The sequence below is a fragment of the Psychrobacter sp. CX18 genome (genome assembly GCF_057396215.1).
This window is the reverse complement of the sequence record NZ_JBXYJH010000006.1, coordinates 57,672-145,125: the sequence shown is the minus strand read 5'-3', so window position 1 is coordinate 145,125 and position 87,454 is coordinate 57,672. Positions and strand designations below refer to the sequence as shown.

Sequence of the window (87,454 nt, the reverse complement as noted above, 5' to 3'; positions counted from 1 at the left end):
TTTTGAAGGTATTGTTAGGTAATTCCATACTATGAATAAGTAATAATAGAGGAAGCAACACATGAGTGATTCGCCACATTTTATATATCCAGATTTGCATATCGAGCGCTCACACTCATTAGGCCTAGAAAAAGCTCGCAGAATTACGGATGACTGGATAGCATCTGCAGAAACTGACTATCGCATGAGGTGCAGACTAGAACGATCTGAGACTGGGGATGTGGTAACTTTTAGCCGTAAGGGTGTGTCGGGTCAGTGTATCAGCACATCCGAAAAATTTGAGTTATACGCGAAGCTAGGTTTTTTATTCAAAAGCTTTAAAGTTAAAATAATAGACCAGATCGAAAGTAAACTAGATCATGCTATAAGTGAGTTTAGTAGTGATAGTATTGAATAATAAACTAGCTAAACGGTTATTACTTATCCAGACATTAAAAAGCAAGACAATAAAAAAGCCCCTAAAAGAGGGGCTTAATTATTTTAAATGGTACCGGTGGTCGGACTTGAACCGACACGCTTTTAAAGGCAACGGATTTTGAATCCGTCGTGTCTACCAATTCCACCACACCGGCATGTAGGGTAGCAACATTTAATATGTGCTTGATAGGAGGCGTATTATATCAATTTATCAAATGTGGTCAAGTGTTTTATTAATCACATACGCCCCACAATAGATTTATTAACCAACAAACGCACGCTCAACCACGTAATCCGCGGGCACGCCCATTCGTGGAGAAACAGTCAAACCATAGCCGTCAAGGATTTCAGAAATATCGGCGTTGAAGGGCATGCTGCCACAAATCATTACCCGATCATCTTCTTTATTAATAGGCGGTAATCCAATGTCTTCGTAGAGCTTACCAGACTTCATAAGATCTGTGATACGACCTGTATTACGGAAGTCTTCGCGGGTCACGGTTGGGTAGTAGATAAACTTTTCACGATACCATTCACCAAAGAGCTCATCATTTGGCAGGGTCTCTTCAAACATCTCACGGTAAGCTAGATCTTCGACACGGCGCACCCCATGACATAGAATGATTTTATCGAAGTTCTCGTAAACTTCAGGGTCACGAGACAGGGATAAAAAAGGCGCTAGACCAGTACCTGTCGCTAACATATATAAATTTTTGCCCGGCAGTAAGTCATCAATGACCAAAGTGCCCGTCGGTTTTTTACTAATAATTAGCTCATCACCCACTTTGATATGCTGTAAGCGTGAGGTCAAAGGCCCATCTTGCACTTTGATTGAGAAAAACTCTAAATGGTCTTCATAGTTTGGACTGGCAATCGAATACGCACGCATCAATGGCTTGCCATCTACCATAATGCCAATCATGGCGAACTCACCATTACGGAAGCGTAAACCAGCATCACGAGTGGTTTTGATGGTAAATAAAGAATCATTCCAGTGGTGTACATAGGTCACTGTTTCGGTGTGGAATTTTGACATACAAGCCTCAGTAAAATGGATATCAGAAATGTCGATTATCGATTTAAAATGGTGATTTATTTTAACAAAACTGTGTGAAATAGAGGAGAACCAGATTTTTTGATACTCTTAAACGGTCATTTGATGTTAAACGATTATTTGTTACTGTAAAACGATTGCTTAACGATTAAAATATGAATCGGGCAAACCAGTCAGTAGGGTATTGACCAAATACGAATTACCATTTCAATATGAATCATTACGCCTGACAGAGAGACAAATACTTTATCAAATGAACTAATTAAATGATAAAAGTTCTCACTATGCTAATCGGCATATAATAACAAATTTTTCACTATCATAACGTCAATCTCGGCAAAAATTGATAAAAGCATCATAATAAAATGGAATAACAGATGTTAAAATCAATATAAGCCGCTTATTCACTGCTAATAGCGTACTGAATAGCTTACAATATTGAATTCATCACACAAGCCAAGCAAACGATTTATGCCTAACGCTGAAAACAACCTGTCTATTCCTATCATTGGATATCACCGTTCACCGCTATCGCAAAAGTTCGGTATACCGCGTCAGCCGAATTTAGTGGCTTATAGTAGCTATATAGAGCTGTTAGACCCTTATGACACACCTGAAGCCTTTGAAGGCATTGAGCAGTTTAGCCATCTTTGGATCACGTGGCAGGCACACCACAATTATTTGAAGTCGAAGAATGAGGTTCAGCCCTTTAAACCCAAAGTAAGACCTCCTAGACTGGGGGGTAATGTTAAACTAGGTGTCTTTGCTACACGCAGTACCTACCGTCCTTCGCAGCTAGGCTTATCAGTGGTGAGGTTGATACGGGTAGACGTGGTAGAGGGTAGAGTGCAGCTTCACATTACCGGATCTGATATGGTAGATGGCACGCCCATTATCGATATCAAACCTTATATTGCTTATAGTGATGCCATTACGGAAGCAGTGAGTGGGTATGCGTCACAAAAGCCTGTGTTAATGCCGGTGTCGATTAGTGAGTCAGCAAGGGTTCAGTTTGATCGTTTAATGAATATGAACTGCGAGAGTAATCGTGTCATGTGTAACGGCCATGACGAGAGTAACGAAAAAAGGCTTGAAACTCAATCAGCCTCTGAAGTTTTTGAGGCCCAGCTAACGATAGACGATAGGGATATAATATGTCAATTAATCTCTCAAGACCCGCGTCCAGCTTATCGTCAAAGCGATAGCAACCGGGTGTACTATATACGTTATAAACAGTATGATGTGGGCTTTCAATCATTACAACAAACTAAGGGCGAAAGAGCTTTGCAGATTGTCTCCATCCATAAAATTTAAACTATAAAGCTATAAAACTAGGATGTCATACATTCAGCGGCTTGATTTTAAGTAATTGATACCGATATTAAAAATAAATCTATTGTTAACAGACAGTCATTACCATCCATTTTAAATTTAGAAGAGTATTTATGTATACAGATAGCCACTGCCACCTTAACCGTCTAGATTTAAGCAACCACGATGGCAAACTTGACGGTGTTATTCATGCCATGAAAGAAGCCAATGTGAGTCGCGCCATGGCGATTATGTGCGACTTTGCAGAGTATGATGAGATATATGGCATTATTAGCAAATATGGCGATGATGATCTTAATCTTGGTATGAGCGTGGGTATTCACCCTTGTGAAGATCTACAGGTTCTAAAGTCTGCTAGCACAGAGCGCTTAGTTGATATGGCTTCTGCTGACCATGTCTGGGCGATTGGTGAGACAGGTCTAGACTATTATTGGAGTGATGAGAATAAGCAGGAGCAAAAGGCGAGTTTAGCACGTCATATCCATGCCAGCCAAACGTTAAAAAAGCCATTAATCATTCATACTCGAGAAGCCAAACAGGACACCATTGATATTTTAAAAGCTGAAAAGGCAGACCATGGCATTATTCATTGCTTTACCGAAGACTGGGATACCGCTAAGAAAGCGCTTGATTTAGGGTTTTATATTTCATTTTCGGGAATAGTCAGCTTTAAAAACGCACAAAGTCTGCGTGATGTTGCCTTAAAGGTGCCTAAAGATAGACTGCTTATCGAAACGGACAGTCCTTATCTAGCCCCTGTCCCCAAACGAGGGAAATCTAACGAACCGGCATATGTGACTTACGTGGCTAGCTGCTTGGGAGATTTATTTGGGATAAGCTCAGAGGAAGTTGGTCAACTCACTGCAAAAAATTTCGAGGAACTACTGGCACATTGTTAATAAAATGGGTATCCTATTCAGGTTATGACCAATCAGTCATAACGCTTATTGTTGTAGGGTGACTTTCAATGTGCTCTAAACAGCATTTTCTTTGATATAACAACGACAAGGTTAGGAGTTTGCATGAGCAGGCAGCAGCAATTCAAGAACCGCGAAGAGAACATTTTAGCCACAGCTGAGCAGCTCTTACTTGAAGCAGGAAGTGGTGATATCACTTTAGACAGTTTGGCCGATCAACTCGATCTGGCTAAAGGCACCTTATATAAGCATTTCTCAAGTAAAGACGAGTTATATCTGCGTATCATTATTCGTTACGAAGAGCAGTTGTTCGAAATCAATAGAATTGATGACTGTGTGTCAGCTTGCGTATCGCGTATGATACTCCAGCAATTGATGAATCCGCAAAAAGCATTATTATTTAACCAAATTGAGGAGCGTTTGGCTGCGTCTGCTCAAGGTCTTAATAGAATGTTTGGTGAGCTATATGAGATCAGACGGGCACGTATGAAACGGTTGATTGACATTAGCAGTCAGTATTTGCAAAGTCAAAATAGTGGTCTAAGCACCCGTGATTATCTATCGACTATCTGGTCGATAGGTCAAGGGGGAGCAAGCTTACTAAATTCTAGCTTCTATCAACGCTATTTGGGACGTCGAGATACATTGCGTATTGCATTGGTTCAGCAGATGTTGGATTTACCTAAACAGTATCCGAGTCAAAATGTTGATGACGACGATATGGTAGAATTGGTTAATCAAATTGATTCAGAAAGTGAAGCCCATCAACAATCGCAAAGCTCGTAACATGTTGCCTTTGAGATAATCGACTACTATAGTAAAACGTATTGATAAATTCGCTAAAGCTATATTTCCTAAAGCTATAAGGTGCAGTCTTTTATAAAGATTATGAAGATGCTTCCCACATTTTATTACTTTTCAGGCCTGCCATATCTTATTCGCATAAACCTAAAAATTAGCATCAATAAAAAAACTGCCCTTTCAGTGAATATGAAAGGGCAGTTTTTTTAGTCATCCATTAACAGCGTTTGTTCATTTGAACGCCAGTTCTCAGCCCCGTAAAACAACATTTGAGCTTGACGGGTACACTGTCTAAGCATGTGCTCTTTTTTAGCTTTTAGATTGTCATTATCCACGTCTTCATCATGTGTCTGGCTATAAGTCAGGTCCAACCAATCAATAATCCAGGTTAAAAATAAATTAAGACCGGCCTCTGCCAGTAATCGTCTGTCTTCGGCATTAATATGATTAAAGGCTGGTTGTAATCCTAAATCCTCACCCATAATTTGCGCAAAGAGTTTGATTTGGGCGTCGATGGCGTTACGTACCGACTCTGAACCACCAAAGCGTTCACTCACTAAAAACTGCCAATAGCGAGGATGCTCATCAACGGATGCAAAAAACAACTGAATACTTTTGGCAATCTGCCGATCATAGCTACGGGTGCGCCCCATTTGTAGACCACTTCGTAGCGTAGATAGCGCTTGTCCAAGCTCTTCTTCAACCAAGCTGCGACCCAAGTTTTCCATATCATCAAAATGTCGATAAAAGGCAGTGGGTACGACACCAACTTCGCGGGTAACTTGCCGCAAGCTGATGGAGCCAAAAGACTGTCCTAACATACACAGATCAAGAACCGCATTGAAAAATGCTTGACGCGTTTGTAATTTCTTCTGCTCGCGGGTGTTTAAATTGGAGGTGTTTGTCATGGTCATGTTAGCGTATCTCAGTGGTAATGAAGGTTGGGGCAGGCGTCAGCAAACGCCTTAATTTTTTTAGACTAACGCAAAGTTGGGTTGGGTGGCAACTGGTATTATTCGATTGCGCTGAATGAAAAGTAGTTCTATAGGTGCAATGCATAATACCCAGTCACATTAGATTCAATAAAAAAGAACGTATAAGCAAACTTTTTTGTTGAAAAAGTATTAGATTACCATACCTTATCACCAATACCATTTAAATCTTGCGCCAAGCGATAGGCCTCATGGTCATTCATACCCGTTATATAATCCAAGATATTTAAGGCATTATCATAGACATCGAGGCCCAGTTGACGATTAAGAGTATGCAAATGTAGATTTAGTAATTGGATAAGGTGCTTTTGTTCAAAATGTGGTGGGTGCTGAGTAAGTGGTAACAACGCCAAGGGCATAAAAGCATCAAGCAGTGTTTGTAAGCAGCGATTGGCCATCAGCTCCATACGTACTTTACTTGGATGGGCGAAAATTTGAGAGGAGGCTAGGCTTTTTGCTTTGGCAATACCCTCACTGACACTACGCTCACAGTGGTCAAATAGACTGCCTTGCATTTCGCCGGCAAGCATCTCATCGGCATGGATGACAAATGCCTGCGTCACCTTATCGACCAGTCGCATCATCGCGCGACCCCTTAGCGCAGCAAGCTTTTGCACAATAGGGGCATTATTGGTTACTTCAGGTGGTGCCCCGCGAGAGCCCATCAATCCTAGCATCAAGGGTTCAACTTCTCGGTAGTCAATCATATTAAGAAGGATGCCATCTTCAAGATCAATAAGCGCATAGCAAATGTCATCGGCAGCTTCCAAAAGATAGGCTAACGGATGACGGGCATAGCCATCATGATCTGGTGCATAAGGCAGTCGTAATTGACTTGCAAGCTTATCTAATAGATTTCCATCATTAAAGAAGCAGCCGTATTTATGTATACTTAGTCCACTGATAGGTGTATTCGCTTGAGTACAAGGAGTGGTTGAATTGGTTTTTTTAGAATCAGTAGGATGCTTAGAAGGCGGAGTGTCATTGTAGTGCTGATCAAAGTTTGGTTGTGCAGATAGTTGCGCTGACTGGGATTGGTTTGAACTTAGCGTGAGATCCTCTTTGACCAGATTACTGTGCTTGGCAAGCCAAGGATATTTCATAAAGGCACCCAATGTGGCGCAGGTAAGACGCATCCCGCCTCGATCAGGGTGATGCTCATTACGGGTTAATAGTCTAAAGCCTTGAGCATTGCCTTCATAGCCCTGCAAGTCTAAACGCTGCGCTGGTGTCATGTGACTCAGAAAGCCTTGCTGACTAGGCTGATTAAACCAGTCACGAATGGCGTATTCACCAGCATGACCAAACGGTGGGTTGCCAATATCATGAGCCAGACAAGCGGCCTGTACGATTACGCCAATATCACCGACACTGATGCCACGTGGTAGACCATTTGACAGGCTATCTTGTAGCTTCTCTGCTGCCATCATTCCTAAGGAGCGGCCTATACAAGAGACTTCAAGCGAGTGGGTGAGTCGAGTGTGAATACCCATTTGATTGGTTAAGGGATGTACTTGTGTCTTTTGGTTTAATTGACGAAACGACTGGGAAAAAATAAGCCTATCGTAGTCTTTATGAAAAGGAGTGCGGGATTTTTCTTGGGCGCGGTCTTTTTTTATACTGCCTAAGCGGCGATCCGTCAGTAAATAAGACCAATGCTTGCTGGGGGTTAATTTTTTTAAATCAGTATTGTTTAAATGGCGGTTCAGGTTAAGGTTTTGCTGAGTCATAGGACACCAATTGACCAAATCAAAAAAGAAATGCAGTTGCCAATAAGCATAACAGAAAAATTTCGAATTGACCTAGGGCGTATTGTCATTAATGAGCTTATGTTCTAATTTTACTTATGTACTCATTTAATGATACGCCCTGCTTGGTACTTGGTACTTGGTACTTGGTACTTGGTGCTTGGAGTTTGGGTCGGTTAACTAATGATAGGTGAATTGGTCAGCCTACGCGACTGTAGCTGGTTGACACTGATAAAGCGGTTTTTTATGTTCAACACGCTTTGTTTCTTGAACGGCATCAGACTTTGTATGATCAACAGAAATTTCATATAAAGTAGCGTTATTATCGTTTACTTGCCAGAGTAGACCATGATGCTCGTCAAGACCTACATTGCCGATATAGACGTCACCTGAATGGATGTCATCTGGCAATGAGTTGGTTTTGGTTAAATCATATTCTATGCCATCGATTAGCAAGTGTGCCGTTTTAGGCTGAATATCGTCATGATAATAGACACTTAAACTTGTGTCTGGTGTACAGTTGAACGTGGTGTAAATTTTGTCATGATCATGATCATGCTCATGCTCGTCTGCATGAGCGACATTGTCATGACCTTCATCGTCATGATGGTCACTATGGTCTGCATGATCTTCGTGATGCACACCATTTTCTTCGCTATGTTCTTCGTTATGTTGAGGAGTCTCTTCTGCCTTTTCGACAGTTTCAATAGAGTCGTTGGGTTGACAGCCTGTTAGGACAGTAGCGGTAGGCAAACAGATCAGCGTGAATAATGTCGTGCTTTTGGGTAGAGTCACAATGGTTTCCTTTGATGGGACAAGTTTAATTAAAAGGGTTAGGTCTTACGTCATAATTTAGAGCAAAGCAAGTTAGAGGTATAAGACAGGGGTCTATTTAAATTTAAACGCTGCATAAACCTCAGGCTTTAGCATCATTAGAGAAATAAAAATAGACGCTTAATAAGTTATGTTATACTATAACAATAAAGTCATAAAATAAAGCCGATAGTGTATATCGGCTTTGATTAAATTGACTTTGTTAAAACGAGATTTATTTAAAATTAAACTTAAACAAAATTAAGTACTAATTCTTGAATACAAACCTAAAATTTAGTGTTCTATTAAACGGTCAGTGCTAACGTCAGCTCTACACATTAAATCTAAAGTGCATGACATCGCCGTCTTGAACGATATAGGTTTTACCCTCTAGTCGGGCTTTACCCGCGGCAGCCGCCCCTTTTTCACCGTTATACTCAATAAAGTCTTCATAAGCGATGACTTCTGCACGAATAAATCCACGCTCAAAGTCAGTATGGATGACACCAGCAGCCTCTGGCGCAGTCGCACCGACTTTGACAGTCCAAGCACGTACTTCTTTAACCCCAGCGGTAAAATAAGTCTGCATATCAAGCATTTTATAGCCTAAGCGAATAACTTGATCAAGACCTGCTTCTTCCATATCCATGGCTTCTAAGAAATCAGCTTTATCATCGTCTTCTAACTGTGAAATTTCAGCTTCAATTTGATTACACAGTGGCAAGACAATGGCATCTTCTTTAGCAGCATATTCACGAACAGCATCTAAATAAGGGTTATTCTCGAACCCATCTTCACTGACGTTGGCAATATACATGGTTGGCTTTAGGGTGATAAGACCATAGCTTTTAATAAGTTTTTTCTCATCATCATCAAGATTGGCAGCACGGGCCGCTTTACCCTCTACCACAAAGGGCTCAATCTTTTTAAACACGTCTAAGGTAGCTTGTGCGTCTTTATCGTTACCCTTGGCTTTTTTGGTTAGATTGGTAATGGCACGCTCAACTGCTTCTAAGTCAGCAAGAGCAAGCTCAGTATTGATGGTTTCGATATCATCAATGGGGCTCACGCGACCATCAACATGAATCACGTTGTCATCATCGAAGCAACGTACCACATGAGCAATTGCATCAGTTTCACGGATATTTGCTAAAAACTGATTACCCATTCCTTCACCTTGCGAGGCACCTGCCACTAGACCTGCGATGTCAACGAATTCCATCGTTGTTGGCAATACTCGCTCAGGATTGACAATGGCGGCAAGTTTTTGCAGACGAGGATCTGGAACGGGTACGATACCGACGTTAGGATCTTTGGTACAAAAGGGGAAGTTTTCAGCTGCGATACCTGCTTTGGTCAAGGCGTTGAATAAAGTCGATTTTCCGACATTTGGTAAGCCCACGATGCCACAATTAAAGCCCATGATGTGTCTCTCTTAATTTAAATAGATTGTCATACAAGCGTTGAGTTAAAGATAAAACGTTGATTTAAAGATATAAACAGGATAGATAGAATAGTTTTTATATCGTTAATATTCATTTTAAATAGCGCGTATTGTAGCAAAAATTAGATAGAGTGGGGGTCGTATTATCCTGCCTACTGATAATGACGGTCAATTATTTTGTAATTATTTTACAATAGCTTTGACCATTAAGTCCTAGTTTACACCGGTTGCTTCAGCAGTATTCTTCATGTCGACTTTAGTTGGAGTAACCTTTTTTAAGTCATTGTCTTTAATCAGTCCTACCATGACCCCCATATTCTTCTCATCTTTATGTTCGGTATCAGGAGAATATAACGCCGAGGCAATACCCCCATCTAAAAATAAGGCGTTGGGGCAGTGTAGATCTTTTTCAAAAAAACGGGCAAATTGATAAAAGTTAACAGGATTATGACTGGTGACAAATTTAATGTTGCCATCATCGCACACACCAACCCCATTGCGTATCTTGACAGAAGTACTCTCTGGGTTAAACTTAGGATGAATGTTGCCATCGATGACCAGCATGGGTCCAGATTGAGTAGCATACCAAGGCTTAGCGTCGCCGCTTTTTTGAAGCTCTGCCAACTTATGACTTTCAGTGATGTTAATGTGATTGTTTTTATCCCACCACAGTACCCCATTTGGCATTAGATGGAAGTTGCCTGCACCCTCATTAAGGTTTAATGACAATATTTGCGTGCCCTGTATGACGGTATAGCCGATAGGGGCAAATTCGTTGTTATACATGCCAGCATTGGCAGCAAACTTAAGCGTACTCGATGGGGGTAGGTCGTCTATTAAGGCATCAAAATTATAAAGCGGCAGGCGAGAGGTTTTTTGATCCAAAGACCCTTCCTTGTTTTGCCATTGTCCAGACTTCCAGAATAAATGAAGGGATAATGCGCTGTTTGGGTCGGACAAGCTGTCTTGAGAGACCTCACACAGGGTATAAGCAAAAGGGGATACACCTGCCTGACAGAAGTTAGCGTCTGTATCTTTGGAGTCGGTAGCCTTTACCTTATCTATCAGACCACTAAGCTCATCCTCATTACAGCCACTGAGTATCAACATAGCACCTATTGCTAAACAGCTTAGGGGCAAACAAGGGCTAAATTTTCCTAGGTTTTGAAATGCTTTAATCATATATTGCTCAATAAGTTATTCTCAGAACCTGTGTTCATGTATTCGAACATATCTTAGCGTTAGCCTAAGAATAGCATTATTTTATGAATACGAGTGCTGATAGCTTTTGCAAAAAACCGGCTTCTCTAAAAATAGCTTACTTTAGAAGCAGTCTAATTCTAGCGCGTCATGTCACTTTTATAATTTGTCATAAATCAGACCCTAAGACACTACTTCATTGTTCTGAGCCAGTCTGTGCAAATCTCGTGAATCAGAGTTATAAGCCACAAAAGCCTCATTATCCGCTTTGAAGCTATCCGGATCAGCCATTACCCACATCTGATTATAAATATCTGAACGAGCACTCATGTCGAGTAGCGCGCCTTCATCAATAAAGTAAAAACAGCGTGATAATAATTTGATAGAGCCATCATTCATACGTCGTGCAATATGATAGGGATGCAAGTCGTAAGGATGTGACAGACCCACTGCACCCACAAAGTTGGCCAAGGACTTAAGGGTATTTTTATGGAAACTTGCGACGCGATGAGATTTACTGGGCACGTCCAACGCCTTTTCGCGAAACGGATCTTGAGTCGCGACTCCAGTAGGACACGTATTGGTGTGACAAGAGCGAGATTGAATACAGCCTACTGCAAACATAAACCCACGAGCTGAGTTACACCAATCAGCGCCTAGCGCGAGCATTTTGGCAATATCAAAGGCAGAGACTATTTTACCACTGACGCCAATTTTTATCTTGTCGCGGATACCCGCACCGACTAACGTATTGTGAACCAATAAAAAGCCATCAATGAGTGGCATACCCACACTATCCATAAACTCTACAGGCGCAGCGCCTGTTCCGCCTTCAGCACCATCCACTACAATAAAGTCTGGATAGTTATCCTCCTCAATCATGGCTTTAACGATGGCCATAAACTGCCAGGGCTGACCGATACACAGCTTAAAACCGACGGGCTTACCACCAGATAGGTCGCGCAGCTCCTGCCAAAAGTGAACCAACTCCCTTGGGGTTGAAAAGGCCGAATGGGTAGCGGGAGAAACACAGTCTTCTCCCATTGGTATGCGTCGAGTTTCGGCAATTTCTTCAGTGATTTTTTCTGCAGGCAAGACGCCACCTTTACCAGGCTTTGCACCTTGAGATATTTTAATCTCGATCATTTTGACTTGGTCTTCTTTGGCGTGTGTCTCAAACAACTCAGCGTTGAAATTGCCTTGTGCATCTCGGCAGCCAAAATAGCCCGTACCGATCTCCCAAATTAAGTCGCCACCATATTTACGATGATAGGGACTAATTGAACCCTCCCCAGTATCGTGTGCAAATCCGCCTAGTTTCGCCCCGTGATTTAGTGCCATAATGGCATTACCTGACAAGCTACCAAAGCTCATGGCAGATATATTGAACACTGACATCGAGTAAGGGTGTTTGCAGTGGTCATTACCTACGACGATTCGAAAGTCTTCAACATTCAGCGGATGACTATTTTGAGATTGTAAAAACCACTCTTTGTCTTTTGAATATAGATCATCCAGTGTGCCAAAGGCGTTGGTATCACTAACGTTTTTAGCACGTTGATATACCAAAGCGCGCTGCTGACGTGAAAAAGGAACTTCTTCTTTATCATCTTCAAGAAAATATTGACGAATTTCAGGTCGATAGCTCTCTAAAAAATAACGAATATGACCGGTAATAGGATAATTGTAGAGTACCGCATGCTTAGATTGTAGTAAATCATAAATACCCACTAACACCAACAACGCCGCCACTATCGCCAGCCACCAGACCGATAGCACTATCGCTACTATAGTCACAATAGCGACCACAATCAGTAGACCATATCTTTTAACCATACCCACTTGGTATTGGCGCTCATTGGCCTCCATGCTATTTGCTATTAGAGTATTGGCTTTGTTTCTATTAGCTTTAAGGGCATCCGCTTTATTTTTTGTATTAGACTGTTGTGGATGAGGCGGTGTGCTTGGCTTTTGAGAATGTGGCATGCTATTTCCTTTATCTATGATCTATCGTGCTAAAATATCTTGATATACTATGTTTAAAATCAGGCTATAAACCATTAAAAAAGTATCATAATGTTAATATAATACTATTGAGCTTTATTTTGACTATCATTTAGGCGCTGAATCGCTATAATAAGTGCAGTTTGAAGGCGAGCTCTATTCTAATGATTGACGTCTTAGGATATAACCCGAACCCTTTATAACTTATAATAATTGTTTATTACTTTATAAATTCTTTTATTTATTACTTTTTTTACTTAAGGAGCTTAACATGGCTATCGAACGTACATTATCTATTATCAAACCTGACGCAGTTGGTGGCAATCATATTGGCGCTATCTACAGCCGTTTTGAAGACGCAGGCCTAAAAATCGTTGGCGCTAAAATGCTTCACCTTGATAATGAAAAGGCAGGTGGCTTCTATGCTGAGCACAAAGAGCGTCCTTTTTATAATGATCTCGTCTCTTTTATGACCTCTGGGCCAGTTGTGGTATCCGTATTAGAGGGTGACAATGCGATTGCTAAGCACCGTGAAATCATGGGCGCTACCAACCCAGCCGATGCCGCTGAAGGTACTATCCGTAAAGACTTCGCGTCTAGCATCGATGAAAATGCGGTACATGGCTCTGATTCTGCTGAGTCGGCTAAGCGTGAAATTGCTTATTTCTTCAATGACGATGAAGTTTTAAACCGTACGCGTTAATCTAAACATTTGCCTTATTATTAAGTGCAATTATTAAGTGCATTTTACATGAAGTGTATATTTTAGATATAAATTTACGTTCTTATTTATACATGCGCTCATTCTTTAAAGCGGCTAGGCAGATGCTTAGCCGTTTTTCATTGTAAATTCACAAGCTTGATATTTCTACACTTGGTAATATATGACAACATAGGCTTAAGAAATTTAAGTTATAATATGATGTTTAATGGTATAAGAGACTTCACGCTCAGTACTTTCTCAGTACTATGATGATTGAGGCGTATGGGTCATTATCCATTGACATCCGTAAAATACATACAAAACTTTCAAACCCTATAACTCATACTAAATTCACAAACCCTATTAGGTTAGTTAATAAATCATGACCAAAATCCCTATGCAATCCGCTGATGGCCCGCTCACTTCCTTTGATCCGAAGCTCTCAGCTCCTGCCAAAACTAATATTCTCGGTATGAGCCAAGATCAATTAGGGGATTATTTCAAACAAATTGGTGAAAAGCCTTTTCGAGCCACGCAAGTGATGAAGTGGATCTATCAGCATGGTGTGACCGACTTTGAAAAAATGACCAACTTATCCAAAGGTCTCCGCGAAAAGCTTAGCGAGCAAGCCTGCGTTGTGCCGCCTGAAGTCGTGCATAAAGAATATAGTGATGATGGTACACGTAAATGGGTGTTTAAAGTGGCTGGAGGGTCGCTTGTCGAGACCGTATTGATTCCTGCCGATGATAGTAAGGTCAACGGTCGTAAGACGTTGTGTATTTCTTCTCAAGTGGGCTGTGCGCTGGATTGTAGCTTTTGTAGTACCGGAAAGCAGGGGTTTGAGCGTGATTTAACAGCTGCTGAAATTATTGGTCAACTTTGGGTGGCAAATGCCTCTTATATGGAAGATGTGGATAGTCAAGAGTGGCAAAATAATGTGACGAATGTGGTAATGATGGGGATGGGTGAGCCACTGCTAAATTACAAACCCGTGGTGTCCTCAATGAGTCTTATGTTATCCGACCATGCTTATGGGTTGTCTAAGCGACGTGTTACTTTGTCCACCTCAGGCGTCGTACCAAAGATGTATGACTTATATAATGATATTGATGTGGCATTAGCCATATCGTTACATGCGCCCAATGATGAGCTACGCAATGAGCTGGTGCCCATTAATAAAAAATACCCGTTAAGCGAGTTGATAGCAGCTGCAAAAGCGTATGTTCATGATAGTAATCCGCGACATAAGAAGCACGTTACTATTGAATATGTGATGCTCGCTGGGGTTAATGATAGTGATGAGCATGCGTATCAGTTGGTCGATTTATTAGAAGGGTTACCCAGTAAAATAAACTTAATCCCTTTCAATCCCTTCCCCCATGCGCCATACCAGCGTTCGAGTAATAATCGTATCCATGCTTTTAGCAATATTCTAAATAATGCTGGATTTGTCTGTACCATTCGCCAAACGCGTGGAGATGATATAGATGCTGCTTGTGGTCAGTTAGTCGGTCAAGTAGCGGATAGAACACGGCGCTCTGCTAAGTGGCAACAAAGCATTAAAGATCGTGAAATACAGCCCACAGAAGGCTCACTTTAAATAGTCAGTTTACTAGCAGCTATTATTAAGTATTGATGTTTACTTTAAGTATTGACGCATAAAGTAATCAGCTTTCATCGAAAAAATATTTATTAGTTTAAATTAAAAGTACCACGTTTTATGTCAGCTAATTTCAATCTAGCGCATGGCATAGATTGAATGACGGCACTATTTGCCAGAGTCCTGCAATATGGTTTAAGATAGAGGGCTTACCTATTTATAGTGCAGATTATAGTGCAGAAATTAATGTAGACCATTACAAAAAAGGCAGAGTGGTGCTATATTACCTTTATAAGTCATATTAAATTAGAAGAACTTAAGTAAATATAATAGAATAACTGAACATTTAAATAAAAAGTCGCGTTATAAACTACGATAGCTATGAATAAAGTTAAATGCTAAATACAGGCTAATAACGTTAATTTTATCTGACTGTGAAAATAAAGATTCGTATTTAAGATTCGTTAATCAAAATTAAGGGTAAGGATGGCAGTGACCCCTCATAAGCTTTTAAATCAAAAAGCTTTAAATAGTCAGCTGATTCATAAAGCGAATGGTGTAAATTCGCCATCATTTGTAGGGGTGAGCCATGAGAGCCATGATCTGACAGTGAGTCTGACTACTCACTTGTCTGTCACTGCTGGTTTTTTGATAACGGGTTCATTATTAATCTGCATTTTGATGATGGGCTGTCAATCTAGTCATGAGACGGGATATTCTTACCGTAATATGGATAGCCTAAGCTATCAGCAGCTATCAGCTAACCCGCGCGCTATAGAAGCTGCTAGGATTAGGACTCAAATGGCAGCTCAGTACCTGCTTAATAATCAGCTAGATGAGGCCAAACAGCAATTAGAAAAAGCCTTTTTGGCGCATAAAAGCTATGCGCCAGCCTATGATATGATGGGCCTACTGTTGCAGAGAGAAGGCAGTGAGCTTAATATAGAGAAGGCTGAAGCTTATTTTCTAAAAGCGATTCAGATTGAACCTGCGTTTATGCAAGCGCATAATAATTATGGCGTTTATTTATCAAATTTAGGTCGCTATGAATCGGCTATCGACCATTTTCAAATCGCTGGGTCTACACTTGGATATTCAGGACGGATTAAAGCGTTAGAAAATTTAGGTGTCACAGCATTAAAGAATAATGATCAACAGCTTGCAAGCCAAGCTTTTGTAAGAGTGCTTGAAAGTGACCGTCATAATTTATTGGCGCATATTGAGTTGGTTGATTTACTGATTAATAGTGACAAAGTTGCTCAAGCGCGAAATTTATATCATGAATTGATGCTGATTGTTGGCGATAATGTGAACAACTATCCACGTATTGTCGCTCAAGGCACTAGATTAGATAGTTTATGATAAGTTTTAGTGGTATTTTAACTAGGGCGTGTGGAACATTCGACCATGGCACTGGCGGAGACTATTTTTTAGTCAATATGCAGTGAAATTTTTGAAGCTTAGTCATTCTAAGTTAGAAAATTTCGCCATATATTGGCAAAAAAGAGTCCCGCCCTCACTCGACCATAGCTCTCGCCTTGCGAACGGGCAAAGCAGTGCTTCGCTTAATCCGTTCTCAGGGCTGATACTAAAATCGCCCCAGACGTTGTTACAAACCTAGCCAAGGTCTAGACATTAGCGTCAGTTTGCGCCTAGTCTGGAACGATTTTAGCTATCAGCAGTGCTAATTTGCGAATGTTCCACACGACCTAAGGCTTTTTCATGCTGCTAAGCTCATAATGAATAAAAAATGAATAAAAGAAATTATACTGTTATTTTCTACTTTTAATAATGGACATTTAAACGGTATGCATATAGATTGTAACTATTTAAATTATAGCCCTTTTAGTTGACACCATTTTAATAGTTTGTATTAAACGGTTTCATTAGAATTTATAACGTAACATACCACCTTATTGACCGCTTTTAGGACGTTTTTTCTATTTTGCACATTTTACAAATGCTAGAATTTATAATACTTTATGGCGTAAAATTGTAATCAATAGATAAACAGCTAAAAGTTTGGATTCCTAACCCAGAGGCATCATGGACATAGATAATAAAGACTCGTCAACGCTTAGACCTGATACATCCAATCAAAATGTAGGCTCATTTGGTAATCGGCTTAAACAGGCTCGTATTCATAAAAATCTATCCTTAGATGATGTGGCTGGTGAGTTGTTCATATTGCGACGTCATCTTGAAGCCATTGAAGCTGAAGATTTTAAAGCCTTACCCCAAGTGGCATTTTCGCGTGGCTTTGTCATTAATTATGCCAAGTTTTTAGGGTTAGATCCGGATCAAATTGTTGAGAGCTTTAATCGCAATTATCCTGATGAACTCAAAAGAAAAAGCGTTGATGATATTGAGTCACCGCTCAAACCTATGGGTACACTGCAACGTGAAGGTAAGCGTTCAATCCGTATCAACCCCTTATTAGTACTGGGTTTAATCGGTTTAATCATACTGGCAGTATTTTTAATTCGCACCGTATCCAATGCTCAAGACGCAACGGTAGATGATCCAAACAATACTGACTTGGTCGATGATTTGTCAGATAGTGAACAGTCTGCCGGCGCGGCTGTGAATACCACAACGACGAGCACCGGTAGTGCTATCAATAACTCAGGTAGTAGTTTGACGAATAGTGGTTCAGCATTAGATTTGGGCACTATTGACACGGTAACCGCGAATGCAGAGCCTTCGAACTTGGAATTTTGGGTGCGCAACAATACAGACCTGAAAGTGGTAGATGCGACAGGTAAAACCTTATTATCCGGTGAGCAGCCGCGCGGTGGTTATAAACTTACGGGACAACCACCTTTTCAAATTCAAATTGAAAAGGTCTCAAATGTTGATCTAGATCTGAATAATGAAGCTGTTGAATTAACTCAATTTGCTCAGAATAATAGAGCGGATTTTAGTTTAGCCCCATAATCTAAACGTATCTTTTGAAGTTTGTCCGTTATTAGTTTAACTATTCATTCGATTATCATGTTTTTAGATTACCATGCAAGCAAGTCATTAAAAAAAGTATAAGCAAGCAAGTCTTCATGTCTTCAATACTCTTGCAGTCAACTGAGAATCCTTATGTCAACTCCCTCTCCAATAAAACGTCGTAAAACAAAAAAAATATTTGTCGGTGATGTGGCAGTCGGTGGTGATGCACCAATCAGTGTTCAAAGTATGACCAATACTGATACCTGTGATGTCGATGCAACCGTTGCACAAATTAAACGCTGCGTTGATGCAGGCGCTGATATGATGCGTGTATCAACACCCACAATGGATACGGTCGCAGCATTCGCTGAAATTAGAAAAAAAGTAGATATTCCGCTGATAGCTGACGTGCATTTTGATTATAAAATTGCTCTTGCCGTCGCTGCCGCAGGTGCCGACTGTCTACGTATTAATCCTGGTAATATCGGTAATGATGCCAAGGTACAAGAAGTGGTTGCCTGTGCCCGCGATTATAATATTCCTATCCGTATCGGGGTGAATGCCGGCTCTTTGGAAAAAGAGATACAACGTAAATATAAGGAGCCGACAGGCGAGGCGATGGTTGAATCTGCCATGCGCCACATCGATATTTTAGACCGTTTAAATTTTGATCAATATAAAGTATCAGTGAAAGCCAGTAATGTCTTTTTGACCTTAGACGCGTATCGTTTACTGTCTGCGCAAATTGATAACCCTCTGCATTTAGGGGTAACAGAGGCAGGTATCTTTCGAACAGGGACAGTGAAGTCTGCTATTGCATTAGGTGGCTTATTATTAGAGGGTATTGGCGATACTATTCGTATCTCATTAGCCGCTGAGCCTGAAGATGAAATTAAGGTAGGCTTTGATATTCTTAAGTCGCTTAATATTCGTGCTAATGGCATTAACTTTATCGCTTGTCCAAGCTGCTCCCGTCAAGAGTTTGATGTTATTCGAGTAATGAATGAATTGGAAGCGCGATTAGAAGATGTGCGGATTCCTATGGATGTATCAGTCATTGGCTGTAAGGTAAATGGACCTGGTGAAGCTAAAGAAGCAGATATTGGGGTGGTAGGGGCGTCGCCAAATTCATTGGTCTATAAAGAAGGGCAAAAAAGCCATTTAATCGAGACGTCGACACTGGTTGAAAGTATCGAAAAAATGGTACGTGAACGCGTGGCACAGGCTGAAAAGCAAGCAGCCAATGAGATATTACGTGTGGATGGTAGTAAAGGGACAAGTATCTGAGTCGTTGATTATCCAATGGACTGATATGACGTAACTGATAATACGTCACTATAAAACAGATTACAAACAACTGTCCTATACGTCATTTATAGTCCTGTGGCTTACGACCAGTAATTCATTACTATGATAAACTGCTTTACTTAAAAATATTTGGGCAAAAAGTATGATCAAATCAATCAAAGGGTTTAATGACATTTTACATGTACCGACCTCAAGCAGTCAGCCAAGCAGTTATTGGCGCCGTTTAGAAAGCACACTTAGTGAGGTACTCGATCAATTTGGTTATGAAGAGATTCGATTACCTATTGTTGAAGAAACTCAGTTATTTGCCCGAGCCATTGGTGATGCGACTGATATCGTGGAAAAAGAGATGTTCAGCTTTACGGATAAGTCTGATCCACCGACGCCTATCACCCTTCGTCCAGAGGGGACGGCTGGAGCAGTTCGTGCTGTTATCGAACATAATCTACTGCGTGGCGATAGTCCTAAGCTTTGGTATATCGGTCCTATGTTCCGCTATGAACAACCGCAAAAAGGACGTTATCGCCAATTCCATCAGTTAGGGGTGGAAGCCTTTGGGAGTGAGCATGTCGATGTAGAGGCAGAGCTAATCGCTATGACTCATATGATGTGGAAGCGCTTGGGTATTGACCACGAATTGACATTACAGATTAATAGTTTAGGTGAGATTGAAGAGCGACAAGCCTATCGTGCAGCACTGGTTAACTATTTAAACGATAAAAAAGATCAGCTCGATAGTGATAGTCAGCGCCGATTAACCACCAACCCACTGCGTATTTTAGACAGTAAAGATGTGAATACACAGGCCATATTGGAAGATGCCCCTCGTTTGGCAGATTTCTTAGGGGAGGAGACGACAGCCCACTTTGACCAATTGCAAGCTTATCTTAAAGCGTTAAATATCGATTATGTGATTAATCCAAAGTTGGTACGTGGTCTGGATTACTATAACAAAACAGTATTTGAATGGGTAACAGACAAGTTAGGATCTCAAGCGACCGTATGTGCGGGCGGACGCTATGATGGACTGATTGGTCAACTAAAATCAATAGGTAAGACGGGCAATAAACCTGTCAAGTCAGACCCTGCTGCTGGTTTTGCGATGGGGCTTGAGCGTCTACTACTGTTGGTACAGGCAGTCAATCCTATGCAAGAAACTCAAGCTTGTGATGTCTTTGTGGTTGCGCATCCCGATGTCTATGAGCATGGACTGTTATATGCTCAGTCATTAAGAGAGGCACGCTTAGATTTACGTGTTAAGATGTCCAGTGCGTCAAGCTTAAAGTCACAAATGAAAAAAGCAGATAAATCAGGTGCTAAACTGACTGTCATCTTGGCTCAAGATGAAGTAGAAAACGATACCATTAGTGTTAAAACAATGGAAACCGGTGAGCAGTCTAATCAAGACAAGCAGTGGCTACATCAGGTAGATAATTTTATTTTATAATATTTGCGAATAACTTTTAGGTAGATTTATGGCAAAACGTCCTAGTCCCACGTCACCACAGCAAAATATCCCCAATGATGACTCACAGTCGATGGAGAAGCTTAAACAGTCTGCTGTCTATATCATCGGTGCTATACTTCTCGCATTAGTAGGATATTTTGGATGGACCTATTTTCAAGGTTCAGGGATCAAAGCTGATGAAGTCGCTGCAGATAAGTTTACCGCTATTGAAACCGCGAATGACACCCTACTAAATCAGCCAGAACCTGATGCTGAAGCCCTAAACAAACTTAATGCAGATATTGATGCACTAGTAGCAGAGCATGGATCTACTGTTTATGCGTGGCAGGCGCTCATGATTAAAGCGCGCAATGCGGTAGATGCGAATGATAATGACGTCGCACTAGAGTCTTTAAAGAAAGCGATGGAGATTGAGCTTCATGATTCTGGACTGCACTCTATTACCCAACTACGTTATGCAACAGTATTGCTAGATAGTGGTAACGTGGATGAGGCGATGACGCAAGCGTCAAAAGATGTTCCTGTCGCTTTTGAGGCTAGCCAACAAGAGCTGTTAGGTGACATTTATATGGCTCAAAAAGATAAAGAAAAAGCCATTCGCTCTTATAAAAATGCTTGGAGTTTATTGTCGAAGCGTGTAGAGGAGCGTCCTTTGCTTCGTCTAAAATTGGAAAGTTTAGGAATTAACCCTGAGCCGATTGAGCTACCTCCGCAAATTGTTAATATGCCTGAAGAACAATCGACAGCACCTGAACAACAATCGGCAGTAGAAGATAGCAATGGTACAGACTTGGCTCAAGGTAATTCTGAGGAAGCTGTTACACAAAGCACAGCAGAATAACTCTCTAAATAGGAATTTTCTTAATCGTGATTAACAGTCTGTAGATGATTAGCATGAGTTGATTAGAAAATTTCCAAAAGAACGTATTTATAACCACATACACACTGTTTAAGATTAGTGCTTGCTAAATAAACTGTTAAGTGTGCTATGACTTTTAACCTGATTGAGCTATTCAACTATGTATAACAACACAACAAATCACCCCCAATTGAAAGCGATGGTAAAGGTGTCTAAAATAGGACTTCTATGTGCTTCTATCGCTTTAGTATCGGCTTGTGGAAAGTCGATTAAACCTGAGGTTCATGAACCTACAAAGCTTGTGAAGCTAGAACAGTCCGTTAATGTGGTTCAACCTGTCTTTCAAACCTCTTTAAATAATCGCTCTAAACTGTCAGATGTCAATCGATTTGAAGTCGGGTTTGATGGCAATCAGATTGTTGCCGCTTCAAGCTCAGGTCAAGTTGAAAGCTATAGCCTTGATGGAAAGGCATTATGGAGCGTTAATCTTGATGAAGATATCCTTGGCGGCGTCGCCTTTGATAGTGCGAGTCAAACTGCAATAGTCACCACTAAATCAGCGCGGGTCATTGCCATTAATACCAGTAATGGCAGTATCAAATGGCAGACTCCTATTAACGGTACTGTTTTGTCTCCCGCGTTAATTCATAACAATCGTGTCGTGTTGTCTGGCAACGATGGCATTATGCATGGCTTGTCGTTACAAACAGGGGGTATTATTTGGCAGTTTGCTACTCAGACACCAAGTATAAGTGTGCGGGGTAGTGCTCGCCCAACACTATTGGACAATCAGACAGCTATTATTGCGAGTGCTGACGGTCGTCTTCATGCGGTAGAAATTGAGTCCGGTATTCCTAAGTGGAACCGCCGTGTGGGTATCCCCTCTGGTGCTAGTGAAATCCAACGTATGACTGATATTGACGGTACGCCAACCATAGATCGAGGTAAATTGTTTGCAGTAAGCTATAGTGGACAGCTGCTGGGGGTGGATCTAGCAAGTGGTCAAATACGCTTTTTGTCAGAAGCGGCCAGTAAAAACAGTTTGGCAGTTACTGACAATGCGGTAATATCAACGACGCTAGATGGCTCAGTTAAAGCTTATAGTCGTGATACCGGTGAGTTATTATGGGAAAATGAGGCGTTAGCGTATCGTAAACTCAGTAATCCTGAACGTGTTGGAGACTATATTGCTATCGGTGATTTAGAGGGGGTAGTACATTTCTTATCCCCTCAAGATGGCCGTATTGTCAGTCGTGCTCAGACCAAAGGTCCGATTAATAAGCTAACCTCGCAATCTAATTACTTATTAACACAAACCAAATCTGGTCAGGTCAGTGTCTGGCGCGTCGTACGTTAAGTCTAACGTAGTGGCACCCATCTTGTTTGAAATCTCTAAAAAGGCTTTAATAGATGTATTAAAGCCTTTTTAATTTTTTAATGTTTATCATATCAGCTTACTGACCATTGCTAACCAAAACAACAGGCTCTCCGTTATTCATATATAAATTGGTATCAATATCCTCATAGGTTAACGGCGTATAAGGCCAATGTGCTAAGCGGTTACGACGGCGGCGCAGCTCTTCTCTTTTAAGTTTTGGATCAAGCTGAGGATTAAGAGTGATCGGTGATGATTTTTTGATAAAGTTAGCGTCGTAAAAAGGACGATGGGTAAACCATTCTATATAGTGAGCGGGACGCAGGTTTGGCATCTGTAATGCTTCGAAATCTTGACGACTATTGATCGAATGCCAAACATGAGTTGGAAAGTTGTTTTCAAGCCACTGCGGGCGTGAAAAGGTTTGATTACTGGGTCTAAAAAACCGTCCCTTCATAACCACGTAGCGTTTGTCGATCTTAACTTTGTCATAAAAATCCAAATCAATCCAGACACTGCGAAAAGGTTTGGTCTGCATATGGATGAGTTTGCGTTCAAGATTATCGCGTGAATTGATACCCACCCAGTTTGCGAAGTGATAGGGTGGAGCACCCAAATAGAACTTTATAGCAAGCTCCCAGTGCTCCACCTCATCGGTTTCTTGATTACGTAATATAAAATCAAGCTCACCTGTAGTCTGTGCGCCATTGTATAGTTGAATATTATGCGCTAAGACCTGATAGGGATGAAGACCCAATCGATGCCCATCTTCCAACCAATAATGCACCAGCCCCTCAAAGTGAAAGCCCAGTCGATAGGGACTAGGTCGCGACATTAAATAGCGGGTTAAGTCTTGATAGGCGGTGGTCGTATCTAATTCATGAAGACGTGCTGCATAGTTTTGATAGTGTAGATGCCAAAATTTAGAAGAATGAACGAATATTTTCGGCGCCACCACGTTTTTGTCGGGAGCAACCCATTCATTTAGAATATTTGGACAGGCGAGCGCAAACGCTAAGTCTCTGACAAAAGGACGTTTATAATCTTCCCAAGGGTGCAGTTTCTCTATAGTCATATTAGGGTGTTTATGCTTTAATTGAGTGAGTAAGAGTATAACAAGATTTCTCAACGAAGCATCAAAATGAATGAAAGAGCGATAAAGACAAACTATTATGTTGAAACCAGCACCAGAGACTAACGCTTTAGTCATAGATACAGAAACCGATCAAGGGCGAGACCCTAGACCTATTCAGGTCGCGACTATTGATGTTAAGACAGGCTATGAATGGATGTCCTACTTCAATAGTGGGCGTCCAATCTCGCCTTTTGTGACTAAAATACATGGGATTACCGATGCTGACGTGGTGGGACTGCCCCCATTTGAGTTAGATAAATTTGACTTAAGCGACTACTTAATAGGTCATAATGTTCGCTTTGATTGGGGAGTTATTGGTCGTCCTGATGTAAAGCTTATTTGTACCGTAAGACTTGCAAGAGTGGCTTTTCCAGAGTGGATTGGATACTCTCAGTCTAAGTGTATAGAGCAGCTAATCGGTAAGGATGACGCTGCTGAAATGACCGCTGCCGCTCATGATGCCTTAGGCGATGCCCGTATGTGTTATCTACTTTACAAGGCGTGCTGTGAGCGTTTAGAGCTTGATCCCACGGATTTTGAGGCGTTGCATAACCTATCCAATACGGCCAAACCTATTGCTAAGATGCCATTCGGGAAATATAAAGGACGTATGATAAAGGATGTTCCCTTAAGTTATGTTAAGTGGATGCTAGCAAACATACCTAATATGACGCCCTCATTATATTCAGCATTGCAAAAAAGAATGGCAGAGGTGATTGAAACTAATAAGTAAGGGTTCTACATTAGTAGCCCTATAGACTTAAGCTTTAACACATTCTAATTGGTGTGATTTAAAATCCAGTCTGTTGCCATGTGCCATAATTGTGGCGCCGTAGCATAAGTTTGGCGACTAAAAAACGTCATGTGCCCAATATGACTCAGTCCCATATCCATCGGATTTATCATACGTTTTTCAACGGGCATAGCAGGAAAGACGGCCAACATATCATCGACATTTTTAGCATTCGCAATGTCATCATCTGTGAAGTTTAACCAAAGCGAAGGCGCTGAAAACTCATCATAATAATGGGTAAAAATGGTCTTACCAAACGCAGTTTTGACATAGCCTTTACCATTGCACCAATCTCTCCACTGCTTGGCGACACCACGTGGTAAAGGTTCACCCATACCAAATTTATCAGTGGGCGTGTAACCTAATATTAAATTACCTAAGGTAATAGCGCCGTCCATAAATACAATAGCTTTAGCTTTGAATGGCATGTCCATATTTTTGATACGTCCTGATGAACAGGCCACATTCACTACCGATGATAAGGCTTGAAAGTTTGGCATTAAGCCGATTAACTGACCCCCAGCACTATGGCCTATAAGGTGATATTTTGCATTTGGGAACTCTTGCTGTAGGGCGTCTAAAACGGCGGTGGCATCATGACGCCCCCAGCTGATTAATGATGCATCACATTTTTGAAGGGGACAGTTTAAGGAATCGCCAATACCTTCATTGTCATAAGTAATAACCGCAAATCCTTCTTCTGCTAAATAAGTTGCGAAACTGTTATAGAATTGACGCTTTATGCCAGTGGCAGGAGCGATCATAATGGCATGCTGAATGCTGGCAACATCGTCTTGCTCATCGCCCCTTGGAAGATACAAACTCGCCGTCAAAGGTTGGTTGCGTTCAGTAATAATAGTGAGTGTGGCGGGTGTATATCCTGTAGGGTCTGGTTTTTCTAATTTATCTGCTTGGTTTGAAGTCTTATTGTCATGTGTCATGGGGACGGCCTTGTCTAATATGCTTGCGCGTAGCGATAAATGAGTCTAATAGGATCCTATCATAGGAAATTTAATTAAAGTTTAGTAGCATGAACTCACGCCGCACCATTCATTGTTTTTTTAGCACTTTATTCATATCTTCATACGCGTATCATACAAGTACTGTAAACTAAATCAAACGTCATTAAAAATTATCTATACAAGTGTTTATCTTTATAGCGGCTAATATAAGCTATTATAGATAGCGCACAATGATTTACAATTAATGACTTATTATAGGGTCAATATTTTATAAACGATTACTTTTTAACAATTCAGGTGGTTTTTATTTATGACACAATCCCCAACGTTCTCTGGAAACACAACGCGTTCAACTTCTAAAAAATCTCAATCAAGCTATACTACGATCACTAGTAAAGACGTTGAAAATGTCAGTCAGGTAGTGGACAAATCAACGATTAATCAACCTCTGGTTGCTGTTTATTGCGGTTCACGATTAGGCAAAGACCCTGTGTATGAAGCGGCTGCTCGAGAACTGGGTACTGCACTGGCTAATAATAATCTGGGCTTAGTGTATGGAGGCGCCAGTATTGGTCTGATGGGCGCTGTAGCGGATTCCGTTATCTCAGGAGGAGCACCCGCGGTGGGTGTGATTCCGACCTTTATGTTAGATCATGAAATTGCCCATGAAGGCTTATTTCGTCTACATTTAACCGATACAATGCACACGCGTAAATCCATTATGGCGGAGTATGCCGATGCCTTTATTACTTTACCTGGTGGTCTAGGCACTTTAGAGGAGATCATGGAGATTGCCACGTGGCGCCAATTGTATCAACATGAAAAGCCGATGATTATCTTAAATATTAATGGGTTTTATGACCCATTAATAGCACACTTGAAGCATACGGCTGAACAAGGATTTATGAAACCTGAGGACTTAGAGAGATTAGTGGTCTGTAACGATATTGAGTCTGCAATTGCGCTGTTAAATAAATATGTGCAAATTCAAGATTCCGTAGCCACCCATAAAATATAGCACCGTATAAAAACGAATCAGGCGATTCGTAGAGTTTGATGACACCTTCTGCTCGCAGCATATACGTTACGGCACTAAACTAAACTTTTACCCCATATGCCTCATTAAGTCATACGGCAGATTGAAAAGGCGTAACAACGCCCGACATGGGCAAGGGAAAGGCACGTTGTTGCGCCAAATCTTTAGCAATGCTATCAATATCATGCTTAGTAATATGTTGCAAATAAGCCCATTTATGATGCTGGCGTGCCTCTATTTGTTGCTTCTGAACCGTAATAAGCTCTTGTTGCTCAAGTTCTGTGACAATATCGTCAGAGGCTTCTAATGCTGAAGACGCCTTTACATTTTCAGCCCTTGCATAATGCAGCTCAGGATAAAGACGCACATCAGCGACACGTAAGGTGTCATTTTCACCTGGAATTTGTTGACCGCCATAGAGCGCATTATCGGTTGGCTTTGCAGAAGCAAACTTAGGCACAAACTCACTGACTTGGTCGATGGCTCTTTGACTGCGTTGATGTAGCGTCGTTGGATTCCATCCTTCCTCAATATAATCGAGATAAGTCGGCTTAAGCTTCGGCTGTGCATCGCCATGACTGGTTGCCACAAGACCATCATTGAATAAAGTTACCGCGTTATTCATACTATGAATTTGATAGAACCCATCTGGATAAGGCGTCAGTTGTACCATGCCATGGGGGGTGCCACGCTTTCCATGAATGATAATTTCTGGCAGTAGGTTTGTTGCGGTATCCAAATTAGCATTATTGTGCCATTCAGTAACGTATGAGGCCTTAAATTCGACCATGCGCTGCGCAGGCACGCCGACCATATTATCTATAATTCCCGTTTTGAAGCCACATGCGTTGATCAAGTAATCGACCTGAATAGACTGTTCAAGCGCGTTGCTGTCGTCGGGTTGGCTGTCATGTGACGGCAAAGTATCTGTATACGTGATGTAATTGATCTGCCACTGTTTAGCCTCGGCTAATTCATCTAGTTCCTGCTTTGAAGTCGTACCATTGTATTTAGATGCCTTACTCATAGAGACATTAACCACTTTGGTATTCAGCAACAAATGTGCATTTGAATAACCTTTTAGCGCTGCTTGTGCGGATGCTGCCAGACGAAAAATATTCCAGCCATATTCGTTCACTGCAAATATAGGAAATTTTAGTTTGTCTAAATCCAAATGCTGCGCCGCCTGTAACACCCAATCATCTGTACTTTTTGGCTGGTTTGTCCCACTGTTATTTTGATGGGTTATTAAAGTTTCAAGCTCTTCACGGTCATACATATGAAAGTAATCTTCTGGATCTCCCAATACCTTATTGGCTGAATCTAGCGCTATCAATTGACGATATTCTTCTGTCAAAAGCTCAAGGCGAGGTAATAAATCTTCTGGATTGCCATCGTCACGCTTAGGAATAGCGATCACTGTGGGACGCACATCAATGCTATAGGGATACATTCTAAGCATATCGATCGATTGTTTAAGCAGTGCAACACAATCCTCATCAGGAATTTCGCGATATAAGTTGCCACCAGCGTGTAAATGACACATCGGAGGACCGTCAATCAAGCTGGACTTTGTTTCGAACAGGTAAGTTTGTACCCCTAAGGCTGCTAAGCGTATGGCAATCGTTGATCCAGCAACGCCACCACCAATAATGCCTACTTTAAATGCTTTTTGTTCTGTATTTTCCATAGAGTCCAGCCATAGAGTTCAGTAAGATGCTATGATTATTCATCGTTTTATTAATGAACAGAGTTTAATTAAGGTCTATATTTAAGTTAGGGCGATAATAACAAATCAAGGATATTAAAACTGTAGTTTGCTAGTTGTTAAGCAACCCTTTGTTTGTATAAAAAATACAGTATTGCGTAACTAAGGGCTGTAAGCTTGATTATTAGATGGTGGTGATAAAGAGGATATACAAGTCTGCTATATTGGTAAACGTGAGCCACTTTAAAATAACAACCCGCTACAAAATACTAAAATGGTGTCGTAATAGGTTTGATTTTCAATGAGAATATGATGAAAAAAAATTTGCGAAAGCACGCTAGGCGTCAAGTTAGCTTCCAAGATAAAAATAAGAATCAATTATTAATAGCCTTGGGGTTTTATATTGTATTAGCAGTATTGACAGTTAAAGGTAATCTTCCATTATTACTATTTATTTGGTATGGGGTTATAGGGGCGCTGACCTATTTGATATATGCCAAAGATAAGAAGGCAGCAAAGTTAGGTCAGTGGCGTGTGCCTGAAAAAATCTTACATATTTTGAGTTTACTTGGCGGCTGGGTGGGTGCCATGGTTGCTCAAAATTATTTACGACATAAAACGCAAAAGCCTGATTTTAGAGTGATGTATTATTTGACAGTGGTGTTAAATATGGCAGGGCTATTATATGTGATCGTTGGCGGTGACATTTCCAACGTTTAATTATATACTCGGGATATAAAGAGGCTTTTACAAGAGGCCTATTAATACAAGAGGCATATAAAACAAGTTTTCAAAAAATAATGAAGCATATAAAAACAAAACCCGTTTAAAAACGGGCTTTGTTTTATCGTAATTTGTTATATCGTAAGAAGCTATTAATGTAACTGACAAATTTTACAGCGATTAAGATTGATATTTCTCGTTGCGTTTGCCTTCAAAAAAAAGCATATCAATAATGACTATCGCCACACCTACACAAATGGCAATATCTGCAATATTAAAAATAGGATAGTGCCAGACATCCATGTAATGTACATGGATAAAGTCTATCACCTTATCAATGCGTAAACGGTCTATCAAATTACCGATGGCACCACCTAGGATCAGGGCCAAGCCAATATTTAACAGCTTTGCTTGACGCGGCGCGCGGGTCAGATAAATAATTAAAAAGACTGACATTACGAGTGATAGTCCAGCAAAGAACCATTTTTGCCACCCCCCTTGATCCGCCAAAAAGCTAAACGCTGCCCCATAATTGTAGGCCAAAGTCCAGTTTAAGACCGGCTCTATTACAGGTACCGGCTCATGATAATTGAGGTGGGTAGTCGCCAGCCACTTCGTCCATTGATCCAAACCAATCACACATAGCGCAAGAAGGTACCACAATAGTGCTCGTCCACGATTGGGTACCAACTTTGGGCGCTTAAATAGGCTAGGCGTCGCTGTGGCATATGCCGGTGCGATCTGATCCTTATCGCCTAAAGTGTCTGACAGTGTGTTGTCTGAAAGGGTGCTGTTATCACTGGATTGATTAGGCATAGTGACGAACCTCGCCTGGTCCAGCGATATTTATAGCACAGCGCTTACAAATACCTGGATATTCTGGATTGGTGTTAACATCGTCACGCACATGCCAACAGCGAACACACTTCTCACCTTTAGCTGAGCTGACAGTAACACGAAGATTGTCTATGTCAGTTTCATCACCTTGCTCGCCTGAGAGTGTTTCAAGCGATGCTGAACTGGTAATTAATACAAAGCGCAGTTCATCTTCAAGCTTCGCCAAGCTATCGTAAATCTCGCCATTCGCATAGATAGTGACAGCGGCAGATAGGTTGGCATTGATGCGCTTTTCTTCCCGAGCGGTCTCAATCACTTTGTTAATGGCGTCTTTAGCTTCTAACACTCGTGCCCAATCAGCCTCAGTAAGGGTGGACATCTCAAAGCTTGGTAACTCATACCACTCTTGAGTAAAGATATAAGCATTGTCGCCTGTGGCAGAGTCTTTCAGTAAGGCTTCCCACGCTTCTTGTGCCGTAAAGCTCAAGATTGGGGATATCCAGCGTAGCAGAGCATGGGCGATATGATATAAGGCCGTCTGCGCAGAGCGACGCGGCATGCCATCTTCCATAGTGGTGTATTGACGGTCTTTAATGATGTCTAAATAGAAGCCACCTAAGTCTTGTGAACAAAAGGCGGTCACTTGCTGGGTAACTTGGTGGAAGTCCATAGCATCGTAAGCGGTGATAATGTCCTGTTGAACTTTTTGGGCTCGTAGCATAATGTACTTATCAAGACTGACCAGCTCATTCATTGGCAAGCTGTTGCTAGCAGGATCAAAGTCATCTGTATTCGCCAATAAGAAGCGCACTGTATTGCGAATACGGCGGTACATATCAGTCGCCCCTTTAAAGGCTTGCTTACCGGCGTTCATCTCATAACGATAATCACTGGACGCAATCCACATACGTAGCATATCAGCGCCCGTTTTGTTGATTTCGTCTTGTGGATTAATAATATTACCCAGTGACTTACTCATTTTACGGCCGTTTTCATCGACAACGAAGCCATGAGTCAGCACTTGTTTGTAAGGGGCTCTAGCGTACATGGCTTCTGACGTCAGTAGTGATGTCTGGAACCAACCACGATGCTGGTCAGACCCTTCCAAATACATGTCCGCAGGATTGGTTAAGTTGTCATCTTGGCCGAGTACTGCAAAATGAGTGGTCCCTGAGTCAAACCAGACATCAAGGGTGTCATTTGATTTAACGTACTCTTTAGCATCCTCACCAATAAAGTGCTCAGCATCGGTCTCAAACCAAGCTTCTACGCCGCCTTTTTCGATAAGCTGTGCAATGTCTTCCATCAGCTCAAGCGTATTAGGGTGTAGCTCATCGGTATCTTTATGAATAAAGAACGGAATGGGCACGCCCCAAGTGCGCTGACGTGAGATACACCAGTCTGGGCGACCTTCAACCATAGATTCGATGCGGTTTTGTCCCCAAGCTGGCGTCCAAGTGACATTTGGAATGTCCTGCATCGTCTGCTGTCTTAACGTATTGCCACCCTCGTTGACCTCATGATCCATACGGATGAACCACTGAGGTGTGGCACGGAAAATGATAGGCGACTTATGACGCCAGCAATGTGGATAGCTGTGCTCCATTTTATAATGCTTCAGTAAATGACCGCTATCATGCAAGGTTTCGATGATTTTTGGCTGTGCTTTATAGATATGCTCACCGACGAAGATTTGCGCAGAGTCTAAGTAGACCCCATTACCGCCTACAGGATTTACTGTGGGTAGGTTATAGCGCAAACTAACCACATAGTCATCAGCACCATGCGCAGGTGCTGTATGCACCAGACCTGTACCACTTTCGGTGGTCACATGATCCCCCAAGATAATTGGTACTTGACGATCCTCTAACAGGGGGTGTTGAGCTTTTATAAGCTCAAGATCTGCGCCTTTTATTGTCGTGAGAGTACCCTCATTGTCCAAGCCAAGGGTTTCTATAACATGGTCAACCAAATCAGTCGCTAAGATAAGGTTGCCTTTGTTGGTTTTGACAATACTATAGTCAAAGTCAGCACTAACGGTAATCGCTTGGTTGGCAGGTAGTGTCCAAGGGGTGGTCGTCCAGATAACGGCATAGGTTTTATCAGCGCTATTGTTGGCACTACTATCTAAGTTGCCCGCAGAGAAAAGCTTTGATGGCTCAACGATTTCAAATGACACATAGACGGCATCTGACGTTTTATTTTCATATTCGACTTCTGCTTCGGCAAGCGAGGAGCCACAATCAAGACACCAGTTCACTGGTTTCATACCGCGGGTTACATAGCCATTGGCATAGATTTTCCCTAAGGCACGTACGATATTGGCTTCTTGATGGAAGTTCATCGTCAGATATGGATTGTCCCAGTCACCGAAGACACCTAGACGCTTAAAGTCAGCCATTTGCATTTCGATTTGGCTTCTAGCATAGTCACGGCACAAACCACGGAACTCAGTAGCAGAAACTTTTTGACCGACTTTACCGACTTTGGCCTCTACTTTTTGCTCAATAGGTAGACCATGACAGTCCCAACCTGGCACATAAGGCGCGTCATAACCTGATAACGTTTTTGATTTAATAATAATGTCTTTTAGTACTTTATTGACCGCATGACCAAGGTGGATTTGACCATTCGCATACGGAGGACCATCATGCAAAATATATTTTTTACGTCCTGCTTTTGCCTGACGAATTTTGGTATAGACATTATCCGCCTCCCAAGCTTTAAGCCAGTCAGGTTCACGTTTGGCTAAATTTCCGCGCATTGGAAAGGCGGTATCAGCGAGGTTTAAAGTGTCTTTGTAGTCTGGATACTCTGTTGTTGAAGGGGTTGAATCAGTCATATATGCCGTCTTATATATTGAGTTAAAACAAAAATTTAGTGTAAATTTAAAGTGATACTATATTTGGGTTTTTAAAAGTAAAGCAGTGGTTTTGAACGTAAAACAGATAAGGTTTAATAACCTTTCAAATTTAAATATTTGGGTCTGATGCACAGTCAAGCATGATGCCAGCAGTCTGTATCCATGACACCAGTGGCAAGCATTTATCAGTTAGTTGCGACATTATAAAATAAATTAAGGGCTAAAAGTAATTAAATAGCTGAAAGCCTAGCCACTGTCAATAGTGCATTTCGGTCTGTCTTAATGTTGGGTCTATTTTGTCGCTCGTTAAGTGCTATATGATAATTGTTTCGTCAGTCGTTAATACAAAGAGCAAGGCAAGTAACTGCGTGCGCATCAAGCGTGACAAACCAAGCGTGACAAACCAAGCGCGATACTCTAATAACAATACAAACTATAGGTATAAGATTAAGGTTGTTGCTGATTTAAAGGGTGTTCGCTTATTGGTGTAGTTTGTCCATCAATTCTTAACCAGCGTCCCATCACTTCAGCCAACTCATCCACACCGTCTTTTTTTAATGACGAAAAAAGCTGAATACTAAAAGGGAGACCCATCTTTTCAAGTTCACGTTTGGTATTTAATAGTATATTTTTGGCGGGTCCGTACTTAAACTTGTCTGCCTTGGTTAATAGTACATGCACAGGTAACTCGCCATCTTTAGCCCAGCGCAGCATTTGTTCATCAAAAAACTTGAGAGGATGGCGACTGTCCATGAGAAGTACTAAGCCTGCCAGACTTTCACGAGAGACCAAGTATTCTTCAAGTTCTGTTTGCCAAACCAGTTTCATCTTTTCGGGTACGGCTGCATAACCGTAGCCTGGTAAATCAACCAAGCGTGCTTGATCATTCCCGATAGAGAAGAAGTTTATCATTTGCGTGCGCCCTGGTGTTTTTGAAGAACGAGCAAGCTGGCGTTGATTGGTTAATACATTGATTGCTGAAGATTTACCTGCATTTGAGCGTCCAGCAAACGCTACTTCATAGCCAATATCCGGTGGGCATAACTTGAAAGTGGGGGCAGACATTAAAAATTCTGTTTGTTCCAAACGCTTTCTGGGTGTCAAATGTGATAAATCTGAGGCTGACTCAGGGGCCATGTATTCTGGTGCTTTGGTTTTTTTTGTCTTGGAGGTGTTGGCCATAGGGTGTCTCAAAATTTGAACGATAAACAAGAGTGTAGAATATGAAACTTAAACAACTGACAGCTATTTAACCTATTATAAAATTTAAGTATGGTAATAAATAACTTTAACAACAAATAGATGATGCTTGTTAAATTGTGTGAGATAAAATAATAGCACTATTTGTCGTTATAAGTGCTAGCCGTAATACTTAAATAAGAAGACAACAGGCGAATAAATCGCCTCATTATAACGAGTCTTTGCAACTAATGATAATGACCTAAGTTAAGAGTATTCAATACATTAAATTATTTTAATCAATTTATTGACTTTAATAACTTAAACTTTAACATAAGTTTGATAAAATGGCGCAGCGAATGAATTGATTCTCATAATGTTTGTTATTACGTTTTTAAAAATCGTCAATGCACAAATTTCAAAGGTAAGATTTCACATCGATATGGGAAATTGAGTGATACCCTTAAGTGAGGTCGCCTTCAATAGATACTTAATGAATTTATATCAACATACATATCAGTTTAAAGTTACGCCTTTAAACGCATGAATTATAGTGATACCAAAAACGTAACAGACAACGTGAGTATCAGCAACAAAAAACCTTAGTCTTTATATTGAAATTTAACTAAATAGCGCCATAATATAGTTAAGTGAATAAGTGTATACTAAAATGCAAACGTGTTATCTTGTATATTATGCTTTGCACGATGCAATACCCTTATTCTAACAATTGCATGATACCTTGATTGTTCTACTGTTTAGAGCATATCAGAGGTAAGGAGAGTCGAAATGAGACTTACAAAAGTTGCAACACCCTTTGTTATCGGGTTGCTATTAAATAGTTTGCCATTGTTAGCCAATGCTGATACGGCTCAACGTTATGAAGACAGTTGCGCCGCTTGTCATGCCACAGGGGCCTTAAATGCTCCAAAAACGGGCGATAAAGCCGTTTGGGATAAGCTTAAATCTCAAAAAGGTATGCCTGCATTGGTAAACTCTGTAAAAAATGGCATGCCGCAAATGCCAGCTGGTGGCTTATGCAGTGACTGTTCCAATGCAGATTATGCAGCATTAATCGAGTATATGGCAAAATAGTCATACTTAATAAGTTCAATATAATAACTATATGATTGTTCCAAAAACTAATATGTAGACCTATAAGTCATAATATTAAAAAAAACCTTAGTAATGCTAAGGTTTTTTTAATTAAAGGCTAATAATTGTAAGGTATATCAATCTATACTGACTAATATGTCACTCATAGGTAGCTATTTTTACAAAACTATTGATATAATAATGACATCAAATATTCTCAGTGAGTCGTTATAACTTGAACTTAGCGCTAATTTGTTATAATAGTGTGAGTCATGATTAAGTTACATAAAGCTAATTAGAACTTATATTAACGTTACAAGATAGCAAATAGTGTTGCACCAGAGTTATAAGTACTTAGCTACCGCCTGAAAGACTTAGTAGGATTAAACTACAATGAAAAAATTGCTCGTTGCCTCCAGCTTATTTATTGCCAGTCTCAGTGCACATGCAGTTATTACTGTTCCTAAATATGATGTTGCGGCAGGTCAAAAAATTGTCGAAACATCCTGTGCTGCCTGTCATGGTATGACTGGAATTAGTGTTGTACCGACACAGCCCAATCTTGCCGGGCAGAATGTGCGTTACCTATTTAAGCAATTAAGAGACTTCAAAACAGGATACCGTACTAACGGTATTATGCAGGGACAGGTTGCAAATTTATCAGAGCAAGACCTTGCTAACGTGGCAGGCTATTTTTCAGAACAAAAGCCTTGGGGTGCCTTCGCTGGTAATCCAGCGACTACCGCAGCGGCGACCAAACTTTTCTTGGGTGGTGATAAGACACGAGGTGTGATTGCTTGTGCAGGGTGTCATGATCCGAAAGGTTCTGGTAATGCTTACGCAGCCTTCCCTCGTATTGGCGGTCAACACGCTGAATACCTTGGTTTGCAGTTAAAAATGTTCCGTGCTGCGGGTCGTGAAGATGACGTAAGTAAAGATCAAATGCGCGTAAATGATGGCGCCAAAGAAGGTGATAAAGGCATGATGCAGGTTGTGGCTTCAAGACTTTCTGATAAAGACATTAAGATGTTATCTCAGTATGTAAGTGCTATTCACTAAACTTACTTTTGATTGATATTGATCTGATAATTAGTGTACTACAACCCCGTTCATCGGGGTTTTGTTGTTATAGTGACTATAAAAGGTTTAAAACATTGATTTAGTAACTATACTTTATTACATTTGATTTTCAGATTCAAAATCAGTTAGATTGTCATTCAACGTATCTTTATTTAACCTATTATTTAACCCGTGGACATTCGCATGCAAAATTGTTTTGCCTCACTTATTATTGCCGCACTATTACCCTTATTGCTCTTTCATTGGTTTGTGCCAATGCCAATAGGTCAATTAGATTTTTGGCTGATGTGGGTTATAGCAATGCTGGTCGTAGGATTGCCTTTATTGTATGCTGAAGTTGGACTTGCGCATCGCAGCCAAAAAACTCCAGCGCAAGGTATTCAGGAGCTCACTCGACAAGCAGATACCAGTACGATATGGCGAAGTTTTGTGTGGTTAGCCGTTTTGCTATCTTTGGTTATTGCTGGTTTAGGTATTGATGCAATCAGTGCTAATCTATTGGAAGCAATGCGTGAGCTGGGTATCAATTTTGAGGTTCCAAGCTATGCACTCGCCATTGTTCTGATGGTAATTGCAGCCTTATTGAGTTTACTCGGGTCTGGCAGTTTGGTAGTTTCACTGGTGCTTATCGCCATCGCTTTTGCCATCGGGGCGGTGACTCATTTGTCTTCATTGGCCTTGGTTATGACTGAGCCCACTCTTAGTGAATGGGCGAGAGCAGTGACCTTAGCCTTAGTCAGTGTTGGGGTAGGGACGGGTCTATATTGGTTTAATAATCCGCTCGTTAGCAAAGATCCTAATCACAGTGCAGAAGTAGGTCGTAATACGAAAGAGATAGCCACAAAGACAGTATTGCCGATTTGGTTGACCCAACTGGTGATAGGCAGTATTGCGCTTATGTTCAGTACATTCAGTACAGGTGCTTTAACCCCAATCCCAGCGATTATATACGGACTAGGGGTATTGGCGGCGGCTGCCTATTTTATTCACTTTGCGAGTACTCAGATTGCCACTAAGTTTGGTCGCTTTGGTATAGGGATAGCGACGGCAGTGAGTATGGTTATTGGAATATTATTGGTATTAGTTGCCTCGCCACACGCGTTAGTAATAATACTGGTCGTGCTTAGTATTCTCAGCGCTCTTGTATTGGCGATTTTCTCAGGCTGGCAAATGAAAATTAGTCATATGCGTAAGTCTTTAAACTTTAAGTCTGAAGGCATTTATAACATGTGGAGAGTGGCCATTCGTATCTTAGCACCACTACTCATTTTGATAGCCGTAGTCGGTTGGTTTTTATCATGAATCATGAGGGTGTAGCGTTACAGATTAGAAAGCAGGCTATCAAAGTGGCTGATTCAAATGTGGCTCTTTCTAATGCCAGTCCTTACAATGTCAGTGATTCAAATGTTGATAGAATACCAATTAGTTTAGCCTATGCACCAACACCCATTGAGAACGTATATCTTGAAATTGAGGTGCCTCAAGATACCAATTTGCTTGACGCATTAACGTTAGCAGGATGGTTAGCACAGTATCCAGAATTAGATAAATGGTGTGATGCTCACCGTCATGACACTCAAATAGACAATAAGCACTGGTGTGTAGGGGTGTTTTCGCAGAAGAAATTATTGAGTTATATATTGCAGGCGCATGATCGTATTGAGATATATCGACCCCTGACTATAGACCCAATGCGTAAGCGTAAAAGAAGAGCTAATGCTCAATAGTCAGTATTAATCTATTAGTGTTTAATAGACTTTATGAGTTTTAATAGGCTTAATTAAAGGAAAACAGCTTATTACCTAAATAGTCCGCATAAAGACTAAATAAGACTAAATAAGACTAAATCTTGTAAGGTAATAAGCTTTAAAACTTATTCAAACCAACTCGAACCAAAGATTGAATTATCGATGGGTGACATTACCAATCTCAAACTCATCTAAAATATAGCAATGGCATTAGGCCACTATATATAGAATTGCTGAGTGAACGAGTAAGCGAATTATTTGGTGACAGGTAAGGTATCAACGCCTTCAATCTTAGTGACAATATCGTCATTATCAAAGTATATAACCAGATGTTGACTGGCATCTTGAATAACTTTTTTACCGTCACGTTCACCATAAGTGCCTGGGGTATAATCATAGATATAATCCCAGCGATTCGGTGCAAGAGTGTCACGCAGAGCAGGACTACCAATTAAATAAAGCACTTGGTTTTTCGACATCCCTGGTTGAATCTGCTGCGCTTGTGTTTGAGTAATAGGCGTGCCTTGTGGCAAATCTATCTTATAAACGCCAAAGATAGAACAAGCAGAGAGTGATAATGTGGTTGCAATAGCCACGGGGTAAAAAAAGTATTTTAATGATTTCATAGTTTCACGTTTTTAAATTATCCATTGATAACGCTAACGATTAAGTTAGCGATTAGAGTCTATAGCGAATAAGAATATTAACTCAAGACCGTTTACTCTACCACAGGTAATTATAGTTGCTGTTAATTATAGTTAGTATTAACACGTTATTCCAAATCTTAGTACTGTATGCTTTGAATTCTTGTCGTGGATAGATTAATACCCTAACCACTACGACAATATATTCAGTATAACCATACTTCGAAACTGTCATGTCTAAAGACTGTCAGATTTTAAAGCCATCATATGTTAAGAACTACAATTAAATCGATGCATCTAACAAAGTAGGGGTTATAATTAATCAATCGAAATGTTTCGATAAATGATACGTCAATTACTTGCAATTGCCTACCACTTACGAGATTATTTAGTTAAATTTTGCATTAATGTCACCCATAATGCACTTTCGCATATTCATTATAACCTATAGGGAACACAATGAAATTTACAAATCAGGATTTACGTAAAGCTGGATTAAAAATTACGTTACCCCGTGTCAAAATTCTTGAGCTATTAGAGAGCGCTGAACATCATCATATGAGCGCTGAAGAAGTGTATAAAGCGTTAATAGAGCAAGGTGAGGATGTCGGTTTAGCCACAGTATACCGTGTGCTCACTCAGTTTGAGCAGGCAGGAATTGTTGAGCGTCATAATTTTGAGAACAATCTTTCTGTGTTTGAGATTACCCAAGAAGAGCACCATGACCACTTAGTGTGTGATGTTTGCGGTAAAATTGTCGAATTTCATAATGCTCGAATTGAAGAAGAACAATTAAAAGTTGCTGCAGAACACGGCTTCAAACTATCTGGTCATTCACTGGTTATGTATGGTCTATGTGATAGTGAAGAATGTCGAAACTCAGCTAAGTAGAGCTAAGCGTTACCTTATAGAGACTACCTATTTATAGATGCTAACGATTAACCCTTCAATATAACTATCAGAACTGGCATATTAAGCGGCGGCTATTTATGCGGCGGCTATATTATGGTCAGATGTCATAAACTATTAGGTTGCTTCGCGTGACGCTTAGCTTGTTCTTTAGTGATTATATCGAGACTTATTAAGGTTTGAAGTGAATCATCTAAAGTGGTCATACCATTTTGGCCGCCCGTTTGAATAGCAGAATACATTTGCGCTAATTTATTTTGACGAATTAAATTGCGAATGGCAGGTGTGGCAATCATTATTTCATGCGCAGCCACACGGCCACAAGAGAGTGATTTGACAAGCGTCTGAGAAATAACAGCTTGTAATGACTCAGAGAGCAACGCGCGAATCATATCTTTTTCAGCGGCTGGGAATACATCAATAATACGATCTACTGTCTTTACGGCAGAGCTGGTATGCAGTGTGGCAAATACTAAATGCCCCGTTTCTGCAGCAGTCAGTGCCAAACGTATGGTCTCAAGATCTCTTAATTCGCCGACTAATATGACATCTGGATCTTCTCTTAATGCTGAACGTAGGGCGGACTCGAAGCTTAAAGTGTGGCGAGATACTTCACGTTGATTGATTAAGCTAAGCTTGGATTGGTGTATAAACTCAATTGGATCCTCAATCGTCAGTATATGTGCTTTGCGAGAGTTATTGATATAGTCAATGAGTGCGCCTTGAGTTGTGGATTTACCAGAGCCGGTTGGGCCTGTAATAAGTACCAGACCTCTTGCAAAACTGGCAATGCGCTTTAAGGTGTCTTCAAGCGAAGTATGGTGAATATCGGGCTGATGTGAAGTAGAGGCATCCAGCCCTAATTCTGAAAGAGACATGATCTTGGAGGGAATAACTCTAAATACTGCAGCAGCCCCTAGATTTTGATGAAATGCATTGACCCTAAATCGAGCGAGATCAGGAACATTAAACGCATAATCAAGCTCTAGACTCGCTTCATATTCAGTACGCTGCGAGGCGGTCATGGTGGCATAGATAAATTGTTGTACCTCACTATGTGCTAATGGTGGCATATCAAGTTTAATCAAGTCACCGTCTTTACGAATCATAGCGGGCATACCAGCAGAGAGATGTATGTCTGAAGCCTGTCGCTGATACGCATAGTCTAATAGACGCTCAATGCTGTCAAATTCGTTTTTACATTCACCATCATATTCAGTATTTAATTCTTTATTACACACTACACTGCTAAATTGGGTTACATCCCTATTCGTCACTAAGTTATTCCTTATCCAAATTACCCGTCATTTAAAGCTATCATATCAAGTCTACAAAGTTTTATAGCATTATTTAACCCATTAAATCTTTTTCATGGTAATTAATATTTTTTAGTGGATAGAATTAAATTATCCTAATGATGACACCATTTAATGTCGACAACCTGAAGCTGAGTTGGTCAATGTTCTAACAGACGTTAAAGTTCTCAAAATACAATTAGCGACTGTTAGCTATATTATTTAGCCATTACTTAGCATGACAGTATGAGATAACTCTAAAAATGAAGGGGCGTAATATGACCGATTCTAAGATATCCAACAGTGAATTATTGCTACGCTGGCAGGCCGTAAAACAACAGGTGGATGACGCTTGTGCAGCATCAAACCGAGATTCCGTTACCTTACTGGCAGTGTCTAAAACTAAGCCTGCGAGTATGATTGTCACTTTGTTTGAGGCAGGACAGCTTCATTTTGGGGAAAACTATCTACAAGAAGCGGTGGATAAAATCGCAGAAGTAAACAAATTGACCTCTCATTTAGACACTAACGTTGATATCGTTTGGCACTATATTGGTCATATCCAGCGTAATAAGACCCGTGATATCGCTGAAAATTTTGACTGGGTACATACCATTGAGCGCGATATCATTGCCAAACGGCTAAGCAATCAACGTCCTGAACACTTACCGAAGCTCAATGTGCTTATTCAAGTCAATATAGATAATGAAGAGAGTAAGTCAGGCTGTTTACCTGAAGAGGTGAATGGGTTGGTCGGTCTTGTGAAAGACTATGAAAATTTGAACCTACGCGGGTTAATGATCATTCCTTCAAAACAGGACACCGATGCGTTTGCCAAAACCAAAGCGCTGTTTAATACCGTCAAACAGTCGCATCCAGAACTTAGTCACTGGGACACCCTTAGTATGGGGATGAGCGGGGATATGCAGCAAGCCATAGCCGAGGGCTCAACCTTGGTTCGGGTAGGCAGTGCCATTTTTGGTGCAAGAGAATAACGACATTTTAATTTTGTCATCAGTCCTAAAATAAAAAAAGAGCCTTCATCAATTAAATGAGGCTCTTATCAGATCATATTAAGTCATTGTACGAAAGTTAATTCGTAGGTGTTAATGCTCAATCCCCTTTTATTGACCAACCATTGACTAACGGATAGCGTCTTTCACGTCCAAATGCTTTATGACTAATTTTAGTACCAATTGCGGCTTGTCGGCGTTTGTATTCACTTCTATCAACTAAGGTTATGGTTTGACGAACAGTCTCAGCGTCGAAACCTTTAGCAACAATGTCATCAAAACCTAAGTCATTATCCACATAGTCTTTTAAAATCGCATCAAGAATATCGTAATCAGGCAAACTGTCCTGATCTTTTTGATCCGGTCGTAGCTCAGCCGAAGGGGGACGAGTAATCACACGTTCAGGAATCACATCGGTATCTTCTAATCGATTGCGATAATTGGCGAGAGCGTAAACTTGGGTCTTATAAACATCTTTAAGAACGTCAAAGCCACCTGCCATATCCCCGTATAAAGTGGCATAACCAACTGCCATTTCAGACTTATTACCGGTAGTGATAACTAAATGACCAAACTTATTAGATAATGCCATAAGTACCATACCACGAGCGCGCGCTTGAATATTCTCTTCAGTGGTATCTGCTTTAGACTTATTAAACAAAGGCGCTAAGGTATGGCGCATACCATCTACCGCATCATGGATAGGGCAAACGGTATAAGACACATTTAACCTTCTAGCCTGAATTTGAGCATCCTCTAAGCTAATTTGAGAGGTATACTCATAAGGCATCATTACGGCGTAAACTTTGTCGGAGCCTAAAGCATCGACGGCAATACATAACGTTAATGCAGAATCGATACCACCTGATAAACCAACGATAACGCCCTCAAAGCCCGAGTGATTGACATAATCTCGCAAACCAACGACTAGGGCTTGATAGGTTTCAGATTCAGCACTGAGCTGTAGAGGTGCTTTATCCTGAGTATCAAAGCTGCCACTTTCGGCATCAAATGTAGCGTACATCATGTGCTCAAGAAATCTTGGTGCTTCATGAGCAACTTCACCATTAGACTGAATGACCATAGAGCCGCCATCAAACACTAAGTCATCCTGACCACCGACACAATTGGTATAAATAAGAGGCAGTTTGGTATCCATTGAGCGCTTGGTTAATAAGGCCTGTCGAGCGTGCTGTTTTCCTGCTTCAAAAGGAGATGCATTGATAGTAACTATTAAGTCAGCTCCTTGATCTTTTAGCGCATTAATAGGCTCATCGACCCATAGATCTTCACAGATGAGCAGCCCAATAGTCACCCCTTGATAATCAAAAAGGACCTGATTACGTCCTTTATCAAAATAACGACGTTCATCAAAAACACCATAATTTGGCAAATGTTGCTTGTGATAAAAGCCTTTTTGTTGACCATTTTGAATGATAGCGGCTGAATTAAAGGTACCATGGTAATCCACATGAGGGTAGCCAATAATCATTACAATATCATTGATATCGCTTAGTGAATTAAGGGCCGATTTCACTCGGTCAGATAGGCTAGGGCGTAATAATAAATCTTCAGGCGGATAGCCTAATAAAGCGAGCTCAGGAAAGATAATGATATCGGCACCATTGTCACGTGCTTCGATAGCAAGGTGGCGCATTTTATTAATATTTGTTTGGATGTCTCCCACCATAAAGTGAGACTGCGCCATCGCAAATTTTAGTGAATTACCTTTATCTTGTTTGCTGTTATTCGTTGTTGACATTAGTAGATCCTATATAATGGGTCTTATTACTAAACGCTAAATAGAGAGTCAATTTATTAAGTTTTGTAGGTATTGACTCTTGATTTAGACATAGTATTAATTATAGTGAATTTAATTTTCGAAGAAAGTTTAGCAATTTTGATTGTAATAATGCATTTAAAACGTTCAGTCTAGATTATTTAGTTATTGTCATTTGATAATCATAATTGAAGTCTAGTCATGCTGATGTTTGGTCATGCTGAAAAAGTAACGTCAGGTCATTTATATTTCGTATCTGAATTACGATTGTTTCTATCATTTGACCTTTTTTAGGCAAAAACCGATACAATTACCTTTAGTATAACATCAAATTTTTAATGTTATATCTTAGCCTTATTTAAATGATGGGTATATTTAGGAAGTTACCATGTTTGCATTTTTTTCATTCTTATTTTTTATAATGATTGTATGGCTATGTATGTGGGGTTTTTTTAAGTTTATGTATCCTAAACCGCCCAGACAATTCATGCCTAAAGAAGGCGATATTATTACCCCGCGAGATTGTGATTTTTGTGGCTATCCCCTTGCGGAATACCGAGGCGTTTTAGAAATAAAGCCTGAAGATGAACTCGCCGTTTCTGAACAACAAGAGGTCAAAACCCTAACACAATCAATAGCGGATAATGAAAGTAAAATCAATAAACTACAAACTAAATTAGCCGATACTACACAGTCAAAAACCTTGTCTCGCCAGCAAAAGAGGCAAACAAAGTCGGAGATTGAACAGTATCAAAAACAATTAAATGAACAACGACAAGCAATTAAGAAAATCACATCTTGGTTTTTTTGTAACTATGATCATCAAGACGAGTTTCATTCACAAGTGAAATAGCCTAAAGTCCTTCAACCTTTAATGAGCAAACATGTATTGAGTCAAATAAGTACTGAGACGATTAAGCACTGAGTCAATTAAGCACTGAGTTAAATAAGAACAGAGTATATGTCACTAAAACTTGCTTGGTGCTTAGCCCCTACTGTTATTGACTCTGTTGCATGTCTTGAATGATTTGATCGACCAGCAGGTTAGCTTGCTGTGTGAGATCATCATGGTCAGACGCTGACTTTTTGGCTTGTTGAATTTGCTCATATAAATTCAAACAACATAACACCAATAAGTTTTCATGGGATAAGTGTGACGCCTGCTCGTGAATATCAGTGATAAAATCATTGATATAGTGAGTAGCAGAGTTGAGCTCTTCTTCCTCACCTGCAGGACAGTTAATGGTATAAGACCGTCCTAAAATATCGATATCAACGGCTGTAAACTGAGGCGAGTTGGTTTCAGGCTCATTATAACTATCAGGCTCATTATAAGTATTAGTATCATAGGTAACAGTATCATAGGTGTTTGACTCATGCTTGTCAGTATGGCCATCAGAGTCATATGATTCTGTGTCATCTAACTCAAAATCAAAGGTGCCAGATTCTCTAATATTTATATTAGGGTTGTCCGATAAGTCATCGGGTGTAATAATTTCAATGTCTGTACCAGTGGTAGTCATATCATTAATTTCTACTTCATTCGATAACCTTTGACCGTCATCCGTTATCTCGTTATGGTTTTGGGTTGACATAATTTTCTCTTAAAAATTGTAATGGTAAGGGGTAATTAAATCAGTCATAGAGCTTAAGCTAATGAGTATGGACTAATCCGTTGCTTGGTCAATCAAGGTCAGTCTCTGCATAACCACTTTAGTATGTTCCTTGGCTAAGCGGTTTTTTTCAAGTAAAGTTTGATTAGAGTGCTCTAGCGCTTCACATTTTTTTAGTAATTCATTATAAGTATCGTTTAAGTTGTGATGTGCCTCAGCAAGGGTCTGATACTCTTCATCAAGCTGTTCAAACTTTTGTTGAAGGTTTTGTTTGTCCTGAAGACTTTGCTCAAAAGCTTGTTGATGGTCCTCAAGTTGTTTATGTAACTGTTGAACTTCTTCATTTTCAACGTCAGGGCTATTTTTGAGGTTTATTAATTCAGCTTGGGTGGCTTCATAGCGATGGCGAAGATCATTTAATATTGCATGCAAGTGTTGCAGTTTATCAATCAAAGATTCAGTCATGGGTAATCACTTCTAATAAAGTCAGATTAAATTTAAATGCAAGGTTATGGATACATTGCCTTTAATAATGCCATAGATGCCCACATTATATCTAGCATTAGGTTGTTAATGAATGTGTTTAACACTTAAAAATAAAAGAAGATTTAGGGGTTTTTATTGGTCTAAAGAGTTTATTAAAGTCATAGCGTATAGCATAACCCGTTGTTTAGAAATATTTTCTATCATTTTAGGACACATTTATTTCAGTATAACTTAAAAGTATTGTTTCTCAAAAAACATTTTTAATCAGGGCTAAATAAATCAAATAGGCTGTTTCATAATATTAAAATGTTCATTAAACGCTCATACTATTAATTGCTCATTGTGACTGTTTATTACACAAGTTGCCTTAATGATACTAGGCATTTATAACACCTCTATATTCTTTATTTAAACCTAGGGTTACTTAAAATTAGGGTCTCGATTTAATAAAATTAATATTTTAAAACTTTACAGGTAATGATTATGAATGATGATATTTCTGGCTGGAATGATTGGTCAAGAGCGTTTGAAAACTGGACTGACGTCAGCATTAGTGAACTGCATGGCTTAATGACAGGATTAATGACGGTGTGTCATGCGCCTAGTAAGATTGAAGAGTGGGAGCGTTTACTCACTGAATTAAGCTTCTCTATTCCCGATGAGGCTGCGTTAACCTTACTAGCAGAAGAGGCGGAAGACACCTCGTTTCAGTTAAAAGATAAAGACGATGCTTATCAGTTTTCTCCTTTAGTGCCAGATGATGAGCACGATCTCTACGAGCGAGTCATTGCTTTAAAGCAATGGGCGAATGGCTTTATGACAGGTTTTGGTGTGACAGATAGTACTCTTAGCGCAGAAGAAAATATGATATTTGCTGATTTGGCGAAAATTGGCGGGATACGCATTGATCCAGAAGATGAGTTCGAGGGTGGTGAAGAGTCTTATTTGTATTTATATGAATTTATACGTATGGTCCCGGTAAGCTTAGCGGTTAGACCCCGTAAATCTATGATGTCATTGCCACTTATCGCAGGCCTATCTCTTGATGCCAAAACGGCGAAAGAGCTTGAGGAGGAGGGGGTTAAGCCTAAGCCAATACCGCCCGTTATGGATATTATGAATCATAACAATCCCTCTTAGCTATTATATCACTTAGCTTTTAAAGAGATCCTTCTTTAGTCATACTATAATGACTTTTGTACATCAGCGCTGTTTATCAACCATTAGCCCTATGACCTTATTTGTGTGAGAAAACCCTATGACTACCTCAGTTGGCAATACTGTCTATCCTAGCCAAAGTTTAGAATGGCTGAACCGTTTGATTGGTTTTGATACGGTCAGTCGTAACTCTAACTTGGCGCTGATTAATGATGTGCAAGCGTATTGTCAGAGCTTAGGACTCAAGCCTATACTCACCTTTAACCAAAATAAAGACAAAGCCAATTTATTTGTTACCGTTCCTGCGGGAAAGGGTCTTGATGATGGAGGTGTTGAGAATAATGACGTTGAAAATAACAGTTTAGATAACAACAGTGTGGATAACAACTGTATGGAGGATAACAGTCCTGCCATTATTAGTGGTGGTATTGTCTTATCAGGCCATACCGATGTGGTACCCGTAGACGGTCAGGATTGGTCATCAGATCCGTTTAAAGCAGTGATACGCGATAATAAACTGTATGGTCGCGGTGCTTGTGATATGAAAGGCTTTATAGCCTGCGCGTTAAGTATACTACCTAAAGCGGTTGTATTATCACGCCAAGGTCAGCTTAAAAAACCGCTGCATATTGCATTGTCATTTGATGAAGAGGTTGGCTGCTTGGGTGCGCCGCTTATGATTGATGATCTTAAGCAACGGGGCATACATCCCGATTATTGTATCGTCGGTGAGCCCTCGTCTATGAAGATGGTCATCGCCCATAAGGGTATATCGGTATTTAAATGTTCGGTACATGGTAAATCAGTGCACTCTTCTTTGACTCCGCAAGGGGTAAATGCCATTAGTTATGCGGCTAAACTGATTGGGTTTATAGACGAGCTGGCTGGTAAATTGGCGAATTCAGGTCAATTAGACGATGAGTTTGATGTGCCGTTCTCTACATTGTCAGTTGGTACCATCCAAGGCGGTACCGCAACGAACATCGTACCGAATTTATGCGAGTTTACCTTTGATTATCGCAATCTTCCTTTTATGGGTGCCGAGCATATATTACCGGCTATTCAACAAAAAATTGAAGAGCTGAATGCACAAATGCAGCACATTGATGCCAATACGGGTATTGAAATTAAGCAATTAGAAGATGTGCCAGCTATGACTGACAGTGATAGTGAGGCGTTACAAGCCTTAATAGCGGGATTGGTGGAAAGCTCAGCGCGGCACAAAGTGGCGTATGCGACTGAAGGCGGTCAATTTACCAATGCAGGAATTCCGACGGTAATATGTGGACCGGGTAGTATCGAGCGGGCGCATAAGGCGGATGAATATGTCGAACTTGAGCAATTAGCAATGTGTGATCGTTTTTTAGATCAATTATTGAGTTCGCTTACCGCTTAAAGCTATTTATCGTCATAGGCAAACTAAAGTACGACAGCGTTAACCTTACCAAACAACTATTTATAGACTTTGCAGATACCTTTCGTGATAGATTGATTTCTAGATTAGGTATTAATTTCTAGATTAAACATAAAAAGCACAGTGATTTACTGATCACCGTGCTTTTTTAACTGTTTTGAATCTTTACTTTTCTAACCTAGCCTAAAATGTCGACCAATTCGCCACGTACCATATGCGGGCTAACATAGTCATCAATCTTAACCGTCACGAATTTTCCCATTAAGTCCATTTTTTGTTGCTCTGTGGCTTTAAATAGTACTGAACGGGTATTGTCAGCAGTACCCAATAGTTGGTCTGGGTAGCGATCTGCAATCTCTTCAACCATCACTCTGACCGTTTTACCCACCATTTCTTCTGTTTTCTTCAAGGTAGAGTCACGAATGACCTTCTGGAAGATAGCCAAACGCTCTTTTTTAGTCGCTAAGCTGACATCATCTGGTAACTCTGCAGCCGGCGTGCCTGGTCGCTTAGAATAAATAAAGCTGTAAGAGTGATCAAAATCGAGCGCTTTAGCAAGGTTAAGCGTTTCCAAGAAGTCCTCTTCGGTTTCGCCTGGGAATCCAATAATAAAATCACTGGATAAATGCATATCAGGGCGAACCGCTAACAGCTTCTTAATTTGGTTGATGTATACGTCAATAGTATGATTACGCTTCATGGCGGACAAGATTTTATTAGAACCACTTTGTACAGGCAAATGAAGGTGTGACACTAGCTGTGGTAGCTTAGCGTAAGCATCAATAATATCATCGGTAAACTCAAGCGGATGGCTAGTCGTATAACGAATGCGTTCAATACCGTCTACATGAGCCACATAATGCAATAGTTCGGCAAAGCGGCAGATGCTGCCGTCATCTTTTTCACCGCGATAGCCGTTTACATTTTGTCCCAATAAGGTAATCTCACGCACCCCTTGCTCAGCTAAGCTGTCAATTTCGGCCAATACATCATCCAATGGTCGTGATAGCTCTTCGCCTCGGGTATAAGGGACCACACAAAAAGAACAATATTTCGAACAGCCTTCCATGATAGAGACAAAAGCACGATAGCCTTCTACTTTAGGTTCTGGCAAAAAATCAAATTTCTCAATACTTGGAAAAGAGACGTCCACCGTACCAATACGATCTTTGGGTTTAACGTCTTTTTGCTGAGTCGACTTGTCATAAAGCTCAGGCAAACGGTGTAGGGTTTGCGGGCCAAATACCATATCGACATAAGGTGCACGCTTTTGGATATTGTCACCTTCTTGGGAGGCAACACAGCCTCCGACGCCGATAACGACATCTGGTCTTTGCTCTTTAAGTTTGCGCCAACGACCCAGCTCTGAGAATACTTTTTCTTGTGCTTTTTCACGGATTGAGCAGGTGTTCATTAACAACACATCAGCCTCGTCAATATTATCGGTGACGATCATATCGTGAGAGTCGCCCAACACATTACCCATTTTCTCAGAGTCATAAACGTTCATCTGACACCCTTGAGTCGCAATATAGACTTTCTTTTTTGCACGCTCGGTTGTCGGGCTAGTTTGACTGGCAAAATCCACATTTGATAATGAGGTAGTCGCTAGGGAACTTTCCTCAGATACAGGGATAGATTTAGGGTCAAATATAGTAGCACTCATATTAAGCAGTCCAAGGTTAGAATGATGAAAAGGGTAGCATGACAGTTATTAGAGTTGCAAAACAGTTACTGGATTACTCTAGCAAGAGTTGTCTTTTATGTGCTGATCTAAGACGCTGATGTGTTTAAGTTTAACGATTAAGTGAAAGTTAAACATTTTAAGGTCAGGCTATTTAAGGTCAATAGTGGGTCGATATTATACCATAAGCTTATTGTTATTGAGTATTAATCCAGTGACTAAGTTTAGAGGTGTAATGAGAGGTATCTGACCTAAGTATTTTGAATCGAAAGTTTCTTATTTCAGTAGAAAAACGCTAAGACGCGCCATGACACTACTAGGAAGGAAACAATAAAATTTTAAAAAAGGCTTCAAACAATATCCGCTGATGCACTCCTATTAGTAAGATTGAGACCTACTAAATAAACTATCATCCAACACTTATCAGACACCATATAGGTCATCCAAATTTAAGGAGATGTAAATGGGGCTGCAACATCAGCTTACATAAAGCATTTTGGTGTCTGACAGTTTGTTGCCTATAATCAATACACTATAGTCAAAGAACTTTAAAGTAGTCACAAGGCAACCGAGTGCAAGTAGCAAGTAATACGGGAGTAGGCTTAACCCGGTTAACACCGTGACTCTTTATAAGTTCGACTTATAAGTTCGCCGACTATATATTAGACTCTTTTACGTTATCTTTTTAGAGACTACTTTTTAAAACATTCAATTTACTCAATGTTTGCCTGACCAATAAGATTATAATTATGCTGAACAAACCCTTTATCTCAAGACAAAACAACAAAAAACAGACGACTACTGAAGCTGGGTTATTAAGGACTCATGCCCGTGTCAGCACCAAAGCTTCGTTTGCAATCTCCTTACTGAGTTTACTTGGCATGAATCAAATAGCCTGTGCTCAACTAGATGTCCAAGATAATACGTATAACGCAGCCAGTGATAGTAGTGTTTACTACTTTAATGAAGCGTTAAGTGCCGCAAATCGTAATGATTCGGGTGCTTTATACCAGTATGAGCAGATGATGAGTGGTGGATTATTTGCCATGTATCCAGAATATTGGCGTTTAAATAATGACCTTTCAACCCTCAATCCTTCTGTCGTCACTAATTTTGCGAGTAAGTATCAGGGTAGTGTTATGGCAGAAAAGTTAACTGCTGACTACGCGGAAACAAAGGCGCAAGCGGGTGATTATAATGCGGTGCGTCAAGTAGCTAGCTATATCATCAACCCGGATAACAGTGAAAAGTGCGCGATCGCTTTAGGTTTTAATCATACAGGCGATCCGATGCGAGCATTGTCCTTAAAACCTGATGTCTGGTTAACGACGAAAAAGCAACCTGCACTCTGCAATCAGTTGGCATCAGAAATGAACAACAACTCGATGATCAGTAATACAGATCGTAAAGAGCGCTTGATGCGTATGCTACGTGAAGGTAATACGGGAGATATTATGGCTCTATCTCAGTCATTGGGTATCCCTATCGCCTATAGTGAGCTTAGCGAAATTCAACTGAATCCAACCGGATTTATCACTCGTTTTGGTAACCAACCCTATAGTGTCAAAAATCAATATCTTTATTTATATGCTATCGGTCGAATTGCCAATAAATCCTACCGAGAAGCAGCTATGCAGCTTGATTATGATATCAATCAAGACAATCGTCGACCGCAAAAGCTGATCAGTGAGGAAACGCGTCGCCAAGCTTACAGAACGCTTGGGGTCAAACGCATGTATTATAATACGGATGATGGCTTTAATGATGAGGCGGTGACTTGGTTTAGGAATAGTTTGGGTGAGACCTTTAGTGATGATGAGGCCGAAGAATATGCCAAGGCTGCCATTCGCTTTAGTCAATGGAAAGACTTAATAACGGCGATAGGTAGTATGGATAGTGCTACTCAGCAGCAAGATATGTGGCAATATTGGCTTGCACGCGCGTATGAGCAAGCTGGTGATGGCGCTCAAAAAGGTCTGGCACGTCAAATTTATCAGCGCTTGTCTAGCCATAATGATTATTACGGGTTTTTAGCCAAAGACAAAATAGGACAGCGCTTCACTGCGGGTAGCACTTCGCTGCCCAATGTGTCTAGTACCGACATCAATGGAATGCTAAATAATCCTCATTTTGCAAGAGCGTTGGCTTTATATAATGCTGATGTTAATCGCTCTTACGCCAATCGAGAATGGAACTGGGCGGTTAAGAAAGCACGGGATAGTAATGATACCCAGATGATATTAGCGGCTGCTAAGCATGCGCATGATATCGGCTGGCTGGATCGCTCTATTTATGCTATCGATAATACTGACGGGTTAAATCAATATAGTTTATCGCATCCTATGCCTTATCAAAGCTCGGTGGTCAGTTACAGTCGACAAGCGGGTATTGATCCTGCGTGGGCGTATGGCATTATGCGTCAAGAAAGTCGTTTTGTCAGCTCAGCGCGTTCAGGTGTCGGTGCAAGTGGTCTTATGCAAATTATGCCCGATACTGCTAGATATATCGCACGTAACTTAGGAGAGTCTTATAGTGCTAGCCGTGCCAATAGTGGCGATACCAATATTCGTTACGGTACCTGGTATATGAGCGATATTATGGGGAAATTGCATAATCACCCTGTATTAGCAACCGCGGGTTACAACGCTGGACCAAGCAAAGCACAGCGTTGGCAACCGGTTTACGGATCTCTAGAGGCAGATCAATATGTTGAGACGATAGCGTATTCTGAAACTCGCAATTATGTGAAACGAGTGATGGAAAACGCTACCATTTATAGCAGTATGTTGGGGGAGAATACCTCAATATCGCAGCGTATGCGTCCTATCCCTGCTGGCTATTAAGTCAAAACTCTCGTAAAACTATCTATTCCCAAGAATGGGATCTAAGTTCTCTATAACTTTATTAGTTTTAGGGAACTTTGAATAATCAAGGTAACAGTGTACTCTTATAACACACAATAAACTTGTGGCTTGACATAATTAGGTTTGAGCAAAATTTTGAAAGGTGCTACACTTTTACCGCAATCCAAATTATAGGTATTGTCAGGAATAATGATATCAATTATGGCTTAAATCAAAGTCTATGTCCGGAATTAAAGCCATTGTAGATGCCATAATTACTCTAATCATCTGGTGTTAAAACAGGTTCTTAGATAATGATTATAAGTAATCGCACCGTTTAGCACTTAAGGTGTCTATTTATGACCTATTATTTAGTGTCATACCCCTTATCATAATTTTAATAAATCACTAGGAGAATTAAATGAAACAACCTGTTCGCGTTGCCGTTACTGGTGCTGCTGGTAATATTAGCTATGCTATGCTATTTCGTATTGCTTCCGGCGAAATGTTAGGTAAAGATCAGCCTGTTATTTTACAGCTTTTAGAAATCACCCCCGCTCTTGATGCCCTAAAAGGGGTTGTTATGGAGCTTGAAGACTGTGCATTCCCATTACTCGCTGGTGTGGTACAGACTGATGACGCTAATGTTGCCTTTAAAGATGCAGACTATGCTCTATTAGTTGGTGCTCGTCCTCGTGGCCCTGGTATGGAGCGTAAAGATTTACTTGAAGCTAATGCAACTATTTTCTCAGCGCAAGGTAAGGCCCTTAATGACGTAGCTAGCCGTGATGTTAAAGTATTGGTAGTCGGTAACCCTGCAAATACCAACGCGCTAATTGCTCAACGTAACGCTCCTGATTTAGACCCACGTAATTTCACAGCTATGACCCGTCTTGATCACAACCGTGGCCTAGCGCAGCTTGCTGAAGAAACTAACAGCACTGTGAATGATATTAAGAAAATGATCATCTGGGGTAATCACTCATCAACTCAGTATCCAGATCTCACTGAATGTACTGTTAATGGTAAACCAGCCCTAGACCAAGTGGATCGCAATTGGTATGAAAATACCTATATCCCAAGCGTGCAAAAACGTGGTGCAGCAATTATTGAAGCGCGCGGTGCATCATCAGCAGCCTCAGCAGCTAACGCAGCTATCGCTCACATGCGTACTTGGGCATTAGGCTCAGATGAGAATGACTGGGTATCTATGGGCGTGTATTCACAAGGTGAATATGGTATTGCTAAAGGGTTGATCTACTCATTCCCATGTACTTGTAGCAATGGCGACTGGAAAATTGTTGAAGGTTTAGATACCTCTTCAGACTTCTCTCAAGAGAAAATGAAAGCGACAGAGCAAGAGCTTACTGAAGAGCGTGATGCTGTAGAACATTTATTACCATAATCTCAAGGCTTAATTCTTTGAGTTTAATATTTTTAGCTTAATGAGTTAATCCTAAGAGTGTACTGAATTATTTTCATTAAAAAAACCTGCTTACGAGCAGGTTTTTTTTATGATAGATTGGATATTACTGTGTATTTTTAGGTCATATCTTTATTTAAGACGATTAAAATCTCTTTAAGCTGAAAAGACACTTTATGGCGGGACGATTTGTTAACATAATCGCAAAGCTTCTACGTAACTATCGTATGGCTTTATAGGTATAATTTGCAGATAAAGTCCTTAAATTAAACATTATACTTATTATAAATTTAAAGATAATAAGGTAACTGTTTAGAACGTTAATAACCTTTGGAGATAATTATGTTAGGTGAACCAGAATACACCATGAATGAGCTATTTGCTCAATTGGGTTTAGACAGCTCAGATGAAGCCATTGATCAATTTATTAATGATAATAAACTTGGTAAAGACCAAGAACTTATTGAAGCCGATATTTGGACAGATTCTCAGCGTGCCTTTTTACAAGAAGAATGGAAACGTGATGCTGCTTGGGTTGAAGTCATTGATGAATTAAACGTACGTTTGCATCCTACTGCATAACCCGTATTAATTAGTGCGTATTAAGTAGCATACATTAAAATTAAAGTTAAAAAAAACCCTCTATCAGTGTAGAGGGCTTTTTTTTATCGAACTTCATTTAATCTTAAAACTTTTAAAATTTAACGAAGGGCGCTAAAGGCAGATTGGGAATAGCCGTTGCTTGAAGTGGCAAAGCTAACTTTTTGAATAGTATCATCATAATTTGAGTCTGTGACGTTTCTAGCACTAAACAAGGCACTGTCATTTTTATACAAAGTATTATAACGGTTTAAGACCTTTTTGACATAATTACGCGTTTCTGTAAAGGGAGGAATACCGCCATATTTATCAACATTGCCTTCTCCGGCATTATATCCTGCTAACACGTGCTCTATATTGCCGTTAAAACGTTTGGATAACCAAGCCACATATTTTGCAGCGCCTTCGATATTTTCAGCTGGATTCCAAGCATTACGGACTGAAAAGCGACGTGCCGTGGCAGGCATTAATTGCATTAATCCTTGTGCACCGACAGGCGATCGTGCATTAGGGTTAAACGCTGACTCAGTATGCATCATGGCCTTTAGTAAGGCAGGATCAACGCCATGGCGTGTTGCGGAGTCAATAATGTAATGGTCATACATATTATTGCCAGCGACTGTGGTAGTCGGTACATCAAATGGTACGTCAAAATCACTATAATTAGGGGAGCTTAAAGCGGGTAGTACAGTTCTTTGGGCATCCTGTTCGGCACCCGAATTAGGATAATAGGATACTTTTACTTTTTTGCTATATTTTCCAAAATTACCTGAAGGATTTACATTGGTAAGAAGCACTTGTCCAGTGTCATCTTTATAGATATACATGTTTCCAGCTTGAGCAGCTTGTGAGGCAAGGATGCTTGAAGATAGACATAAAGTTGCAACAACCATATTGGCTGAACGAGTAAATGTTTTATACAACAGGTCAGTCATAGTTATTTTCGCTATATAAGAGCTGTAATTTATTGTTAGATTATTGGAACAACAATATTGAGAAAATGTAATATAACATTTATATCTTTGCTAATCTAATCCTGTATCGCTAAATTATCTCATGGACATCATTACAGAAAGATTAAGAAACAAAACACTGAGGTTACGTTAAGAAATAGTTTTAGAAAGTTAGATTAAGACACTGCTATTAGAAATATGGGAACCCATACTGCCGTTAACAAACCATTAACCGCCAGTCCAAACGCTGCATATCGACCAGCCGTATGACTAATTTGCCATGCCTCAATCGTACCAAAGGCGTGAGCCGCTAATCCTAACGCCAAGCCTTTTGCCTTATCATCGTCAATATTTTTAAACAGCACTCTTGCCATTGCCCCACCTAATAACCCCGAAACGATAATAATCAGGTTGGCTAACGCTAACGGTGCTTTGATAATCTCAGCCACACTTAATCCGATTGGAGTAGTCACAGATCGGGTCGCAAATGCTAAAATCGTATCGTGACTGAGTGCTAATGCATAAGCCAACCCCATAGGAAGTAGGGCGCCTACCACACTAGCGATGATCACAATACCCATCAGTTTTTTCAGAGGCAGACCCTTGAAGTTCATGGTCGCTAAGGGAATGGCCAGTAGGACAGTGACATACCCTAGAAGGTGGTCAAATATGGGCTTAGACACTGCATAATAGTTAGTGTAATCCCACTTTAAAATAAATAAAAACAGCAGCACCAAAATAAGAGCAGTGATGACCATAGGTAACATTGTCAGTCGTTTAGATAGAATACGGGCTAAGATATGAGCCACTAAGGTCAGCATAAATGCTGCTGCAACGACTGTAAACGTGGTGCCTGTTGGCATTTGTTCAAATAGGGTCATAACGTCATGCCTTCATTAGGGTCTGTATAGATTAACTATTTAGCTAATATGGTTAAACAAGCTACTTAGTTTTGGGTGACTCACTATCGTGAGAGTTACCCAACCAAGTATTCGATAATCTAGCTAAGCCCCATAAGGGTAGTAGAGTGCTTACCACCATAATACCTATGATGCCCCATAGCTCATCTCCTAGTCCAAAGATTAACAACCCCGCACCTGCTGAAACAGGTAAAAAGGCGAAACCACTATCCACGAGCAGTGTATTGCTGGCATGAGTCAACCATTCAGGAATACCGAATGTAAATCGATATACTATGAGTAATAAAAAAAAGGCAATCATACCGACCACATTGCCAGCACTCCCAAAGCCTAGAGCCTGACAAACGATCACCGCAGTCTCTCTTATGACTACCACAATTGCTAGGGTCAATATAATCGCAAATAGGAGTGGCATATTTTTTCTAGGCTCTTTTTTATGAGATGAGTTTTTGACATGGTTACTATTAAAGTTGTTATCAGAGCTGTTATCCAAATTATTGATGTCACGCGTATCAGACATCTTTTGGCTTTCAAGCGAGATATTGTCTATAGGATGAACCTCTGTATTTGAGAATGGTGTGTGGGAGCGTGGAGGCATATATTATCCTTAATCAAGTTGTCCTTAATCAAGTCATCCTTAATCAAGCGGCTAAAACTTAATATGATTATTTAAGTCGTTATTCAAGTAAAATAAGACACTCATTTTGCTGTATATAAGCATTTTGAAGACTTCATATTGTCATCGTAATGGCATAATGTTTTATCTTAGTTGACGCGTTTTTTTAGGTAATGAGCTAAATTATTGAGGTAATAATTAGTGCCTTAAGCTTCAGAGCTAATGATTATAATAGTAGGTTGAACATGTCCTGACAATAGTGACAACTAGAAAAACCCCATAAGTTAATTATTACTTATGGGGTTAGGTCTAATTTATCTATTTAGTAGTGACTTAAATTAGTAGTGTTTTAAGATAGACTATAGTGTGGAACTATAACACTAAGCAATAATCCTTTTAAAAGGTTCGTTGGCTATAGAGACTATGGAGCTATCTATAATGTTCTATAGATTGGTCTCAGTCAATTGAAGTGTTATCAATAGGCTTGTCAACGGACGCATCAGACCCATCTAGTATATCCTGCTCAGCCCTCTGATCTTGTTCTTCCTTTAGCTCTTTTTCAAAAGGTTCAAGCTTAGGAATGAGTTCATTAGCTTGATCTTCAGGTAACACCTCAAGAGGGTCTATATTCGCTTGTCCTAATAACTGTAGAAGCTTATCAGACGGCAGACGCAAGGTCAGTACTTCGTGACCAGACTCATCGTAGCTTTCTTGCTCAACCACATCCAAACGATAGAGCTCATTTTTTAGGTTGCCCGCATCAAAGGGAAGGGTTAACTCAAAGGTATTGAGTTTACCGGTCAGTAACTGCTGAACCGCTGTGTGCAACATACTCATACCCAAATCTGCTCTTGCTGATACGTATACACGACTTGGCACACCGGGCTTACTATAGTTGATACGAGCAGGCTCATTAGTAAGGTCTATTTTGTTATAGACATTGAGGACAGGCACATCATTATTAATCTCAGCTAAGACAGACTTAACGGCGCTGATTTGTTCGTGCATATCTGGGCTTGCCGAGTCAATGACATGTAGCAGTAAGTCGGCCTCTAATGTCTCCTCTAAGGTTGCATGAAATGACTCAACCAATTCGTGCGGCAAATGACGCACAAACCCTACAGTATCGACTAGGACGACGCGACCAACCCCCTGCCAATCTAACCGTCTTAACGTGGGGTCAAGTGTGGCAAATAATTGATCAGCAGCATAGATGTTTTCATCTACCAAACGGTTGAACAATGTTGATTTGCCAGCATTAGTATATCCGACTAAAGATATAGTCAGTACATCCGACTTTTGACGTTTGGCACGACCTTGGGCTCGAGTTTGTTTGACTTTATCTAAGCGACTTTTTAACTGATTGACGCGAATCTGTAGTAGACGTCTATCAGTCTCAAGCTGCGTTTCACCGGGACCGCGTAATCCAATCCCACCTTTTTGACGTTCCAAATGGGTCCAACCCCGTACCAAGCGGGTTGCTAAATGGTTTAATTGAGCGAGCTCAACTTGTAGCTTACCCTCATAGGTACGTGCGCGTTGCGCAAAAATATCAAGAATGAGCCCTGTCCGGTCTAATACACGGCACTGTAATAACGTTTCTAAATTACGCTCTTGTGAGGGCGATAAACTGTGGTTGAAAATCACTATATCAGCGCACAGCTCTTGTACTTTTTCTGCAATCTCTTGAGCTTTACCACTACCAATAAAATACTTGGCATCAGGTTTAAGTCTTGAGCCAGATATTACGGCAAGTTGTTGAGCACCTGCTGAGTCCACCAATAATTTAAACTCTTCTAAATCATCGGGGTCTAAAATTTGCTTAATATCCAAATGTACTAAGATGGCACGTTCGCCACCTTTATGTCTCTCAAAATACTCCAAAAATATTCACCTATCTAAAAATTAAAATGTTTCATCGCTTATTGGCAATGTGTGTTGATGCTTGTTAATGCCTTTCAAAGTGACAAATTGAGTCATTCTGAGGATTACAAAGATCCTATAAGCCATGCTATGCGTTATTTATGATGCTAACAATAGTAAATTAAAAGGGATGAACTGTAAATGAATACAAATATAGGACAATTAGGGCGTGTGGAACATTCGACCATGGCACTGGCGGAGACTATTTTTTAGTCAATTTGCAGAGAAATTTTTGACGCTTAGTCATTCTAAGTTAGAAAATTTCGCCATATATTGACAAAAAAGAGTCCCGCCCCTTCGGGCTGATACTAAAATCGCCCCAGACGTTGTTACAAACCTAGCCAAGGTCTAAACATTAGCGTCAGTTTGCGCCTAGTCTGGAACGATTTTAGCTATCAGCAGTGCTAATTTGCGAATGTTCCACACGCCCTAACCTCATTGAAAATATTTTACGAATAAATCAGTGAACACATGCATACTGGAATCATTATCTTTGCTATACTCTTGCTTACTTAAAGAGATAAATTAAATATCCTAAGATTAGGTCGTTTAATGAATGTAAGTATCATTAAAAAGGGTGACGATAATGAGTGTTAAAGATAAGATAGAAAGCACGTTAATTAACACCACGAAAAGAAGTATAAAACAAAGTAAAACTTTTATTGGCTTAGCCGATGCCATGCTAGGAGGATATCGAGCAGCGACTAAGATAGGCGCTTGGCGTGAACCCCCTCGAGAAATATTGCCTAAATATATTCAACAGTTTTGTCGTAAAACAGCCAATGCCTTTGGGGTAAAAGTCATCGAGGTTGAGCCAGTACCGAAGACACATGCCTTATGGGCCTCTAATCATATTTCATGGATGGACGTCCCCGTCGTTGGCAGTGTTAGCCCCGCTTTTTTTCTATCGAAAGCAGAGGTTGAAAAGATGCCCTTGATGGGCCCGTTAGCAATAGCAGCGGGGACGTTATTTATAAAAAGGGGTTCAGGGGATGCCGGCTCAGTTGCCTCGCAAATGTCTACTTTTTTAAAACAAGGTCATTCTGTATTATTCTTCCCTGAAGCAACAACCACAAATGGCAAAAGGATCAAGAAAATACATGGAAAACTACTTAAGGCAGCGATAGAGGCAAACAAACCTATCCAGCCTGTGGTAGTGTGTTATGTTAATAGCCAAGGTGAACTTGATGATACCGTGCCTTATTATGGCGATAGAACATTAAAAAAGAGTTTATTAAATGTGATAGAAGCCGAGCCTGTTACTGCCTATGTACTGCCACTTGACCCACTATACCCTGAGGATAAGAGTCTTGAGGAACTGACAGCGGCTTTACAAGAGACAATGCAGTTAGGCTTAGAGGAGTTACACAGTCGGGTGTTAAAGACTGATTAATATTATTGTCAGCTATTCATAAAAAATCCCTGCTAACCCTAGCAGGGATTTTTTGCTATTTATAGAAGAGCTACCTATTACAGAGCTGTCCGATAAACACTGGACGCCTTGAAAATCTGACAAGACCCTTAGGGTGAAGGGTTGGGCTGCTGGGTATGTACCGTCTCGATGGCTTGGAGTACCTCGTCGCTCAGCTCAAGATTAATACTGTCAATGTTTGATTTTAGTTGTTCCACTGAGGTGGCGCCAATGATATTGCTGGTGACAAAGTGGCGGCTATTAACAAATGCTAACGCCATTTGCGCCATATCGAGACCTGCCTCTTTAGCAATGCGAGCATACTGCTGCGTCGCCCAAACTGCCTCATCATTGGTATAGCGTTGAAAACGGTCATACATGGTTAATCGGGCGCCTTCAGGTTTTTTGCCATCCAAATATTTACCAGAGAGCACTCCAAAGGCAAGCGGGGAGTAAGCCAGTAAGCCGACGTTTTCACGATGCGAAATCTCGGCCAGTCCAACTTCATAGAGACGGTTGAGTAAGCTGTACGGGTTTTGAACCGTGATAGGTCCTTCAAGTCCGGCTTTTTCTGCTTCCCATAAGTAGCGCATCACGCCCCATGCTGTATCGTTTGATAACCCAAAGGCTCTAATACGTCCTTTTTTGATCTCTGCGTTTAATGCTTCGATAGTCTCTAAAAAGGGGGTCAGATTACTCAAGTCTTGCTGGGCCATCTCTTCTGTATAACCGCGGGTACTAAAGAAGTTACTTTGACGCTCTGGCCAATGTAGTTGATAAATATCAATATAGTCTGTTTGCAAACGCTGTAAATTGTGGTCAATAGCCTCACTGATGTGCTTGGCATTAAAACGGGTTTTACCGTCACGTAAGAAACTCATAGGGGATATTTTACTTGCTAAAACCACGTCTTCGCGTTTTTTATTTTTAGCAAACCAAGTCCCGATAAAGCGTTCGGTGTCGCCTTGCTTATCTTCATCGGGCGGGGAGGGGTACATCTCGGCAGTGTCCCAAAAGTTGACACCGTGAGTCAATGCAAAGTCCATTTGCTCATGCGCCTGCGCTTCGTTATTTTGCTGACCCCATGTCATGGTGCCAAGGCATATCTTGGAGACTTTATCACCAAGCTTAGGGAGAGTGGTATATTTCATAATGTGTCCTTTATTTTTTATTGGTTTATGGCTCTTGCTAATTTAGCACTTTCTACAGATTGCCTTACTTGCATCGATAGGTCAATGTTAAGAGCGGTTTAGCCTCGATTGTAGCGGATATACTGCTTGATTGAGCAGATTGTGGCGGCTTAGTCTTAAGTGGCTCGCGAAGCAGGAGACACTTAAGACTTTAGCCGTCCGCTATGCGCAGTCATGCAGATAGTAGCGAAAGCGAGATTGGCTCCTTAAACCTTCGTGAATCGTACTCAATAAATCATACCCACGAAATAGCGACTACATTAATTGGACGCTTGTTTGGCCTGGCGGAGTCACTTTGAAAATCTGAACTTTGAATAAAATAGGCTGACCGGCTAACGGATGATTGAAGTCTACTTCCACGTCATCTTCGGTGACTTTACTGACGACACCGGGAAGGGTGTTTTTGCCTTTATCTTCAAATTCTAACATCATGCCCACTTCAGGAGTTGTCTCAGTAGTAGCGAACTGTGCAAGACTAAAGGTCTGTACATTGTCGGCATTCCATTCACCAAAGGCTTGTTCTGGCTCTAAGTGAGCGGTACGGGTATCGCCGGCGCGAAGGTTGTTGAGTACGCTCTCAAAGCCAGGCAAAAGGCTACCGTCACCCACGGTTAAGCTGACAGGTTGACTGCGATCAAAGGTCGAGTCAATGATGGTGCCATTTTCTAACGACACTTCAAAGTGAAGCTTGACCTGACTGCCTTCGGTGATACGGGTGTCTTGATTTGGATTGATAAAGTCTGCTGTCTTAGTCGTATTTTTATCTGAGTTTTGGGAAGTCATACGGGCATACCTGATGGTTATATTTGTTGGTTATGGTTGAATGAGTAAGTAGTTTTATCTTTGAGGAGTTTATCATAAAGTGTCGTAAATTGAGTACGATGCGCGCTTTAAGATAAGCTATTGAAATAACAGGTTATCGCCCCTATATAGTCAATTCACTTAATAGAGAGCTATATTCTAAAAAGCTATCTTTAAGAAAGCTATTTTAAAGAATGATAGTGACATAAAACATAGTCGTCTCTTAAAGACATAGTATGAGTCCTCGGTTGAGTGCTTTGATGTTTGCCGGGCACTGTTTGAACTTGGGCTTGAGTTTTTTGTATTAAGTCTATATAATATAGTGTCCGAAAAATGGGTAAGCTGGTGCTGCAATTTAAAGCTTATTACGATGCTAAGATTCGTCTTGCATTATGGTCGCTTTAGAATGCAACTGACAGTTTAATGACCCATTTTTTTGTATTTAATAAACGGGAGAAGGATGCCTTATGGCAACAACTAACCAATTGATTCGTAAGGGTCGTAAAGTATTAAAGGAAAAGTCTGGTGTTCCTGCTTTACAAGCGTGCCCACAGCGCCGCGGTGTATGTACTCGTGTATATACTACCACACCTAAAAAACCAAACTCAGCCATGCGTAAAGTATGTCGTGTTCGCTTAACCTCAGGCTATGAAGTCTCTAGCTACATCGGTGGTGAAGGGCATAACTTGCAAGAGCATAGTGTTGTATTAATCCGTGGTGGTCGTGTTAAAGATCTACCAGGTGTACGTTATCACACTGTTCGCGGCGCACTTGACTGTGCAGGCGTTAAAGACCGTAAGCAAGGTCGTTCTAAATATGGTGCTAAGAAACCTAAGGTTTAATTAGCATATTACTCAATAATATGCATGGGATAGGTGTTTTGCAATTTAGCAGACATACCACCATGCAGTAAGGCTGGCTGGTAACCATTTATTTATCATATACATTTGTATTTTGTATAAGGTTATGAATGCCAGACAACCCTGAAGATAAGGAAAATGTTATGCCAAGACGTCGCGTCGTCGCTACCCGTGAGATCCTACCGGATCCAAAGTTTGGTAGCCAAACTATTGCTAAATTCATTAACCATGTCATGAGTCATGGTAAAAAGTCTACTGCTGAACGTATCGTTTACGGTGCACTTGAGCAAGTAACTGAAAAACGCAACATCGAAGATCCAGTTGCCTTCTTTGAAGAAGTTCTTGAAAACGTACGCCCAATGGTTGAAGTAAAAGCTCGCCGTGTTGGTGGTGCTACGTATCAAGTACCTATGGAAGTACGCCCCTCCCGTCGTACTGCTCTAGCAATGCGCTGGATCGCAGAAGCCGCTGCAAAACGTTCTGAAAAATCTATGGCACTTCGCCTTGCTGGTGAATTAGCTGATGCCTCAGAAGGTAAAGGCGCTGCTATGAAAAAACGTGATGAAGTTCACCGTATGGCAGATGCTAACAAAGCATTCTCTCACTACCGCTTCTAATGTAGCAAAAAAATTGATTCTTTTCTCTCAACGCTGTTGGTTGACACCTGTGTTACTAACCATTGAATAATGAGTCAAACTTTTTGATCAGGCTATTAATAACTTAAGTTATTAATAGCCTCTTAGAATAAATAGTTATAAGCTATCGTACCCTAACCTAATTTATCAAAGCATAACTCATCTGATTAAGTAAAATAAGTTGAGTACATTAAGAAATGAGTAAATTAAGGATCTCGGTACAGAAATAATAAACGTTAAGTATGAATAAGTACTTGCAGATCTAAGCAACTTCATCTTTAAGTGTTAGTATTTTAAGTGTTAAAATTTATCAATGGTAAAGTTGTCCTTAAACTGCTAGGTTAGTTACTTGTATATAGATACTTAAATATAGATACTTAAATATAAGTACTAGAATATTAGGTACTCGACTAAATGATGGCTAATATGATAATCATCATAAAAATGTCACCTTTTAAAGGTATGCTAACCTTTTGCTTATTTTTAACTTGTAAAACGAAATAAATTATAAAGACATTCCATTAGGAAAAAATTATGGCACGTGCAACCCCCCTAAACCGATATCGTAATATTGGTATTTCAGCACACATTGATGCTGGTAAAACAACCACGACTGAACGTATATTATTCTATACTGGTGTTAGCCACAAGTTAGGTGAGGTTCATGATGGTGGTGCTACCATGGACTGGATGGAACAAGAGCAGGAACGTGGTATTACTATTACGTCTGCTGCGACCACTTGTTTCTGGTCAGGTATGGGCAAACAATTCCCAGAGCATCGTATCAACATCATTGACACTCCAGGCCACGTTGACTTCACGATTGAAGTTGAACGTTCTATGCGTGTACTTGATGGTGCATGTATGGTTTATTGTGCGGTTGGTGGTGTACAGCCTCAGTCAGAGACTGTATGGCGTCAAGCTAACAAGTATAAAGTACCTCGCTTAGCGTTTGTTAATAAAATGGACCGTGTTGGTGCTGATTTTTATCGTGTAAAAGATCAGATTAAAACACGCCTAGGTGGTAACCCTGTTGCCATGGTCATCCCAATTGGTAAAGAAGATGACTTTGAAGGTGTTGTTGACCTTGTCACTATGAAAGCTATCTACTGGGATACTGAATCTCTAGGTATGCAATATGAAGAGCGTGAGATCCCAGCTGAGCTTCAAGACAAAGCAGAAGAGTATCGTAGTGAGCTTGTTGAAGTTGCTGCTGAAGCAAACGAAGAGCTAATGAATGCTTATTTAGAAGGTGATGAGCTGACTGAAGAGCAAATCCATGAGGCTATTCGTCAGCGTACGATTAATAACGAAATCATCCCAATGTACTGTGGTACTGCCTTTAAAAACAAAGGCGTACAAAAGATGTTGGATGCTGTTATTCAGTATATGCCAGCACCTCAAGATGTTCCTGCTATTAAAGGTATTCTTGATGACAAAGCGGAAACGGAAGGCACTCGTGAAGCCTCTGATGAAGCCCCATTCGCAGCACTTGCTTTCAAAATCATGAACGATAAATTCGTGGGTAACTTAACCTTCGTACGTGTTTATTCTGGTGTCATTAAGCAAGGTGAAAGTGTTTACAACCCTGTTAAGATGAAACGTGAGCGTATTGGCCGTATCGTACAGATGCATGCCAACTCTCAAGAAGAGCTTGAAGAGATTCGTGCTGGTGATATCGCGGCTCTAGTGGGTATGAAAGACGTTGGTACTGGTGACACTCTTTGTGATGAAAAAGAAATCATCACCCTTGAGCGTATGGAATTCCCGGATCCAGTTATTAGTCTTGCTGTTGAGCCTAAAACAAAAGCTGACCAAGAAAAAATGTCAGTGGCACTTGGCCGCTTAGCTAAAGAAGATCCTTCATTCCGTGTACATACTGATGAAGAGTCTGGCCAGACTATTATTAGTGGTATGGGTGAGCTACACTTAGAAATTCTCGTTGACCGTATGAAGCGTGAATTTAAAGTTGAGGCAAACATTGGTGCGCCACAGGTTGCTTATCGTGAAACTATTCGCAATTCAGTTGAACAAGAAGGTAAATTTGTTCGCCAGACTGGTGGTCGTGGTAAGTTCGGTCATGTTTGGTTAAGACTTGAGCCTTTAGATCTTGATGAAGGTCCTGAGTACCAATTCGAAGAGCAAGTTGTCGGTGGTGTTGTTCCTAAAGAGTTCCATGGTGCCGTTGATAAAGGTATCCAAGAGCGTATGAAGAACGGTATTCTTGCTGGTTACCCAATCGTTGGTGTTAAAGCGACTTTATATGATGGTTCTTACCATGATGTTGACTCGGATGAGTTATCGTTTAAAATGGCAGGTTCTATCGCATTCAAGAAAGGCTTTATGAATGCAAATCCTGTCCTTCTTGAGCCGTTAATGAAAGTGGAAGTTGAAACGCCTGAAGAGTACATGGGTGATATCATGGGTGACTTAAACCGTCGTCGTGGTATGGTTCAAGGTATGGATGACTTACCAGGTGGTAATAAACAAATTCGTGCTGAAGTTCCGTTAGCGGAAATGTTCGGTTATGCTACGAACCTTCGTTCACAGTCTCAAGGTCGTGCAACATACTCAATGGAATTCCAAAAGTATGCTGAAACGCCTAAGTCTGTTGCTGAAGAGATTATGAAGAAATTCTCTGGTAAAGACGAAGACGAAGAATAGTAATAACGTATTATTGCAATTACGGTAAATGAAGATGAGTGCCTTTTAGCTTATGACCTTTTAGTTTATAAATAGTTACTAGGCACTCATTGAAGACAATAGAATGACAAGACCTACTTAATATTCCATATAGGAATTAAATGTAATTAGTTGATGAATTTATGACCAATTACGTATCCAGGGCTTGTCATTGACTCATGTTTTCTTATATCATTTGCTACTAACTTGATAATCACCTTCAAGATTAATATTTGGCAGATTAACACTTAGTTTATAGTCGTTAATTTTTATCTGTCTAAACTGAATTTAGAAATAATAAGAGGATACACTCATGGCAAAGGCCAAGTTTGAAAGAAACAAGCCACACGTCAACGTCGGAACAATCGGTCACGTTGACCACGGTAAAACCACCCTAACTGCCGCTATCGCAACCGTAGCAGCAAAAACGTCAGGCGGCGAAGCCAAAGACTACGCGTCTATTGACTCAGCACCAGAAGAAAAAGCACGTGGTATCACCATCAACACCTCACACATTGAATATGACACAGAAGCCCGTCACTACGCACACGTAGACTGCCCAGGTCACGCTGACTATGTTAAAAACATGATCACCGGTGCTGCACAGATGGACGGCGCAATCCTAGTTGTATCAGCAACTGACGGCCCAATGCCACAAACACGTGAGCACATCTTGTTATCACGTCAGGTAGGCGTACCATACATCATCGTATTCATGAACAAATGTGACATGGTAGATGACGAAGAGCTACTAGAACTTGTCGAAATGGAAGTACGTGAATTACTATCAGATTACGATTTCCCAGGCGATGACACCCCAATCATCAAAGGTTCTGCTTTAGAAGCTCTAAACGGTAACGACGGCAAATATGGTGAGCCTGCAGTAATTGAACTCCTTGAAACCCTAGACACCTACATCCCAGAGCCTGAGCGTGACGTTGACAAGCCATTCCTAATGCCTATCGAAGACGTATTCTCAATCTCAGGTCGTGGTACCGTAGTAACAGGTCGTGTAGAATCAGGTATCATCAAAGTAGGTGACGAGATTGAAATCGTTGGTATCCGTGACACTCAAAAAACCACCTGTACCGGTATTGAGATGTTCCGTAAGCTACTAGACGAAGGTCGTGCTGGTGAGAACTGTGGTGTACTATTACGTGGTACAAAACGTGAAGACGTACAACGTGGTCAAGTACTTGCTGCACCTGGTTCAATCACACCGCATACCAAGTTTGACGCCGAAGTATACGTACTATCAAAAGAAGAAGGTGGTCGTCACACGCCATTCCTAAACGGCTATCGTCCACAGTTCTACTTCCGTACCACTGACGTCACAGGTGCAATCACCTTACAAGACGGTACAGAAATGGTTATGCCAGGTGATAACGTTGAGATGAGCGTAGAGCTAATCCACCCAATCGCTATGGACAAAGGCTTACGCTTCGCGATTCGTGAAGGTGGCCGTACGGTAGGCGCTGGTGTTGTTGCAACAGTTAAAGACTAATTGTTATTATAAAACGAGTTATTTGTTAATAACTCGCTAAGCAATACCAAAAAGCCCCTCTCAATTGAGAGGGGTTTTTTTGTTATGTCATGTATAGTAGGCACAAAACCATATCATTGGTATGTAAATTTTGAACGTTCAATAGACCCTAACCCCATTGTCATGCTTATAGATCAAGAATATTATTTTGATAATTATGAGGATATGATAAGCTAAGCTAAATTAAGTCTATTATTGGTTGTAACCGTCATCTTAGACTGTCTAAGCAACCGAATGATAATCACAAATATCATCCTAAGGATGGGTAATGAGTGCAATTGAAAAGTTAGAACCAGAGTGGAAAAACTGGTTAGCGGAGAACTTGGCAAAAGGAGTACCTGCTAATAAGTTAGCGGCGAGCTTATTTAATCGAGGCTGGATTGATGCTGCTTACGAGTTAATTAATAAAAGCGGTCATAATCTAAAGATTCCCCATATCGATACCTCTGGTAATCATATTCAACTGTCAGATAAGAAAGTATCATTAGCATTTACCTGCTATAAACCCTATGTGGTCGTTATCAATGGTTTCTTGAGTGATGAAGAATGTCAGCTAATAATTGAAGATGCAGATAGCAAGCTTAAAGCCTCAAGAGTTGTTAATCCAGAAGATGGTAGCTTTATTGAGCATAATGCTAGGACAAGTACCAGTACAGGCTATCAACGTGGGCAGACAGATATTATTAGCACTATTGAAGCACGTATCTCAGAGATGATTAATTGGCCGGTAGATCATGGTGAAGGGTTGCAAGTATTACGCTATGAAGATGGCGGAGAATATAGGCCTCACTTTGATTTCTTTGATCCTGAAAAGAAAAGCAGCGCGGTTGTAACCAAGAAAGGCGGACAACGGGTTGGCACATTCTTAATGTATCTCTCTGACGTTGAGGCTGGGGGGTCGACTCGGTTCCCAAATATGAATTTTGAAGTGCGGCCTAAGAGAGGGACAGCGTTATACTTTGCCAATACCGATTTTAATGGCGATATTGATAAGCTAACACTGCATGCAGGACTTCCTGTAACTGCAGGTGTTAAGTATCTTGCCACAAAATGGTTACGTGAAAAGCCATATATCTAGCATCAAATAGCCTTTTAAATCTGATCTATAAAAAAATGTGTGGCTTAAAGCCACACATTTTTATTTATATTCATCGAATATAGTGAATAAAACTCAGTAAATTAAATTAAGATAATGCCAATTTAGGCCATGAGTTATAGTTTAATCTAAGAATAATCCCTTTGCCTGATCATCTCATACATACAGAGCGCACCTGCAATCGCGACATTCAAGCTTTCCTGCCCATTTGGCTGTGGTAAAGCAACAGGGGTGGCTTGTTTCATGATTGTCTCACTCACACCTTGACCTTCATGCCCCATAACCCACGCTACTGGTCGATTTAAATTTTGCTGATAAATTATATTATCCGTATGGGAACTGGTCGCAAAAACTGGCAAGCGTAAATAGCTTAGTACTTCATCTTCCTCAAGGCCTTCATAAATAGTCAAGCCAAACTGGGCGCCCATACCAGCACGCATTGTCTTAGGAGACCATGCTTGAGCACTACCTTTTGTGCAAATAATATTTTTGATACCGACGGCAGCGGCGGTTCTTAGCAGAGTGCCCACATTACCATTGTCTTGGACATCGTTTAAAATTAGACAATCAGTGGTGATAGGGGATTTTAAGCCATGCAGGTCATGCTGCGGTACGTTAACAATCGCCATGATATCCACACCGTTACCTAATGTGCTAATCCCTTGATAGACAGAGTCACTGACCACCGTCAGCTTATTCTCAAGCTTATAGGTGATAAGTTGCGTCAATAGAGACTGTACTTCCGGATGAGATAATCCACTATAGGATATTAAAATCTGCTGTGGTAGATGATCATTTTGCAGGGCAGCTTCAATGAGGTGCACGCCCTCTAACACAGTTTGACCTGCTTTTTTACGTTGACGAGATTGGGTTAACAAAGCTTTAGCAAGCTTTGCGGTTGGATTTTTATCTGAGGTGATGACGGGATAATTTGAAAACTTATTGGTAATAGTGTCGTTCATTATGAGCTCTTTTAAGGGTTATAAATAGTTGCGTTGACTGGGTGCAATTTTTTGATGTTCATGTAACTGTTTTACTCTCTCAACTTCATTTTTACTACCTAAGACTACAGCAACACGTTGATGAATCTCTGTCGGCTCATAATCCATGATACGATTCATACCATCTGTTGAGGCACCACCAGCACGCTCAATTAAAAGGCTCATAGGATTGGCTTCATACATAAGACGCAACTTGCCAGCTTTGCTAGGGTCTTTGGTATCTTTAGGATACAAGAAAATACCACCGCGGCACAAAATACGATGCACATCGCCAACCATGGCGGCCACCCAGCGGGTATTATAGTTCTTACCGCGTGGGCCAGTACTACCTGCTAGCAATTCATCTACGTACTGCTTTACTGGGGGTAACCAATGACGATAGTTAGAGCCATTTATCGCATACTCTTTGGTATCTTTAGCAATGGCGATATTCTTTTCCACGAGCTCAAATGCATCTGTGCTTGGGTTAAAACTAAACATAAGTACCCCATCATGGTTGGGGTCTAGGGGTTCTGCAAAAGTAAATGCCAACATCGCTGATGAGCCATATAGCAAATAACCAGAGGCCAACTGTTCGGTACCTTTTTGTAAAAAGTCCTCATTTTTAGCCGATTTACCTTTATTTTTGTACTCAAGGATTGAGAAGATAGTGCCGGTTGGCATATTAATGTCGATGTTCGAAGAGCCATCTAATGGATCAAATAAGACCAAAAGCTCACCGGATTCATTGGCAGGAGTAGCATCATCCAACTCTTCACTGGCCACACCCGCACAGTGTGGGTTGGCAGTTAATGCCTGTAATAGTAAATCATTAGCGATAACATCAAGTTTCTTTTGTTGTTCACCTTGCACGTTTTCAGCACCTGCTTCACCATGGATATCGGCCAATGCGCCTTTGCGTAGCAGCTCTGTAATTTGTTTTCCAACCGAAGTAATGGTACTTATAACATCGATGACAGCGGCGTTTTTAGTGCTGTTGTTAGAAGAAGAGGCGTTTAAATGGTTTTTAAAATAGTCATTTAAGGTAGTCATTTGTGGTTCCTTTAACCAATGTATTGAGGAATAGCTCGGTGGTTATAAAGATTTATTATTTGAGGTAAGGCTAAGTTCTATATATAAAATTAGTACGAGAAAAATAAAACGTTTACTTTTTGAAAGCTGTCAAATCGGCTAAACTATACAAGCTGTCATATACGTCATATTTTATCGTCTACAAAAAATCTAGAGTTTTAAATTGTTTCAATTTTATCTGATATTGCTGACTATAAGTGCTCTAAGTTTGTCTGTGCAAAGTGTAACAAAAACCATGCGATATTTCTTCTGCTAGTTTATTTTAAAAGTCACGTTAAAAGTCATATAGCTGATACTGAATCCATTTTAAGCGACTAAAAAAATACTGGTTACCTTAATAACGATATTAGGGCGTGTGGAACAGTCGCAAATTAGCACTGCTGATAGCTAAAATCGTTCCAGACTAGGCGCAAATTGACGCTAATGCCCGAAGCGTATTGGACCTTGGCTAGTTTTGTAACAACGTCTGGGGCGATTTTAGTATCAGCCCTGAGAACAGATTAAGCAAAGCACTGCTTTGCCCGTTCGCAAGGCGAGAGCTATGCTAGAGTGAGGGCGGGACTCTTTTTTGCCAATATATGGCGGCTTTTAAAAATTTAGGGTTCTAACTTAGAATGACTAAGCATCAAAAATTTCACTGCATATTGACTAAAAAATAGTCTCCGCCAGTGCCATGGTCGAATGTTCCACACGCCCTAGATAAGTAACCACATTAACAACCATAATTAGTAACCATATTAATAGCCACATCGTTCAATTATATAATTTGCAATCCCTTTTCATACACCTGCTCATAAAGGATACTGGTAACTGCCATGACTGATTCAACAAAGAAACATAAGACTGAAATGCAACAACAGTCAACCCAATCTGCTTTTTTTGACTCGACAACGGCTCGACTAAATGCTTCGTTGAGTAAGCCACAACTAAATGAAGATGGTCATATCCGCCACTTTTTAGGGATTGAAGGCTTAAGCCGTGAGCAGTTACAAACCATCATTGCCAAAGCAGAAACCTTCTTTGATACAAACGGACAGCTTATCAACAGCCCTGAACTTGAAGGCTGTACGGTAATGAATTTATTTTTTGAGCCTTCAACGCGTACGCGTACCACGTTTGAGGTGGCAGAAAAAAGACTGGGCGCAAATGTCTTAAATATCGATATTGCGCGATCAAGTACTAAAAAAGGGGAGAGCCTGCGCGATACGTTATGGAACCTACAAGCCATGACCGCGGATATATTTGTCATTCGCCATTCTGCGTCAGGCGCCGCTCACTTCATGGCAACAGAAGTAACACCTGAGATTGCTATTATTAATGGCGGTGATGGTTGGCATGCTCATCCTACCCAAGGCATGCTAGATATGCTGACTATCCATCGTGAAGCACCACGTCCCTTTGAAGAGTTGACGGTTGCTATCATTGGGGATATCAAGCATTCACGTGTCGCACGCTCGGATATTAGTGCTTTGAAAACATTGGGCGTTAAAGAAATCCGAGTCATTGCCCCCCGTACGCTATTGCCTAAAGGCATTGAACGTTATGGTGTTAGAGTATTTGAGGATATAGAGAAAGGGGTAGTGGATTGTGATGTGTTAATGGGGTTACGCATTCAGAATGAACGCATTGGATCGCCATTAATGGCAGAATCAAGCGAGTATTTTAAGAAATATGGCATTACCCCTGAGCGGGTAGCGAAAGCGAAGCCTGATGCGATCGTTATGCACCCAGGCCCAATGAATCGAGGTGTAGAGATTGCATCGAGTGTGGCTGATGGGCCGCAGTCAGTCATATTAAAGCAGGTTAATAATGGTATTGCCATCCGTATGGCGGTGCTGTCGATGGCGATGCAAGGTCAACGTGAATATCAGGCACTACGCTCTTAATATTTTCACAATACTACTTTCACCATACTATTTACACCTAACGCTATTAAGCCTAACGCTGATAATAACTCACTAATCAGAAGCTATTAACGTTAGAGCCGCAGGATGCTTACTCACTTTTACAATATTAATAACTGGATTTGTCATGCTAAATTTATTGCCTAAAGATGTCACACAGCCTGATATTGACCCAAAAGATCTTGATACAAAAAAAGACCATTGGTTATTACCGCCTTTGGTGGATTTATGCGCAAGATTGCGAGAGCCCGGTTTACAGCAACATGGTACGCTAAAAACAGAAGGCACTGCAGCACGTAACAATGGCTTCTTACATGTGGTCACCCCACCAGATACCAATCCCATTTTAGAGAACGGCTCATTGCTTAAGGGTTTGCGTGAACGTGCTAAGCAAGATGGTGGCATTTATCTACATGTCCTTGGAGCGTTAACTGCTGGTCTGGAAGGAGATCGACCGGCTAATGTGGCTGGACTAAAAAAGGGCGGCTGTATCGCTGTGACCAATGCGGGACGTCCTTTTAAAAATGACCTAGTCATGTTGCGTACTCTAGAATATGCGGCAACCTTTGATTTAAAGGTTTTCTTCTATCCGAATGAGCCAAGCTTATCCGCAGGCGGCGTAGCACATGATGGCTATATTGCCTCTTTTCATGGACTACAAGGTATCCCTTGGCTTGCCGAAACGGTGGCATTATCCGCCCAGTTATTAATGGTCGAGGAAACGGGTATTTCAGCTCACTTTAGTCAACTGACATGTAAGTCATCTGTGGATTTGATGCGCTTGGCTAAGCAACAAGGCTTACCTGTGACCTGTGATGTGGCTATGCATCAATTGCACTTAACCGATGACAATCTCGAAGGCTTTAATGCGCTTGCTTTTGTGTTACCGCCTTTACGCAGTAATACCGATCAAAAAGCATTATTGAAAGGGTTGCAAGATGGCACTATCGACGCTATTTGTAGTCATCATGAGCCGCTTAATGATACGGCGAAGCAAGCCCCATTTGCAGAATCTACACCCGGCATATCAAATTTTGATACCTTTATGGCATTAGGGTGCAAGCTGGTGCGTGATGGAGTACTCACACCTGAGCAGTTAGTCGATAAGATTTGTTTAGCACCTGCTCGGATAGCGGGAATTGAAACGCAGTATAATGAGGTTGGTGGTGCAGTATTGGTCGATCCGAATCAAACTTGGCAAGTGAGTAGAGATAGCTTAATGTCAAAAGGCAAAAATACTCCCTTTTTAAATCAAACCTTACAAGGCAAAGTTATGGAGACTTACTTTGATTGAATCACAGCAGACAAGTGGTTCGATTAAGGCCGTTACTTTGTATGAAGTGATCAAAGGAGTCGGGGCGGTGATTACCGCCTTTGCTTTATGGGCATGGCATAATAATATCTTAACTCTAATAGACTCTGCTAATCAGGCATGGATTAACCACTTCGGATCTTTATTTAGTGTTCAGGTTGACAGTTTGTCACGGGTGGCACAAAGAGGGGCTGAAAACTGGCAAGTGTTTATGCTATTAGTCTTTGGTTATGGGCTGTTACGCTTTATCGAAGCTTATGGGTTATGGAAGGATAAAGCGTGGGCATATTGGTTTAGTATATTGGGTTATGGGTTGTTTATTCCTGCAGAGATCTATTATCTAGTCGTGCGACCTTTTGATTGGTTTAAGCTGGTTATATTACTGCTTAATCTTATGGTGGTGTATGTGGTTTATAAGCAAATGCGCCGAAAGAAGCTTATCTAATACCTTTTCTATAATATAACCTATCTATATCAGGCTCATTAAACCTACTATTTGTAGCGTTAACATTCGCTTTTTTGATAGAATCACTTCTTGATTTGGTATAAATATCATAGACGGGTATACGTTATATAGTCGGCGAACTTATAAATAGTCACAGCGCTAACCTCGTTAAGCCTACTCCAGTAGTACATGCACTCGGTTGCCTTGTGGCTACTTTAAAGTTCTTTGACTATAGTCATAGACACCTACTTATCTTCATGGACAACGAAAAGGCAACTATACAGCCCTTAGCCTAGTAAACACAATTATTCATAACAGTTACTTGTTATGACCTTATTAGTGTCCTTATCGTTAATGTCCTTATCAGCACGCCCATCATTGTCCTTGTTCGTGACCTCATCAATAACTTCAACGATCTTTTCTGCCAGTTTCTTCGCCCAAAAAGCATAGGCGATACTATTGGGATGAAAGCCATCTTCTGAGAACATATCATCTACTGTCAAGCCTGCTTCAGAAAAGTCTACCGTTAAGGTATCAACGTTTGGATGCGATTGACAAATTTCTATCAATTTGTCATTCATAAGGTCTGACTGAGCGCCAATAAAGGTGTTTAAAGGGCGGGGTATAGACGGCATATGTGCCATAGGCGGCAGGCATGGGAAGATAATGTATTTGGCGCCAAACTTGCGTTTAGCAAGGGCTATTATCTCTTCAAGTTGCGCTTGCCACTTCTCTAATTTAACACCGGTAGTGGTGTCATTCACGCCAACCATCACAATTATGATATCAAGTTCTGTATCAGGATTGGGAAGTACATACAATCTTCGAAGTACGTCAAAGCTAGTATGTCCGCTAGTGGCATGAAGCTCCCAGTTTAATCTATCAAACCTATTTTGAATCTCAGATGTCGATTGTAATTCGCTTAATAAATGCCCTAACAGGGACTCTTGTTGTGAGTCAACGCCCACTCCTGCAGCAGACGAGTCGCCAGTCATCATTAAGTTAAAATGGTTGTTGGATTTACTGGACTCATTTTTCTTAGCGGACCTTAAGTCAATAACACCTTGACGATCGCCTTGTGCCTCAGGCAAACGAAGGGCGTTGCGTTTGAGTTTACGGCCTTGATAAATATATATCGGGGCTAGAGCGATATCTTTTGGTTGCATAGCGTCATCTTATGTGCAGGGTTAATAATGTTTTTACCTTTTCCTAATCTATTCTTGAGCCTATTATTTGTTAAACTCGGTCGGGCTTACTGAACCTACTATCTGTAGCATTTAATTTGTTGCGTTTGGACTTGCTTGACTCGATTGGTTAATGCCTGATTTGATATTAATTAGCTGACAATAAGTCTAATGTACTTAAGCGTATTATAGTTAAACGTGAACTCTAATAGTTTGCAGAATGTGTAGCGAAGCGAAACCCACGGCTTACGCTTTCACTATTATAATAAGAGCATCCCTATCGTAAGTCTAGTTAGTCAATCAATCAAGTAAAGCAACGAAATAAATTCTAAAGTGCCATAAAGCCCTAAAAAGCCCTAACAAATCTTGATAGGGCTTTTAAACTAATAACGAATAAAGGTTGGGTTTAATAAGAGTAGGGGTGAATAAACACTTAGCCTACCAACCACCAGTTCGCTTACGAATTGAGGTTAAACTCTCATCTACTAGCAATTTACCATCAACGAATACATCCTGTAGCACATTGTCTCTAGGATCAGTGAGCGACTCTTCTTTAATGGTGGTTAATTGACCTTTAGTATCTTTAATCAATGCCAACCGGCCTTTTTTAGAGCGTTTTGAACGACTGGTAATAGGGTCTTTGAAGATCTCTTTCCATTCGCCATTGATACTAATCGCACTGGCTTTCATCGCCCAGCTCATGGTGTCACGATTGACTTGCTGCAATAATCCTCCACCCATACCAAATGTGACATTGTCTGCACTAAAGCCTGCCTGCATAATGGTATCCAAAATCCTACCTAAGCTATGTGGACCAATACCATCGCCTTGAATAAGGCGCACATAATCTGGCAGTACCTTATAGCCTTTACTGTTGACGGTATACCCAAATTTGACAGATAAGCGCTCAAGAGCTTCACGGACCACCTTAGCAGGGTCACCACTGTCAGGACGAATGACCAGTGTACCTCCCATCGTTTCGACCTGTTGTTTAAGTTCATCGCCCCAAATATTATCAATGGCATTCCACAAGTCATAACTGTCTGAGACAACGGCTACTAAATGACCCTCTCCACCAAATTGCTCCAACATATTGGCATAAGCGTCACGTTCACGCTCGCGGCCCCATGAGGTCATAGTGCTATGCTCGGCTGCAGGAATTGAGAAGGCAGGCATTTCCTTATGCATCCCATACCATCGACTTGCAGCGATTAAGGAGGTCATGCTGTCGGTACCGGAGAAGTTAACCAGATGTGCTAGGCTTCCTAGTGCCACAGACTCCATACTAGATGCGCCTCGAGCACCAAAATCATGCAACTTAAATGGTAAGCCCCCTGTACTATCAGCAGATTTCTCTAATGCTGCTTTGATTACGTTTTTACAGAAGTAGGAGACACTGGCCACTGTAGAGGGATACCATATCGCGCGTAATAAAGAGGTTTCTAAATAGCTTGGCAACCAATAAAACTCAGGATCTGTATTGACTATCTGGCAGACGACATTTGAGACAGGTACGATACTACCCTCAGGAACGGCTTGAATGCGAACGGGAAGGTAGCCGCCATGCTTTTCAACGAGTCTCTCCCAACCTGAGCGGTTAAACGGAAGACCATGGGCCGTAATGACAGCTTCAGCCTCATCAATATGGGCGGTAGTGATGGGGTCTTTAAGATACTCTTTAATAAAGGCTTGAAGGCCAAAGAATACAACATCATAGTCGCCTTTACGGGCTTCGACGTAGCTTGACATATACTCACTACCGGGTGGATATTGCAACCAGTGTGAGGCCTTATAGCTGTCTGAATTGAGAATGAGATTATTAAAATTACCAGTGTACATAACAGAACTCCTCTGTTTAAAAAACGACCCCCCAATCGAAAAAACAATGGGGGGCTCATTATCACTGCTAGCTTGGCAATTCTAGACAGTGTGTTGTACCCTCGCCGTCTATCAGCTCAGGTAGGTAAAAAAGGTTGACGAAGATATAGTTAACTATATGATTTATTGAATGTTTAACAGGTATACATAATAATAAGTTAAATTTTGGCTATAAAAGATAAAAATTTACAACCCGACCATTTTGGAAATAATCGCATAATGGTCTTCAAACATTTTTGAGGCATCAAGCTTGGCTAAAGGCAACCAGAATGCCTTGGTAGCATCATCGCCCCCTTTGACTTTAGGCAGGCCTTTGGCGTCATTTTTTAATTGGAAATAAAAGGCTTGCGTAATAGTACGACCGCGCGCTGAGCGGTAAGGATCATCAAAAGTATGTTGTGAATGCCTTGAGCCGCGTAAGACAGGCTCTGGTACTTTAAGTTTGGTCTCCTCCCTTAATTCTCGAATACAAGCATCGAGCAGGGTCTCTTTTTGATCAATAAAGCCTCCAGGTAATGCCCACAGTCCACGACCAGGCATACTGCGGCGTTCAACAAGCAATATATGACCAGACTGAACCACTACGGCGTCCGCCGTCATAAAGGTAGGCGGATACGGAGTATCTTGCCACTGCTTTTTATAATTATCGACAAACCATGCTTCTTCTTGTAGCTTTTGATAGTCATCCGTTTGTTTAAACTGCTCTAAAACGTCCCGTGTCGAAGCGGGCGAGCGATCGCCGGTTGGGGTTGCCCCCATTAAATAACCTTCGCGAATAGGCGTGGCTGATAAATTTTTGTAATTCGGAACGGAGATTGACTGCCAGTTTGGGAACAGAGACAAGTAGTAAGAAGAGCTATCTTTTGAGTGACCAATGAGGGCAATATCAGCGCTTAAGTCTTGAGTGACCGAATAAATGGCGGCCTGCACATATTGAAGCCAACGCGTATCGTTATACAGCGCATCATCTAGTCCGACACAATGAATGCGTTTGGCCTCCTTTTTAGAATAAGCGCCTTGGATCATTTGTGCCCGCTCTTCTACACTAAAAGGATTACGTAGACTGCGGGGTAAGTTCGCAGAGCCGATCAGCATAATTACATTTTCTGCACGGTTTAACGCCTCATCAACCACTGCTTTGTGACCTAAATGAAACGGCTGAAATCGACCTATAAATACTAAATATTTATAACGGCGAGTTTTGTTTTTACCCCCTTTTGCGCTATCGGATTGATTTGCTGGGTCCATAGGGCTTTGTTCGGGTAACACACTCATTATTTCGACTCCTGAAGTGGCAATACATGACTATTAAACGGTGATATTAGCTTATTTAATTAGGAATATATCTTTAACTTTAATAAGCTTATCAAGTTATTAGGACATAGAAGTAATACCAGTTCTATAAAATAACCTATCCTTTTCAAGCACAGTCAGACTCGCTGAACCTACTTTGTGTAGTGTTTGCTTTCGTCTTCCTCGATAGGTTAATTTCTAAATTTGATATAAGTTATAGTGACATATTAACAGCGTTAAAAACAACAATGAAAGCGTGTTAAAACGTAAAATTACCAAACTATCTGAGAGTCATTGGCTTTGTTACTGATATCACACTGCCAGTATATGAGTGCCTCCAGCCAAATATGCGATACTTATTAACGTTAAATTTAACTGACTCGTGCACCTTTTAACCAACGTTTAGTCTGTCGTCTATTGGCCTGAATTTGACGGACACCATGAGCAATCAAAAACATGATCCCTATCCATATTAGACCATAGCTATAGAGCATAGCCGGCTCAAAGGTATCTCCTAATACCGTGATGGCTAAGAAAAACAAAAATACGGGCTCAAGGTAGCTCATCATGCCAAATACATTGACGGGTAACATTTGACTGGCATCTATGTTGGTCTTTAAGGCTAATACGCTGATGATACCTAAGCTGACCACTAAGAAAAGATAAACCGCTGAGCTGGTTACAAAAGTAATATTACTAGGCGCAACATATAGTAAGTAAGCCAAGGCAATGGGCAAAAATAAAGTCAAATCCACCAACATGCCAGTCATCGCCGTTACGCCCTGCAGTCGCCGCATAATGTAGTAAATCGGATAAGTGCCACATACCCATAACGTCGCCCATGAAACGCTTTGGGTGCGTACGATTTCAATAGCAATACCCAACATCGCAAAAATAACCGCGGTCCACTGTAATCGGCTAAGGCGCTCTTTAAAGAATAGAAATCCAAATAGCACCATCATTAAAGGGAATAAGAAATAGCCCATTGCCACTTGAACCCCTTGATCATTGACAGGCGCCCACATAAATAACCACAGTTGACTAAAGAATATAGGCGTCGGCAGCAGTAACCATGCCAATTGTTTTGGCGTCTTAAATTGACGTATGACATTAATATGCATACTCAATCGACCTCTTAGCATCAAGAACGTCATCAATACTACCCACATAGACAGCATCCGCCATATAAAGACTTGACTGCCTGATAATGGCTTTAAAAGATGGCTATAAAAGTAGAGTATGGCAAACAGTATGTTTGAGATGATTGCCAATATGACACCCACAATAGCAGTACGCTGTTGTATTTCATTTTTTGCCCAATAGGAGATGAATGGTAATCCAGTCATTGGCTTATTTGAGATTTGATGAGAGGCATCATGATTAGGCATATAAGGCACCATAAAGTTATTACAAAAACCAGTTACACCCTTATCTATATCTATAGTAGGAACTCAATACAGACCCTAGTGCACCATACTTGGGCTAGAGATATTAAAATATAAAAATAAAAACCCCCTTGGATAATTAAGGGGGTCGTTTAAAGTGAGCTAAAGACGTTATTAAAGAGGCTATTTAAAAGCTAAACGTGATACGTTAGTTTTATTGGGATGTTACTATAATGTGAGACGTTACTATAATGAGTTTATTTTTTCAAGACCTTCTTGACGTAGAGCTTCTGTGACGCTCTCATCCGATTCAATACGGTTAATAAACGGATTAAAGTTATCATAAGATGACAAATCTAACCCAAATTTCTTCGACCAACGCATGACCACATATAAGTATAGGTCAGCAGTAGATTTACTGCCTGTCAGGTACTGTTGTTTGCCTAACTGTTCATTAGCAAGGGCTAACATATCGACCAGTTTTTGCTTGGTGTTTTTTTCTAGTTCAGCTTGAGCCGACTTATCACTGACAAAACTATCTGGGCTAAATAAGGGAGCAAATCCTTTGTGAACATCTGAGTTCAAATACGCCAACCAATGCATCACCTTAGCTTGCTCAGCAGCAGTGTTAAAGTTACCAAAAATTTTGGTATCGGGAAAAGAGGCATTGATATAACTTTGTACCGCTATGTTTTGAGTAACGACGGTATCCCCATCGACGATTGCAGGTACAGAACCTTGAGGGTTAATTTTAAGATATTCCTCTGATTTTACAGAATCATGATCCATGACTTCAAGCTCATACTCTGCTCCAGTCCATTCAAGAGCGGTATGAGGCACAAACGAGCAGGCACCTGGTAAGACGTATAATTTCATATTATTATCCTTATTAAATGAGTTGTTGACTGAGTTATTAGAATTTTTTGGTTAAATTATTGAATTGTGTTACTAACAACGTTTTACGAACCTAATTGAGTGTAAAGAAGGCAAAAGGATAATTCAATTTCAAAATGTGAAGATGAGTCGGTATTCTCTAGGTGTGTTAGGTCTTCATACTTTTTAAGATGCTCATACTTCATAAGGTGCTTATACTTTTTCATCCTCATCTATCTTAGAGACCAACAATTGGTTAATTTTAAGATTCTCAGTATCTAAGATTTCAAATTTAAAGCCGGCATGTTCAATGATATCTGTTTTTTTGGGTATTTTTCTGAGCATATACATCATAAAGCCGCTAATGGTTTCATAGTTTTCAGAATTAGGAAAGCTAAACACGCCAAGCGTACGTATTACATCCTCAATGGGCGTCATACCATCAACCAGCCAAGAGTTTTCGGATCGTTGCACAATCGGTTGTTCATCCACTGTGACCAGCTCACCCATGACGATACTCATCACGTCTTTTAAGGTAATTACACCCACCACTAGGGCGTATTCATTGACAATGACAGCGAAATCAGACCCCGTACTTTTAAAGGTTTCTAGCACATCAAATAAAGTCAATGTGTCTGGGATAAAAAGGGCGGTATGCAGAATATTGGCATCGGTTAATTTTACTTTCTCCTCTTTCAATATTAAGGCCAAATACGCTCGAGACTCAACATAACCAAGGGTTTGCTCCAAGTCATCTTCTAAACATATCAAAAACTTATGATGCGGCTTCTGAATCATAGTCTCAATGATGACATCTTCTTTCTCTAATGAGTCAAAATAAATAATATTCTCACGCGTAGTCATTACTGAGGTGACGGTACGTTCCTGCATCTCAAAAATATTGGCAATAAGATGATGCTCTTGTTTTTTTAAAACCCCCGCTTCTGCACCTGCATCCATGACTGCAAAGATATCCTCTGAGGTCATATCATCACGGCGAACGGTAGAGATACCTAGTAGCTTAAATAAGATATCAGCGGCGCCATCAAACACCCAAATCATCGGCTTAAATATAAAAATAAGGGTCATCATTGGACGGACCAAGCGTATGGCAATAGGCTCAGCAAAAGACATGGCAAATCGTTTCGGCATCAGATCTGCAAACAACACAAAGGTACTGGTTACAAAAATGAAAGACAAAATAGAAGCGAGTGTCTCATGACCAAAAATATTAACCAAATAGGGACTGATGGCTGATTCGCCGATGACACCTGCCAAAATTGCCACCGCATTGAGAAGTACTTGAACCACGGTAATAAAGCTACCCGGATTGTCTTGCATACCTAAGACATCAAGCGCCCGAATATCTCCTTCCTTGGCCAGAATTTGTAGTTTGATTTTGCGGGCAGATGCCAATGCCAACTCTGAGCTTGAGATAACCGCACTGACGGCTATTAATAAAAAAATAGAGATTATCGCACTGATTAGACTCATGATAGTAAGCTCTAAACCTTTTGTTTAGCCATTGATATAGGACGACAGATTGTATCCTATCGTTTTAATTAGGGTATCGTTTTAATTTGGGTGATAGAGAAGTATAAGCCGCTTTAAAGCCTATGACGAGAAGCAATATCCGGCCAATTTATCACAGTATTATAAAGTAAATTTAGAACAAGTAAGCATGATATGTCATATCTACTTTAAAAGAGGGTTTATCAGCATGTCTTATCTGTGTAGTTATAGTGATTTAACTTGATTAATTTACAATCACCGCCATAATAGAACCATAAAAGCTTTATATTAAATTTTGTTCGTTTTGGACGATTCGTTCTAGACAAAAATTAAATGTGAGCCTGCAAATTTTCCACACTATAAGAGGTCATATTATGACTGATAACGCACACGTTTCTGCTATCGATACAGATCAGACAGACATCAAAACCAATATAACAATTACCGAATCCGCTCAAGGGTATTTAGCTGAGTTATTAGCGAAACAAGAGACACCGGGTATTGGTGTTCGTATTTTCGTTGAACATCCAGGCACACCACGCGCAGAGTGTTGCATGGCTTATAATCAGCCTGGTGAAGAAGACGCTGCTGACTTACAAATGCCATTTGAAGACTTTACAGCTTATATTGAAGCCAGCTCTGTGCCTTATTTAGAAGATGCGGTGATTGATTATAATAAAGATCGCTTTGGGGGTCAGTTAACCTTCCGCGCGCCGAACTCTAAAGTACCTAAGGTTGGGGCGGATGCGAGTGTTGAAGAGCGTATTAATTACGTGCTGCAATCTGAGATTAACCCAAGCTTAGCTGCTCATGGGGGTAATGTTCAGTTATTAGAGCTTATCGAAGAAGAGGGCGTTGGTCTAACTGCGGTACTTAAATTTGGTGGCGGCTGTCAGGGCTGTTCTGCTGTAGACATGACACTGCGTCAAGGTGTTGAAGTACAGCTTAAACAACAAATCCCAGAGCTTACGCAAGTGGTTGATGAAACCGACCATACCCGTACTGAAAATGCTTATTATAAGTAAGCTTTATTTTTAATTAGACAATTAAATAAGTTGTGGGTAACGTAAGTTTTATTAGTGTCAATAGCTTACAAGTATGCCATACATTTAGCTATTATCTTGATCATTAAGCTGGGTTATCATTGGATAATTCAGCTTTTTTATGGCTTAATTAAAGTCAATTACGCTTCAAACCTATAAATGGGTTATATAGTCGTAGTCAGATAAATGAGGTACAAGGCAATCGAGTGTAAGTAATATTGGTGTAGGCTAAGCAAAATTAACTCCGTAACTTTTTTATATGGCTATGACTGTAGGTGTTCTTGACACCTATGATAGTTGTATCAGAGTACGATACAATGATAGCGTTTGATTCACTCGCTGAGTCACTAACCATTCATCGGTATAGTTTAATTTATTTAAGGAAGACTTATGAGTAATGAAGAGATGTCAAAGAATAACGTTACTGACACTACCAATGAGGACACTAAAAACCACCGTTTAGAAACGCTGTCTATCCATGCCGGTTACAGTGTAGAGCCAACCACTAAAGCAGTCGCTGTGCCCATTTATCACACCAGCTCTTATGCGTTTGATGACACCCAGCATGGCGCTGACTTATTCGATTTAAAGGTTGCTGGTAATATCTATACCCGCATTATGAACCCAACCAATGCGGTGTTAGAGGAGCGTGTGGCAGCATTAGAAGGGGGCATTGGGGCGTTAGCAGTTGCTTCAGGTATGGCGGCAATCACTTATGCAGTGCAAACTATTTGTGAGGCAGGGGATAATATCCTAGCAGTATCGACCTTGTATGGGGGTACTTATAACTTATTTGCGCATACTTTGCCACGCCAAGGTATCGAAGTGCGCTTCTTTGACTATCGAAATCCTGAAGCCATACATGACCTTGTGGATCATAAAACCAAAATGGTATTTGCGGAAAGTATCGGCAACCCGCTAGGTAATATCATTGATATCGAAGCGATAGCAGAAGCGGCGCACAAACACGGTGTTCCCGTAGTTATTGATAATACAGTCGCCACACCAGTACTGTGCCGTCCCTTTGAATATGGGGCTGATGTAGTCGTTCACTCATTGACTAAATATATGAGTGGTACCGGTACGTCAATTGGTGGTGCTATCGTGGATAGTGGTCAGTTCAATTGGGGTGATTATCCTGAGCGTTTCCCAATATTGAATGAGCCTGATGTGAGCTATCACGGTGTCAACTTTGTGAAAGATGTGGGCGCGGCCGCCTTTATTGCACGGGCACGGGTAGCCCCATTACGTAATACAGGCGCGGCCTTAAGTCCTCTAAACGCATTTAGTATTATGCAAGGGATTCAGACGTTAAGCCTACGTATGGAACGTCATGTTGCCAATGCTCAAGCAGTGGCAGAGTATCTTAAAGCCCATGATAAGGTGTCTTGGGTTAAGTACGCGGGCTTGCGTGATCATCCCGATCATGCGTTGGCAAAAAAGTATGTCAAAGGAACGCCTTCTGCGATATTGACCTTTGGGGTGAAAGGGGGACGTGAAGCGGGTGCTCGGTTTATTGATGCGCTGAATCTGATTACCCGTTTGGTTAATATAGGCGATGCCAAATCTTTAGCGAGCCACCCTGCGACGACGACACACCGTCAGCTAAATGCGGAGGAGCTTGAGCAAGCTGGGGTCAGTGAAGATATGATTCGTCTGTCAATTGGTATTGAACATATCGAAGACATTAAAGCGGATCTTGAGCAAGCATTAGATAAAGTTTAGTAACTTTTTTGACCCAATTATGCATAATAACTTGATTTGTCGAAATTACTCGGCCTGTGTTTGACGTGAGCGGGCTGGTTTTACAGGTTGTGGTTATTGGTACAATTTGTATTAGAACTGGTGTTAATTTAACGAACAAAAGCCCCAGACTAGATCAGTCTGGGGCTTTTTGTTAGATTAAGCAGGTAAGACGTTCTTCGCAATGCTTTGGTATTCAGATGATGTCAGTCTTGGCCCAAATTGTTGAACAATATGACTGGCAACCATCCCTGCCAATTGAGCACACTGCTCAATAGAATGCCCATTTGTCAGCGCATAAAGAAAACTTCCGGAGTAGTTATCACCGGCACCATTAGTATCAAGTACTTTATCCACTGTTGGGGTGCTAACGACCGTAAGATCTAAAGAGCCGTCCTCAGCGCGTTGATAGATAATGGTATCATCAGGACCATTGGTCACGACAGCAAGATCACAATATTGAGTTAAAGCCTGTGCTGCCTGCTTAATCTCATCGGTCTGCGTGAACAGCCTAGCTTCTTCTGCATTACAAAAGATAGCATCAACCCCATCCCCTAGCATCTCAAGTAAGCCCTCTTTGCCAAAGTTTATGACCGCGGGATCAGCAAAGCTGACTGCTATCTTGGTATGGTTGGTTTTGGCTTGTTGACGCAGCTTTTGCAGCGCAGGGCGTAAGCTCTCTGACATCGCTAAGTAACCTTCAAGATACAACCATTGACTTTGACTAAGCGCGTCAAGATCAATATTAGCAATATCGATGTCACTTGATGTGCCCAAGTAAGTCTGCATGGTGCGTTCACCATCTGGGGTGATAGCCACCACACAAGATCCCGTAACACCGCCTTCAAAGACTGATAACTCAGCCGATGTGGCAACGCCGGCTTGATTTAAGTCACTCAGATAAAAATGACCTGCATCATCATCTCCGACACGACAGCCGTAAAAGGAGGTGCCCCCTAAGCATGAAAATGCAAACGTAGCATTGGCAGCTGAGCCGCCGCCAGATTGTTTAGAGGGTTTTAAATTCTGGGTTTTAAACTCATTTAAGAGTGTCGTTTGTTCCTCAAGGCTTGCTAAGGTCATGGTGCCTTTGGTTAAGCTGGTTTTGGTCAGTTGTTCGTCATTTAATAGGTATTCGTGATCTACTAAAGCATTGCCTACCGCCATTACATCGTACATAGTGT

The 87,454-nt window shown here is 40.8% G+C and carries 72 protein-coding genes and 1 tRNA gene; 38 read left to right on the top strand and 35 right to left on the bottom strand.

Annotated elements, in window-relative coordinates; all coding sequences use genetic code 11:
* Window positions 1–61 precede the first annotated feature (61 nt).
* On the top strand, window positions 62–397 hold the full coding sequence (locus AC2SLT_RS07115) for a polyhydroxyalkanoic acid system family protein (RefSeq protein WP_486546949.1): 336 nt from the start codon (window positions 62–64) through the stop codon (window positions 395–397).
* Between the two features lie 88 nt (window positions 398–485).
* On the opposite strand, the gene AC2SLT_RS07110 is transcribed toward AC2SLT_RS07115, so the two are convergent.
* Window positions 486–572, bottom strand: a tRNA-Leu gene (locus tag AC2SLT_RS07110).
* 107 nt (window positions 573–679) lie between these two features.
* Window positions 680–1,453 (bottom strand): ferredoxin--NADP reductase, encoded by a 774-nt coding sequence (locus AC2SLT_RS07105; protein WP_486546948.1) that lies wholly within the window; start codon window positions 1,451–1,453, stop codon window positions 680–682.
* 489 nt (window positions 1,454–1,942) lie between these two features.
* Between AC2SLT_RS07105 and tsaA the strand changes: the two genes are divergently transcribed.
* The 3 genes from tsaA (at window position 1,943) to AC2SLT_RS07090 (ending at window position 4,506) form a co-directional block, all read left to right on the top strand.
* A complete protein-coding gene (gene tsaA, locus AC2SLT_RS07100; protein ID WP_486546947.1) occupies window positions 1,943–2,785 on the top strand; it encodes a tRNA (N6-threonylcarbamoyladenosine(37)-N6)-methyltransferase TrmO in 843 nt (280 codons plus the stop codon).
* A 131-nt stretch (window positions 2,786–2,916) separates the two neighbouring features.
* Window positions 2,917–3,702 carry a TatD family hydrolase gene (locus AC2SLT_RS07095; RefSeq protein ID WP_486546946.1) on the top strand — a complete coding sequence of 262 codons (786 nt, stop codon included), beginning with the start codon at window positions 2,917–2,919 and terminating at the stop codon, window positions 3,700–3,702.
* A 123-nt stretch (window positions 3,703–3,825) separates the two neighbouring features.
* On the top strand, window positions 3,826–4,506 hold the full coding sequence (locus AC2SLT_RS07090) for a TetR/AcrR family transcriptional regulator (RefSeq protein WP_486546945.1): 681 nt from the start codon (window positions 3,826–3,828) through the stop codon (window positions 4,504–4,506).
* A 221-nt stretch (window positions 4,507–4,727) separates the two neighbouring features.
* Here the strand turns inward: AC2SLT_RS07090 and AC2SLT_RS07085 are convergent, their stop codons facing one another.
* The 6 genes from AC2SLT_RS07085 to AC2SLT_RS07060 form a co-directional block, all read right to left on the bottom strand.
* On the bottom strand, window positions 4,728–5,435 hold the full coding sequence (locus AC2SLT_RS07085; protein ID WP_486546944.1) for a TetR family transcriptional regulator: 708 nt from the start codon (window positions 5,433–5,435) through the stop codon (window positions 4,728–4,730).
* A 215-nt stretch (window positions 5,436–5,650) separates the two neighbouring features.
* The gene (locus AC2SLT_RS07080; protein ID WP_486546943.1) at window positions 5,651–7,243 is read right to left on the bottom strand and encodes a deoxyguanosinetriphosphate triphosphohydrolase family protein; all 1,593 of its coding nucleotides are present in this window, start codon (window positions 7,241–7,243) and stop codon (window positions 5,651–5,653) included.
* Between the two features lie 222 nt (window positions 7,244–7,465).
* Window positions 7,466–8,056: a hypothetical protein gene (locus AC2SLT_RS07075; protein ID WP_486546942.1), complete on the bottom strand. Its 591-nt coding sequence runs from the start codon at window positions 8,054–8,056 to the stop codon at window positions 7,466–7,468.
* A 349-nt stretch (window positions 8,057–8,405) separates the two neighbouring features.
* On the bottom strand, window positions 8,406–9,497 hold the full coding sequence (ychF, locus tag AC2SLT_RS07070) for a redox-regulated ATPase YchF (RefSeq protein ID WP_486546941.1): 1,092 nt from the start codon (window positions 9,495–9,497) through the stop codon (window positions 8,406–8,408).
* A gap of 234 nt (window positions 9,498–9,731) precedes the next feature.
* Window positions 9,732–10,700, bottom strand: a complete 969-nt coding sequence (locus tag AC2SLT_RS07065) for a phosphodiester glycosidase family protein (protein ID WP_486546940.1) — start codon at window positions 10,698–10,700, stop codon at window positions 9,732–9,734.
* Window positions 10,701–10,901: 201 nt separating this feature from the next.
* Window positions 10,902–12,554 carry an FMN-binding glutamate synthase family protein gene (locus AC2SLT_RS07060; protein WP_486546960.1) on the bottom strand — a complete coding sequence of 551 codons (1,653 nt, stop codon included), beginning with the start codon at window positions 12,552–12,554 and terminating at the stop codon, window positions 10,902–10,904.
* Window positions 12,555–12,993: 439 nt separating this feature from the next.
* On the opposite strand from AC2SLT_RS07060, the gene ndk reads away from it, so the two are divergent.
* The 8 genes from ndk (at window position 12,994) to bamB (ending at window position 22,957) form a co-directional block, all read left to right on the top strand.
* Window positions 12,994–13,425, top strand: coding sequence for a nucleoside-diphosphate kinase (gene ndk, locus AC2SLT_RS07055; protein WP_486546939.1), 432 nt, complete (start codon window positions 12,994–12,996; stop codon window positions 13,423–13,425).
* A 382-nt stretch (window positions 13,426–13,807) separates the two neighbouring features.
* Complete coding sequence (gene rlmN / locus AC2SLT_RS07050; protein ID WP_486546938.1) at window positions 13,808–15,025, top strand: dual-specificity RNA methyltransferase RlmN; 1,218 nt, start codon at window positions 13,808–13,810, stop codon at window positions 15,023–15,025.
* 486 nt (window positions 15,026–15,511) lie between these two features.
* Window positions 15,512–16,387: a tetratricopeptide repeat protein gene (locus tag AC2SLT_RS07045; protein WP_486546937.1), complete on the top strand. Its 876-nt coding sequence runs from the start codon at window positions 15,512–15,514 to the stop codon at window positions 16,385–16,387.
* Window positions 16,388–17,071: 684 nt separating this feature from the next.
* The gene (locus tag AC2SLT_RS07040) at window positions 17,072–17,962 is read left to right on the top strand and encodes a RodZ domain-containing protein (protein WP_486546936.1); all 891 of its coding nucleotides are present in this window, start codon (window positions 17,072–17,074) and stop codon (window positions 17,960–17,962) included.
* A gap of 153 nt (window positions 17,963–18,115) precedes the next feature.
* A complete protein-coding gene (ispG, locus tag AC2SLT_RS07035) occupies window positions 18,116–19,252 on the top strand; it encodes a flavodoxin-dependent (E)-4-hydroxy-3-methylbut-2-enyl-diphosphate synthase (protein ID WP_486546935.1) in 1,137 nt (378 codons plus the stop codon).
* Between the two features lie 163 nt (window positions 19,253–19,415).
* Window positions 19,416–20,720 carry a histidine--tRNA ligase gene (gene hisS, locus AC2SLT_RS07030; RefSeq protein ID WP_486546934.1) on the top strand — a complete coding sequence of 435 codons (1,305 nt, stop codon included), beginning with the start codon at window positions 19,416–19,418 and terminating at the stop codon, window positions 20,718–20,720.
* Window positions 20,721–20,748: 28 nt separating this feature from the next.
* Window positions 20,749–21,582, top strand: coding sequence for a YfgM family protein (locus AC2SLT_RS07025; RefSeq protein ID WP_486546933.1), 834 nt, complete (start codon window positions 20,749–20,751; stop codon window positions 21,580–21,582).
* 178 nt (window positions 21,583–21,760) lie between these two features.
* Complete coding sequence (bamB, locus tag AC2SLT_RS07020) at window positions 21,761–22,957, top strand: outer membrane protein assembly factor BamB (RefSeq protein WP_486546932.1); 1,197 nt, start codon at window positions 21,761–21,763, stop codon at window positions 22,955–22,957.
* A gap of 97 nt (window positions 22,958–23,054) precedes the next feature.
* On the opposite strand, the gene AC2SLT_RS07015 is transcribed toward bamB, so the two are convergent.
* Complete coding sequence (locus AC2SLT_RS07015) at window positions 23,055–24,050, bottom strand: DUF1853 family protein (RefSeq protein WP_486546931.1); 996 nt, start codon at window positions 24,048–24,050, stop codon at window positions 23,055–23,057.
* Window positions 24,051–24,147: 97 nt separating this feature from the next.
* Here AC2SLT_RS07015 and AC2SLT_RS07010 point away from each other — a divergent pair, with 97 nt between their 5' ends.
* Window positions 24,148–24,843, top strand: coding sequence for a 3'-5' exonuclease (locus AC2SLT_RS07010; protein WP_486546930.1), 696 nt, complete (start codon window positions 24,148–24,150; stop codon window positions 24,841–24,843).
* 44 nt (window positions 24,844–24,887) lie between these two features.
* Here the strand turns inward: AC2SLT_RS07010 and AC2SLT_RS07005 are convergent, their stop codons facing one another.
* The gene (locus AC2SLT_RS07005; protein ID WP_486546929.1) at window positions 24,888–25,844 is read right to left on the bottom strand and encodes an alpha/beta hydrolase family protein; all 957 of its coding nucleotides are present in this window, start codon (window positions 25,842–25,844) and stop codon (window positions 24,888–24,890) included.
* A 331-nt stretch (window positions 25,845–26,175) separates the two neighbouring features.
* Between AC2SLT_RS07005 and AC2SLT_RS07000 the strand changes: the two genes are divergently transcribed.
* Window positions 26,176–26,883, top strand: a complete 708-nt coding sequence (locus tag AC2SLT_RS07000) for an LOG family protein (protein ID WP_486546928.1) — start codon at window positions 26,176–26,178, stop codon at window positions 26,881–26,883.
* 109 nt (window positions 26,884–26,992) lie between these two features.
* Here AC2SLT_RS07000 and AC2SLT_RS06995 read toward each other — a convergent pair whose 3' ends face one another.
* Window positions 26,993–28,591 (bottom strand): FAD-dependent oxidoreductase, encoded by a 1,599-nt coding sequence (locus AC2SLT_RS06995; protein ID WP_486546926.1) that lies wholly within the window; start codon window positions 28,589–28,591, stop codon window positions 26,993–26,995.
* A 327-nt stretch (window positions 28,592–28,918) separates the two neighbouring features.
* Between AC2SLT_RS06995 and AC2SLT_RS06990 the strand changes: the two genes are divergently transcribed.
* Complete coding sequence (locus AC2SLT_RS06990; protein WP_486546925.1) at window positions 28,919–29,329, top strand: DUF1294 domain-containing protein; 411 nt, start codon at window positions 28,919–28,921, stop codon at window positions 29,327–29,329.
* Between the two features lie 183 nt (window positions 29,330–29,512).
* Here AC2SLT_RS06990 and lspA read toward each other — a convergent pair whose 3' ends face one another.
* From lspA to yihA, 3 genes are all read right to left on the bottom strand, one after another.
* On the bottom strand, window positions 29,513–30,148 hold the full coding sequence (lspA, locus tag AC2SLT_RS06985) for a signal peptidase II (RefSeq protein ID WP_486546924.1): 636 nt from the start codon (window positions 30,146–30,148) through the stop codon (window positions 29,513–29,515).
* Window positions 30,141–33,011, bottom strand: a complete 2,871-nt coding sequence (gene ileS / locus AC2SLT_RS06980; RefSeq protein WP_486546923.1) for an isoleucine--tRNA ligase — start codon at window positions 33,009–33,011, stop codon at window positions 30,141–30,143. The genes lspA and ileS overlap by 8 nt, the downstream gene beginning before the upstream one ends.
* A 468-nt stretch (window positions 33,012–33,479) precedes the next feature.
* A complete protein-coding gene (gene yihA, locus AC2SLT_RS06975; RefSeq protein WP_486546922.1) occupies window positions 33,480–34,214 on the bottom strand; it encodes a ribosome biogenesis GTP-binding protein YihA/YsxC in 735 nt (244 codons plus the stop codon).
* A gap of 786 nt (window positions 34,215–35,000) precedes the next feature.
* On the opposite strand from yihA, the gene AC2SLT_RS06970 reads away from it, so the two are divergent.
* From AC2SLT_RS06970 to AC2SLT_RS06955, 4 genes are all read left to right on the top strand, one after another.
* The gene (locus AC2SLT_RS06970) at window positions 35,001–35,306 is read left to right on the top strand and encodes a c-type cytochrome (protein ID WP_486546921.1); all 306 of its coding nucleotides are present in this window, start codon (window positions 35,001–35,003) and stop codon (window positions 35,304–35,306) included.
* Window positions 35,307–35,699: 393 nt separating this feature from the next.
* Complete coding sequence (locus tag AC2SLT_RS06965; RefSeq protein WP_486546920.1) at window positions 35,700–36,365, top strand: c-type cytochrome; 666 nt, start codon at window positions 35,700–35,702, stop codon at window positions 36,363–36,365.
* A gap of 204 nt (window positions 36,366–36,569) precedes the next feature.
* Entirely contained in the window at window positions 36,570–37,688 is a 1,119-nt protein-coding gene (locus AC2SLT_RS06960) for a hypothetical protein (protein WP_486546919.1), read from the top strand.
* Window positions 37,685–38,113: an RnfH family protein gene (locus AC2SLT_RS06955; RefSeq protein WP_486546918.1), complete on the top strand. Its 429-nt coding sequence runs from the start codon at window positions 37,685–37,687 to the stop codon at window positions 38,111–38,113. Before AC2SLT_RS06960 ends, AC2SLT_RS06955 begins: the two co-directional genes overlap by 4 nt.
* A gap of 275 nt (window positions 38,114–38,388) precedes the next feature.
* Here AC2SLT_RS06955 and AC2SLT_RS06950 read toward each other — a convergent pair whose 3' ends face one another.
* A complete protein-coding gene (locus AC2SLT_RS06950) occupies window positions 38,389–38,760 on the bottom strand; it encodes an outer membrane protein assembly factor BamE (protein ID WP_486546917.1) in 372 nt (123 codons plus the stop codon).
* A 477-nt stretch (window positions 38,761–39,237) separates the two neighbouring features.
* On the opposite strand from AC2SLT_RS06950, the gene fur reads away from it, so the two are divergent.
* The gene (gene fur / locus AC2SLT_RS06945) at window positions 39,238–39,669 is read left to right on the top strand and encodes a ferric iron uptake transcriptional regulator (RefSeq protein WP_486546916.1); all 432 of its coding nucleotides are present in this window, start codon (window positions 39,238–39,240) and stop codon (window positions 39,667–39,669) included.
* A gap of 125 nt (window positions 39,670–39,794) precedes the next feature.
* Here the strand turns inward: fur and AC2SLT_RS06940 are convergent, their stop codons facing one another.
* On the bottom strand, window positions 39,795–40,868 hold the full coding sequence (locus tag AC2SLT_RS06940) for a type IV pilus twitching motility protein PilT (protein WP_486546959.1): 1,074 nt from the start codon (window positions 40,866–40,868) through the stop codon (window positions 39,795–39,797).
* A 392-nt stretch (window positions 40,869–41,260) separates the two neighbouring features.
* Here AC2SLT_RS06940 and AC2SLT_RS06935 point away from each other — a divergent pair, with 392 nt between their 5' ends.
* Entirely contained in the window at window positions 41,261–41,977 is a 717-nt protein-coding gene (locus AC2SLT_RS06935; RefSeq protein WP_486546915.1) for a YggS family pyridoxal phosphate-dependent enzyme, read from the top strand.
* A gap of 118 nt (window positions 41,978–42,095) precedes the next feature.
* On the opposite strand, the gene AC2SLT_RS06930 is transcribed toward AC2SLT_RS06935, so the two are convergent.
* Entirely contained in the window at window positions 42,096–43,757 is a 1,662-nt protein-coding gene (locus AC2SLT_RS06930) for an NAD+ synthase (RefSeq protein ID WP_486546914.1), read from the bottom strand.
* 457 nt (window positions 43,758–44,214) lie between these two features.
* On the opposite strand from AC2SLT_RS06930, the gene AC2SLT_RS06925 reads away from it, so the two are divergent.
* Window positions 44,215–44,628, top strand: a complete 414-nt coding sequence (locus tag AC2SLT_RS06925) for a hypothetical protein (RefSeq protein ID WP_486546913.1) — start codon at window positions 44,215–44,217, stop codon at window positions 44,626–44,628.
* A 145-nt stretch (window positions 44,629–44,773) separates the two neighbouring features.
* Here AC2SLT_RS06925 and AC2SLT_RS06920 read toward each other — a convergent pair whose 3' ends face one another.
* Entirely contained in the window at window positions 44,774–45,370 is a 597-nt protein-coding gene (locus tag AC2SLT_RS06920) for a cell division protein ZapA (RefSeq protein WP_486546912.1), read from the bottom strand.
* 72 nt (window positions 45,371–45,442) lie between these two features.
* Window positions 45,443–45,853 (bottom strand): hypothetical protein, encoded by a 411-nt coding sequence (locus tag AC2SLT_RS06915; RefSeq protein ID WP_486546911.1) that lies wholly within the window; start codon window positions 45,851–45,853, stop codon window positions 45,443–45,445.
* A gap of 504 nt (window positions 45,854–46,357) precedes the next feature.
* On the opposite strand from AC2SLT_RS06915, the gene AC2SLT_RS06910 reads away from it, so the two are divergent.
* On the top strand, window positions 46,358–47,014 hold the full coding sequence (locus AC2SLT_RS06910; protein WP_486546910.1) for a UPF0149 family protein: 657 nt from the start codon (window positions 46,358–46,360) through the stop codon (window positions 47,012–47,014).
* A 118-nt stretch (window positions 47,015–47,132) separates the two neighbouring features.
* Window positions 47,133–48,428: an acetylornithine deacetylase gene (argE, locus tag AC2SLT_RS06905; RefSeq protein WP_486546909.1), complete on the top strand. Its 1,296-nt coding sequence runs from the start codon at window positions 47,133–47,135 to the stop codon at window positions 48,426–48,428.
* Between the two features lie 196 nt (window positions 48,429–48,624).
* Here argE and miaB read toward each other — a convergent pair whose 3' ends face one another.
* Window positions 48,625–50,112, bottom strand: coding sequence for a tRNA (N6-isopentenyl adenosine(37)-C2)-methylthiotransferase MiaB (miaB, locus tag AC2SLT_RS06900; RefSeq protein ID WP_486546908.1), 1,488 nt, complete (start codon window positions 50,110–50,112; stop codon window positions 48,625–48,627).
* 899 nt (window positions 50,113–51,011) lie between these two features.
* On the opposite strand from miaB, the gene AC2SLT_RS06895 reads away from it, so the two are divergent.
* From AC2SLT_RS06895 to AC2SLT_RS06885, 3 genes are all read left to right on the top strand, one after another.
* Window positions 51,012–52,973, top strand: coding sequence for a lytic transglycosylase domain-containing protein (locus AC2SLT_RS06895; RefSeq protein WP_486546958.1), 1,962 nt, complete (start codon window positions 51,012–51,014; stop codon window positions 52,971–52,973).
* A gap of 421 nt (window positions 52,974–53,394) precedes the next feature.
* Complete coding sequence (locus AC2SLT_RS06890) at window positions 53,395–54,378, top strand: malate dehydrogenase (protein ID WP_486546907.1); 984 nt, start codon at window positions 53,395–53,397, stop codon at window positions 54,376–54,378.
* 360 nt (window positions 54,379–54,738) lie between these two features.
* A complete protein-coding gene (locus AC2SLT_RS06885; protein ID WP_486546906.1) occupies window positions 54,739–54,978 on the top strand; it encodes a DUF2789 domain-containing protein in 240 nt (79 codons plus the stop codon).
* A 119-nt stretch (window positions 54,979–55,097) separates the two neighbouring features.
* Here AC2SLT_RS06885 and AC2SLT_RS06880 read toward each other — a convergent pair whose 3' ends face one another.
* The 4 genes from AC2SLT_RS06880 to hflX form a co-directional block, all read right to left on the bottom strand.
* Complete coding sequence (locus AC2SLT_RS06880; protein ID WP_486546905.1) at window positions 55,098–55,931, bottom strand: lytic transglycosylase domain-containing protein; 834 nt, start codon at window positions 55,929–55,931, stop codon at window positions 55,098–55,100.
* A 194-nt stretch (window positions 55,932–56,125) separates the two neighbouring features.
* A complete protein-coding gene (locus AC2SLT_RS06875; RefSeq protein ID WP_486546904.1) occupies window positions 56,126–56,830 on the bottom strand; it encodes an LrgB family protein in 705 nt (234 codons plus the stop codon).
* Between the two features lie 61 nt (window positions 56,831–56,891).
* Window positions 56,892–57,467: a CidA/LrgA family protein gene (locus tag AC2SLT_RS06870; RefSeq protein WP_486546903.1), complete on the bottom strand. Its 576-nt coding sequence runs from the start codon at window positions 57,465–57,467 to the stop codon at window positions 56,892–56,894.
* A 474-nt stretch (window positions 57,468–57,941) separates the two neighbouring features.
* A complete protein-coding gene (gene hflX, locus AC2SLT_RS06865) occupies window positions 57,942–59,369 on the bottom strand; it encodes a ribosome rescue GTPase HflX (RefSeq protein WP_486546902.1) in 1,428 nt (475 codons plus the stop codon).
* Window positions 59,370–59,994: 625 nt separating this feature from the next.
* On the opposite strand from hflX, the gene AC2SLT_RS06860 reads away from it, so the two are divergent.
* On the top strand, window positions 59,995–60,801 hold the full coding sequence (locus AC2SLT_RS06860; protein ID WP_486546901.1) for a lysophospholipid acyltransferase family protein: 807 nt from the start codon (window positions 59,995–59,997) through the stop codon (window positions 60,799–60,801).
* Between the two features lie 128 nt (window positions 60,802–60,929).
* Here the strand turns inward: AC2SLT_RS06860 and AC2SLT_RS06855 are convergent, their stop codons facing one another.
* Together AC2SLT_RS06855 and AC2SLT_RS06850 are read right to left on the bottom strand one after the other, a co-directional pair.
* The gene (locus tag AC2SLT_RS06855) at window positions 60,930–61,970 is read right to left on the bottom strand and encodes an aldo/keto reductase (protein WP_486546900.1); all 1,041 of its coding nucleotides are present in this window, start codon (window positions 61,968–61,970) and stop codon (window positions 60,930–60,932) included.
* Window positions 61,971–62,264: 294 nt separating this feature from the next.
* Complete coding sequence (locus AC2SLT_RS06850) at window positions 62,265–62,792, bottom strand: FKBP-type peptidyl-prolyl cis-trans isomerase (RefSeq protein WP_486546899.1); 528 nt, start codon at window positions 62,790–62,792, stop codon at window positions 62,265–62,267.
* Between the two features lie 485 nt (window positions 62,793–63,277).
* Between AC2SLT_RS06850 and rpsL the strand changes: the two genes are divergently transcribed.
* The 5 genes from rpsL to AC2SLT_RS06825 all read left to right on the top strand — a co-directional run bounded on the left by rpsL (window position 63,278) and on the right by AC2SLT_RS06825 (window position 69,608).
* Window positions 63,278–63,652 (top strand): 30S ribosomal protein S12, encoded by a 375-nt coding sequence (gene rpsL, locus AC2SLT_RS06845; protein WP_486546898.1) that lies wholly within the window; start codon window positions 63,278–63,280, stop codon window positions 63,650–63,652.
* 161 nt (window positions 63,653–63,813) lie between these two features.
* Window positions 63,814–64,287, top strand: coding sequence for a 30S ribosomal protein S7 (rpsG, locus tag AC2SLT_RS06840; RefSeq protein WP_486546957.1), 474 nt, complete (start codon window positions 63,814–63,816; stop codon window positions 64,285–64,287).
* Between the two features lie 552 nt (window positions 64,288–64,839).
* Window positions 64,840–66,969: an elongation factor G gene (gene fusA / locus AC2SLT_RS06835; RefSeq protein WP_486546897.1), complete on the top strand. Its 2,130-nt coding sequence runs from the start codon at window positions 64,840–64,842 to the stop codon at window positions 66,967–66,969.
* Between the two features lie 331 nt (window positions 66,970–67,300).
* Window positions 67,301–68,491: an elongation factor Tu gene (tuf, locus tag AC2SLT_RS06830; RefSeq protein WP_486546896.1), complete on the top strand. Its 1,191-nt coding sequence runs from the start codon at window positions 67,301–67,303 to the stop codon at window positions 68,489–68,491.
* A 307-nt stretch (window positions 68,492–68,798) separates the two neighbouring features.
* Window positions 68,799–69,608, top strand: a complete 810-nt coding sequence (locus tag AC2SLT_RS06825; RefSeq protein WP_486546895.1) for a 2OG-Fe(II) oxygenase — start codon at window positions 68,799–68,801, stop codon at window positions 69,606–69,608.
* A gap of 146 nt (window positions 69,609–69,754) precedes the next feature.
* Here AC2SLT_RS06825 and AC2SLT_RS06820 read toward each other — a convergent pair whose 3' ends face one another.
* A complete protein-coding gene (locus tag AC2SLT_RS06820) occupies window positions 69,755–70,588 on the bottom strand; it encodes a TrmH family RNA methyltransferase (protein WP_486546894.1) in 834 nt (277 codons plus the stop codon).
* Window positions 70,589–70,606: 18 nt separating this feature from the next.
* Window positions 70,607–71,659, bottom strand: coding sequence for a class 1 fructose-bisphosphatase (locus AC2SLT_RS06815; protein ID WP_486546893.1), 1,053 nt, complete (start codon window positions 71,657–71,659; stop codon window positions 70,607–70,609).
* Between the two features lie 887 nt (window positions 71,660–72,546).
* Here AC2SLT_RS06815 and AC2SLT_RS06810 point away from each other — a divergent pair.
* From AC2SLT_RS06810 to AC2SLT_RS06800, 3 genes are all read left to right on the top strand, one after another.
* The gene (locus AC2SLT_RS06810; RefSeq protein WP_486546956.1) at window positions 72,547–73,584 is read left to right on the top strand and encodes an aspartate carbamoyltransferase catalytic subunit; all 1,038 of its coding nucleotides are present in this window, start codon (window positions 72,547–72,549) and stop codon (window positions 73,582–73,584) included.
* Window positions 73,585–73,729: 145 nt separating this feature from the next.
* On the top strand, window positions 73,730–74,896 hold the full coding sequence (locus AC2SLT_RS06805) for a dihydroorotase (RefSeq protein ID WP_486546892.1): 1,167 nt from the start codon (window positions 73,730–73,732) through the stop codon (window positions 74,894–74,896).
* A complete protein-coding gene (locus AC2SLT_RS06800; protein ID WP_486546891.1) occupies window positions 74,889–75,359 on the top strand; it encodes a DUF2127 domain-containing protein in 471 nt (156 codons plus the stop codon). The genes AC2SLT_RS06805 and AC2SLT_RS06800 overlap by 8 nt, the downstream gene beginning before the upstream one ends.
* Window positions 75,360–75,664: 305 nt before the next feature.
* On the opposite strand, the gene AC2SLT_RS06795 is transcribed toward AC2SLT_RS06800, so the two are convergent.
* The 6 genes from AC2SLT_RS06795 to paeA all read right to left on the bottom strand — a co-directional run bounded on the left by AC2SLT_RS06795 (window position 75,665) and on the right by paeA (window position 83,466).
* Entirely contained in the window at window positions 75,665–76,525 is an 861-nt protein-coding gene (locus tag AC2SLT_RS06795) for an SGNH/GDSL hydrolase family protein (protein WP_486546890.1), read from the bottom strand.
* 456 nt (window positions 76,526–76,981) lie between these two features.
* Window positions 76,982–78,382 carry a nicotinate phosphoribosyltransferase gene (locus AC2SLT_RS06790; protein WP_486546889.1) on the bottom strand — a complete coding sequence of 467 codons (1,401 nt, stop codon included), beginning with the start codon at window positions 78,380–78,382 and terminating at the stop codon, window positions 76,982–76,984.
* A 225-nt stretch (window positions 78,383–78,607) separates the two neighbouring features.
* Entirely contained in the window at window positions 78,608–79,696 is a 1,089-nt protein-coding gene (locus tag AC2SLT_RS06785) for a bifunctional nicotinamide-nucleotide adenylyltransferase/Nudix hydroxylase (RefSeq protein WP_486546888.1), read from the bottom strand.
* Window positions 79,697–80,085: 389 nt separating this feature from the next.
* The gene (rarD, locus tag AC2SLT_RS06780) at window positions 80,086–81,102 is read right to left on the bottom strand and encodes an EamA family transporter RarD (protein WP_486546887.1); all 1,017 of its coding nucleotides are present in this window, start codon (window positions 81,100–81,102) and stop codon (window positions 80,086–80,088) included.
* Window positions 81,103–81,345: 243 nt separating this feature from the next.
* Window positions 81,346–81,975, bottom strand: coding sequence for a glutathione binding-like protein (locus AC2SLT_RS06775; protein WP_486546886.1), 630 nt, complete (start codon window positions 81,973–81,975; stop codon window positions 81,346–81,348).
* A 210-nt stretch (window positions 81,976–82,185) separates the two neighbouring features.
* Window positions 82,186–83,466: a polyamine export protein PaeA gene (paeA, locus tag AC2SLT_RS06770; protein ID WP_486546885.1), complete on the bottom strand. Its 1,281-nt coding sequence runs from the start codon at window positions 83,464–83,466 to the stop codon at window positions 82,186–82,188.
* Between the two features lie 392 nt (window positions 83,467–83,858).
* Here paeA and nfuA point away from each other — a divergent pair, with 392 nt between their 5' ends.
* Both nfuA and AC2SLT_RS06760 read left to right on the top strand, forming a co-directional pair.
* A complete protein-coding gene (gene nfuA, locus AC2SLT_RS06765) occupies window positions 83,859–84,509 on the top strand; it encodes a Fe-S biogenesis protein NfuA (protein WP_486546884.1) in 651 nt (216 codons plus the stop codon).
* Between the two features lie 423 nt (window positions 84,510–84,932).
* Window positions 84,933–86,252, top strand: coding sequence for an O-acetylhomoserine aminocarboxypropyltransferase/cysteine synthase family protein (locus AC2SLT_RS06760; protein ID WP_486546954.1), 1,320 nt, complete (start codon window positions 84,933–84,935; stop codon window positions 86,250–86,252).
* Between the two features lie 177 nt (window positions 86,253–86,429).
* Here AC2SLT_RS06760 and AC2SLT_RS06755 read toward each other — a convergent pair whose 3' ends face one another.
* Window positions 86,430–87,449, bottom strand: coding sequence for an adenosine kinase (locus AC2SLT_RS06755; protein ID WP_486546883.1), 1,020 nt, complete (start codon window positions 87,447–87,449; stop codon window positions 86,430–86,432).
* Window positions 87,450–87,454 lie beyond the last annotated feature (5 nt).

What these genes read in the sequence shown, in the direction of transcription:
- AC2SLT_RS07015 (WP_486546931.1), bottom strand. Translation starts at nt 24,050, where the DNA reads ATGACTATAGAGAAACTGCACCCTTGGGAAGATTATAAACGTCCTTTT.
- AC2SLT_RS07105 (WP_486546948.1), bottom strand. Translation starts at nt 1,453, where the DNA reads ATGTCAAAATTCCACACCGAAACAGTGACCTATGTACACCACTGGAAT.
- AC2SLT_RS06870 (WP_486546903.1), bottom strand. Translation starts at nt 57,467, where the DNA reads ATGCCTCCACGCTCCCACACACCATTCTCAAATACAGAGGTTCATCCT.
- AC2SLT_RS06890 (WP_486546907.1), top strand. Translation starts at nt 53,395, where the DNA reads ATGAAACAACCTGTTCGCGTTGCCGTTACTGGTGCTGCTGGTAATATT.
- ispG (WP_486546935.1), top strand. Translation starts at nt 18,116, where the DNA reads ATGTCAACTCCCTCTCCAATAAAACGTCGTAAAACAAAAAAAATATTT.
- AC2SLT_RS06795 (WP_486546890.1), bottom strand. Translation starts at nt 76,525, where the DNA reads ATGCAACCAAAAGATATCGCTCTAGCCCCGATATATATTTATCAAGGC.
- AC2SLT_RS06815 (WP_486546893.1), bottom strand. Translation starts at nt 71,659, where the DNA reads ATGACTACCTTAAATGACTATTTTAAAAACCATTTAAACGCCTCTTCT.
- AC2SLT_RS06805 (WP_486546892.1), top strand. Translation starts at nt 73,730, where the DNA reads ATGCTAAATTTATTGCCTAAAGATGTCACACAGCCTGATATTGACCCA.
- AC2SLT_RS06915 (WP_486546911.1), bottom strand. Translation starts at nt 45,853, where the DNA reads ATGACTGAATCTTTGATTGATAAACTGCAACACTTGCATGCAATATTA.
- fur (WP_486546916.1), top strand. Translation starts at nt 39,238, where the DNA reads ATGAAATTTACAAATCAGGATTTACGTAAAGCTGGATTAAAAATTACG.
- rpsL (WP_486546898.1), top strand. Translation starts at nt 63,278, where the DNA reads ATGGCAACAACTAACCAATTGATTCGTAAGGGTCGTAAAGTATTAAAG.
- AC2SLT_RS07000 (WP_486546928.1), top strand. Translation starts at nt 26,176, where the DNA reads ATGACACAATCCCCAACGTTCTCTGGAAACACAACGCGTTCAACTTCT.
- AC2SLT_RS06850 (WP_486546899.1), bottom strand. Translation starts at nt 62,792, where the DNA reads ATGACTTCCCAAAACTCAGATAAAAATACGACTAAGACAGCAGACTTT.
- AC2SLT_RS07005 (WP_486546929.1), bottom strand. Translation starts at nt 25,844, where the DNA reads ATGACACATGACAATAAGACTTCAAACCAAGCAGATAAATTAGAAAAA.
- fusA (WP_486546897.1), top strand. Translation starts at nt 64,840, where the DNA reads ATGGCACGTGCAACCCCCCTAAACCGATATCGTAATATTGGTATTTCA.
- AC2SLT_RS07080 (WP_486546943.1), bottom strand. Translation starts at nt 7,243, where the DNA reads ATGACTCAGCAAAACCTTAACCTGAACCGCCATTTAAACAATACTGAT.
- AC2SLT_RS06820 (WP_486546894.1), bottom strand. Translation starts at nt 70,588, where the DNA reads ATGAACGACACTATTACCAATAAGTTTTCAAATTATCCCGTCATCACC.
- AC2SLT_RS06875 (WP_486546904.1), bottom strand. Translation starts at nt 56,830, where the DNA reads ATGACCCTATTTGAACAAATGCCAACAGGCACCACGTTTACAGTCGTT.
- AC2SLT_RS06880 (WP_486546905.1), bottom strand. Translation starts at nt 55,931, where the DNA reads ATGACTGACCTGTTGTATAAAACATTTACTCGTTCAGCCAATATGGTT.
- rpsG (WP_486546957.1), top strand. Translation starts at nt 63,814, where the DNA reads ATGCCAAGACGTCGCGTCGTCGCTACCCGTGAGATCCTACCGGATCCA.
- AC2SLT_RS06925 (WP_486546913.1), top strand. Translation starts at nt 44,215, where the DNA reads ATGTGGGGTTTTTTTAAGTTTATGTATCCTAAACCGCCCAGACAATTC.
- AC2SLT_RS06920 (WP_486546912.1), bottom strand. Translation starts at nt 45,370, where the DNA reads ATGTCAACCCAAAACCATAACGAGATAACGGATGACGGTCAAAGGTTA.
- AC2SLT_RS06995 (WP_486546926.1), bottom strand. Translation starts at nt 28,591, where the DNA reads ATGGAAAATACAGAACAAAAAGCATTTAAAGTAGGCATTATTGGTGGT.
- AC2SLT_RS06935 (WP_486546915.1), top strand. Translation starts at nt 41,261, where the DNA reads ATGACCGATTCTAAGATATCCAACAGTGAATTATTGCTACGCTGGCAG.
- AC2SLT_RS06895 (WP_486546958.1), top strand. Translation starts at nt 51,012, where the DNA reads ATGAATCAAATAGCCTGTGCTCAACTAGATGTCCAAGATAATACGTAT.
- rarD (WP_486546887.1), bottom strand. Translation starts at nt 81,102, where the DNA reads ATGCCTAATCATGATGCCTCTCATCAAATCTCAAATAAGCCAATGACT.
- paeA (WP_486546885.1), bottom strand. Translation starts at nt 83,466, where the DNA reads ATGAGTCTAATCAGTGCGATAATCTCTATTTTTTTATTAATAGCCGTC.
- AC2SLT_RS06990 (WP_486546925.1), top strand. Translation starts at nt 28,919, where the DNA reads ATGATGAAAAAAAATTTGCGAAAGCACGCTAGGCGTCAAGTTAGCTTC.
- AC2SLT_RS07090 (WP_486546945.1), top strand. Translation starts at nt 3,826, where the DNA reads ATGAGCAGGCAGCAGCAATTCAAGAACCGCGAAGAGAACATTTTAGCC.
- AC2SLT_RS06755 (WP_486546883.1), bottom strand. Translation starts at nt 87,449, where the DNA reads ATGTACGATGTAATGGCGGTAGGCAATGCTTTAGTAGATCACGAATAC.
- AC2SLT_RS06910 (WP_486546910.1), top strand. Translation starts at nt 46,358, where the DNA reads ATGAATGATGATATTTCTGGCTGGAATGATTGGTCAAGAGCGTTTGAA.
- lspA (WP_486546924.1), bottom strand. Translation starts at nt 30,148, where the DNA reads ATGCCTAATCAATCCAGTGATAACAGCACCCTTTCAGACAACACACTG.
- AC2SLT_RS06860 (WP_486546901.1), top strand. Translation starts at nt 59,995, where the DNA reads ATGAGTGTTAAAGATAAGATAGAAAGCACGTTAATTAACACCACGAAA.
- AC2SLT_RS07040 (WP_486546936.1), top strand. Translation starts at nt 17,072, where the DNA reads ATGGACATAGATAATAAAGACTCGTCAACGCTTAGACCTGATACATCC.
- AC2SLT_RS06965 (WP_486546920.1), top strand. Translation starts at nt 35,700, where the DNA reads ATGAAAAAATTGCTCGTTGCCTCCAGCTTATTTATTGCCAGTCTCAGT.
- AC2SLT_RS06970 (WP_486546921.1), top strand. Translation starts at nt 35,001, where the DNA reads ATGAGACTTACAAAAGTTGCAACACCCTTTGTTATCGGGTTGCTATTA.
- AC2SLT_RS06950 (WP_486546917.1), bottom strand. Translation starts at nt 38,760, where the DNA reads ATGAAATCATTAAAATACTTTTTTTACCCCGTGGCTATTGCAACCACA.
- AC2SLT_RS07065 (WP_486546940.1), bottom strand. Translation starts at nt 10,700, where the DNA reads ATGATTAAAGCATTTCAAAACCTAGGAAAATTTAGCCCTTGTTTGCCC.
- ychF (WP_486546941.1), bottom strand. Translation starts at nt 9,497, where the DNA reads ATGGGCTTTAATTGTGGCATCGTGGGCTTACCAAATGTCGGAAAATCG.
- argE (WP_486546909.1), top strand. Translation starts at nt 47,133, where the DNA reads ATGACTACCTCAGTTGGCAATACTGTCTATCCTAGCCAAAGTTTAGAA.
- yihA (WP_486546922.1), bottom strand. Translation starts at nt 34,214, where the DNA reads ATGGCCAACACCTCCAAGACAAAAAAAACCAAAGCACCAGAATACATG.
- AC2SLT_RS06760 (WP_486546954.1), top strand. Translation starts at nt 84,933, where the DNA reads ATGTCAAAGAATAACGTTACTGACACTACCAATGAGGACACTAAAAAC.
- AC2SLT_RS06825 (WP_486546895.1), top strand. Translation starts at nt 68,799, where the DNA reads ATGAGTGCAATTGAAAAGTTAGAACCAGAGTGGAAAAACTGGTTAGCG.
- miaB (WP_486546908.1), bottom strand. Translation starts at nt 50,112, where the DNA reads ATGAGTGCTACTATATTTGACCCTAAATCTATCCCTGTATCTGAGGAA.
- ileS (WP_486546923.1), bottom strand. Translation starts at nt 33,011, where the DNA reads ATGACTGATTCAACCCCTTCAACAACAGAGTATCCAGACTACAAAGAC.
- AC2SLT_RS06955 (WP_486546918.1), top strand. Translation starts at nt 37,685, where the DNA reads ATGAATCATGAGGGTGTAGCGTTACAGATTAGAAAGCAGGCTATCAAA.
- AC2SLT_RS06930 (WP_486546914.1), bottom strand. Translation starts at nt 43,757, where the DNA reads ATGTCAACAACGAATAACAGCAAACAAGATAAAGGTAATTCACTAAAA.
- AC2SLT_RS07060 (WP_486546960.1), bottom strand. Translation starts at nt 12,554, where the DNA reads ATGGTTAAAAGATATGGTCTACTGATTGTGGTCGCTATTGTGACTATA.
- AC2SLT_RS06855 (WP_486546900.1), bottom strand. Translation starts at nt 61,970, where the DNA reads ATGAAATATACCACTCTCCCTAAGCTTGGTGATAAAGTCTCCAAGATA.
- AC2SLT_RS07085 (WP_486546944.1), bottom strand. Translation starts at nt 5,435, where the DNA reads ATGACCATGACAAACACCTCCAATTTAAACACCCGCGAGCAGAAGAAA.
- AC2SLT_RS06810 (WP_486546956.1), top strand. Translation starts at nt 72,547, where the DNA reads ATGCAACAACAGTCAACCCAATCTGCTTTTTTTGACTCGACAACGGCT.
- ndk (WP_486546939.1), top strand. Translation starts at nt 12,994, where the DNA reads ATGGCTATCGAACGTACATTATCTATTATCAAACCTGACGCAGTTGGT.
- AC2SLT_RS06775 (WP_486546886.1), bottom strand. Translation starts at nt 81,975, where the DNA reads ATGAAATTATACGTCTTACCAGGTGCCTGCTCGTTTGTGCCTCATACC.
- AC2SLT_RS06785 (WP_486546888.1), bottom strand. Translation starts at nt 79,696, where the DNA reads ATGAGTGTGTTACCCGAACAAAGCCCTATGGACCCAGCAAATCAATCC.
- bamB (WP_486546932.1), top strand. Translation starts at nt 21,761, where the DNA reads ATGTATAACAACACAACAAATCACCCCCAATTGAAAGCGATGGTAAAG.
- tsaA (WP_486546947.1), top strand. Translation starts at nt 1,943, where the DNA reads ATGCCTAACGCTGAAAACAACCTGTCTATTCCTATCATTGGATATCAC.
- AC2SLT_RS06960 (WP_486546919.1), top strand. Translation starts at nt 36,570, where the DNA reads ATGCAAAATTGTTTTGCCTCACTTATTATTGCCGCACTATTACCCTTA.
- AC2SLT_RS07045 (WP_486546937.1), top strand. Translation starts at nt 15,512, where the DNA reads ATGGCAGTGACCCCTCATAAGCTTTTAAATCAAAAAGCTTTAAATAGT.
- AC2SLT_RS07025 (WP_486546933.1), top strand. Translation starts at nt 20,749, where the DNA reads ATGGCAAAACGTCCTAGTCCCACGTCACCACAGCAAAATATCCCCAAT.
- AC2SLT_RS06885 (WP_486546906.1), top strand. Translation starts at nt 54,739, where the DNA reads ATGTTAGGTGAACCAGAATACACCATGAATGAGCTATTTGCTCAATTG.
- tuf (WP_486546896.1), top strand. Translation starts at nt 67,301, where the DNA reads ATGGCAAAGGCCAAGTTTGAAAGAAACAAGCCACACGTCAACGTCGGA.
- AC2SLT_RS07115 (WP_486546949.1), top strand. Translation starts at nt 62, where the DNA reads ATGAGTGATTCGCCACATTTTATATATCCAGATTTGCATATCGAGCGC.
- AC2SLT_RS07010 (WP_486546930.1), top strand. Translation starts at nt 24,148, where the DNA reads ATGTTGAAACCAGCACCAGAGACTAACGCTTTAGTCATAGATACAGAA.
- AC2SLT_RS06790 (WP_486546889.1), bottom strand. Translation starts at nt 78,382, where the DNA reads ATGTACACTGGTAATTTTAATAATCTCATTCTCAATTCAGACAGCTAT.
- hisS (WP_486546934.1), top strand. Translation starts at nt 19,416, where the DNA reads ATGATCAAATCAATCAAAGGGTTTAATGACATTTTACATGTACCGACC.
- nfuA (WP_486546884.1), top strand. Translation starts at nt 83,859, where the DNA reads ATGACTGATAACGCACACGTTTCTGCTATCGATACAGATCAGACAGAC.
- rlmN (WP_486546938.1), top strand. Translation starts at nt 13,808, where the DNA reads ATGACCAAAATCCCTATGCAATCCGCTGATGGCCCGCTCACTTCCTTT.
- AC2SLT_RS07095 (WP_486546946.1), top strand. Translation starts at nt 2,917, where the DNA reads ATGTATACAGATAGCCACTGCCACCTTAACCGTCTAGATTTAAGCAAC.